The sequence below is a fragment of the Caenispirillum salinarum AK4 genome (genome assembly GCF_000315795.1).
Taxonomy (GTDB): domain Bacteria; phylum Pseudomonadota; class Alphaproteobacteria; order Rhodospirillales; family Rhodospirillaceae; genus Caenispirillum; species Caenispirillum salinarum.
The window spans coordinates 55,302-166,907 of the sequence record NZ_ANHY01000004.1; the positions used below are offsets into that span (position 1 = coordinate 55,302).

Genomic DNA, 111,606 nt, shown 5'->3' on the forward strand with positions numbered 1-111,606 from the left:
GAGTTCACCACCGACCCGAACTTCGGCGTCCAGGTCCCGACCTCGTGCCCCAACGTGCCCGACGAAGTGCTGCAGCCCAAGAGCACCTGGGACGACAAGGCGGCCTACGACGCCGCCGCCGCCGACGTGGCGGCCCGCTTCGAGAAGAACTTCGCCCAGTTCGAGGAGCACGTGGAGCCCAAGGTCAAGGACGCCGCCATCCGCTCGGCCGCCTGATCCTGGCATCCCGCGACTCGCGGTGACGGAAACCGGCGCCTTCCGAGGGAGGCGCCGGTTTTCGTTTCGGGGGAGCGGGGACCGGGCGTCAGGGCGGGGTGGGCTTGCGCACGGTCGACTCATACAGCGCGTGCGCATGACCGATGTAGTGCGAGAACGTCTCGGGCCGCAGGTCTTCCAGCCGGTCGCCAAAGCTCGGGATCGCCCGGTGTATCCAGAGGGCCGGCCTGCAGCCGGCGCCCGAGGCGTCGCGGGCGACCTGATCCAGAAGCACGTCAAGCTGCCCCTGATCCATCCCCGCGCCCAGATGGCGACGGCGGAACGGGTTGCCGCGCTTGTCCTTGAACGCAGGGCCGGCGTCGATGAAATAGCCGTCGTCCAGAACCGTCACCACCAAAGCGACGGCCAGTTCGCCGTTGTCGTTGCGGCCGCAGGGCTGCCGGGGCCAGGCCCCGCCTTGATGACGCGAGTCGCTGATGTATTCCGCGTACAGGTCCTTTGCGAGAAATCGCGGGCCGGCGTCGCTGTCGGAGAATGGCAACTGACTGACGCCGAAGGCGACCACGGTGAACAGGACACCGAGCCAGAAAAATCGCAGGCTGAGCCGCACGCGCTTCTTCTGGCGAGCCCACGCGATTTTCAGATTTTCCTCCGTGTACGGCTGCATTCTGGGGCGCCGAACGACGATCCTTAAAAAGCGCAGTTCCCTTTTGAGTTCGGCCTTGCTCGGAGAGCCGTCGCCATGGCTGTGCGGCTGCGCCTTCCGGCCTTCCAACTCGTCCCGCAGGTCCTGCGCCCTGCTTTCCTGAAGGATCAGGTCCGCCTCGCTCACGCGGCTGGCGATGAGGATGCCGACCAGAAAGAACGAGAGGGCACATAGTGCGGCATCGATATAGGTCGGGCGCCCGCCGGCCAGACTCAGCATCGCCGCGGCGGCCGGTACGGCGCCAGAATTCAGGTAGAGGCAGAGCTTGGCCGTTCCGAGGAACGCACCGTCGAGCGCCTCCTCCGCATGGTCGATGCGGTCGACAAGGCCATCGTCGGCTTCGCCGTCGGACGTCATGTGAACCGATCCATGAACCGGTTCAACCAGTTAGGCGGCCGTCGGGGCGGATCGACCGGATCGCGCGGCGGAACGGGTTCAGATGGGTCAGAATACACTTCGCCTTCATCCGGACCGAGAGCCGCCCGCAGTCTCTCCAGAAGGCCATTGCACGCCTCCCGTGTTTTCGGCAGTCCACCCGTCACCGGTTCATCCTCACCGCAGCCGGGTCCGGTAGATGTAGACGTGGCCTTCCACCAGTTCGTCCATGGCGCGCAGCTGGTTGGCGTCGGTCACCGCGTTGTTGTCGTACCGCACGTAGTAGCGGCACCCGCGCCGTTCACTGTCGTCGTAGATGCGCCGGAAGACGCGCCTGAAGTCGGATCGGCTCATCACGCCACCCAGCATCTGCCGGTCGAGCCCAAGGGCCGCCGCCTGATCGGCGCGGGAAGCAGGCCAGGCGGGCGAGACGATCAGATAGCCGTTGAACGCCTTGACGTTGGCAAGGTACTGCAGGGCGCCGTCCGGGTCGTCGCCCTTCCGCCAGCATGCGGGCGCACCGATGCCCGCGCCGCCGCCGGTGACTTCTTCCAGCTTCGCCACGCGGCTGCGGAGCACCTGGTTCTGCTGCCGCTTGTCGGCCATTTCGGCTTCCAGGTCGTCTGCTTGCTGCTGTGCCTCCTGCAAGCGGGCCGCCAGGGCCTTCGCGAAATCCTCGGTGGCCTTCAGCCGACGCTCCGCCGCCTCCCGCGCCTGCCGCTCCGCTTCGAGTTGGTGCTTGACGTCACTGTACTTCGCGAGAAGCTCCCGCTTGTCGTCGGTCAGCGACGACGCCATCTCTTCCTTCTGGGCCCGCTCCTCGGAAAGCTCCTCCTTGAGCCGTGCGACCTGGGTCTCAAGTTCGGAAAGCGCGACAAGGCGGGAGAACAGGGCGTCCACGTCGGCCGGCACGACCTCGGACTTGCCAAGCCCCTTGCCCAGCGCATTCTCCAGCGCCATAAGACGCTCGCGCTCCTCCATCAGCGCCTCGCGCGACGGTTCGTTGGTGGCGAAAGCGCCCGAGGCGGCGCCGATGATGATCACCAGGAACACCATTGCCACCATGACCTCGGCCAGGGTCAGGGCCACGAAGTCGGGCCGCTGGAGAAGACGGGAGAGGTTGCCGAGGGACGTCGGCTGTCGGTCATCCATTTCGCGCCTCCGCGTACCTGTGGACCTGCTCGCTCTTTTGCGTTGCGTCCTCGAGAATGCTCGCCAAGGCTTCATCGAGAGCGTGCATGCTGTTGGTGAAATCCCTTGCGATGCCCTGCACCGCGGCCGTCAGCTTGGTGAAAACGGCCTGGGCCTCCGTGTCCCAGTGCTGCTGCACGGCCTGGGTGCTCGTCTCGGCAGCCTCCTGGAACGATTTCAGCGCTGCCTCGCGGGCTGCCCGCATCTGCTCCTGCGCCCGCTGCATCTGCGCAAGGTCGGCTTCCAGGACCTTATTGAACCGCTCACGTCCCTGCGCGCTGGCCTCTGCGAAGCCGCTGCTGTGCTCCTCCCAAACGGTGGCGGCCGACTCCATGCGGTCGTTGAGCGTGGTCGACGCGGCCTCGATCCCCGCCACGGCCTGGGACAGCGACTCGACCGCCGCCGCCATGGAGGCGTCGATGCGCTCGAAGGCGTGGGCGCCGGTGCCGATGGCCGCCGCGCCCGCCTCGGAACTGGCGGCGAACTTGTCCATGGCGTTCCGCGCCCGGCCCATGTTGGCGTTGGCACCGCTGAGCGTCTTGGAGAACCCCTGGAACTCCTCGACCGCCGCCTGCATCCTGGCGGCCGTGTCCTGCACCCGCGCCTCAAGCGTCGCGATGTTGTCGGCCAGGCCGGAGAACATCTCGTCTAATTGGACGTGAACGTGCTCCGCCGGCGGGCGGAAGGTGCGAATCTGCTGCTCCAGGTCGCCGATGGCCGTGCTGAGCCGTTCCGTCCCGTTCTGCATGGACGTGCGAATGCTCTCGGCGTTTTCGTTGGTTGTGCCGGCGATCTTCGCGGCCGATTTCTTGTATTCCTCCATCACCTCGTTCAGCGACGCGTCGAGGTTTGCCGAGATGTTCGTCCTGGTCTCATCAAGCGTCTCCTTGAAGCCCTGCTCGATGGTCTTGCCGGACTCCCGGATGCTGGCGGCGGCGGCGCCGCTGGCCTCGTTGATGAGGTCCACCGCCTTGGTCAGGTTGTAGGTCAGGGCCTTGACGTTCTCGTGGATCTGCCAACGGGCTTCCTGCTCCTCCTGGTCGATGCGCGGCACAAGCTGGCTGAGCATGGTGCGCAGGTAGAAGCCGAAGATCGTGGTGGTCAGCGCCACGCCGAAGCGGCCCAGAAGGTGGGCGGCGGCGATTCCCTCCTCCGGCGCCATCAGCATGCCGAGCAGGCTGGCCGACAGCGACGTCAGGGTGAACAGGAACCCCAGGAAATACAGGGCGTCGCCCAGCACGTCGCGGTGCTTGCGCTTGGGGTCCTGCTTCCTGCCCCAGAGAAAGAAGCCGGTCATGCAGCCGAGCGGCCATCCGACCACCACCCACCAGGGCGCCTCGGGCCACCACTGGCCAGCCGCCATCAACCCGCCCGCGCCCAAGAAGAAGGCCCACGAGAACCGTCTCCCCAGGCCTTGCGGCGTGCCGCCCTTCTTGTCTTGCGATTCCGACGCCATACCCACTTCCCCTCAAGTCACTCTTGCTCAGCGCACGCGGTCCACCTGCGTGAGCCGGCCGCCCATTTCGGCGATCCATTGTTCCCAGAACGCGACGTGGTCCCGCCCCTGGAATTGCGTGAAGCCGGGACGCACCAGGTAGATCAACTGGACATCCACATCGTTCAGAAGCGCCGACGGCGCGGCCCGCCCCGCCTGCCGCCGGAAGGCCTCGAAGTCCGCCCCGTTGGGGCCGTACTGCGAGAAGTACGGCATGTTGTGCAGCATGTCGGAGACGATGAGCAGCCGCCGCCGGCTGGACTGGTCCGGCTGGAAGGTCGGCAGCGTGGTGATCACCTGGATCATTTCCATGATCGGCGACGTCCCGGCCTCCCGGCCCTCCACGGCTTCTTCCAGCGCCGTGTCCAGCGGCCGGCGGAAGCCTTGCTCGAACCGCCGCCGGATCAGCGCCGGATTCTGGTACAGCGCGTTCGCCTCCGTCCCGTCGCCGGGGGAGCACTTGGAGAACAGCGGCTCCAGGTCGTAGTCGTCATCGCTGAGCACGAACAGCGACAGCCGCTCGCCGGCGTCCAGGTCGGCCGATGCTGCCTCCAGCCGGCGCCGCACGACGGCCGCCTGGGTCCGGCTGAGCGAGTCCGACCGGTCGACCAGCACCGCCAGATGATCCGTCGGCCCGTCGACCGGGCAGAACGTCTCGGGGTTGTAGGCTTGGGAGCCGCCGACGGCCAGCCGCACGCCGATCAGCGCCAGCAGCACCACGCCGATGCCGGCAATGATGGCGAGGCCCTGGCGGTCCTTCTTGCTCAAGTTCTTTTTCTTACGCGGGGGCATGGATCACCTTCACGCGGCTGCGGCGCCGGCGGCCGGCGCAGGACCGTCGCGCTTGAGAAGCCGCTCCGCCTCCTCCTCGACCTCGCGGAAGAAGGCGCTGGTGTCCTCGAGCTTCCGGCTGTTCAGGCTGCGCAGCGCGTCCAGCGTGTCGCCGATCTTGCCGCGCATGTCCTTGACCGCCACGTTGAACTGCTCAAGGTTGCGCTCCTCGTCCTTGAGGTCGGGCAGCGCCATGCGCAGGTGCTTGCCGAAGCTGTACTTGTCGTTCCAGTACGGCGGATTGTTCGCCGTGCGGATTTCCGAATTCTGCGCGCGATAGGTGAACAGAAGCAGGTTGCAGGCCTCTTCCAGCGCGTTGGCGTGCCGGGTGTAGTCGTTGCAGACGGCGCGCGACCGGTCGATCAGGTCGCTGTATTCGCGCACGTGCGCCTGCCCGGTGGCGACCATGGCGTCGGCCTTCACCCGGTGCTCGTCGATGGCGCCGTTGATGGCGGTGGTGATGGCCTGGCGCCGTTCCAGGTAGTTGGCCTCCGCCTCCTTGTAGGCGCGGTGCAGGCGGCCATAGCCCGGCAACGGATCGTCAGCCTTGAAGGCCTTGATCATGGCGATGATGGCAAAGACGGTGCCCAGCCCGAACAGGATCCAGGCATCCAGATTGTTGATGCCGAACGGCGAGCGGATGAGGTTGGGAATCGCCTGGACGATGGCCGTGAACGGGTCGGACTCCAGAACCGCCCGGTAGTGGGCGACCGCCAGGTTGAACGTGACCAGCAGAACGCCGTACAGGCCCAGCCCCGCCGAGGCCGCGATGCGCAGGTTCTGGTCGACCAGCGGATGCACGTAGGGCAAGACGCGCGAACCGATCAGCAGCGCCGGCACCACGTTCACCAGCGAGATCAGCAGTGCCTGGAACAGGCCGCCGAGCAGGCCGAGATCGCTGCCCTTGGCGAAGAAATAGCTGTTGGCGATGGATTCGGCGAGCACGATCCCGCCCACGATCGCCCAGTGCAGGATGAAGGAATCCGGGTACGACGGCTCCCGCCGGCACTTGTGGCGCGCCTGGAACACGCGCACCTCGCGCAGCATCCGGCGCTCGTGCTCCCGGGCCTTCACCAGGCCCGGGCGATGTTCGTGCTCGGCACGCTCGATGGCGGAATCGGCCTCCTTGGGGATGTCCTCGATCCGCAGGTTCGCCATCTCGCGCTCGATCTGTTCGCGCCGGGTCTTGTGGCGGTCCAGGGCATCGCGGCTTTCCCTCCGGGCCTGGTCGAGCAACTCGCCGATGCGCTGGACGATGTCGCGCTGGGGGACGTCGAAATCCGTGGCGCCGGGGCCCGGCTGGTTCATCTGCCCCTGCTGAATGGCCTTGTTCTCGATGTCGAGGTCCCGCGCGAGGCCGTCGACGTCAATATCGTGCTCTAGCATGTCTGCCCCCGAACGGCGCGGCGAACAGACACATCCATCGCCGCAGACTACTCCCTAATCGCCATTATGCGACGAAAGTTTGCTGCGGTGCAATCTTCCAGTGCGGAAGGTGATTCGTGTGAAACAGCGGTTGAACCGAAGGAACTGCGACCCTTGATTTAGGAAAAGGCGCCGTCTTCTACCTGCGGGTTGGCGTTGACTGACGCGCGCGACACGCCGCCCGACAACGAAAAACCCCGCCAGAACGCATCGCTCCGGCGGGGCTTTCGTATCCGGCGTGGGCGGTGTGCCTTACAGCACGCGCTCGGCCAGCTTCTGCTTGATGTCCGCAATGGCCTTGGCGGGGTTCAGGCCCTTGGGACACGTGTTGGTGCAGTTCATGATGGTGTGGCAGCGGTACAGGCGGAAGGGGTCTTCCAGCTGGTCCAGGCGCTCGCCGGTCGCTTCGTCACGGCTGTCGTTGATCCAGCGCGCGGCCTGCAGCAGGATTGCCGGGCCCAGGTAGCGGTCGCCGTTCCACCAGTAGCTGGGGCAGGAGGTGGTGCAGCAGAAGCACAGGATGCACTCCCACAGGCCGTCCAGCTCGGCGCGCTCTTCCGGCGACTGCGGACGCTCCTTGTTGGCGGACACCGCCGTGTCGGCCTTCATCCAGGGCTCGATGCTGCGGTACTGGGCATAGACCGTGGTCAGGTCGGGCACAAGGTCCTTGACCACCGGCATGTGCGGCAGCGGGTAGACGTTGACCGCGCCGTCGACCTCGTCGATGGGCTTCAGGCACGCCAGGGTGTTGCCGCCGTCGATGTTCATGGAGCACGAGCCGCAGATGCCCTCGCGGCACGAGCGCCGCAGGGTCAGCGTGCTGTCGACCTCGTTCTTGATCTTCAAGAGGGCGTCCAGGACCATGGGGCCGCAGTCGTCCAGGTCGATCTCGAACGTGTCCACGCGCGGGTTTTCGCCCAGGTCCGGATCGTAGCGGTAGATCTTGAAGGCCTTGACGTTCTTCGCACCGGCCGGCGCCTTGAAGGTCTTGCCCTCCTTCACGCGGCTGTTCGGCGGCAGAGTGAATTCAGCCATGTCTTTTTCCTCGCAACAGGCGTCGTCTGCGTTCAATCAGACCGATCAGTACACGCGCTTCTTGGGCTCGATGTACTCGACCTCGTCCGTCAGCGTGTAGGTGTGCACGGGACGGTAATCGAGGGTGACCTTGTAGTCGTGATCGACGTAGGCGAGCGTGTGCTTCATCCAGTTGGCGTCGTCGCGGTCCGGGTAGTCCTCGTGGGCGTGCGCGCCGCGGCTCTCCTGGCGCGCTTCGGCGCCCGAGATAGTGGCGAGCGCCGACGCCATCAAGTTCTCCAGCTCCAGCGCCTCGGTCAGGTCGGTGTTGAACACCAGCGACCGGTCGGTGACCTTGAGGTCCTTGAGCAGGCCGGCGATCTCGGAGACCTTGTCCAGACCTTCCTTGAGGCTCTGCTTGGTGCGGAACACCGCCGCGTCGTTCTGCATGGTGCCCTGCAGCTTCGAGCGGATCTCGTGGGTGGTCAGCGAGCCGTTGGCGTTGCGGATGCGGTCGATGCGCGACAGCGCCAGGTCATCGGCGGACTTGGGAACCGGCTTGTGCTTGGTGCCCGGCTTGACCAGTTCCGCGGCGCGGTGCGCGGCGGCGCGGCCGAAGACCACCAGGTCGAGCAGCGAGTTGGTGCCCAGGCGGTTGGCGCCGTGGACCGACACGCAGGCCGCCTCGCCGACGGCCATCAGGCCGCCGACCACCTGGTCGGGGTTGTCCTTGGTCGGACGCACGACCTCGCCCATGTAGGTGGTCGGAATGCCGCCCATGTTGTAGTGCACGGTCGGCAGCACGGGGATCGGCTCCTTCGTGGCGTCGACGCCGGCGAAGATCTTGGCCGTTTCCGTGATGCCCGGCAGGCGGGCGTGCAGCACGTCGGCGCCCAGGTGTTCCAGGTGCAGGTGGATGTGGTCCTTGTTCGGACCCACACCGCGACCCTCGCGGATTTCCATGGTCATGGCGCGGGAGACGACGTCGCGCGAGGCCAGGTCCTTGGCCGTCGGGGCGTAACGCTCCATGAAGCGCTCACCCTCGGAGTTGGTGAGGTAGCCGCCCTCGCCGCGCGCGCCTTCGGTAATCAGGCAGCCCGAGCCGTAGATGCCGGTCGGGTGGAACTGCACGAACTCGTGGTCCTGGAGCGGCAGGCCGGCGCGGGCGACCATGCCGTTGCCGTCGCCGGTGCAGGTGTGCGCCGAGGTGCAGGAGAAGTAGGCGCGGCCGTAACCGCCGGTCGCCAGCACCGTCTGGTGGGCGCGGAAGCGGTGGATCGTGCCGTTGGCCATGTCCAGCGCGATGACGCCGCGGCAGGAGCCGTCTTCCGGGTCCATCAGCAGGTCGACGGCGAAGAACTCGACGAAGAACTCGGCGTTGTGCTTCAGCGACTGCTGGTAGAGCGTGTGCAGGATGGCGTGGCCGGTGCGGTCGGCGGCCGCACAGGCGCGCTGCACCGGGGCCTCGCCGAAGTTGCGCATGTGGCCGCCGAACGGGCGCTGGTAGATCTTGCCGTCCTCGGTGCGCGAAAACGGCACGCCGAAGTGCTCCAGCTCGTAGACCGCCGGCACGGCCTCGCGGCACATGTATTCGATGGCGTCCTGGTCGCCGAGCCAGTCGGAGCCCTTGACGGTGTCGTACATGTGCCACTGCCACTTGTCCTCGGCCATGTTGCCGAGCGACGCGCCGATGCCGCCCTGGGCGGCGACGGTGTGGGAGCGGGTGGGGAAAACCTTGGTGACGCAGGCCGTCTTCAGGCCGGCGGCGACCATGCCGAAGGTGGCCCGGAGGCCGGCGCCGCCGGCGCCGACGACCACCACGTCGTATTCATGGTCGATGATGTCGTATTCAGCCATTTACCTCAGCCTCCGAAGGCAACTTTGAGGACCGACAGGATGCCGAAGGCGGCCAGCGCGAAGCTCACCAGCTTGACGGCGATCAGCGAGGGCGCGCGGGCGCCGCCGTGGACGTAGTCCTCGATGACGACCTGAAGGCCCAGCGCCATGTGCCAGAAGCTGACGCCGATCGTCAGGATCATCATGGTGGCGTTGCCGGGATTGCTCAGCCAGCGGGTGAAGGTGGCGTAGTCGCCGCCGACGTTGGAGATGATGGCGGTGACGAACCAGAAGCCGAGCACGATGAGGCCGACCGCGCTGACGCGCTGGGCGATCCAGTGACCGACACCTTCCTTGGCGGAACCCAGGCCGCGGACGCGGCCGAGAGGAGAACGCAGGCTCATGAGTATTTTCCCCCTCAGGCCAGACCGATGATCCAGGCGAGCACGGTCAGCACGGCAGTGGCCGCGATGACGGCGTACGACGAGCGGCGCGCTTCTTCCTTGGTCAGGCCGACGCCCACGTCCCACACCAGGTGGCGGATACCGCTGACGGTGTGGAAGAAGAAGGCGACCGAGAAGCCCAGCAGAAGCAGATAGCCGAACCACGAGGTGATGAACCCCATGGCGGCGTCGTAGGTCTCCGGTCCGTAGGCCGCCGCGCCCACCCAGTAGGTCAGCAGCAGCATGCCGATGGAGATTCCCACGCCGGTGATGCGATGCAGGATCGACAGCTTGCCCTCGATGGGCAGCTTGTAGACCTGAAGGTGCGGCGACAACGGCCGAGTGTCAGATTTCATGGCGTCAGCCTCTTCGACGGTCGGCGCCCGATAGCGGACGCGCATAAGTCTGCGGCGCGTTTCCGCGCCTGTTCCCATACGTCGCGGCGCGCGCGGCGCCTCGTCTTGGCGAGGGCACGGCCACCCCTCCCACCCGCGGGGAGGATGCCGCGCCCGACTCCGATCCGCGCGAACCCCGCCGGCGGCAAGCGCCGGGGCGATGCACGCGCCCCCTCGTCACGGCGTTCCGGGAGACGCCAGGAGTCATGCGGCAATGCGGCAGAAGGTTTATCCCCTCGCCCCACCCCTGTCAACGCTCCCGGGTGGGCTGGACCGGGACCACACCCACCCGGGTGGGTAGGCGTCAGGGCTGCCGACGGGGCATGAGAACGGTGTAGTCAAAGTCGAGAACCACCTGCGGATCGTACTTGCCGTCATCCCCCTTGAGCGGGTGGTCCGCGCAAGGGCGATCCTTCGTGGCAATGGTACGGAGACGCAGCGCGCCCAGATCAGGACGCTCGTGGATCTCGTTCTTCTCCACCACCTCGGTCCAGGCGTGGATGGTGTCGCCGGCAAACGTGGGATTGCAATGGGTTCCGCCGTTGATGGCGACGATCTTGAAGGCGTTTTCCAGCCCGTTAAACGACAGTGCGCGGGCCAGGCTGATGATGTGGCCGCCGTAGATCAGGCGCTTGCCGAAGCGGCCCTTGGCCTGCTCGAACTGGTTGAAGTGCACCTTGGCGGTGTTCTGGTAGAGGCGGGTGGCCATCATGTGCTCCGCCTCCTCGATGGTCATGCCGTCGACGTGGTCGATCTTTTCCCCCGGCTCGTAGTCCTCCCACGCAAACGTCGAGCCGGCGCGCTGGAAGTCGTACTTGTCCAGGCGCAGGCCGGTCGGCAGGCGCAGCGACTCGGGCGTCACCGCCTTGGGCAGGTCGGGCAGCACGGCCTCGGGCGCGGGGCTGGCGGGGTCCTTCTTGTTGACCATGACCCAGCGGCAGTATTCCACCACCATCTGGTCGTCCTGGTTGACGGCGCGGGAGCGCACGTAGACGACGCCGGTCTTGCCGTTGGAATTCTCCTTCAGGCCGATGACCTCGCTGGTGGTTCGGATGGTGTCGCCGGCGTAGACCGGCACGCCGAAGCGGCCGTCGGCATAACCCAGGTTGGCGACCGCGTTCAGGCTGATGTCGGGCACGGTCTTGCCAAACGCGATGTGGAAGACCAGCAGGTCGTCGGCCGGCATGTCCTCGAACCCCAGGTCCATGGCGAAGTCGGCGGCCGACTGCACGGCGAATCGCGGGCCGTAGAGCGCGGTGTAGAGCGCGATGTCGCCTTCCGTCACCGTGCGCGGCGTGGCGTGGCGGATTTCCTGCCCGATGGCGAAATCCTCGAAGTAATTGCCGGGGTTTGTCTTGGTCTTGGTCATGACTGTTGTCTCCGCGTGAGACGGCGGTGGAGTGGGGGTGAACCGCCAAGACACCAAGGCACCAAGACAGCGCGGCTTGCCGCACCATCCATGACCGCGCCACCGGGCGCAGCCCGGCTTGATTCAGAAGCGGTGGAGCGTGCTTCGCACGCGGCCGAGGAAGCCGATGCCGTAAGCCCGGCACCGGCCTCTTGGTGTCTTGGTGCCTTGGTGGTTCAAAAAAAGCGTCGCGGTGCGAGGGCCTTACGCCCCCGCCGCCGCGTCCAGTTCGTCGATCTGTTCCGACAGGCTGACGAGGCGCTTGGCGTTTTCCACGTGCAGGTTCTCGATCAGCTTGCCGTCGACGACGACCACGCCCTTGCCTTCCTTCACGGCCTCGGCGTGGGCGTCGATGATGCGGCGCGACCATTCCACCTGTTCGGCGCTCGGCGCGAAGGCCTCGTTGGCCATGCCGATGGTCTTGGGGTGGATGAGCGTCTTGCCGTCGAAGCCGAACTCGCGGCCCTGCACGCAGCTTTCCTTGAAGCCCTCGTCGTCCTGCAGGTCCAGGTACACGCCGTCCAGCAGCGCCAGCCCGTAGGCGCGGGCCGCCAGGGCGCAGAGACCCAGGCTGGTGACGAAGGGCAGGCGCATCTTCGTGTGTTCGGCATGCAGGTCCTTGGCGAGGTCCGAGGTGCCCATGACGAAGCCGCCCATGCGCGGAGTCGCGTTGGCGATCTCCTCGGCGTGCAGGATGCCCAGCGGCGTTTCCATCATGCACCAGATGGCCATGTCGGCCGGCGCGCCGGCCTCGTCCATGATGCGCTCGCACAGGCGCACGGCGTCGGCGCTTTCCACCTTGGGCAGCAGGATGCCGTCGGCTTCCGACGACGCGGCGGCCTTGATGTCGTCATGGCCCCAGGGGGTGTTCAGGCCGTTGACGCGGATCAGCACCTCGCGCTTGCCGTACTGGCCGGCGGCGGCAACCACGTTTCGGCGGGCCTCCTCCTTGGCGTCGGGCGCGGTGGCGTCCTCCAGGTCCAGGATCAGGCCGTCGGCGGCCAGGGTCTTGGCCTTCTCCAGTGCGCGGGTGTTGGACCCCGGCATGTAGAGGACACTGCGGCGCGGGCGGGTCACGGTGGCCATGAAACGCTCTCCCTTCCTGTGTGCGGCGTTGCGCATGGATCGACGGGCGAAAACCGCCCGCGTGCTGCGCCGCACACTATCCCCGCCGCGCACGCCTGACAAGCCGGATGTGAAACATTCGAACCCAGATGAGGCGCTGCGGGTCATTTTCTGAGGAATAGGTGGCCCGCACGCCGGAGGAGGGGGAGAGGCGTGCGGGCCGGGGATAACGACGCGCCGCGGGATCGACCGGGGCAGGCAGGACGGCGCGTCGCCGTGCCCTCTTTATGCAGGGATTGGCGTCTGCCGATCCATCCGATTTACCAAAGATTTTTGATCGCTTTTGCCGATTCATGACGGCGCCCGGGGCCATGGCCCGGAAATGGCCCGTTGCCCGCCTCTCCATGGGGCTTATAGTGCGGAGCCATCGCGTTCCGGACCCGGAGGCCACTCTTGGCGATCCTTTCCATCCAGTCCCACGTCGCCTACGGCCATGTGGGCAACTCGGCGGCCGTGTTCCCCTTGCAGCGCCTGGGCAACGAGGTGTGGCCGGTGCACACCGTGCACTTCTCCAACCACACGGGCTACGAAACCGTGCGCGGCACCGTCCTCGGGGCCGACCTGGTGCGCGACACGGTCCGGGGCATCGGCGAGCGCGGCGTGCTCGGCCGTTGCGACGCCCTGCTGTCCGGCTACCTGGGCGACGCCGGCATCGGCCATGCGGTGGTGGAAGCCGCCGACGCCGTGAAGGCCGCCAATCCCGACGCCATCTACTGCTGCGATCCGGTCATGGGCGACCACGACGCCACGGGCGGGCCGGGCGGGCTTTACGTCAAGCCCGACATCCCCGACCTGATGCGCGACGTGGTCATCCCCCGCTCCGACCTCGCCACGCCCAACCAGTTTGAGCTGGAGCTGCTGACAGGCCGCCCCTGCTCCCTCATGAGCCAGGTGGTCGAGGCCGTCGACGCCCTGCGCGCCCTGGGCCCCCGGGTGGTCATGGTCACGTCGCTGCGGCGCTGCGACGCCGATCCGCAGCGGATCGAGGTGCTGGCACGCGGGCCGGAAGGGGCGTGGATCATCTCCACACCGCGCATCCCGCTGGCGCATCCGCCGACCGGCTCGGGCGATGCCTTCGCCGCCCTGTTCCTGGGCCACTACCTGCGCAGCCGGCGCGTGCCCGAGGCGCTGGAAGCCGCCGTCAACGGCCTGTTCACGGTGTTCGAGGCCACTGAACGGGCCGGCGGGCGCGAGCTTGCCCTGATCGAGGCGCAGGACGCCCTGGCGGCGCCGGCGCGACGGTTCCGTGCGGAGTCGCTGCCGGTGCCGGCATAGGTCCCACGGCACATGGTACGGAACGAACGGGGTTTTCCCAAAGGGGTTATATTTCTACTCCCTTTAGCATAGTCTGACCCCAAAGAAATTGAGGGGAGGCCGATACCATGCCCAATGCTGACGGGGGCGCCTCCGGCGCCGGCGCTGGCGCCGTTTCCTCGCACATGACCGAGGGAGGGTCCGGCTCGCGCGCGGTTGAAGCGAACGCCACCGCCGTGCGGGCGCTGTCCAACCTGTGGCGCGACACCAGCCCGGCCCTGCGGGACCGCGTCGCCGCGTGCGCCCGCGACGACGCCGGGGCCCTTGCCGACGTCTTCTATGACACCCTGCTGAACGATCCGAAGGCCGCCACCTACCTCAGTCACGACCTGGTCCGCACCCGCCTGCGGGCGTCCATGGCCCGGTGGATCGCCGAAGTCTTCAGCGTGCGCGACGAGGACGACATGCGCACGCTGGTGGAGCGCAACTTTCACGTCGGCGCGGTCCACGCCCGGGTCGACATTCCCCTGACGCTCATCACCCTGGGAATGCGCGTCATCAAGCGCGACATGGCCCGCCGGCTGATGCGCAACGAGACGACGCTGCCCCCCGAGCAGACCGGCGACGCCATCCTGTTCCTGGGCGACGTGCTGGACACGCTCGCCGACAACATGCACGAGGCATACCTGAGCGACATGGTGGGCAACGTCCGCCAGCGTCAGAGCCTCAAGATGCACATGAGCGGCGAAAGCCTGGCGCTGGAAGGAGAGCGGCTGAAGGCGTCGCTGTTCGACTGGCTGCGCAGCGTGATGGTCGCCCTGTACGACGACGAGGTGCAGGCTGCCGTCCTGCCGCCGCTGGAAACCAGCGATTTCGGCCTGTGGCTGAACCACAAGGCGGACCTCGCTTTCGGCGGAATGCGGGAGTTGGACGTGCTGCGCGAGATGGTCGCCGCCATCACCCGGAGGATCGCCGAGGCGCGGGCCGGAAACCATCCGACGATCGACCTGATCCGCCAGCTTGACCGCGACGTGACGGAGGTCGCGTTCCTGCTGTCATCGGTCACCACCCACGCCGTGGAGCTGGAAACCGGGCGCGACAGCCTGACCCGCCTGCTGACCCGGCGCTTCCTGCCGTCCATCCTGCAACGCGAGGTCGCCATGAGCATGCGCCACGGCCGCCCCTTCGCGGTCATGCTGGTGGACGGCGACCATTTCAAGGCGATCAACGACACCTACGGTCACGACGGCGGCGACCGGGTGCTGGTGTCCCTGGCGGAAACCCTGAGCGGCTGCGTCAGGGCCGGGGATTTCGCCTTCCGATACGGCGGCGAGGAGTTCCTGCTGGTGCTCGCCGAAATGAACGCATCCACCCTGGCGGCCAAGGCCGAAGCGATCCGCCGGGAGGTGGAGGCCAGACCGATCGACGTCGGCGACGGCGTCAAGATCCGCGTGACGATCTCCGTCGGGGCAGCCCTGCATGACGGCCATCCCGATTACCAGCGCGTCATCAAGGCCGCCGACGACGCGCTGTACGCCGCCAAGGACGGCGGACGCAACGCGGTGCGCGTCGCACCCCCGCCGACCTGAGCCCGACCTCCAGATCCGAAAAGCCACACATGCCAGGACTGGACCTCTCCCGCCTCAGTATCCTTGTCGCCGAGGACAGCGCCTTCGGCCGACAGCTCGTCCGCACGACGCTCAAGGCGCTGAACGTGAGCGACATCCGCGAGGCGCCCGACGGCGCCGAGGCCCTGAAAATGGTCCGCCTGCGCAAGCCCGACATCGTGCTGGCCGACTGGGAGATGCCGCACCTGGACGGGGTGGAGCTGACGCGCCTTCTGCGCACCGCCCCCGACAGCCCGGACCCGTTCCTGCCGGTCATCATGGTCACCGCCCACGCCACCAAGTTCCATGTGGTGACGGCGCGCGACGCGGGCGCCAACGAATACCTCATCAAGCCGTTCTCCGCCGCGAGCCTGTTCAGCCGCATCCGCGCGGTGATCGAGCGGCCGCGCCGCTATGTGCGGCTGAAGAGCTACTTCGGCCCCGACCGGCGCCGCCGCGACGACCCGGCCTACCGCGGCCCGGCGCGGCGCGACGACGAGCAGGCCCCGGCCGCGGGACGCGACGATGCGCTGGAACTGGAGCCGGTGCTGTCGCAGGAACAGGTGGACCGGTTCTACGCCGGCGAAGGCTTCGACGACCCCGCGGAGGCGCGGGACGAGCAGAGCTAACGGTCGCATCCTGGGATATATCTGGTATTGTGCCGCCGGCGGCCATCGGGGGTCGCCGCCAAAGACTGCAAGGCATGGACTACTATTTCTTCAAGGGCGTGGCCGTGGGCTTCGCCATCGCGGCGCCGGTGGGGCCGGTGGGCCTTCTGTGCATCCGCCGCGCGCTGGCCGACGGCCGCGTCGCCGCCTGGATCGCCGGCCTGGGCGCCGCCGTGGCCGACACGCTCTACGGCGCCGTTGCAGGCTTCGGGCTGACGCTGGTGTCGGACTTCCTGTTCGATCACCGCACGATCCTGTCGCTGGTGGGCGGCGTGTTCCTGCTGGTGCTGGGCCTGCGCACCTTCCGCACCAAGCCCACACTGTGGCAGACGCCCGACGTCCACATGGGCCTGTGGCGGGATTTCGCTTCGTCCTTCGTGATCACCCTGACCAATCCCGCGACCATCCTGGCCTTCATGGCGGTGTTCGCCTCCATGGGCGCGGTGCAGGTGGCCGACGATCGGCTGGATGCGGGCCTTCTGATCCTGGGCGTCTTCGTCGGCTCGGCGCTGTGGTGGCTGTGCCTGAGCGCGCTGGCCGGCGCGGTGCGGCACAAGTTCTCGCCCAGCTGGCTGCTCTGGCTGAACCGCGGCTCGGGGGTTATCCTGGGCCTGTTCGGGCTGGTGGTGCTGGGCAGCCTGTTCGTGATGCCGGAGCAGACGCCGGACCTGCCCATGCCGGACATGTTCGGCGCCCTGTTCGGGTCCTGAGCCGCCGCATGACACCGATCCCCTTCACCCCCGCGCGCGTTTCCGTCACGCCATGACCGACAAGCACGACAGCCCCGCCAATGCCGCCACCGCCGCCGGCCACACCAAGGCCGACGGCTGGGACCTGCGCGGCAACATCCGCCGCATGGTTCTGGAACTGGGCCCGGCGCTGCTGCTGTTCGTCGGCACCAGCATCTGGGACATCTACGTCGGCACGGCGCTGCTGATCGCCGGCACGCTGATCTCGACGGCCGTCTCTTGGCGCGGCGAGCGGCGCATTCCCCTGGTGCCGGTGGCGAGCCTGGTGTCGGTGGGCGCCATCGGCGGGCTGACGCTGGTGCTGACCGATCCGCGCTTCGTGAAGATGGAGCCCACCATCAGCAACACGGCCGTGGCGGTGGTCCTTGCCGCCGCGCTCGCCTTCGGCCGCCTGCCGCTGCGCACCGTGTTCGGTGCCGGGACGCGCGCCCGGCCCGAGGCCTGGAAGCACCTGACGCTGGCGCTGGTGACCTTCCTGCTGGTGCTGTCGGGTTTGAACGAGGTGGTGTGGCGCAGCTTCGACACCGACACCTGGGCCGCCTTCAAGGCCTTCGCGATTCCGGCCCTGAACATCGCCTTCCTGGCCGGCGCGTGGACCTGGCTGCGCCGCAACGCCGAGTGACCCCGGCCGACGGCCTCCGCCCGCCCCTGCCTCAGTGCCCGCGCTTGGTGACGGCCTTGCGCAGCCGGCGCACGCCAACCAGCACCAGCGCCACCACCACCGGCAGGCCGGCCAGCACCGCCACCGCAGGGTCGACGGGCAAAAGCCCCACCTCCTTCAGTCCCTTGGCGGCATAGCCCACCAGCCCCAGCAGATAGTAGCTGATGGCCACCACCGACAGTCCCTCGACCGTCTCCTGAAGCCTGAGTTGAAGCTCGGCGCGGCGGTTCATGCTGTGCAGCAGATCGCGGTTGTTCTCGCCCAGTGCGATATCGACGCGGGTGCGCAGCATGTCGCCGGCGCGCGTCAGGCGCTTGGACAGCGTTTCCATGCGCTCGCCGACGTACTCGCAGGTGTTCATGGCCGGCGACAGGCGGCGGGCCAGGAACTCGGCGAAGGTCTGCAGCCCCTCGATGCGCTCCTCGCGCAGGTCGGCCACCGCCCGGCGCACGATGGCATGGTAGGCGCGCGAGGCCGACAGGCGGAAGTTCAGCGCCGCCAGAAGGCGCTCGGTTTCGGCGGCGTATTCCGTCAGGCGGCCCAGCAGGCGGCGGTCGCGGTCGGCGCCGCCGTTGCTCTCGGCCAGTTCCGCCGTCACCTCGGCCAGGCCCTGCTCGATACGCGACAGGCGCGGCCCCGTCTCGCGCGCCTGGGGGAAGGTCAGCAGGGCCATCATGCGGTACGTCTCGATCTCCAGCAGGCGCTGGAGCGTGCGCCCGGACTGGCCCGGCGTCAGGCGGCGGTTGACGATGAGCGCGCGGCCGAACCCGTCGCCGCGCAGCAGGAAATCAGTGTAGACCGCGCCCGCCCCGCCGCCGACGCGGCTGCCGGAAACGCGGCTGCCGAACAGCTCCGCAAGTTCGTCCAAACCGCGCTCGCGGGCGTCCATGACCACGTGCATGGCGACCAGAAGCTGCCCCGGCAGGCGCCGCAGCCAGGCTTCCGGCACGGCGTCCAGGGCCGTTTGCGCGAACGGCGCCGCGGGATCGAAGGCCCCGGGCAGAAGGAACGTCCAGGTGGAAAACTCGGTGTGCCGCTCCCACCGCAGGCGCACCGGGCCCAGGTCGACGGAATGGTAGACCGCCCCCTCCGGCGCGGCCGGCAGGCCGTGATCGGCCAGAAGCCCGGTCAGCAGGTCGCGGTCCTCCTGCGATCCCCGCTCGCCCGAGAGCATGGCGAAGTGCGTCGCCCGCCACGGACCCTCCAGCTGTTCGTGGGGACGGGCATGGACCTCGTTGCTGAGCATGGCGCGCAACGGGTGCTCGGACAGGACGGCGGCGGCGGTATCGGGCATGGGACGGGCTCCTGGCGCGCGAAAACGGCGCCCATCCTGTTTACCGCCTGAAGCCGGTCGCGAACACTCCCCGGTCGGGTGGTGCATCCCGTGACATGCGGCGGTTCCCGCCCCACATGGGGAGGACCCGCTTGCCAGGGCGCGCACGTCCGTGGCAAGACCGACCGACGACCATACCGCGACGCCGCGCTTCAGGAGACGCACCGCCATGGCAGACATCGCCGTCACAGAGGACCTGTTCTTCACCAAGGCCGGGCTCGACCGCGACCGCACCCAGGCGACGGTCGCCGGCGCGCTGGACGGGTGCGACGACGGCGAACTGTACCTGGAGTACCGCCAGTCCGAGAGCATCGCCTATGACGACGGCCGCGTGAAGTCCGCCAGCTTCGACACCGCCCAGGGCTTCGGCCTGCGCGCGGTCTCGGGCGAGGCGACGGGCTTCGCCCATGCCACCACGCTCGACGACGCCGCATTGAACCGCGCCGCCGACACGGTCAAGGCCGTGCGCCGGGGGGCCGGCGGCACCATGGCCGAGCCGCCGGCGGGCACCAACAAGGCGCTCTATACCGACGCGAACCCGCTGCCGATGGTGCCCTTTGAGGAAAAGGTGCGCGTGCTGGCGGAAATCGACGCCTACGCGCGCGCCAAGGACCCGCGCGTCTGCCAGGTGATGGCCTCGCTGACCGGCTCGTGGCAGGCGGTCCACATCATCCGCGCCGACGGCACCATGGCCGCCGACATCCGCCCGCTGGTGCGCATGAACGTCTCTGTCATGGTGGCAAAGGGCGACCGCATGGAGACCGGCAGCCACGGCATGGGCGGGCGCGTCACCTATGACGGACTGGTCGAGGAACACGCCTGGAAGGCCGCCGTCGACGAGGCCATCCGCCAGGCGGTGGTCAACCTGGACAGCATCGACGCGCCGGCCGGTGAAATGCCCGTCGTGCTCGGCCCCGGCTGGCCGGGCGTGCTGCTGCACGAGGCCGTGGGCCACGGCCTGGAGGGCGACTTCAACCGCAAGAAGACCTCGGCCTTTTCCGAAAGCATGGGCAAGCGCGTCGCCGCGCCGGGGGTCACCGTCGTGGACGACGGCACCCTGCCCGACCGCCGCGGGTCGCTGACCATCGACGACGAGGGCACGCCCACCAGCCGCACGGTGCTGATCGAGGACGGGATTCTCACCGGCTACATCTTCGACCGCCTGAACGCCCGCCTCATGGGCGCCCAGCCCACCGGCAACGGGCGGCGGCAGTCCTACGCCCACGCGCCCATGCCGCGCATGACCAATACCTACATGGAAGGCGGCGACGCCAATCCGGAAGACATCATCCGAAGCGTCAAGAAAGGCCTGTATGCCGTCAACTTCGGTGGTGGTCAGGTGGATATCGTGTCGGGCAAGTTCGTGTTCTCGGCCTCCGAGGCGTATATGATCGAGGACGGCAAGCTCGGCGCGCCGGTCAAGGGTGCGACCCTGATCGGCAACGGCCCCGACGTGCTGACGCGGGTGAAGGCCATCGGCAACGACATGGGCCTTGACCCCGGCATCGGCACCTGCGGCAAGGAAGGCCAGGGCGTGCCGTGCGGCGTCGGCCAGCCGACGCTTCTGGTCGAACCGCTGACGGTGGGCGGCACCAGCGTCTGATCCCGCCGGAGCGCCGACGGGGCGGCGTCGGACGCCCCACCCGCAAGAATACGGGAGACGCCGCCGCCGTGCCCTCCGAGCCCGCCGCCTTCGACGCTTCGGTCCAACTCCGCCGGCTGCTCGACAGCACCGCCGACGCCATCCTGCACGTCGACCGGGGCGGCCGGGTCATCTTCGCCAATGCGGCGGCCGAGGACCTGTCGGCGGGTGCCGACACGGCCGTGGGACGGTCGCTCGCCGCGGCGTTTGGCGCCGATTTCGGAGCCGCCCTGCGCCACCTCTGCCGACGGGTTCGCGAAACCGGGACCGCCCAGGCGGCGGACCTGGACCATGGCGCGACGGCGACGTCGTGGTCGGCGCGCGCCTTTCCCTGCGGCGATGGCGCGAGCGTTTTCCTCCGCTCGCTCGGCGACGGCGCGCTGCCCACCGCCGCCGAACGCCGCGCCATGGCGGAGCGGCAGTTGGAAGCCCTGTTCGAGCACGCGCCGGTGGGCTTCGCCTACTTCGACGACGCCGGCGGCTTCGCCCGGATCAACCGTTGGATGGCCGAGATCAACGGCCTGCCGGCCGAGGAACACATCGGCCGGCGCATCGGCGATCTGCTGCCCGACGTGGCGCTGCACGTCATGCCCGTCATCGCGCAGATTTTCGCCACCGGCGTGGCGCCGGCGCCTTTCGAGGTGTACGCCGAGACGCTGAAGCCGCCGGGCTCCAAGCGGCACTTCCGCACCGGGTGGTTTCCCGTCACCGACGACACGGGGCGGGTTGTCCATGCCGGAACGGTCGTCACCGAAATCACCGACCTGCGACGGGCCGAACAGGAAAGCGACCGCCTGGCGGCCGAGCTGGACCGCGAGCGCCGGCTGCTGCGCGCCATCATCGAGCAGATGCCGGCGGGCGTCATCGTCGCCGAGGCCCCCACCGGCAAGGTGATCCTGCACAACAGCGAGGCCGAGCGGCTTCTCGGGCACCCCATCTCGCCAACCTCCGACGTCAGCGCCTACGGGGAGTTCGGCGGCCTGCACGAGGACGGCAGGCCCTATGCGGCGGACGAGTACCCGCTGGCCCGGCCCCTGCTCACCGGCGAGCCGACGCCGTTGATGGAAATGCGCTACCGACGCGGGGACGGCCGGGTGACCACCTTCATGGTCAACGCCGCGCCCGTCTTCGCCCCGGACGGACGGATGATCCTGTCGGCCTGCACCTTTTACGACATCTCCCATCGCGCCGCGATGGAGCGGGAGCTGCGGCGCGCCAAGGACGAGGCGGAACGGGCCGACCGGGCCAAGTCGCGCTTCCTGGCCGCCGCCAGCCACGACCTGCGCCAGCCCATGCAGTCGCTGTTCTTCTTCACCGAAAGCCTGCGCCCGCACCTGAAGGACGCGGAAGGCTCAGACCGCCTGGGACGCCTGACCAACGCCCTGGACGCCCTGAAGGGGCTGCTCGACAGCATGCTCGACGTCTCGCGCCTGGACGCCAACATGGTGGAGCCGCGCCTGGAGCGGTTCCCGCTGAAGGCGGTGCTGGAGGACCTGCGCGCGGCATACGAGGACCGGGCGCTCGAAAAAGGCCTGGCCTTCCGGGTCGCCGACTGCACGGCCTGGACCCGCACGGACCGCACGCTGCTGGGCCGCATCCTGCGCAATCTTGTGGAAAACGCCCTGCGCTACACGCCGGAAGGCGAGATCGCGGTGACCTGCCGCTCCCTGCCGGAACGGAAAGCGGCGCTGATCGAAGTGCGCGACACCGGCATCGGCATTCCGGCCGAACACCTGGAGCGCGTGTGGGACGAGTTCCATCAGGTCGGCAACCCCGAGCGCGACCGCGAACAGGGTCTGGGGCTGGGGCTGGCCATCGTGCGGCGCCTGTCCATGCTGCTGGACCTGCCGGTGGACGTCGACAGCCGCGTCGGCGAAGGCTCGGTGTTTTCCGTCGAGACGCCGCTGGCGGCGCCCGACCACGCCGCCGAGCCGCCCGACGCGCACACCGCTCCGCCGGCCGCCGACGGCCGGCGCCCGGCGGCCGAGACGCTGGTTCTCGTCATCGACGACGACGCCATCGTGCTCATGGGCACGGAAGGGCAGTTGCAGGACTGGGGATACCAGACGCTGGGCGCCGCCTCCGGGGCCGAGGCCGCGCGCCTGCTGCGGACCGACGGCCGCTGTCCCGACCTGATCCTGGCCGACTACCGCCTGCGCGCCGGTGAGACCGGCACAGACGCCGTGGCGCGCGTGCGCGGTCTGTGCGGTCCGGTCCCCACCCTGGTGCTGACCGGCGAGACCAGCCCCGAAACCCAGCGGACGATCACCGGCCTGGGCCTGGGGCTGCTTCACAAGCCGGTCACGCCGACCCAGTTGCGCCGCGCGGTCACCGAAGCCCTGGCGGGCGGCGGCGGCTGAGCGGCGGCACGCCCGCGGGCCGTTACCCCGCCCGCACGCGGTTGAGGAAGCTGCCCACCGCCGATTGAAGCTGCTCGGCGCGGACGTGCAGGTCGTTGGCGCTCTGCAGCACCTGGCTCGCGGCCTGGCCCGTTTCGCCGGCGGCCTGCGTGACGCCGCCGATGGTCGACGTCACCTCGTGGGTGCCGCGGGCGGCCTGCTGGGTGTTGCGGGCGATCTCCTGGGTCGCCGCGCCCTGCTCCTCCACCGCCGAGGCGATGGCGCCGGCGATCTCGTTGATCTGGTCGATGGTGGACGTCACGCTCTTGATGGCGTTGACCGCCGTCTGCGTCGCCACCTGCACCGACTGGATCTGCTGGCTGATCTCCTCGGTGGCGCGGCCGGTCTGGTTGGCCAGGTTCTTCACCTCGTTGGCGACGACCGCGAAGCCCTTGCCCGATTCGCCGGCCCGCGCCGCCTCGATGGTCGCGTTCAGCGCCAGCAGGTTGGTCTGCTCGGCGATGTCGGTGATCATGTTCACCACTTCGCCGATGCGGTTGGTGGCCTCCAGCAGCCCCTCCACCTGATCGTTGGCGGTGCCGGCCTGGCTGACGGCCTCGCGCGCGATGGTGGCCGACTGGTTGACCTGGCGGCTGATTTCCGAAATCGACGCCGACAGCTCCTCGGCGGCCGCGGCCACGGTCTCGACGTTGCTCGACGCTTCCTGGGTGGCACTGGCGACGGTGGTGCACTGACGGTTCGTGTCGTCGGCGGTGGCCGACATGGCCTCGGCCGTCGACTGCATCTGGGATGCCGAAGACGTGATGTCGCCGATGGCGCCGGCCACGTCCTGCTCCAGCTCGTCGGCCAGGCCGAGCATGGCCTCGCGGCGGGCTTCCTCCTCCTTGCGGCGAACTTCCTCCTGCTCCTGCTGCAGGCGCTCGACCTCGCGGGCATTGTCGCGGAAGACGCGCACGGCCGCCGCCATCTCGCCGATCTCGTCCTTCTGGCCCTGGGCCGGCACCTCCACCGACAGGTCGCCGTCGGCCAGCCGCGCCATGGTGGCCGTCATCGCCGTCACCGGCTTGGCGATGCTGCAGCCGATGAGAAAGGCCGCCGCCACACCCAGCAGCAGGCTGACGGCCGTCAGCGCGATCACCAGGTCGCCGGCGCCCTCCAACTGCGCGTTGGTGGCCTTCTGGATGGCCGTCTCCGAGGCCACGGCCGCCTGCTTCATGGCTGCCGCGCTTTCCGTGATGATGGCGCCCTGGGCCTCCAGCGTCTCGTGCGCCGCCTGGATCTCGCCGATCACGCCCGACAGCTCGTTCACGCCATTCAGATAGGCGTCGTAGAGCGCGATGGCGGCATCGGCGTTGGGCATCTGGGCGATGGCCTCGTCGACGGCGAACAGTTCCTCCCAGATCACGGCGAAAACGTCGTCGGTGGGCTCCAGCAGATAGCTGGTCACCGCCATCTGGGCCTGCAGCGTGTGCTGGATGAGCCGCGCCGCGCTGGCAAGCTGCGCCAGCGTGCCGTTCTCCAGAACGTTGCGGGCTTCGGCCACCAGTTCGTCCGCCGTCGGCTCCAGGGTGTCCTGGGCGAGCGACACGCGCCGCTCCGCCAGCTCCATGGCCGGCTCAAGCGCTGCCAGGTAGGCCTCGTAGGCCGCGGCGATGCTTTCCGCCTGGGCGCCGGCGGCGCCCGCCATGTCAAGGCCCTGGACCGCCTCGATGGCCTCTTCCAGGTCGGCGCGGCTGGCCTCAAGGGCTTCGCGCGCCTCGGCGTCGGGGTCGCTCAGGTATTCGTCGACGCGGCGGTCGAAGGCCGAGGCCGTGCGGTCCAGCTCCACGCCCGAGACGGCGCCGTGGGCGGCGCCGGCGAAGCGGTCGAACGAGGTGGACGCCGAGGAGAACACCCAGATGGACGCCGCGGCCACCAGCGCCAGCAGGGCCAGCACCACAAGGAAACCTGCATACAGACGCGTCCTGATGCGCAGTGAAGAGAGCATTGCCGCGGCCTTCCTTCCCCAGTCGTGCTTTTTTGGGCCTAGCCCTTTAGGCGAAACGGATAAACCAATTTATACCAATTGCTATGAGGGTTTCCACAACAGCTACGACGGCAGCCATGCAAAACCGACATGAAAACCCCGCCCGGTGGTGCCGGGCGGGGTCCTCTCCGAAACCGCGCGAAACCGCCCTCAGAAGCCGGGCCGGCTGCGCCTGACGGCCTATACCGTTTCATCGCCGCGCTTCAGCCACGCCTGCATCGAGCCCAGGAAGACGCCGACGTCGGCGTATCCCGCCCGCGCCAGAACCGATGCAGCCACGGTGGCGCGGGCACCACTGCCGCACATCACCGTATAGCGCCGGTCCCTGGGCAGTTCGTCCAGACGCGCCGGCAGTTCGCCCACGTAGATCTGCGTCGCCCCGGGTACGAGCCCCGCCGAGGCCGCCTCGTCGTCGGAACGCACGTCCAGCAGCGTCCAGTCCGCCGGAGGGTCGGCCACCAGGGCCTCCACCTCGGCCACGTCGACCACGGGTGCCGCCTCGAAGGGGCGCGCGGTGGCGGCGTACCTGGTCATGCCGGCGGGGAAAAAGCCGGCGACGCGGTCGTAGCCGATGCGGGCCAGATGCAGCGTCGCCGCCTCGGCCATGGCGGCATCCTCGGCGATCAGGACGATGTCGTCCTCGGGCGCCAGAAGCCAGCCGGCGAAGGCCGGCACCATGCCCACCGCCACGGCCAGCGAGCCGGGCACGTGCGCCCCCAGCCACGCCGCCGCCGGCCGCACGTCCAGCAGGATCGCGCTCTTGCCGGCCTCGCCCATCGCGTCGGCCGTCAGCACCCGCGGCGCGCCGACGGGCGTGCGCCTGTCGAGGCCGACGCTGTTCAGGTGCTCCATGTGCCGGAAGTAGGGCGGGTAATCGTGGTGCTCGTTGACCTTGGCGCGGATGAAGCCGTCGCGGTCGGTGATCTTCAGCATGGGGTTGTTCAGCCGCTCGTAGCCGAGCGTGGAGAACTCGCGGTCCGCCATGCCCGAGCCGCAGACCGAACCCGCCCCGTGCGCCGGATAGAGGATCGCCTGGTCGCCGAGGTCCAGGATCTTGCGAAGCGAGTCGAACAACTGCCCGGCCACGGCCTCCTTCTCGTCGGGATAGAAGTCGGTGCGGCCGACGTCGCCGATGAACAGGGCATCGCCGGTGAAGACGCCGACGGCCTCTTGCCCGAACTGGTCGTCGTAGACAGCGATGGAGAGGCTGTCATGGGTGTGGCCCGGCGTTTCCAGCACCCGCAGGCGCAGGCCTCCGCCGAGGTCCACCTCCGTTCCCTCCGGCGCCGTCTCGGCGTATGGAATGTCGGCGTCGGCGTGCGGGCCGTGCAGAACCCGCGCGCCGGTCATTCCGGCCAGCACCGGGGCGCCGGAGACGTAATCCTCGTTGCGGTGGGTCTCGATGATGTGGGTGATGGTGGCGCCGTTGTCGCGGGCGATGCGGATGTAGTCCTCGCAGTCGCGGCGGGGGTCGATGACAGCCGCCTTGACGCCGCCGCCGACCACGTAGGACAGGTGGGCCAGGCCCTCGGACTTCACCTTTTCAATGAACATGGCGGCGGCTCCCTTGTATCTGCCAACACGCTAATATACGTGCCGCAGAAACGGTCGTCGGGGCCGGCGGGGTTGCCCGTCCGAACGGAGGAGACCGGCGCTAATCGGTCAGCGCCAGCCCCACGACTCCCAGCGTGATGAGCAGGATGCAGGCCACCTTCACCAGCCCCATGCTCTCGCCGAAGACCAGGGCGCCGATGATCGCCGTCGCCACCGTGCCGACGCCCGACCAGATGGCATAGGTGATGCCCACGCCCATGGTCCTCAGGGTCAGGGTCAGCAGGGCGAAGGCCGCCGCGTAGCAGACGAAGATGGCCACCGACGGCACCAGCTTGGTGAAGCCCTCGCTCAGCTTCATGCTGGTGGTGCCGGCAACCTCGAAGGCGATGGCAAGCGTCAGGGTCAGCCAGGACATCAGGCGTCGTGCTCCGGATAGCGGACCGAAAGGAAGTACAGGCCCTGGGGCGGTGCCGTGGGACCGCCGGCGGCGCGGTCGCGGGCGTCGAGCGCCCGTTGCAGGTCGTCGGCCGTCCACTTGCCCTCGCCCACCAGCTTCAGCGCGCCGGCCATGTTGCGCACCTGGTGGTGGAGGAAAGACCGGGCGCGCACGAACAGCCGCACCTCCTCGCCCTCGCGGGTCACGGCCAGTTCGTCCAGCGTCTTCACCGGTGACTGGGCCTGGCACTCCTTGGCGCGGAAGGTGGAGAAATCGTGGTGCCCGACCAGGATCTGCCCGGCGTCGTGCATGGCCCCGGCATCCAGGTCCGCACCCACCCACCAGACACGGCCGGCGTCCAGCGCCGGCGGGCTGCGGCGGTTGAGGATTCGGTAGACATAGGACCGTTCGCGCGCCGAGAACCGCGCGTGGAAGTCCTCGTCCACCTGCTCCACCTGTCGGATGCTGATGGGGTGGCGCCGCAGGTGGGCGTTGAGCGCGTCGCGCACCTTGCCCGGCGGGTCGTGGCGCGGCAGGTCCACGTGGGCCACCTGCCCCAGCGCATGGACGCCGGAATCGGTGCGGCCGGAGCCGTGGACGACGGCGTCGACCTGGCAATAGCCGGCGACGGCCGTCTCCAGGGCTTCCTGGACGGACAAGCCGTTGGCCTGACGCTGCCAGCCGACGAAGGGGCCGCCGTCGTATTCGATGGTGAGCTTGAAACGTGGCATGGCGGTTCTTTTACCCAAGACGCCGCCGCCGCGCCAGCACGCGGGAGGCCGCCTTGCGCGGCGCGCGCATCTTTCCTTGACCGCACTCCTGTTATGGTAGAATGACGAAATGCCGGCCCGGCTGGGCCGCACCGCACCGCACAGCACCTCCGGCAGGGAAGGGACCGCCGCACATGGCCGCGCGCAAGCCGGTGACGCCGATCATCGATTCCGACATGGACAGCCTGTACGTGCTGCCGCTCGAGATCATTCCCATCGAGACCAAGGCGCTGCAGCGATCCCGCATGATCAAGAACCACCACCTGCGCAGCGTGGTGGAGGTGTTCTCGGAGCGCGAGACGGGGTCGGGCCAGATCGAGGTGGAGGCCCTGCCCAAGATGTTCGGCTGGACACCGCCCGAGGACGAGGACGACGAGGACGACGGCGAGCCGCGCAAGCCGCACCCCGACCTGGTGACCCTGCGCCAGCTTTCCCTGCTGCCCACCTACGACGTGTTCTCCTTGCGCATCCTGTTGCGCAAGATGGACATTCCGGTGCGCGAGAACGCCGCCCTGAAGCTGAGTCCCGAGAAGAACCGCGAGCTTGGCGACTACATGACCAAGTTCACGCGGCCGCTGATCATGCAGGTCTACGGCGACTCCGACGTCTCCATCCACGACTTCGACGACATCATCCGCCTGTTCCGGGACCCCGACGTCCGCAAGGCGCGCGAAAAGCTGAAGATCATGGCGCAGAAACTGGACATCGACGTCATGGAGATTCCCAAGTTCCTGGAAGACTACGGCGACATCTTCCTGTCGCTCAGCTACTACCGCCAGTGCCTGGACCGCATCCAGCCGCTGCTGGACAACTTCCTGGACAGCATGGAGGCGCTGCGCAACAACTGGCAGCTGCGCAACGACCAGCAGCTCATGCAGACCTGCCGCATGATGGAAAGCCGCCTGAACGAGCTGTCGGCGGCCGTGACCGGGCGGTTCGAGAACTTCGACCGCTCCACCAACGAGATGTGGGACAACATCTCGGCCATCCGCTTCCAGCGGGTGAAGGAGCTGATACAGAGCTACCACACGGAAATCGGCGGCGTCCTCTGCGCATTGACGGTGAAGCTGAACGCCTGGGTGCGCCAGTTCCCCGGCGAGGTGGACTCGAGCCCCGTGCGCCGGGCGGAGTTCATCATGACCCAGATGCGCCAGGGCTTCGACCGCATCCAGAAGATGTCGAACTCCACCCCCATGCTGTCGCAGCTTTGATCCTTTTGCCGGAAAGGCCCGTGTCGATGATGGTTCTGCGCCGCGCCGCCGCCGTTCTCCTGCTTCTGGCCGCGAGCCTGCTGGGCTCCGCCCCGGTGTGGGAGGCGCGGGCCGCCGGGGCGCCCGAAGCCGGCGCCACTCCGCCGGCGCACGCCTGGACGGACGTGGGGCCGGAGGCTTTCGCCAAACTGGCGGCCGACGGCGTGACGGTGATCGACGTGCGCACGCCCGAGGAATGGCGGGAAACGGGCATCATTCCGGGCGCGAAAACGGTGATGGCCTTCGACGAGGACGGCCCGGTGCGCGGCTTCCCGGAAGCCATGCTGGCCGCCGCCCCGCCGGATGCGCCGGTGGCGATCTACTGCCGCTCGGGCAACCGCTCGGCGGCGGTGGCGAGCTTCGCCGCCAAACGCATGGGCTACCCCCAGGTCTACAACCTGGAACCCGGCATCAAGGGCTGGGTCCGCGAAGGCCGGCCGATGAGGGAGTGGGTGGAGTAGGGGGCGGAAAAAAGGGGCGCGGTTGCCCGCGCCCCTTTCGACCTACTTCTTCTTCCGCTTGTTCGGCACCTTGAATCGGTAGAACCCTCCGTCCTTACGACGGTGCACCTTGCCGTTGCGGTCAGTGAAGCTCTTACTGTAGATAACGATGTAGCTGTCAGTCGTCATGGGATCAAAGTCTCCATTGTAATCTGACTGCTTCGGGGCCTATCATCCAATTTGTCTACGGGAGGCGGCCCTGAAGCTGTCACTCGATCGTGTGGGTCGGCGTGCTACCGCCGTCCCACACGATGACTCTAGGCAAACGTTTCAGACGCATCAATCCGAATTTTTGTGCCTATGGATCTACGACACACAACATGTCGTGGATACTGTGGATAACTGTCCTTAGCGTCGTATGTGCCTGCCCATGCAAGCCGTGCTATTTCAGCACGTTGAACCCGTAGAGTGGGCTTACGAACGTTATCCACAGCTGTGGAGGCATCTTATCCTATTTTATGGCCGTCGGCTCTGAGCAGCATGCTCAACGTCTCGACTTCCCAGTTTGACGGTGCGACTCGGATCAATCTGCCGATCAAAAGCCTTGTGCTCCACCGGCAACACCCGCCGCGCCACGCCGGTCGGCGGTACCGCTCCCGCTTGTGCGCCGGCCCGCCGCCCTGTATCGTGTTTCCGCTTTGTCCACAGGAAGTTGCCGCATGAAGTTCAACCAGCGTCTCGACCGGCTGAGCGAATATCCCTTCGCGCGCCTCGCCGCCCTCATCGCCGACATTCCGGCGCCCGAGGACGGCGGCATGATCCTGTCCATCGGGGAGCCGCAGCACGCCTCCCCCGCCCTGCTGACCGAGACGGCGGCGGCGCAGGCGCACCTGTGGAACAAGTATCCGCCGGTCAACGGCACGCCCGACCATCGCGCCGCCGTGGCCGAATGGGCGACGCGCCGCTACGGCCTGCCCGACGGCATGGTGGAGGCCGACCGCCACGTCCTGCCCGTGGCCGGCACGCGCGAGGCCCTGTTCATGCTGGGCCAGATCGCCATCCCGACGGACGCGACGGCCCGCACGCCGCTGGTCGCCATGCCCAACCCCTTCTACCAGGTCTACCTGGGCGCGGCGGTGATGAACGGGGCGGAGCCGCTGATGCTGACGGCCGGCGCCGACACCGGCTTCCTGCCCGACGTGGCGGGGCTGCCGGGCGACGTGCTGGACCGCCTGGCGATCGTCTATTACTGCTCGCCCGCCAACCCGCAGGGCGCGGTGGCGACGCTGGAGCAGTGGAAGACGCTGGTGCGGCTGGCCCGCGACCACGATTTCCTGCTGGTCGCCGACGAATGCTATTCGGAGATCTGGCGCGACGCCCCGCCGCCGGGCGCGCTGGATGCCTGCCGCGAGCTGGGCGGCGACCTGTCCAACGTGGTGGTGTTCAACTCCCTGTCGAAACGCTCCAGCGTGCCGGGCCTGCGCTCGGGCTTCGTGCTGGGTGACGCCGATGTCATCGCCCGCTTCGCGCGCCTGCGCAGCTATTCCGCCGCCGGAACGGCCCTGCCCCTGCTGGCCGCCGCCGCCGCCCTGTGGCGGGACGAGGCCCATGTGGAGGAAAACCGCGCGCTGTATCAGGCCAAGATGGCCGCCGCCGACCGCATCCTCGGCCCCAAGCTGGGGCTGGACAAGGTCGCGCCCGCCGGCGGATTCTTCCTGTGGCTCGACGTCGGCGACGGCGAGGCCGTCACGCGCCGCCTGTGGGCGGAAGCCGGCATCAAGGTGCTGCCCGGCCGCTACCTGACGGTGGACGAGGCCGACGGCTCCAACGCCGGCGCGCCCTACATCCGCATCGCCCTGGTCCACGACCAGCAGAAGACCGAAGCCGCCCTGACCCGCATCGCCGAGGTGCTGTAAGCGCCGCCGCCAGACGCCCGCCGCCAAGACCGACGGAGACACACCCGATGGCCCGCTCGTCCTCCCGCAAGGCGCCCGCCCGCAGCCCCTTCCTGCCGCCCGAGATGGTGGAGGCGGCGCGGGACGGGGCGGCGCGGGTGCTGGGCCTGGTGCTGGTAGCCCTGGTCGGCGTTGTGGCGACGGCGCTGCTGACCTACACGCCCGGTGACCCGTCGTGGAACCTGGCGCGCGAGGGCGATCCGGCCAACGCGCTGGGGCTGTTCGGCGCCAGCCTCTCGGACGGGCTGTTGCAGGCGCTGGGGCTGGCCGCCGTGCTGCCGTTGCTGGCCGTGCTGAGCTGGGGCGTGCGGCTGATCTCCGGCCAGCCGGTGACGGCGGCGTGGGCCCGCACCGTCGGGCTGATCGCCGCCGCCATCCTGGTGAGCCTGGGGCTGTCCGCCCTGCCGACGCCGCCCGACTGGCCGATCGCGGCAGGGCTCGGCGGCGCGGCCGGCGCACTTCTGCTCAATGCAGCCGGCACCGCCGCGGCGGACCTGGGCGCGGCCGACCTGCGCGGCGTTTTCGCCACGGCCGGGGCGGCGCTGGGCGCTCTGTTGTTCCTGTGGACGGCACACGTGCGGTTCGACGAATGGCGCCGCGCCCTCGCCTCGGTCAAGGCCATCCCCGATGCCGTGCTGGACGCGGGCGGCCGCCTGAAGGCCGCCGCGCTGCGCCGCCGCGACGAACTCACCGCCGACGAAGCCGATGCCGAGACGCCGCCGCGCCGCCGCCGCCGGGTGGAGCCCTCGGTCACCGACCGGCGCGAGCCCATCCTGCGCGATGCCCAGCCGAGCCGCCCCGCCGCGCCCGCCGCCGGCGCATCCAACGCCTCGGACCTGGTGGTCAGCCAGCCGCGCAAGGCACCCAGCAAGCGCGAGATGGAAAGCCGGCAGGGATCGCTCCTGCCGCCGGACCCGCACGAGGGCTGGGTCTTCCCGCCGCTCGACCTGCTGGCCCCGCCCGACCCGGCGGAGGCCAACCCGCTGGACGAGGACGCGCTGGAAGCCAACGCGCGCATGCTGGAAGGCGTGCTGGCCGACTTCGGCGTCAAGGGACAGATCGTGAAGGTGCGGCCCGGCCCGGTGGTGACGCTCTATGAATTGGAGCCCGCACCCGGCACCAAGACCAGCCGCGTCATCGGCCTGGCCGACGACATCGCGCGCAGCATGGCGGCGGTGTCGGTGCGTATCGCCGTCATTCCCGGACGCAGCGTCATCGGCATCGAACTGCCCAACCGCAAGCGCGAGGTGGTGCGCTTCCGCGAGCTGATGGCCGCCGACGAGTTCGAGAAGTCCAGCCAGAACCTGTGCCTCGCGCTCGGCAAGGACATCGGCGGCGCGGCGCAGTACGTGGACCTCGCCCGGATGCCGCACCTGCTGATCGCCGGCACCACTGGCTCGGGCAAGTCGGTGGCGGTGAACACCATGATCTGTTCGCTGCTCTACCGCATGACGCCGGACCAGTGCCGCTTCATCATGATCGATCCCAAGATGCTGGAGCTGTCGGTCTACGACGGCATCCCGCACCTGCTCTCGCCGGTGGTGACCGACCCGCACAAGGCCGTGGTGGCGCTGAAATGGGCGGTGCGCGAGATGGAGAACCGCTACCGCCTCATGAGCCAGCTGGGCGTGCGCAACGTCGCCGGCTACAACGCCAAGGTGGCCGAGGCCGCCAAGTCCGACAAGGGCCTGACGCGCACGGTGCAGACGGGATTCGACCCCGACACGGGCAAGCCGGTGTTCGAGGAGCAGTCCCTGAGCCTCACGCCCCTGCCCTTCATCGTGGTCATCGTCGACGAGATGGCCGACCTGATGCTGGTCGCCGGCAAGGACGTGGAGGCCGCCATCCAGCGCCTGGCGCAGATGGCGCGCGCGGCGGGCATTCACCTGATCATGGCGACGCAGCGGCCGTCGGTGGACGTCATCACCGGCACCATCAAGGCGAACTTCCCGACCCGGATCAGCTTCCAGGTCACCAGCAAGATCGACAGCCGCACCATCCTGGGCGAGCAGGGGGCGGAGCAGCTTCTGGGGCAGGGCGACATGCTCTACATGGCCGCCGGCGGGCGCATCACCCGCGTCCACGGGCCGTTCGCCAGCGACGAAGAGGTCGAGAAGATCGTCGGCCACCTGCGCGACCAGGGCGAGCCGGATTATGTGGACAGCGTGACCGAGGAAAGCGACGACGACACCGCCGCCATGGCCGCCATCCCCGGCTTCGGCGAGGACGCGGCCGGCGGACCCGGCGGCGGCGGCGGGTCCTCGGGCGACGAGTTGTACGACCAGGCCGTGGCCCTGGTGGCGCGCGAGCGCAAGGCGTCCACCAGCTTCGTGCAACGCCACCTGCAGATCGGCTACAACCGCGCCGCCCGCATCATCGAGCGCATGGAGAAGGAAGGCGTGGTGTCCAAGGCCAACCACGTCGGCAAGCGCGAGGTCCTGGCACCCCCGATGGTGGAGATGGACTGAACCGGCGTCAGCGGGCGTGCCGCGACAGATCGGTGATGGTGGGTGCGTCGCCGCACAGCGCACAGCCCGGATCGCGCGGCACGCGCACGGTGCGCACCTCGGCGGCCAGCGCGTCCCAGATCATCAGGCGGCCGCTCAGGCTTTCCCCGACGCCCAGGATTTCCTTCAGCACCTCGGTGGCCTGCAACGACCCCACCACACCCGGCACGGCGCCCAGAACGCCGGCCTGGGCACAGGTGGGGGCGGAGCCGGCGGGCGGGATGTCGCCGTAGATGCAGCGGTAGCACGGCCCGCCGCGATGGGTGGCAAACGTGCTCACCTGCCCGTCGAAGCGCAGGATGGCGCCGGACACCAGGGTCTTTCCCGCCAGATGGCAGGCGTCGTTGACCAGGAACCGCGTCTCGAAGTTGTCGGACCCGTCGGCGACGATGTCGTAGCCGTCGATCAGGTCGAGCGCGTTGTCGGCGGTCAGGCGGGTCTTGTGCGGCACGACGGTCACGTCGGGGTTCAGCGCCCGCAGCCGCGCCGCCGCGCTGTCGACCTTGGGCACGCCGACGCTGCCCGAGTCGTGCATCACCTGGCGTTGCAGGTTTGACAGGTCGACGGTGTCGTCATCGACGATCCCGAGCGTCCCCACCCCCGCCGCCGCCAGGTACAGCCCCATCGGCGAGCCGAGGCCGCCGGCGCCGATCAGCAGCACGCGGGCGTTCAGCAGCGCCTCCTGCCCGGCACCGCCCACTTCGCGCAGGATGATGTGGCGGGCGTAGCGGTTGATCTGCTCGTCGGTGAAGTCCATGGGGGCAGCCTGCTCTCGACGCTGGAAACGGAAAGGCGCCGGCCCGCGACAACGGACCGGCGCCCACCGGAATATCACGGTTCACCCGTGATATGGAGGGGTCACGCCTCTTCGAACAGCGGCGTGGACAGGTAACGCTCGGCGAAGCTGGGCAGGATGATGACGATGGTCTTGCCGGCCATGTCGTCGCGCTGCGCCACTTCCAGCGCCGCCGCAATGGCCGCGCCCGAGCTGATGCCCACCGGCAGGCCTTCCAGCTTGGCGGCCTTGCGGGCGGTTTCAAAGCTGGTTTCGTTGCCGATCTTGATGACCTCGTCGATCAGGTCGCGGCCCAGCACGCCCGGGACAAAGCCCGCGCCGATGCCCTGGATCTTGTGCGGGCCCGGCGCGCCGCCCGAGAGAATGGGGCTGTCCTCGGGCTCCACCGCGATCATCTTGAGGCCGGGCTTGCGCTCCTTCAGCACCTGGCCGACACCCGTCAGCGTGCCGCCGGTGCCCACGCCCGAGATGATCACGTCCACCTGGCCGTCCGTGTCGTTCCAGATTTCCTCGGCCGTGGTTTTGCGGTGGATTTCCGGGTTGGCCGGGTTCTCGAACTGCTGGAGCATGTAGGCGTTGTCCATCTCCTCGACCAGTTCCTTGGCCTTGGCGACGGCGCCCTTCATGCCGTTGGGGGCCGGCGTCAGCACGATCTCGGCGCCCAGGTGCTTGAGCATCTTGCGGCGCTCGATGGACATGCTTTCCGGCATGGTCAGGATCAGGCGGTAGCCCTTGGCGGCGCAGACAAACGCCAGCGCGATTCCGGTGTTGCCCGAGGTGGGCTCGATCAGCACCGTGTCCTTGGTGATCTTGCCGGCGGCCTCGGCGGCTTCGACCATCGCCAGGCCGATGCGGTCCTTGACGCTGGCCAGCGGGTTGAAGAACTCGCACTTGCCCAGCACCGTCGCCTTGGCGCCGGCGTCTTCCGCCAGGCGGCCAAGCTTCACGAGGGGCGTGGCGCCGATGGTCTGGAGGATGTTGTCGTAGACCTTGCCGCGAAACTCGGGCTTGGTCTTTTCGACGGTGCTGGCTTCGGTCATGGCTAAAACCCCGTTTCCTTGTGTAATACGTTCAAGAACCAACGCTCTTGAGTGTATTTATAAGAGGGATTCGCCGACATGCAATCCCCGTCTCGCGCTCCGCCCCGGGAAATTCCGATGGAGCGGCACGGGAATACCGCACCGACGGCCCGGAACGGCCGCCGCCTCAGATGGTGAAGTCCATGGCCTTGTGGGCTTCGCTCTCCAGCCCCGACTGGAAGGCCTTGGTGCACAGGTCGTCGATGGTGATGGACTCCAGCCGTTCCATGACCTCCTCCTGCAACTCGCCCCACAGCGGACGCACCACGTTCACCCCCAGGGGGCTGCCCGGCAGATCCTTGTAGGGGTCTTCCGCCGCCTCCATGGCCTGCACCACGCGCACGATCTCGCCGACCGTCACCCGCCGCCGCTCGCGCGCGAGGCGGTAGCCGCCCTTGGGGCCACGCACACCGACCAGGATTCCCGACCGCACCAGATGTTGCAGGGTCTGTTCCAGATAGCGGCGGGGAATGCCCTGGCGGCGGGTGATCTCGCGGCTCTGAACGGGCTCCCCGGCGGCGTGATAGGCGATGTCCAGGACCGCCTCGATGGCGAACAGCAGTTTCTTGGAAGGGCGGAGCATGTCGTTTTCTCGTCGGTGCGTGGGTCCGGGAAACGGGTCGGGTGCGCGCCAATCAGGCCGGCGCGGCGGCGGTGGCGGTCAGGGCATGGGCGATGCGGTCGGCCAGGCGGGCGGCGGCGTCCGCCTTGTCCAGCGTCGGCCAGTCTTCCATGCCGTCGGCGGTGATGAGGTGCAGCGTGTTGCGGTCGCCGCCGAAGGTGCCGGTGGCCGGCGAGACGTCGTTGGCGAGAATCCAGTCGCAGCCCTTGCGGGCGCGCTTGGCGGCGGCGTGGTCGAGCACGTTCTCCGTCTCGGCGGCGAAGCCCACCACCAGTGCCGGACGCTCGGGGCCGGCGGCCGACAGGGTCGCCAGAATGTCCGGGTTCTCGGTGAAGGACAGGGACGGCGCCGCACCTTCGGCGGTCTTCTTGATCTTCTGGCCGGCCGCCTCCACACGCCAGTCCGCCACGGCGGCGGCGCAGACGGCGACGTCGGCGGGCAGCGCGGCACGGCAGGCCTCCAGCATCTCGCGCGCGCTTTCCACCCTGATGACGCGCACGCCGTCCGGGTCGTCCAGGGCGACGGGGCCGGAGACCAGCGTCACCTCGGCGCCCAGCGCGGTCAATGCGGCGGCGATGGCGTGGCCCTGCTTGCCCGAGGAGCGGTTGGCGATATAGCGCACCGGATCAATGGCCTCGTGCGTCGGGCCGCTGGTCACCAGCGCGCGGCGGCCGGCGAGCGGCCCCGGCGCGGCGGCCCGGGCGAAGAAGCCTTCCACGGCGGTTATGATCTCCGGCACCTCGGCCATGCGTCCCGCGCCGGTCTCGCCGCAGGCGAGGTCGCCGGCGTTGGGGCCGACGGTCAGAATGCCGCGGCTTTTCAACGTGTGCAGATTGGCCTGCGTCGCGGCGTGCGACCACATGAAGGTGTTCATGGCCGGGGCGAGGAGGACCGGCTTGTCGGTCGCCAGAAGGGCCGTCGTCGCCAGGTCGTCGGCCATGCCGGCGGCCATCTTCGCCATCAAATCGGCCGTGGCGGGGGCGACCAACACCAGGTCGGCCTCTCGCGACAGTCGGATGTGCCCCATCTCCGCCTCGTCGGTCAGGCTGAACAGGTCCTGATAGACCTTTTCTTCCGACAATGCTGCGACGGACAGCGGCGTGACGAACTGGGCGCCGCCCTTCGTCAGGATGCAGCGCACGGCGGCGCCGCGGTCGCGCAGGCGGCGGATCAGTTCCAGCGACTTGTAGGCAGCGATGCCGCCGGAAATGATGAGCAGGATGCGGCGCCCGTCGAGCATGTGCGCGGTCCGTCCATTATTTTCACGAAATGCAGGTGTGTTTAACCTAGCGATTACCGCACTGCTCCGCAAGATACTCCGTGCCTGCGCTGTGGAATTTTCATCCCGGTGGAGACGCGCCGTCCGTCAGCCCCGCCCGCCCAGGCCCAGCAGCCGTTTCAGGCGCTGACCCAGGCTCGGCCGGTCACCGGCCAGCGCGGCGATGTCGTGGATGGCCGCGGCGTCGCGGCAGAAGGCGCGGTAGCCGTCGCCGACCGCCAGCGGCACGCCGACCGCCGCCGCGTAGTCCTCCAGCGTGCCGCCGCCCTGGCGGTGGGCCCACAGCGCGAAGGAGATTTCCTGCCCCCACCAGCCGGCTTCCCCGGGCTGCAGGGCCGCCGCCAGGGCCGCGGTCTGGGCGGGGGCCCCGGCGTCAGGATAGGTGGGCCAGATGTCGGCATAGAGCACGTCGGGCCGCGCCCCGGCCAGCACCGTGCGCAGGTGCTCGGGCGTGGCGGCATCCAGGGCGTCGGCCTCGACCAGCGTGATCTTCTCGCGCCCCTTCCAGGCGTCGAGATCCGTCGCCGCGCGCAGGACCGCCTGCACATCGGGCGCGTTGTCGACCACCACCACGCGCTCCACTTCCGGCTTCGCGGCGGCGGCGTGGACGTACATGCCCATGCCCAGACCGAAGACCACCACCGTGCCCCGCGCCCGGTGAACGTGCCAGGCGTGGCTTTCCTGCTCCATCACGCCGGTGGACATCCAGGGCACGCGGTCCCGGTAGAGCACCCAGCGCACCGGCTCCACCACCGCGCGGGTGACATACCCGTGGGCCAGGCTGCCGCGATGGCGCTCCAGCCGCCAGGGGCCGACTCGGGCGGGGCGGTAGTCGGGCAGAGGAAACAGGCCGAAGCCGTACAGCGCCCGCATGTCGCGGGCGGCATCCAGGCTGTAGGGCCGGGGCGTGGCGGCGGCGGATGTGGCGCGGTCGGCAGTCATGGCGCGTGTCAACGTAGCACAGCCGCGCCGCCGGGTAAGCCGCTCAGGGCTGGTGGGGCGCGCGGGCGCTCCAGCCGCTTTCCATGATGATGCGGATGGCCTGGCTGCGATTGGCGGCGCCCAGCTTGCGATAGATCTTGCGGGTGTGGACCTTGATGGTCACCTCCTGCAACCCAAGCTCGCGCGCGATAACCTTGTTGGTGGCGCCGTCGACCATCATGGAGACGATGTGCGTCTCGCGGTCGTCCAGCTTGGCCAGCGGGTTGTCGCCGCCGGCGTCGGACCCTGCGGCCGCGCCGCCCCCGCCCGCCGGGTCCTCGGCGGCGGCGGCGCGCGGCGGTGCGTTGAAGGCGAACGAGGGGAAATAGCGCTCGCCCGACAGCACCAGGCGCAGGGCGTTGACCATGGCGGTGGCGTTGAGCGTCTTGGGGATGTAGCCCGACGCGCCGGCCTCGGCGGCGGCGTGGACGTCATCGGCGTCGATGGAACCGGTCAGGATCACCACCGGCGCATCCGGCGCCGCCTCGCGCATGCGGGCCATGCCCGCCATGCGGTTCATGCCCGGCATGTTCAGATCCAGCAGCACCAGATCCACCGGACCGTCCGCCTGCACGCGCGACACCGCGTCGTCCAGGGTTTCGGCCTCGAGGATGGTCACCTGGTCGCCCAGGGTGCCGATGAATGGAGACAGACCCTGCCGCACCAGGGTGTGGTCATCGGCCAACAGAACTTTCATTACACGCGCGCCCCGCATTCCCCACTTGGCGTAGTCCTGCCACTATAGGCGGCGGGACGCGCCACAAGCAAGAAAAGCCTTTACAGCCCTGCCGTGTGAAAAGTCACAAGGTCGCCGTGAACAAAGTATCCACCAAGTCGGCCACACGTTGCAGGCTGACGGGTTTTCGCAGGACGGCGGCAACCTGATCGTCGGTCTCCAGTCCCCGCGCCTCGCGCGCCCCGATATGACCTGTGACGACCACAACCGGTAGCTCGGGGACATGCTTGCGCAGGCCGGCGATGAGATTGCGGCCGTCGCAGCCGGGCATCCGCATGTCGGTGACCAGCACGTCTGCGGGGTCGTCCATGAAGATGTCGATGGCCGCCAGCCCGTCGTGCGCCACGGACACCCGGTGCCCCCGCGCCCGCAGATAGTCGGCCATGAGGCCGGCGGCCTCGCGCTCGTCGTCGGCGACCAGCACATGGGCGACCAGGGCCGATGCCTCCTCGTCCTCGTCGGCCTCCGGCGCATACGCGGACGCGGGCGCGGGTGCGGTATCGACCATGGCGCCGGCCACGGGCGCGGTGACAGGTGCGGCAGCCTGGCGGGCGGCGGGGCGGAGGGCATCGCAGCCGCAAGGGTCCTCGGCCGATCCGTCGCGGGGCAGGCTTACGGTGAACACCGCGCCGCCGTCCGCGGACGGCGCTTCCAGGCCGATGCGCCCGCCCATGGCGCGGATCAGCCCGTCGCTGATCGACAGGCCCAGGCCGGTGCCGATGCCGGCGGCCTTGCTGGTGACGAAGGGGTCGAACAGCCGCTCGCGCAGGGCCTCTGGCACGCCGACGCCGGTGTCGGCGACGCGGATGACGATGGCCGCGCCCTCGGCCGCGCAGGACACCCGCACCTCCGGCCGCCAGGAAGCGCCGTCCGCGCCCGCCGACAGGCGTTCCAGTACGGCGTCGCGGGCGTTGGTCAGCAGGTTGAGCACCACCTGCTCCAGTTGCACCGGCCGGCCGCGGACGCAGGCGGTTTCCGCCTCGGGCAGGTCCACCGTCACGGTGATCCCGTCGCCCCGCAGGCCGTGGTCGATCATGGCCAGCGCCGCCCGCACGGCCTCGACGGCGTCGAAGCGTTCCTCGGGGCCGGTGTCGCGGCGGGTGAAGACGCGCATGTGGTCGATGATCTCGCCCATGCGCCCGGCCTGGGCGGCGATCAGTTCCAGCCGGTCGCGGTCGGCGGCGGATGCGGCGGCAGTGCCGTCGTGTCCGTGCCCCGGTGCGGCGCCGGGCTTGGCGGGGCCTGCGGCGTCCAAGCCGAGCAGCCCGGCCTCGGCGGCCATGCGGATGATGTTCATGGGCTGGGCCAGTTCATGCGCCATGCCGGCGGCCAGTTCGCCCAGCGTGGCCAGCTTGGCGGACTGGGCGACGCTGGCCTGCTCGGCCTTGCGGGCGGTGACGTCGCGCAGCACCGTGTGCAGGCACAGCCGTCCCTCGAAGGTGACCGGCGAGGTCATCACCTCGCAGATCATGCGGCCGCCGTCGGCGCGCTTCAGCGCCATTTCCACCGGTGGCAGGGGGCGCGGCGCCTTTCCGAATTCCTGCATACGGGCGATGGCGGCGGTGCGGTCGGCGTCGTCGACAATGTCGAAGATGCACCGTCCGACCACCGATTCGCCGTAGCTTTCGCCAAACAGAACCTGCGCCGCCCGGGCGTTGGCCAGCACGATACGGCCCCGGTCGTGCGCCAGGATCAGATCGGGCGCGCTTTCCACCAGCGCGCGGAAGCGTTCCTCGCTCTCCCGCAGGCGGCGGCGGGCGAGGCGCTGATCCGTGACGTCGCGGATCATGATGTGGGTCGCCGGCCGGCCGCCATAGGCGATGGGCCCGACCACCACCTCGGCCACCAGTTCGCCGCCCCCCAGCCGCCGCACGCGCACTTCGGCGACGCCCACCGCGCCGTCGGTGGTGGCGTCGGACAGGCGGCGCCGCACCTCGTCGCGATCCTCGGGATGCACATGGTCGATCAGCGGGACGGCCAGCAGTTCCTCCATGCCGTCGGCCCCGAAAAGGTCGACGGCGCGCGAGTTGGCGTAGAGGACCGTCCCGCGCGCCTCCACCACGATGGCCTCGGGCGCCAGTTCCACAAGATTGCGGAAGCGTTCTTCGCTCTGGCGCTTGACCGACAGCTGGGTCTCGCTGCTGATGAGCGCCGCCTCGTGCCGGCTGAGGCGCTCCCCCAGTGTGTCCAGGGCCCGTTCCAGGTCCGCCAGTTCGGCCGTACCGGCATAGGGCGGACCGATGCGCGACGGCGTGCCGCCCCCCTGCAGGGCGGCGGCCGCGTCCGACAGCCGCGCGACGGGGCGGGCGACCATCGCTCGCGCGGCCAGCCCGGCCAGCAGCAGCCCCGCCAGCAGCGCCAGCGCGATGCCGCCGCCGGAGCGCAGCAGTGCCGCATCGGCATCGGCGGTCACGGCGGTGCGGTCGAAGGCCACGCCCACCGCCAGCCCGCCGTCGGCCGGCGCCTGGGCCAGCAGCATGGGGCGTCCGTCCAGCGTCACCGGCAGGGCGCCGCCCTGGGAACCGGGCGCGACGTCCAGAACGCTGCCGGCCAGGGCGGGGCGGCGGGGGACCGTGGCGACCACATGGCCGGCACCGTCGGTCACCACGACCAGCGCATTCTCGGCGGGCAGCAGGGCCGCAAGGCGCGGACTCAGCCACGCCGGATCGAGCAGCGCCGCCACGGCACCACCATCGGGCGTGACATGAGCCAGCGGCACCAGCGGGCGCCCGTCCGCCGGACCGGCGGCGGCGGCCGTTGCCGGCAGCCCCGGGCCGGTCGCCAACCCTCCCTCGGCACGGGCGCGCTCGGCGGCGATCCGCAGGGGCCGCGCCTGTCCCGCCGCGGCGGTGGAACACAGCGTGGCAAGGTCGGCGGAAAAGCGGGTAACGGCGGCCAGCAGGCCGGGTCGGGCCGCGGGCCCGGCGGCGGCGGGACCACAGGCTTCGGCGGCGGCTCCGGGCGCCGAGGCCAGGGCCGCGAGCGCGCGGCGGCCGTCCTCCACCGCCAGGCGATGCTGGGCGGACAGGGCGCGGGCGAGGTCGAGGCCGTCATCGACGGCGCCGGAAACCACGTCCCCTCGCGCCTCAAGCCCTTGCCACAGCGCGAGTCCCGCCGCCGGTACGGTCGCCAGGACCGCCACCAGGGCCAGCCGGACCACGAGGCGGCGGTGCGGCGGCGCCCGGCGCGCGGGACCCCGCCCCGGCCCCGAGGCCGCCGCGGCCGACTCCCGCCAGGCGCCGGGCGCGGACTCGTGTGACAGCACGGCGGCGACGGTGGCTGTGCCAGCGCCGACGCGGTTCGAGGCCGGTCCCCGGCTCGAGCTGTCCACCTGCGTCATCGTGTGGTTGGTCCCCTTCCCCCCGACGGGCGCGTCCGGCTGGACGTCTCCCTGCCCTCCAGTGTAGAGGCCCGGCGTCCCGGGTGCAGGGGGTGCAACCGGGTCGCGGGCGAGAAGAAAGTATATCGGCGGCCGGTCGCCCCAAGCGCAAGGGTATATGCGCCGCGTCTCACGTTCCGGCGTCCGCGGTCGACGCCCCGACGCGCACGCCGGTGGTTGCGTCCGGGGCCGCCGATGCCAGGACGACGGTGACGGCCGTGCCCTCGCCCTTGGTGCTGCTGATGTGGAAGCGTCCGCCGTGCAGTTCCGCCAGGGCCTTGACCAGCGGCAGGCCGAGGCCGGTGCCACCGGCCTCGACGCGCCGTGCGCCCTCCGACACTTGCCCGAAGGCTTCAAGGGCCTGGTCCAGTTGTTCGGGCGTCATGCCGATGCCGGTGTCGCGGACCGTCAGTGCAACGTGCTCCGGCCCCGCGGCGCGGGCGCGCACCTCGACACGGCCGCCGGCGTCGGTGAAGCGCAGGGCGTTGGACAGCAGGTTGACCAGCATCTGCTTCCCGGCGCGGGGGTCGACCATCACCGGCGGCAATCCCGGCGGGATGTCCGCCGAGACGTGGACGCCGCGGCGATCCGCCAGCCCCGAAACCAGCAGCAGCGCCGATTCGGCCAGCGAGCCGCAGGGCGTGGGCTCGGGGCGGATGTCCATCTTGCCCGCCTCCAGCTTGGACAGGTCCAGGATGTCGTTGATCAGCGTCAGCAGGTGCGTGCCCGCGTCGTGGATGTGTCCGGCGTAGGGGGCATAGAACCGCCCGTCCGGGTCGGGGCCCAGCACGCGGTCGCGGATGGTTTCGGAAAAGCCCAGGATGGCGTTGAGCGGCGTGCGCAGCTCGTGACTCATGGTGGCGAGGAAGGCGCTCTTGGCGGCACTGGCCTGCTCGGCGGCCTCGCGGGCGCGCTCCAGTTCGGCCTGCTGGCGCTTCTCGCCCGAAACGTCGTGCACCACGGCGACGAAGCGCGGGCCGTGGGCATCGTCGTAGCGGCCCAGCGTCACCCGCACGGGCAGCCCCCCGGCGGCGCGGTGGCGTGCCGTGATCTCGCGCCGGTAGCCGCCGCCGTGCCGCCCCGCCGCCACCAGCGCCATGAGCCGGCGGTTGCGCGGGGTGTCCTCCATGAGCGCGGTGACCGGCATGCCGTTCAGGTCGCCCTCGCCGTAGCCCAGCATGCGGGCGCCGGCCGGATTGGCGGCGCGGATGATGCCGTTGCCGTCAATGGTCAGGATGCCGTCCTGGGCCGCATCGATGACCGCCGACAACCGCCCGTTGGCGGTGGTCAGGTCCATCTCGCGCCGTTGCAGGCGGTCGGCCATGGCGTCGAAGGTGGCGGCCAGGTCGCGGATTTCGCCGGCCGCCGTCGGATTGTGCCCGGCACGGCTTGCCAGGTTGCCGTCGGCCATGGCCCCGGCGGCGCGGGTCAGCCGCCGCAGAGGGGCGACGAAGGCGCGGTCGCCGATGACGTTCGCCATCACCAGCGACAGGATTGCCACCACGATCAGCAGGCCGACGTTGCGGCCGAAGGCGGCGTCGGCGGCGGCCAGCACCGCCCGCCGGTCCAGGGCGACGGCCACCCGCACGCCGTCCTGGAAGTCGCGCACGGCCACGACGCGCGGTCGGCCCGTCTCCAGCGTCGCCTCGGCCACGGCGGCGCCGTCACCCCCCACCTCGGCGCCCCGCGGCAGGCGCCGGCCGATCAGGTCCGGCCGGTGGGGCGCGGTGGTGATGATGGCGTTGTCGTGATCGGTCACCAGGATCAGCGAATCGGGCGGCGCCTCCAGCCGGTCGATGCGCGCCTGCAGCCAGGCCAGGTTGATGTTGGCGATCAGGTACAGCGGCAGCCCTTCGGCATCCACGGCGGCCAGCGGCAGGGCGAAGGGCACCAGCGCCCGCTCCCCCTGCGGCGGCACGAAGCCGGGGCCCGAGGAGAAGGCGCCCGTCAGCGTGGCGTTGCCCATGGCGCTGGTCTCAGGCGCCGACAACACCGCGCCGAACGACCCCGCGGCGCAGTCCACGCGCCCGTCGCCGGCCGCCCGCGCCAGGCCCGAGACCAGCGGCGAGCGATCCGCCATGGTCGAGAGAAGCTCGGTGCAGGCCGCGCCGCCCTCGCCCACGATGGCGTCGTCGCGGGCCGTCAGCACCATGAGGGCGTGCACCGATTCAACCAGGGACCGATGCTGTTCCGCCACGGCCGCCGCCAGGCGCGCGGCCTCCAGCCCCGCCTGGTCCAGGGCGTGGCGGCGTCCCTCCAGACCATTGTAGACGCCAAGCACCACCACCGGCACGATGACGGCCAGGGCGAACCAGAACAATGTGGTGCGGGACGTCCGCAGGAAGACGGCAGAGGGCGGGCGCATCGAGCAGGGCCTGAGCGGGCTAATCCTTGAGAGGTATAGTCTGGAACTTTAGTACACCCCGATCAAGAACGGAGGTGACGGATGTCACGCATGGCGGTCATCGGCGGCTTGAATCTGGACGAGGTCGTGTACCTCGACGGGCCTCTTCTGCCGGGCGGCCGCATGCGCGCGCGGGAACGCGAGCACCGGGTCGGCGGCGGCGGCGCCAACACGGCCGTCGCCCTGGCCCTGGCCGGCCACGCCGTGCGGCTGTGGGGCGCGGTGGGCGACGACGACGCCGGCCGCCGCATCCTCGCCGTGCTGGCCGGGCACGGCATCGACGCCTCGGGCGTGGCGCGGCGTGCCGGGCCGACGCCCTGCCCCCTGATCCTGGTCGACGCCGCCGGCGAGCGCACCATCATCAAGGTCGAGCAGCCCTTGAGCATCCGCCTCGACCCACCGGTCGCCGCCGACCTCTCGGGCGTGGCGGGGATGTGGGTGAACGCCTTCACGCCGACGCTCGCCGACCCCATGGCCGCGGCGGTGGCGGCGCGCCGGACGCTGGTCTGCGCCCACCTGCCGCCGCCGCCCATCGACCACTGGCCGGCGCATGTGATGGTGGCCTCGGGCCTCGACCCCCGCGACGCGCTGGCCCGCGCCCAGGCGCTGGCCGGCGACGCCCTGCGCTGGGTGGTGGTGACCGAAGGCGCCCGCGGCGCCGTCGCGCTGCATGTCGGCGGCGACCGCGTGACCGTGCCCGCGGCCCCCGCCCGCGCCGTCGACACCACGGGGGCCGGCGATGCCTTCACCGCAGGGCTGATGCACGGACTGACGGCCCGCCGCCTGCCCATGGACCGTGCGCTCTCGCTGGCCTGCCGCTTCGGGGCGGCGGCGGTGGAGCATGCGGCGTCCCTCCCGCCCGAGCGCCTGCGGAGCCTGGCGGCGGCGCACGTCGGGGCGTGACCGGCGATCGGCCGTTTCCGTCGCGGCGGCCCTGCGTTATATGGAGACGCATCCTGATTGCGACGGAGGATTAAAGGGGATGATCCGCTATTCACTGCGCTGCGCCGACGACGGCCACGTCTTCGAGCAGTGGTTCGACAACTATGCCCATTACGAGGCCCAGGCCGCCGAGGGCGCGCTGGCCTGCCCGTCCTGCGGCTCCTCCAAGGTGTCCAAGATGCTGGCCGCGCCCGCGCTGGGTGCCTCCACCATCACCCATCGCCCGGCCCCGGCACCCGCCTGCGCCTCGGGCGGCTGCGCTGCGCCGGCGGCCGGCACCTGCCCCGCCATGGCGGACTGACCGGGACGACATGGCCGGACCCCTGCCCAAGGCCCGATACGTGCTCAAGGCCGACGCCGCTTTCCGGGCGGTGCTCGGCCTCGTGCTGCTGGCCGGTGCCCCCCTCGTCCTGGAGGCCGCCGCCGTCTTCGCACAAGCCGCCGGCGTCCTGCTGGTGGGCTGGGCGGTGGTGCTGAAGGGCGCCGTGGCGACCGGCGCGCCCGCCGTGCGGCTGGTGGCCGGCGGCAACGCCGTCGCCAGCCTGCTGGGCGTGGTGGTGGTCTTTTCCTGGATGCCGGCAGCGGGCGCGGCCGGCGGTTTCGCCGCCACAGCCCCCGCTGCCGTGGTCGCCCTGGCGCTGTTGGTGTTCGGGGTGTTCAGCGCGCTCTACTGGGGGCGGCTGAAAGGCGTCAAATGACCGGCGAGCCCTGCGCTCGCCCGCACCGCATCCCGTTTCAACAGGAGGTTCCATGCCCGCGCCGCCGGACTTCACCATGCCCACCCGCCACCGGCTGGAGCGCTTCCTGGCCGATGCCGAGGGGCCGTCGCTGCCCTATGTGGACGGGTTCCTGACGGCGGTTGCCATCGGCCCTGACATGCTGCTGCCCAGCCAGTGGTGGCCCTTCCTGTGGGGCGAGGCGGAACCGGACTACCGCGACAAAAAACAGGCGGAAACGGTCCACCTGGACGTCCTGGGCCGCTACAACCAGATCCTCGGCCACCTCGACGCAGACAACGGCGCCTACGCGCCGATCCTGCGCGATGCCGCGGGCGCGTTGCGGGTGGAGGACTGGTCTCAGGGCTTCCGCGCCGGCCTCAGCCTCATGGGCGAGGACTGGATGCCGCTGTTCGACGACGAAACCGGCCGCCTGACCGTCACCGCCCTGATCGGCCTGGCCCCCGGCGAAGACGGCGGCAACCTGCTGAAGATGGACGCCGACCGCGCCGCCGCCCTGCGCGACGAGGCCGAAGAGTTCATCCCCGGCAGCGTCGCCTACATCCACCACTTCTGGCTCAAGCGCCAGGCCGAAACCATCGCCGGCCGCCCCGGCAGCCCGCCGGTGCAACGGGGCGCAAAGGTCGGCCGCAACGACCCCTGCCCGTGCGGATCGGGGAAAAAGTACAAGAAGTGCTGCGGGGCGACCTGAGGATGCGAGGGACGCCCCGGCGGCCGGCAGAGGGCGTGGTTTCCTGCCTTCGCAGGAATGACGGGGTAGACGTTCTTTTCAATCAGACGTTCAAACACCCGTCGTCCCTGCGAATGCAGGGGCACACCGTCAGCCCTCCTTGGGAAGCCGCCGCAGGCGACTGGGCAATCTTTTACACCCAATTAATGCGCGGGGGAGTGTGAGGAGGCCGCGTCGGCTCCCCTCACGAATAGCCCGTCCCCGCTCACGATAAAAGGGAGGCATCCCGGCCGGGCTGCCTCCCTTCTTCGTTCAGGCCGTCGGCCTTACTCGGCGGCGGCGATGTCGCCGGCGGTGACGGGAACGTCCAGCTTGTCGAGCATTTCCTTGGGCACGACCTGCCAGAACTTGCGCTTTTCCATCTCCCAGTTGGCCAGGATGCGCTGGCCGTGCGGGCTGTGGGTTTCGGCGACGTGTTGCTCGATCAGGGCCTTCAGCTCCTGCTCGTAGTGGTCGACCTCGATGCGCTGCCAGATCACGTTGTCAGGGTTGACGCGCAGCTCGAAGCTTTCGTCCTCGTCGTAGACGTAGGCCAGGCCGCCCGTCATGCCGGCGCCGAAGTTGGCGCCGACCGCGCCCAGGATCACCGCCCGGCCGCCGGTCATGTACTCGCAGCCGTTGGAGCCGCAGCCTTCCACCACCACGGTGGCGCCGGAGTTGCGGACCGCGAAGCGCTCACCCGCCTGGCCGGCGGCCAGCAGGGTGCCCGAGGTCGCGCCGTAGAGCACGGTGTTGCCGATGATGGTGTTCTCGTTGCTCTTCAGCGGGCTGGAGACGGCCGGGCGCACAACGATCATGCCGCCCGACAGGCCCTTGCCGACGTAGTCGTTGGCGTCGCCGAAGACTTCCAGCTTCAGGCCCTGCACCGCGAAGGCGCCCAGCGACTGGCCGGCGGCGCCGCGCAGGCGGACCGTGATGTGGCCGGGCTGAAGGTGCTTCATCCCGTACTTCTTCACGATCTTGTGCGACAGCTTGGTGCCGATGGCGCGGTGGGTGTTCCGCACGTTGTAGGTCAGCTGCATCTTCTCGCCGTCGTTCAGCGCAGGCGCGGCGTCGACGATCATCTGGGCGTCCAGGGTCTCGGGCACCTCGTTGCGGCCCTCGATCTGGCTGGTGATGGGCAGGCCGCCGTTGTCCGGCTGCACCAGCAGGGCGTTGAGGTCCAGGTCGTCGAGGTGCGACGCGCCGCGGCTGACCTGGTGCAGCAGGTCGGAGCGGCCGATCACGTCCTCCAGGCTCTTGAAGCCGAGCCCCGCCAGGATCTCGCGCACTTCCTCGCCGATGAAGGTCATCAGGTTGACGACCTTTTCCGGCGTGCCGGTGAACTTGCCGCGCAGGGCTTCGTCCTGGGTGCACACGCCCACCGGACAGGTGTTGGAGTGGCACTGGCGGACCATGATGCAGCCCATCGCCACCAGCGACGACGTGCCGATGCCGAATTCCTCGGCGCCCAGCATGGCGGCGATGACGATGTCGCGGCCGGACTTCAGGCCGCCGTCGGTGCGCAGCTTCACGCGGTGGCGCAGACGGTTGAGCGTCAGGACCTGGTGGACCTCCGACAGGCCCATCTCCCACGGCAGGCCGGCGTACTTGATGGAGGTCTGCGGGCTGGCGCCCGTGCCGCCGGAGTGGCCGGAGACCAGGATCACGTCGGCGTTGGCCTTGGCGACACCGGCGGCGATGGTGCCGATGCCGGTGCGGCTGACCAGCTTCACCGTGACCTGGGCCTGCGGGTTGATCTGCTTGAGGTCGTAGATGAGCTGCGCCAGATCCTCGATCGAGTAGATGTCATGGTGCGGCGGCGGCGAGATCAGCATGACGCCGGGGGTGGAGTGGCGCAGCTTGGCGATCTCCACCGTCACCTTGAAGCCGGGCAGCTGGCCGCCCTCGCCGGGCTTGGCGCCCTGGGCGACCTTGATCTCGATCTCGCGGCACTGGTTCAGGTACTCGGCGGTGACGCCGAAGCGGCCCGAGGCGACCTGCTTGATCGAGGAGTTGGCGTTGTCGCCGTTGGGCGCCGGGCGGTAGCGCGCCGGGTCCTCGCCGCCTTCGCCCGAGTCGGACTTGGCGCCGATGCGGTTCATGGCGATGTTGAGCGTGCCGTGCGCTTCCGGCGACAGGGCGCCCAGCGACATGGCCGGCGTGACGAACCGCTTGCGGATGGCGGTGGTCGACTCGACCTCGTCCAGCGACAGCGGGCTGTGGTCGGAGCGGAAGTCCATCAGGTCGCGCAGGTTGATGGGCGGCATCTTGTAGAGGCCGTCCACATACCGGCGATAGGTCTGATAGCTGTCGGTCGCCACCGCGTGCTGCAGGGTGTGGATCAGGTTACCGTCAAAGGCGTGGCGCTCGCCGCCGCCACGACGGTAGCGGTAGACGCCGCCGATGGGCAGGACGATGGCGCCCGGCGCATAGGCCTTGGCGTGCTGTTCCAGCACCTTCTTCTGGATGCCCTGCAGGCCGATGCCCGAAATGCGCGACGACATGCCGGGGAAGAACTCGGCGACCAGGGTGCGGGACAGGCCGATGGCCTCGAAGTTGTAGCCGCCGCGATAGCTGGAGATGACGGAGATGCCCATCTTGGACATCACCTTCAGCAGGCCGTCGCCAATGGCCTTCTTGTAGGCCAACAGGCAGTCGCCCAGGGGCATGTCGTCGAACAGGCCGCGCGCGTGGCGGTCGGCGATGGCCTCTTCCGTCAGGTAGGCGTTGACGGTGGTCGCGCCCACACCGATCAGCACGGCGAAGTAGTGCACGTCCAGGCACTCCGACGAGCGCACGTTGATGGACGTGAAGGTGCGCAGCTGCTGGCGGACCAGGTGCGTGTGCACGCCGCCGGCGGCCAGGATCATGGGGATCGCCGCATGGGCCGGACCGGCGTGCTCGTCGGTCAGCACCAGGTGGGTGCAGCCGCCGCGCACGGCGTCCTCCGCCTCGCGCTGGATGCGGTGCAGGGCATCACGCAGGGCGTTGTCGCCGCCGTTCACGTCGAAGGTGCAGTCGATGACGTGCGCCGTGTCGCCCATGTGCTTGCGCATGGCGTTGAACTCGGCGGTGGTCAGCACCGGGCTTTCCAGCTGCAGCAGGTCGCACTGGCTGGCGTCCTCCTCCAGGATGTTGCCCAGGTTGCCCAGCCGCGTGTTCAGGCTCATCACGCGGGTTTCGCGCAAGCTGTCGATGGGCGGGTTGGTGACCTGGCTGAAGTTCTGGCGGAAGAAGCAGTGCAGGCCGCGGTAGTTGTCCGACAGCACCGCCAGCGGCGCGTCGTCGCCCATGGAGCCGATGGCTTCCTTGCCGTCCTCGACCATGGGCTGAAGGATCAGCTCCATGTCTTCCATGGTCAGGCCGTGGGCGTACTGGCGGCGGCGCAGTTCGTCGCCCTTCACGCCCATGGTTTCGCCGTGGTCGGCGGCTTCGATCAGGCTGTCCAGGTGGGTGATGCGCTGGACCCACTCGCCGAACGGACGGCGCGCGGCCAGGCGGTCCTTCAGCGTCTTGTCGCTGTAGAACTTGCCTTCCTTCAGGTCGACGCCGACGCACTCGCCCGGGCCCAGGCGGCCCTTCTCGATGATCTCGGACTCGTTGAAGCGCACCATGCCCGTTTCCGAGCCCACGATCAGCAGGCCGTCGGCGGTGATGGAATAGCGCATGGGGCGCAGGCCGTTGCGGTCCACGCCGGCGACGATCCAGCGGCCGTCGGTGGCGGCGATGGCGGCAGGGCCGTCCCAGGGCTCCATGATGCAGTTGTAATAGCTGAACATGGCGCGGTGCTCGTCGGGCATCAGCTTGTTCTGGCCGATGCTCTCGGGGATGAGCACGCTCTTGACCTCGGGCGCGGTGCGGCCGGCGCGGCACATCAGCTCGAACACGTTGTCCAGCGAGGCGGAGTCCGACCCGCCGGCCTCGACCACCGGCTTCAGGTCGTCGATCTGCTCGCCGAAGACGTCGGTGGCCATCCGCGTTTCGTGGGCCTTCATCCAGTTGCAGTTGCCCACGTGCGTGTTGATCTCGCCGTTGTGGGCCAGCATGCGGAAGGGCTGCGCCAGGCGCCACGTCGGGAACGTGTTGGTCGAGTAGCGCTGGTGATAGATGGCGAAGCTGGAGACGAACCGCGGGTCCAGCAGGTCGGGATAGAAGGTGGTCAGCTGCTCGGCCAGGAACATGCCCTTGTAGATGATCGAGCGGCACGACAGCGAGCAGATGTAGAACTCGGTGATGTGCTCGGCCAGCACCTTCTTCTCGATGCGGCGGCGGATGACGTACAGGTCGTTCTCGAACTTGTCGTCGTCCACGCCCTTGGTGTTGGCGATCATGATCTGCTCGATCTCGGGGCGGGTGGCGTTGGCCTTCTCGCCGATGACCGAGATGTCCACCGGCACCTGACGCCAGCCGTAAATCTCGTACCCGAAGGTCAGGATCTCGGACTCGACGATGGTGCGGCAGCGCTCCTGGGCGCTCATGTCGTTCTTGGGCAGGAACACCATGCCGACGGCCAGCTTGCCCTCGGTCAGTTCGTGGCCCGTGCGCTGCACGTGCTCCTTGAAGAAGTCCTGCGGAATCTGGACGTGGATGCCCGCGCCGTCGCCGGTCTTGCCGTCGGCGTCGACGGCGCCGCGGTGGAACAGGACGCGCAGGGCCTCGACGCCGGCCTCCACCACCTCGCGGCGGGGCTGGCCGTCCAGGGCGGCGACCAGGCCGACGCCGCAGTTGGCGTGCTCGAACTCGGGGCCGTAGGCACCGGCGGCGGCCAGCAGATCGGCGTTGCGCTGGAAGCTCGCGACGAACTGTTCGCCGGTCTCGGTGATGATGGGGGTCTTTTTCATGTCGGTCATCTGTCTACGGCTCCCTCAGGAGGCTTGGGCGAGCTTGGAGGGCTCGCCGGCAGTCTGCTCGGCGGCGGCGCGGACGTATTCGTCCATGCGCTCGGCGGCGTCGCGGCCGTCCTTGACGGCCCACACCACCAGCGATGCGCCGCGCATGATGTCGCCCGCGGCGAAGACGCCGGGGATCGAGGTCATGAGCGTCTTGTGGTCGGTCTTCACCGTGCCCCACTTGGTGACGGCCAGTTCCGGCTCCTCGAACAGCACCGGCAGTTCCTCGGGCTCGAAGCCGAGCGCCTCGATCACCAGGTCGGCGTCCAGGTTGAACTGGCTGCCCTCGATGGGCTGCGGGGTCTGACGGCCGGAGCTGTCGGCGACGCCCAGATGCATGCGGACCGCCCGCACGGCGGTGACCCTGTTGTCCTCGTCGCCCAGCAGCGCTTCGGGTGCCGCCATCCACACGAACTCCACGCCTTCCTCGGTGGCGTTCGACACCTCGCGCTGAGAGCCGGGCATGTTGTCGCGGTCGCGGCGGTACAGGCACTTGACCGACTTGGCGCCCTGGCGGATGGCGGTGCGCACGCAGTCCATGGCGGTGTCGCCGCCGCCGATGACGACGACGTTCTTGCCCTTGGCGTCCAGCACCCCGGACTCGAACTCCTCCACCGTGTCGCCCAGGTCGGTCCGGTTGGACGCGGTCAGGTAGTCCAGGGCGCGCTTGACGCCCGTCAGCCCGGCGCCCGGGCAGGACAGCATGCGGGCCTTGTAGACGCCCGTCGCAATCAGGATGGCATCATGCTTGGCGCGCAGGTCGGCAAAGGTGATGTCCTTGCCGACGTCGGTGTTGGGATGGAAGGTGATGCCGGCGTCCTGCAGCAGCTTGACGCGGCGCTCCACCACGTACTTCTCCAGCTTGAAGCCGGGAATGCCGTACATCAGCAGGCCGCCCACGCGGTCGTAGCGGTCGTAGATGTCGACCTTGTAGCCCTTCTCGCGCATCTGCTCGGCGGCGGCGAGGCCGGCCGGGCCGGCGCCGATGATACCGATGGAGAAGCCGTTCTCCTTCTCCGGCGTGCGCGGCTTCACCCATCCCTCGGCCCAGGCGGTGTCGGTGATATGCTTTTCAACGGCGCCGATGGTGACCGAGCGGTGGTCGGACTGCTCCAGCACGCAGGAGCCTTCGCACAGGCGGTCCTGCGGGCAGATGCGGCCGCAGATTTCCGGCATGTTGTTGGTCGCCGAGGACACGGCGTAGGCCTCTTCCAGACGGCCGTTGGCGGTCAGCATCAGCCAGTCGGGGATGTTGTTCCCCAGCGGGCAGTGGATCTGACAGAAGGGAATGCCGCACTGCTCGCAACGGGACGCCTGATCCTCCGCCGCCTTCGGCTCGAACGCGGAATAGATCTCCTCGAAGTCCTCGCGGCGCAGCTCGGCCGGACGCTTGGAGGGATACTCCTGCTCGAGCGTGGTGAAGCGTAGCATCTTGTTGCGCGCCATGGCGCGGCCTCCTCGGGCTGTTTGTCGGGAAGGGTCTTCTCGTGCGCTATTCAATAAGGCGCCCGATGACGGATTCCAAGGGAAAACGCACATTTAGGGAAAATCTGTTTACCAACTTTCGGCTCGCCTCGCCGCGCGCCGGTGGCGGCAGGAGCACCCGCGACGCAGCGATCTGAAAATAGGTCTCATTTTTGTACCATCGCTGTCCTTCCCGCGGAATCCGGCCAATGCTATAAGGGCGCCACACCATCCTCTAGGGGGCGCTGGGTGACTCTTCTACAAATTCTGGTATTGGCGCTGGTGCAGGGAATCACAGAATTCCTGCCCATCAGCTCCTCGGGCCATCTTGTCCTGGTGCCGGCGCTGACGGGCTGGCCCGACCAGGGACTGGACATGGACGTGGCCGTGCACGTGGGCACGCTGCTGGCGGTGATTCTCTACTTCCACAAGGACGTTCTGGCCATGGCCGGCGGACTGGGCCGCATGGCGCGGGGGCGGCGCGACCCCATGGGGCGGCTGGCCCTGCAGGTGGCCGTCGCCACCGTGCCCATCGTGGTCGTCGGCCTGCTGCTCAAGGACCACATCGCCACCTACGGCCGGCTGATCGCCGTCATCGGCTGGACGACGCTGATCTTCGGCATCCTGCTGTGGGTGGTCGACCGCCTGTGCATGACGGTCAAGCGCGCCGAGCACATGAGCTGGGTCGACGTGCTGGTGGTCGGCTTCGCCCAGGTGCTGGCCCTGGTGCCCGGCACCAGCCGGTCGGGCATCACCATGACGGCAGCCCGCCTGATGGGCTACGAGCGCGAGGAAAGCGCCCGCATCTCCATGCTGCTGTCGATTCCCACCATCCTGGGCGCCGGCGTGCTGGCGGGCCTGGACATCGCCGAACGCGGCGACTGGCAACTGACACTGAGCGCCCTGATCGGGGCCGGCCTGGCCTTCGTTTCCGCCCTTGTGGCCATCGCCCTGATGATGGCGTGGCTGCGGCGGGCCAGCTACACCATCTTCGCCGTCTACCGCGTGATCCTCGGCATCGGCCTGCTGGCCTGGGCGTATGGTTTGCTCTGACGGGGGCCGCCCCGAAACCGGAACGGCCGCCCCCGCCCGCGCCCCGTAGGCGCGGCCCTCAGTCCCGCCCCGTCCTCCACCGCCAGGCGCGCAGCGCCAGGGTCGTGATGTAGAGGAAGACCGTCATGGCGATGAAGGTTTCCTGCATCTCCTGGTGATGGCGGGTCGGAATGTCGAAAGGCGGCGGCAGGGTCACGTCGAACCACACCTGGATGCGGTCGAAGATGCGCGGCAGGAACACCAGCAGCGCCGCCGGCGCCAGCGTCGCGCTCGGCATCAGCCAGGACGCGATCGGGTAGCGGTCCAGCCACGCCAGGCCGCCGCGCTTGCGCCACAGCGGCAGGATCACGCCGAACACCAGGATAAGGGCCGCGGCGATGGCGCGCGGTTTCTGGTCCAGCGCCCGTTCGGCCATGTTGTGCAGGTTGGTTTCGTTCTGCTTGTTGACGTCGGCCATCCAGTCCGGCGTGCCCCAGCCGAAGAAGTGCTGCCCCCAGCTCCACTCCTCGCCCGCGACCAGCACCGCCAGGACGGCGAACAGGGCGAGGCCCAGGCGCAGCCACGGCACCTGCTTCACGCCGTCGACCATCGCCAGCCATGCCGCCGGGGGCGCCGACAGCAGGAACAGCGCCGCCGTCAGGTTCTCGCCGAAGCCGAACTCGTTGTCGCCGGCGAACCAGTGGTAGGCGTCCGGCGCCACCAGCCGCAGGATCAGGGTGACGACGGCGAATCCCACCGGCATCCCGAACCACAGGAGCCACGGCAGCGTCGCCCGCCGCGCCCGGAACAGCGGATGCGGGCTGATGAACGGAGTCAGGAGGCGGGCCGCGCCGGCCGGGCGCTCGCGCGTGGGCGTGTCGTCTTGCATGACGACTTTATGGCGAAGGCGCGCTTTCGCGTAAATAGCTTATCGCGCAGCCGGGTGCGATGAGGCCGGCAAAGGAAGGGCGGCGGGCCGATGTCCGGCCGCGCCGCCCCGGGGTCGGATGCGGCTCCGTCACCGGTCCTCAGCGCTCGCCGCGGCTCGGGTTGCGCAGGATGATCTGCTTGTGCATGGAGCGGAAGCGCGTCAGGTAGGTCGGCACGATGGCCTCCACCGTCGTCGGCTCGATGCCCAGGTCCTTGAGGCCCGGAAATTCGCCGCTCACCACGTTGTCCTTGCGCAGCTGGCGCACCTGGTCGCGGGTGAGGATCTTCTTGGGCAGCATCTGCAGGAAGGTCGCCTCCACGTCGGCCACCCACATGGGCAGGGGCACGATGGCGCGGCGGCGGCGGGTTTCATGGGCGACGATCTTCATGATGTCGCGCATGGAGACCACTTCGTCGCCGCCCAGCTCGAAGGTCTGGCCGGTGGGCGCGTCGGCGTCCAGCAGGCGCATGATGGCCTCGGCCACGTCGCCCACGTAGACCGGCTGGAACTTGGGTCCGCCGCCGCCCACCAGGTCCAGCTGGAAGCGGCCCGACGGGTCCTTCTTCAGGGCCGGGGCGTCGTCGGTGAAGAACGGCAGCACCGGCGACAGGCGCGCGATCTTCGCGAACATGTTGAAGAACTGGTCCTCGGGGCCGAACACCACGCTGGGGCGCAGGATGTCGGCGTCGGGGAAATGCTTGCGCACGGCCTCCTCGCCGCGGGCCTTGGTCTGGGCGTAGACCGAGTCGCTGTCCTTCGAGGCGCCCAGGGCGGAGACCTGCACCATGCGCGCGACGCCGGCTTCCTTGGCCAGCCGGGCGATGCGCTCGGGCCCTTCCACGTGCATGCGCTCGAAGGTGGCCTTGCCGCTCTCGGCCAGGATGCCCACCAGGTTGACGACGGCATCGGCGCCTTCGACCGCGCGCTTGACGCTGTCGTCGTCGAGGATGGAGGCCGGCACCAGCGAAATCTGGCCCAGGTCGCCCATGGGCTTGAGGAACGACGCCTTTTCCGTGTCACGCACGGCGACACGCACCCGGTCGCCGTTGCGCGCCAGACGCCTGACCAGGTGGCGGCCGATGAAGCCGGAGCCGCCGAACACCGTCACCAGACGAGGCTTCTTCGTCATCGCATCCATACTCCCCTTGCGCGGGCCTCTGGCGCCCGCCGAGATCAGTTGGGCCGGGGCCGCTGCCCCACCATTCCAGGTGGGCGGACAATCCCACAGCCGCGCGAAATACGCAACCGGACCGGTGTCTTTCCGCCGCCGCCCGCATGACAGGTACGCACGGCGGGCCGCGGCGGCTTTGTGGAAAAGCGGAAACGGACGCGCGCCAACAGCCCGCTCCGGTCAGCGCTCCGCCAACGCGAGCCGCAGGCCCAGCGCGCCGAAGGTGGCGGCGAATCCGCGCCGCAGCCAGCGCATCACGGCAGGGCGGCCGATCACGTGACGGCGCGTCGCCGCCGCGAAGGCGCCGTAGCCGACGAAAACGATGAAGGTCAGCAGCATGAAGACCGCCGCAAGACCCAGCATCGCCAGCGTCGGCGCCGTCGAATCGGCAGGCACGAACTGCGGCAGAAAGGCCAGGAAGAACAGCGACAGCTTCGGGTTCAGCACGTTGATCGCGATGCCGTTGCCGATGATGCGCAGCGGCGGGGCCGCTTCCCGGTTTTCCGACACCAACAGCGCGCCGCCCTCGCGCAGCATGCTCCACGCCATGAACAGCAGGTAGACGACACCGGCGATCTTCACCGCCTGAAAGGCGAGCGCGCTGGCGTGCAGCAGCGCCGCGAGCCCGGCGATGCTGGCGGCGATATGCGGCAGGATGCCCAACGTGCAGCCCACGGCGGCCAGCACGCTCGCCCGCCAGCCGCGCCCCAGCCCGTGGGCCAGGGTGTAGAGCACCCCCGTGCCGGGCACCAGTATGACCACGATGGCGGTAACCAGAAATTCCACGCCCATGCGCCTGCCCTCCCCTTCCTTGGCACCTTGCGTTCGCCGGCAGGACGCCACGGGCCGGCGGCAGGGGTCCAGGACCATTAGGCCCCGCAAGGAAAGACCACCACAAAAATTTTTGCATTTTCGTGTTGACGCCACCGGCCAGCCGGAGTACATACCGGGCCTCCAAGGCGAACGGCGCCGACGACGAGACGCAGACGGGACGGAAAGTCCTTGAGTGTCAAAGGGTTCGGCAAGGTTCACTGGTCACCTGCCCAGGTGGCGGAATTGGTAGACGCGCAGGTTTCAGGTACCTGTGGCCGCAAGGCCGTGGAAGTTCGAGTCTTCTCCTGGGCACCACTTTCCTTTATTCCTTCATCGCAATCGCGATGCCGCGCCGCGGCGTGTTCCTTCTGACGAAAGACGCGCGACAGGCGCCAAGCCCGCCCCGGCCAGCCGCGCCCCTCGCGCGCAAAGGCGAGAGGGCGGTTTTTCATGTCCATCACCCTGCATCACGGCGACATTCCCGCCGACCTGGATTTCGGCGCCTCGGTCGCGGTCGACACCGAGACCATGGGTCTGTCGCTGGTGCGCGACCGGCTGTGCGTCGTGCAGCTTTCGGCCGGCGACGGCACGGCGCACCTGGTCAAGCTGACGCGCGATTACGACTGTCCCAACCTCAAGCGCCTGCTGGCCAATCCCGACGTGCTGAAGATCTTCCACTTCGCGCGCTTCGACGTCGCCATGATCAAGCGTTCGCTGGGAGTGGACTGCGCGCCGCTCTACTGCACCAAGATCGCCTCCAAGCTCTGCCGCACCAACACCGACCGCCACGGGCTGAAGGACCTGTGCCTGAACCTGCTGGGAGTCGAGATCAGCAAGGAGCAGCAGACCTCCGACTGGGGCGCCGAGGTGCTGACCGAGCAGCAGCAGGCCTATGCCGCCCAGGACGTGTTGTACCTGCACCGCCTGAAGGAGGTGCTGGACGCCCTGCTGACCCGCGAGGGCCGCGTCGACCTGGCCGCCGAGTGCTTCCTGTTCCTGCCCACCCGCGGCGCTCTCGACCTGGCGGGGTGGGACGAGGTGGACATCTTCGCCCACTGATTGACGACCGGGTCCGGCCGCCCTTTATATCGGGGCGTCCGCGCCATCCCGGCGTTGACGCTTACGCCCCGCACGCGTAGGGTTTTGCAAGTTTCGGGCCGACTGGGGCGCGAACGGCTTTCAGCCTTTCATCGACAGCAAGACGCCCCGTCCGCCACCGCCGGCCGCATGTCGGCGGGCACAGGTAGAGAGAGTGCCCATCGTGCAGCACACCGCCAAGACCACCGAAGCCTCTTCCACCGCCGCCTCGCCGGACATCGCCTCGGCGCGCCGGGTCCTGGGGCTGGAGGCCGAGGGGCTGACCGCCCTGGCGCAATCGCTGGGCGAGACCTTCCAGAAGGCGGTGGACGTGCTGGACGCCACCGAAGGGCGCATCATCGTCTCGGGCATGGGCAAGAGCGGCCACGTCGGCCGCAAGATCGCGGCGACCCTGGCGTCGACCGGCCGGCCGGCGCAGTTCGTCCATCCCGGCGAGGCGAGCCACGGCGACATGGGCATGATCACCCGCGCCGACGCCGTCATCGCCCTGTCCAACTCGGGCGAGACGCCGGAACTGGCGGACCTGATCGGCTACACGCGGCGCTTCGACATTCCCCTGGTCGCCATGACCAGCCGCGAGACCTCCACCCTGGCGACCCAGGCCGACGCGGCGCTGGTGCTGCCGCGCGTGAACGAGGCCTGCCCGCTGGGCCTGGCCCCGACCACGTCGACCACCATGATGCTGGCGCTGGGCGACGCGCTGTCGGTGTGCCTGCTGGAGCGCAAGGGCTTCACCGCCGCCGACTTCCAGATCTTCCATCCGGGCGGCCAGTTGGGCCGACGCCTGCTGACGGTGCGCGACCTGATGCACACCGGGGCGCGGCTGCCGCTGATCGCGCCCGACGCCCCCATGTCCGAGGCCATCGTCGAGATGTCGGCCAAGTCGTTCGGCTGCGTCGGCGTGCTGGACGGCGACGGCCGGTTGGCGGGCATCGTCACCGACGGCGACCTGCGCCGCCACATGAGCGACGCGCTGCTCGCCCAGCGGGTCGGCGACGTGATGACGCCTGGCCCCAAGACCATCCGGTCCAGCGCCCTTGCGGCCGAGGCGCTGCGCATCCTCAACACCATGGCGGTGACAAGCCTGTTCGTGCTGGAGGACGACAAGCCCGTCGGCCTCATCCACATCCACGATTGCCTGCGGGCGGGGGTGGCCTGATGGCGCCGGCCGGGCACGACGGCCTGCGGGCCGCGCCCGAGGACCGGGCGCCGGCGGGCGCCGGGGGCCAGGGTCCGCGACGGCCGCGCGGCTACAGCGGGTTCGTCCGGCTGATGAAGATCTTTCTGCCGGCGGCGGCGCTGATCCTGATCGCGCTGGTGGTGGCCTGGCCGCAGATCCAGGTGGTGGAGGAAGAGGTGCGGGTGCGCTTCGCCGCGCTCAAGGCCTCGGCCGTCGACCAGATCGAGATGATAAACGCCCGCTACTTCGGCACCAACGAGGAAAACCGCCCCTACGCCGTCACCGCCACCCGCGCGCTGGAGGTTTCCGAGGACGGCGACATCGTGGAGCTTGAGAATCCCAAGGCCGACATGAACATGGAGGGCGGCGCCTGGGTCATGCTCAACGGCGACAAGGGCTATTATTCCAAGAGCGGCGGCACGCTGCGCCTGAAGGGCAACGTCAACCTGTTCCACGACAAGGGCTACGAGTTCCACACCAGCGAGGCGCTGATCCACGTGGAACAGGGCGACGCAGAGGGCGACAAGCCGGTGCAGGGCGCCGGCTCCTTCGGTCACGTCACCGGCGAAGGCTTCGTGCTGACCGACAAGGGCAAGCGCATCCGGGTGACCGGCAAGTCGCGGCTGATCCTGAACCAGGGGGCGAACGAGGCGCTGTGAACAAGGGTGCGATGATGGTGTGCCGCATGATGCTCTCCTTCCCGCTTCGCCGCCTTGCGGCGTCGGCCGCCCTGGCGGTGGCGCTGGGCGCCGGCGCCCTGGCGGCGGCCGGTGCCGCGCCGGCGGTGGCGCAGACCATCGACCTTGCCACCGGCGGCGACCCGAACGAACCGCAACCCATCGAGGTTCTGGCCGACAACGGCATCGAATGGGTGCAGGACGAAAAGCGCTTCATCGCACGCGGCAACGCCGTCGCCATCAAGGGCGACACGCAGGTCTTCGGCGACGTACTCACGGCCGACTACCGCGAGCGCCCCGAGGAAGAGGGCGGCGGCACCGAGATCTACAATCTCACGGCCGAGGGCAACGTCCGCATCGAGAGCCCTCAGGAAACCGCCACCGGCAACCGGGCGCGCTATGACGTGGACAACGCCGTGCTCTACCTGTGGGGCGCGCCGGCCAAGCTGGTCACGCCGACGGACGTGGTCACGGCCGACGATGAGATCCGATACTACGAGATAGAGAAAAAGGCGGTCGCCGAGGGCGACGCCGTCGCCGTGCGGGGCGACCGGCGCATCCGCGCCGACGTGCTGACGGCCTTCTTCGAGGACCCCGAGGCCGAGGGCGCGACAGCCGAAGCAGCGGCGCCGGCGCCGGCGCCCACGGACGGCGGCGACGGCACGGGCGACAGCCTGGCCGGCGACAGCGAATTGGACCGCATCTACGGCGACGGGGCGGTGGTCATCACGACGCCCCAGGAGATCGCCGAGGGCGACAAAGGCAATTACAATGCCAAAACGGGTATCGCCGAGCTGGAAGGTTCGGTTAAAATCACCCGTGAGAAGAACGTGCTGACGGGCAATCGGGCAACCACGAACCTGAACACCGGGATCAGCACCATGCACAGCGGCTCCGCCGGCAAGGCGCGCGGGCTGCTGGTGCCCAACCGGGGCAGCGACCAGGGCGGAAGCTGACGCCGGCGCATCGTGTGGGGTGCGCCGCTGCGGGCCTGCGCGGCACCCGGCGGGCCCATCGGGGATGAGAGGAAAGGCGTGACCATGGCGCTTCGACCCGTTCAGTCGACACCTGACGCGGCCGCCGAGGCCGGGCCGGCGTCGCGGGACCCGGACCTGCGGGTTCTGCCGGGCGCCGCCGGACTGGCGGTGGAGGCCATCGGCAAGTCCTACAAGGGGCGGCCGGTGCTGCGCGACGTGTCGCTGGGCGTCCAGCGCGGCGAGGCGGTGGGCCTGCTGGGCCCCAACGGCGCCGGCAAGACCACCTGCTTTTACTGCGTCACGGGCCTGATCACGCCGGACACCGGCCTGATCGCCCTGGACGGCACCGACGTCACCCGGCTGCCCATGTACCGCCGCGCCCGCCAGGGCATCGGCTACCTGCCGCAGGAGGCCAGCATCTTCCGCGGCATGACGGTGGAGCAGAACCTGCGCGCCGTGCTGGAAGTCGCCACCGACGACGAGGAGGAGCGCGAGCACCGCATGGAGAGCCTGCTGGCGGAGTTCTCGGTCACCCACCTGCGCCGCGCCTCGGCCCTGTCGCTGTCGGGCGGCGAGCGCCGCCGCGTGGAGATCGCCCGAACGCTCGCGACCAACCCGCACTTCGTGCTGCTGGACGAACCGCTGGCGGGCATCGACCCCATCGCGGTGGGCGAAATCCGCGACCTGGTGGCGCACCTGAAAAACCGCGGAATCGGGGTTCTGATCACCGACCACAACGTCCGTGAAACGCTGGACATCATCGACCGCGCCTACATCCTGCATGAAGGCCAGGTGATGATGGAAGGCACGCCCGACGACATCGTGGCGCACGAAGGTGTGCGCCGGGTGTACCTGGGCGACCGGTTCAGTCTCTAGGTCCCGGAACGCCGGCCGCATCATGTCTCTCGCGCCCAGCCTCCACCTTCGGCAGACCCAGTCCCTGGTGATGACGCCGCAACTGCAGCAGGCGATCAAGCTGCTGCAGTTGTCCAACGTGGAGCTGACCACCTACGTGGAGCAGGAGCTGGAGCGCAACCCCCTTCTGGAGCGGGCCGAAGCGCGCGACCGGGCCGCCGATGCCGAGCGCTACGACGACCGCCGCGACGCCGGCGAAGGCCTGCTGGTGGACGCCCGCGAAGGCGGGGCCACGGGCGAGGCGCCGCTGGACGTGGAGGTGGATAATTCCGCCGATTACCAGGAGTACGACGCCGACGCGGGCGGCGGCGCGGACGCGGGCGCGGGCGGCGCCGATCCGGGCCTGAGCGACTGGTCCGCCGTCGGAGCGGGCGGCCGGCGCGACTTCATGGACGACGACGGCGGCTTCGAGAACACGCTCGCCGGCACCACGACTCTGCGCGACCATCTGGTCGATCAGTTGACGGTCGACGTCCCGCCCGGCCCCGAGCGGCTGATCGGCCAGGCGCTCATCGACAGCCTGGACGAGGCGGGATACCTGGCGACCCCGGTGGCGGAGGTGGCCGAGGCCCTGGGCGCGCCGGTGGACCGTGTGGACGCCGTGCTGGCGCGCCTGCAGCGTTTCGACCCGCCCGGCGTGTTCGCCCGCGACCTGGCGGAATGCCTGGCCATCCAGTTGCGCGAGAAGGACCGCCTGGACCCCTGCATGGAGGCCCTGCTGGCACGGCTCGACCTGCTGGCCAAGCGCGACATGACGCAGCTGATGAAGGTGTGCGGCGCCGACCACGAGGACCTGGTGGAGATGATCGCCGACATCCGAAGCTGCGATCCGCGCCCGGCCTCGCGGTTTGCCGATGTGCCGGCCCAGCCGGTCATCCCCGACGTCATCATGCGCGCCGCCCCCGACGGCGGCTGGCTGGTTGAGCTGAACAGCGAGGCCCTGCCCCGCGTGCTGGTCAACCGCCGCTATTTCGCCACCGTGTCGAAGGCCGCGCGCGGCAAGGAGGAAAAGGGCTACCTGGCGGAAAGCTTCCAGACCGCCAACTGGCTGGTCAAGGCGCTGGACCAGCGGGCCAACACCATCCTGAAGGTGGCGACGGAAATCGTGCGCCAGCAGGACGCCTTCTTCGTGCGCGGCGTCGCGGGGCTGCGGCCGCTGATCCTGCGCGACATCGCGACGGCCATCGACATGCACGAAAGCACCGTCAGCCGGGTGACATCCAACAAGTACATCGCCACCCCGCGCGGCATCTTCGAGTTGAAGTACTTCTTCACCCAGGCGATCGGCGGCTCGGATGGCGCCGAGGCCCATTCGGCGGAGGCGGTGCGTCACCGGATTCGTGCGCTGATCGACGCCGAAGATCCCAAAGCCATTCTTTCGGATGACACCATCGTCGATCTTTTGAAGAAGGAAGGGATCGACATCGCCCGCCGAACCGTTGCCAAGTATCGTGAGGCGATGCGGATTCCATCCTCGGTTCAGCGGAGGCGCGAAAAGAAGATGAAATTATCACAGGCCTGACCCTGGCGAATTTGCATACATCTTTCGCCAAAGCCCGCATTGTTCGGCTTGACTTCGGTTCTGCGACGGCCTACCTTCCGCCGCCTTGAGAACAAGGCCGCGCAGACCCGGAACGATACCGACTGTCGCGGCACGCTCACCACCGGGAAACAAGACGTCCGGCGGTGCTAGGAACCACCCGGCCGGGACCCCGCTTGCTCACAAGGTCGCGAGACGGCTTGCAAGGCGGCCCCCGGACCCGATGTCTTACTTTTGAAACAGCACTCTGGACGAGGGACCGGCATGGAGATCTCTGATCTGCTCAGCCCCGAAGCCGTCATTCCCAACCTGAAGGCGACGAGCAAGAAGCAGGCGCTCCAGGAGATCGCGAAGCACGCCGCGCAACTCAACGGCCTGCACGAACGCGCCATCTTCGACTGCCTGCTGGAGCGCGAGCGTCTGGGAACGACCGGCGTGGGCAACGGCATCGCCATCCCGCACGGCAAGCTGTCCCAGCTCGACAAGCTGCACGGCGTGTTCGCGCGCCTGGACCGCCCCATCGACTTCGACAGCATCGACGAGCAGCCCGTCGACCTGTTGTTCCTGCTTCTGGCGCCGGAAACCGCCGGGGCGGACCACCTGAAGGCCCTGGCCCGCATCTCGCGCCTGCTGCGCGACCGTGGTGTCTGCGAGAAGCTGCGCGGCACCGACACGGCCGAGGGGCTTTACGCCCTGCTGACCCAGCACGAGACCACCGCGGCGGCCTGATCCCCGGCCCAGGACGCGCGCCGACGCCGCACCAGACGACGCCCGATCCGGCGGCGGCCTAGCGGTCGCTGCCGGTTTTCCGTGGCGCCGGCGCGGTCTCGGCGCCGGCGGCCTTGGCGGCCGCGCCGTCCTCTGCCTGTTTGGCCTCGCCGTCTTCCTGCTCCAGGTCCTCGGGCGTCGGTTCGCCGGTGGCTTCCGGGTCGCCGGCGGCGGCGGCCTTCTCCTCCTCGGTCAGGCGGCGGCCGGAGCCCGCCTCCCGCGCCGGATCGCTGTCGGGCCCGCCGGGCGCCAGCCCCAGGACGGAGCCCTCGGCGTCCGTCGGCTGGATGCGGCGGCGCGGCAGGTAGCGGCCGTTCTCCAGCCCCTGCAGATAGGCCATCAGGTCCTCGCGCACCTCGGCGTGCAGGTACCACGCCGTCAGCGGATCGCGGGCCGAGACCAGGGCGCGCACCTCCATGGCCTCGTCGCTGACATTGGTGACGTACAGCGCCGGCGGCGAGGACCGGTCCCAGTCCTTCTTGCTCTCCAGAATTTCGCCCAGCTTCTTCCGCAGCTTGTCCACCGGCAGGCGGTAGTCGGCGTAGAGATAGATGGGCATGATCATCTGCGGCGCCGTCTTGGACCAGTTCTCCACCGGCTTGGACAGGAAGTAGGTGTGCGGGATGACCACCCGCCGTTTGTCCCAGGTGCGGATGGTGACGTAGGTGTAGGTGATTTCCTCCACCCATCCCCAGTCGCCTTCGAACACCACGTTGTCGCCGATGCGCACGGGCTCGGTCACCGCGATCTGGATGCCCGACAGAATGTTCGACAGCACCGACTGCGCCGCGATGCCGAGGATGATCGAAAACGCCCCGGCCGAGAACAGGAACGACAGCCCCACCGTGGCGCTGCCCTCGTAGTAGCTCAACCCCATGCCGACGCCGGCGATGATGACGATGAAGACGGCGATGCGCTTGCCGACGCTGATCTGTGTCAGGCGGCGGCGGGCCTCGGGGTCGTCCTCGCTCTCGCTGCGGGACAGGAAGGGCGTGCCGAACTTGTCGGCGAAATGCACCACCAGCCGGATCGCCAGCCATGTCCCGGCCAGGACGACAAGCGCCAGCGTCACCTCGTCGATGACGCGCAGGATCGGCCCGGTCAGGCTGAGCAGCGAGCCGATCAGCCCCTTGAAGACCAGCAGCGACACCAGAAGGATCAGCGGGGTGGAGATGTGGCGCGTCAGTCCCTCGGTCCAGGCGGCGTCCGACGGTCGCCACCAGAACTGGCTGAGCACCGTGCGCACCAGCCAGCCCAGCAGGATGCAGGCCGTGGCGAAGACGATCAGCGCCGCCCACTCCCACACCGGCACGTCGATGAACATGTTGTCGGTCAGCACGCGGGGCATCTGCCGCTGCAGGATACCGGGGCCGTGCTCGGCGTAGAGGCCGGGCACCGCCTCGACGGTGGATGCGGGAAAGACCCACACCGGCTCGGCCCCCGACGGCTTCACCCGCTCCAGCTGCAGGGATACCGGCCGGCTGTCGAGCATCAGCTCCGCCACTTCGATATAGCGGCGGGGTTCGGGCGCGCTGGAGGGGGTGTTCGCGTTGCCGGTACCGGTGCGGGCGCCGTCGCGGCGGTCGGGAATGTCGCGCCACTCGATCCCCACCTTGCGGTCCAGCAGGTAGTGAAGCTGGCGCGCCAGCACCGGCCCGCGGCCCGCCTGCCGGTCCTCGCGCAGGAAACCCAGGTCCAGGGCGTTGGCGGCGCGCACGTAGTCGCGGCCTTCGGCCGCATCCATGAAGTTGGCCAGCGCCGCGCGCGGCGTCGCCAGGGTCAGGGGCGTCTCGGGCTCGGGCAGGCCGGGATTCAGGGTGTCCATCGGGCGCCACAGCTTGCGGGCGGCGCTGGAGCGTTCGTCGCTGTCTTCCTCGGCCGGCGGCGTGCCGTCGCCGCCCCGCGCGCCGTCGGCGGCCGCGGCCGGGCCTGGCACGGCACCGCCGCCCTGGGCCTGGGCGGAGACGGCAAGACAGGCTGCCAGAAGGGCGGCAAGCAGGACGGCGGCGAGGCGGCGGAGTAGGGTCGCGGGCATGCGGCTCTGCGGGGGTCCGGACGGTGGATCGGCTTTTCGATGCCTTTTGAACGCCCGGACGGTGCGCCCCGTTTTGCGCGATGCTTGACACGAAAGCCTTAGGGCGGCTTCGATAGGCAGGGGCGGAAACAAAAATCCCGCCGCCACGGTTCGTTTGGGTCGCAGGGGGAAGCGGCATATGGGCGGAAAGTCAAACACGCGCGTGCTGATGGTCGAGGACACCCTCTCCGTCGCGCGCATGACCGAAGCCTTCCTGTCGCAGGCCGGTTTCGACGTCGATCATGCGGAAAGCGGCGCAGCCGGCCTGGCGGCGCTGGAGCGGTCGCTGCCCGACGCGGTGCTGCTGGACGTGCGCCTGCCGGACATGAGCGGGCTGGACATCCTGGCCCACATCCGCCGCCAGGAACTGCCGGTCGTGGTGGTGGTCGCCACCGCCTACGGCTCCATCGGCATGGCGGTGGAGGCCATGCAGGCCGGGGCCGACGATTTCCTGGTCAAACCCTTCAACGCCGACCGCCTGAAGGTCACGCTGGAAAACGCCCTGGAGCGCCAGACGCTCAAGGCCCAGGTGCAGGAACTGAAGGACGACTTCGGTCGCGCCACCTTCCACGGCTTCATCGGCGCCTCCCTGGCCATGCAGTCGGTTTACCGCATCATTCAGGCGGCCGGCCCGACACAGGCGACCGTGTTCATCACCGGCGAGAGCGGCACCGGCAAGGAACTGGCGGCGGAAGCCCTGCACAAGCAGTCCAAGCGCGCCAACGGTCCGTTCGTCGCCATCAACTGTGGCGCCATCCCGCACGGGCTGATGGAAAGCGAGATCTTCGGCCACGTCAAAGGCGCCTTCACGGGTGCCGTGTCGTCGCGCGACGGCGCCGCCAGGCGGGCCGAGGGCGGCACGCTGTTCCTCGACGAAATCTGCGAAATGGAACCGCAATTGCAGACCAAGCTCTTGCGCTTCCTGCAGACGGGTACCTATATGCGGGTCGGCGGAGAGCAGGTGGAGAAGGCCGACGTCCGTATCGTCTGCGCCACCAACCGGGACCCGCTGAAAGAGGTCGAGGACGGCAACTTCCGCGAGGACCTCTACTACCGCCTCCACGTCATTCCCCTGCACCTGCCGCCCCTGCGCGAGCGCGAGGGCGACGTGGTGGAGATTGCGCGGACCCTGCTGCGCATCGACGCCGCCCGCGAGGGCAAGGGCTTCGAGGGCTTCACCGCCGAGGCCGAGGACCTGCTTCTGCGCTACCCCTGGCCCGGCAACGTGCGCCAGTTGCAGAACGTGATCCTCAACGCCGTCGTCCTCAACGACGGAAAGCTGATGGCGGCTGAAATGCTGCCGCCGCCGGTGAACGCCACCGGCAGCCTGCCCGGACAGGTCATCCGCGCGACGCCGCCGCATGCGGCCGCGCCCGCCCCGGTGGAACCGGCCGAAGCCGCGGACGCCGCGGCGGGCGGCACGGGCCCGGGCATCAAGCCGCTGTGGCAGGTGGAGAAGGAAACCATCGAGACGGCCATTGCCGCCTGCGACGGAAACATCCCGCGGGCGGCCGCGGCACTCGGCATTTCGGCGTCGACCATCTACCGCAAGAAAAGTGCGTGGGATGCCGATTCCGAACCGGGTGAAGACATCGAAGGCCCGGCGGCCCGGACCGCCTCCGCCTGAACATGCGAACCCTGTCCGGTTGGACAGCGTTCGTTCACAAACCCGTCCAAGGGCCTGGAAAGCCTCACCTTTGGGTGTGCCGGGTCACCGCATGGACACTTGTCGGACGCGTTTCCGACGCCTAACTTTAACAGTACCGCGATGGAAAACGGGCGGACGATCCGGGTACATCTCCGGGATCGACTCTGCGCAAGCCCGTCGCGGCCAGTACCGAAAAACAACAACGAAGGATAACGATAATGCACATGATGGAACATCGGAGCGCTGACGTTCGCCACTCCCACGCCGTCGCCCGCGAAGCGGCCGTCGCCGCGCGTGCCAACGCCCGCCCCGAGCCGGGCAAGGGCATGAGCACCGGCACGTCCCTGTCGCCTGAAGACATCCGCCGCATCGTGGCGGACATGGTGGGCTGACGCAGCCCTCTCGCCCCGCCGGCGGCCGTCCTTCCCGGACGCGGCCGCCCGATGCGGGGCGGGCCCCATCTTCGAAACCCGAGTTTTCCGGACCGGCCGCTCCCCAGGAGGCGGCCGTTGTCGTTTCCGGACTCGCAATTCCTGCGATTCCTGCTACATCCCGTCTTCCGCATCAACGCCTGACAGGAAAGGGAGGCGCGATGGAGCGTGTCCTGCCGTGGGGGCCGCCGGCCGCCGCAGACCCCGTGGACCGCCTGGCGCCCGTGCGCGCCGAGCCGCGGGGATGGGTCGCCGTCCCGGGCGTGTTCAGCGCCGAGGACTGCGACCGCATCGTCGCCCTGCGCGACCGCCTGGCCGCCGAGGCGGCGGGCCTCGTCAACGGCGTCAGCACCAGCGCGGTGCGCCGGTCGCACATCGTCTGGCTGGACCACGACGCCCCGGACACCGCCTGGATCGCCGCCCGCCTGACCCGCGCGGTGGCCGACGTCAACCGAGAGGTGTTCGGCTTCGCGCTGACGGGCTTCGACGAGGAAATCCAGCTTACCGAATACCGGTCCGAGGTGGCCGGCTTCTACGACTGGCATTCCGACATCGGCGGCCGCGGCATCCCCCAAAGCCGTAAGCTCAGCCTGACGGTGCAGCTTTCCGACCCCGCCGACTACGACGGCGGTGCGCTGGAACTGAACACGCGCGGCGAGCCGGAAGCCGCCCCGAGCGACCGCGGCACCGCCATCGCCTTTCCCAGTTATGCCCTGCACCGCGTCGCGCCGGTCACGCGCGGCATCCGCCGGTCGCTGGTGGTGTGGACCCACGGGCCCCGTTTCGTCTGATACGAGGCGGCGCGGCGCCCGCCCCTACCACAGCGCCTCCGCCCGCTGCTTCAGCGCCTGGTTCATGGCGCGGAAGGCGCCGGCGGTGGTTTCCGGCAGGGTGCGGGTGAAGGCCGGCACCAGCAGCCCGCGGAAGCATTCGCCCTGCGTGAAGCGGCAGGTGGACGGCGTGCGCGGCGAGATGGTGAACCAGTGTTCGCCGTCGAACAGCCCCGGCAGTGCCATGCGCCCCAGCCAGCGCAGTTCCCGGTCGGGCGTCGCGACCAGCACACGGGGCCGGAAGACGATGGGCGGACGCCCCGGCAGGCAGATCCGCGCCGTCAGCCGCGCACCCGGCTCAAGACGGCCGGACAGGCTCTGGATGAAGGGGTTCCAGGTGGCGTAGGAGTCGGTATCCGCAAGCACGCGCCACACCGTGCCGCTGGGTGCGGCGATGTCGACCGACTGCTCGATGGTCAGCGCCATGGCGCGGGCACCTCCTCAAGGCTCAGACACCGGCCGTCGATGGACGCCACGGGGCGCAGGCCGTTGGCGTTGCTCAACACCGCCCGCCGGGCGCGGGCCAGCATCGCCAGGGTCACCGTCGCCTCGGCCGCCACGCCCGCGTCCAGCAGGGCGGCGCGGCGGGTGCCGGGCAGGGCGCCGTCCGTCACCGGCGGCGTTACCCAGGCACCGTCCACCTCCAGAAATACGTTCGAGATGGTGGTTTCGGCAACGTGACCGGCCGTATTGAGAACGATCGCGTCATCCGCTCCGCTGCCCGATGCCTCGCGGTGGGCGAGAATCATGTCGCCGTAGCCCAGGTGCTTGATGCGCGACAGGGGCGAATGCTCGTTGCGCCGGGTGCCGCGCGCCGTCACCAGACGGACGGGCGCCGGCGCGGCGGCGGGTGCGGCGCGGGTGGTGACCAGCAGGGTGGGGCTGGGCTCCGCCGGCGGAGCGAGGCCGCCGGGCGCCGGGCCGCGCGTCAGTTCCAGCCGCAGAACCGCCGCCGGCGCCTGCGCCAGATCGTTGGCCGTCAGCACCGCCGTCAGGGCTCCGGCCAGCCCGGCATCGTCCAGCGGCACGGGAATGCCGAGCACGGCCGCCCCGCTGCGCAGCCGCGCCAAGTGGCGGTCGCGGCGCAGCACCGTCCCGGCCTCCGCCCGCATCGTCTCGAACAGGCCGTCGCCAAGCGTGAAGCCCCGGTCGCTAGGCGCGATGCAGGCCTCGTCCACCGGCAGGAGCGCCCCGTTCAGCCACACGATCACCGCTTGAGGCCTCCGTCCAGGGCGCGCAGCAGCGCCGCCGCCTTGGTCAGGCTTTCCTCGTACTCGGCCGCCGGGATGCTGTCGGCGACGATGCCTCCGCCCGCCTGGGCGGCCACCCGGCCGCCCGCGCCGATGCACAGGGTGCGGATGACGATGCTGGAGTCCATCGCTCCGTCGGCGCCGATCCAGGCGATGGACCCGCAATAGGGCCCGCGCCGCGCCGGTTCCAGCTCGGCGATGATTTCCATGGCCCGCACCTTGGGCGCGCCGGTGATGGACCCGCCGGGGAAGCAGGCGCGCAGAAGGTCGACCGCCGACCGGCCCGCAGCGAGCCGCCCCTCCACCTCCGACACCAGGTGATGGACGCTGGCGAAGGTCTCCAGCGCCGCCAGCGCCGGCACCTTGACCGAGCCGGTGGCGCAAACGCGGCCGATGTCGTTGCGCAGGAGGTCGACGATCATCAGGTTCTCCGCCCGGTCCTTGACGCTGCGGGTCAGCCCGGCGGCGTTGACGGCGTCCTCCTCCGGCGTGGCGCCGCGCGGGGCGGTGCCCTTGATGGGGCGGGTTTCGACGCGCCCGGCGGCGTCGAGCGACAGGAACCGCTCCGGCGAGGCCGAGGCGATGGCCGCGCCGTCGCCCAGCGCCATCCAGGCGGCGAAAGGCGCCGGAGAGCATGCACGCAGGCGGCGGTAGAGGTCGAAGGCCGGCAGCCCCGCCGGCATCTCCCCCAGGAACCGCTGCGTGATGTTGGCCTGGAAGATGTCGCCCGCGTGGATGTAGGCGATGGCCCGGCCAACGGCATCCTCGTGCTCCGTTCGGCGGCGTTCCGGCCGCCAGGGCACCGGCGTCGCCACTGGGGGCGGCAGGGGCGGCGCGTCAGGCGGCGCGAGCAGGCCGGCGAAAGCGCGGGCGGCGTTCTCACTCTCGGCCGAGACCACCCAGGCGCGGCGCGCGACGGTGTCGAAGGCGGCCATGGTGTCGTAGCGCGCCGCCCACAGGTCGGGCAGGGCCAGGTCGTCGGGCGCCGGGGCGGGCAGGCTTTCGACCGCGCCGCCCAGCTCGTAGCCCAGCAGCGCCACCACGCCCGTCTGGAAGGGTGGCAGGCCGGGCAGGGCGGGGCGGTGTTCCGGCCGCAGGGCGTCCAGGGCGGCGAAGGGGTCGCCCGCACCAAGGCTCAGGCGCTCCAGCGCGCGCGGCCGGGCGCAGACATAGGCATACCGGCCGCGCGGATCACGGGGCGCCGCCGCATCCAGCAGCACCGCACCCGGCTCCGCCGCCAGGGGCGCGATGGCCGCCAGCGGATCGCGGTAGGGTATCTCCAGGGCGAGGATCGTCATGACGCGGGACAGTGCCCCGACCCGCGCCGGCGCGCAAGGCTTCAACACGCCCCGGCGACGCGGCGGCATATACCAAAGAGGATACGCGGTATGCTTTTTGGTTGAATGGTCAACTTTTTCGCACGCGCGTTCTTGCGGGCGGCGGCGTAGGATGCCCTCATGATCCTTGCGGGACGGGTTTCTTCCGCCGCACCCCACACCGCATCCAAGGAGCCCGCCCCCACTCGGCTCCTTGGGAGAACCCGGTCGGCAAGGACTGAAAGCGGACTTCTGGACCCCTCCGGAAGTCCGCTTTTCCTTTTTCCGGGGTGTTGGCGGTCAGCCTTCCCGCGTGTACTCGATGCGGGGCCAGAAGCTGATGCCGCCGCGCGGAGTGAACTGGCCCTCGATCACCATCCATTCCGGGTCCAGCAGGGCCACCAGGTCGTTGTGCATGCGGGTGACGCAGGCCTCGTGGAACTCGCCCACGTTGCGGAACGACATGAGATAGAGCTTCCAGCTCTTGCTTTCGACGCACCAGTCGCGCGGCGAGTACTCCAGCACGATCGTGGCGTAGTCGGGCTGGCCGGTCATGGGACAGAGCGAGGTGAACTCGGGCGCCACCACCTTGATGACCTTGCGGCCCTTCGCACTCTTCATGGGATTGGGAAAGCGCTCCAGCAGGTCCGCGTTGGCGGTGTCGTACTCGAAGCGGGTCTCGCGGCCCAGGCTCTTGAGGCCGGAGGCGTCGGACAGGCGGTCGGTCATGGCTCGGTCCTTGAGCGAATCGGAAGGGAGAGGGCGCGTGTTATAGCCGCGCCGCCGTCAGCGCGCCAGCGACCCCTTGAGGTCCTGCATGGCCTCCAGCAGTGCGCGCCGGGTGCCGGGCTCCAGCGCCGAATGGCCTGCGTCGGGCACGATGACGTAGCGGGGCCGCTTCAGCGTTTGCGCCACGGCGTCGGCGGTGCCGATGGGGCAGACCATGTCGTAGCGGCCCTGGACGATGGTGACGGGGATGTCGCCAAGCCTGTGCATGTTGTCCATGAGCTGGCCGGCATCCATGAAGCCGCGGTTGACCATGTAGTGCGCCTCCAGCCGTGCCAGCGCCAGGGTCGGCTCGGTGATGCGGCCGGCGCGCTCGGCGGAGCGGGGGCTGGCGGCCCCGGCCGGCGGCGGCTGCATGGGCGCGCGCGAGGGAATGAGGCGCGAGCACGCTTCCTCGAACCCGCTCCACGACCGCGCGGCGGGACCGTGGACGGCCGGGTCGGGGTCGGTCAGGCGGGCGTAGTAGCTGCCCAGCAGATCGCCGCGCTCCTCCGCCGGCAGGAACCCGGTGAAGGCGCGGTAGGCCTCGGGAAAGAACTGCGGTCCCATGCCGTGCAGGAACCAGTCGATCTCGGGGTCCGTGCACAGGAAGATGCCGCGCAACACCATGCCCACCACCCGCTGCGGGTGCACCTGGGCATAGGCCAGCGCCAGCGTCGAGCCCCACGAGCCGCCGAAGACGGCCCAGCGGTCGACCTCCAGGTAGGCCCGCAGGGCCTCGATGTCGTCGATCAGGTGCTGTGTCGTGTTGTCGGTAACGTCGGCAAAAGGCGTCGAGCGCCCGGCGCCGCGCTGGTCAAACAGGATGATGCGCCAGAAGGACGGGTCGAAAAACCGCCGGAAGGCCGGCCCGCAGCCGCCGCCCGGGCCGCCGTGCAGGAAGACCACCGGGACGCCGTTCGGATTGCCGCTCTCCTCCCAGTACAGCCTGTGGGGACGCGACACCGCGAGGTGGCCGCAGGCCCGCGCCTCGATCGGCGGAAACAGAACGTCCTCGCCGGCATCGGCGGCGGAGGCGAGGCGGGCACGGTCCTTGTTCATCAATCCTCCTTGCGGGCGCGCACCAGGGCCGGGTCGGTCTGGAGCTGCTCGGGGTGCGTCGCCTCGATCATGGGCCCGTTGCGACTGCGAATCCACCCCCGCGCGAGCACCTCGCGGCCTTCCAGCGCCTCCAGGTCCACGCCGGCGTCCTCGAACAGGCGGCGGGCGCGGGAGTCGATGCTGACCGTGAAGTCGGTGCGCCAATCCGGCCCGAAGTTCAGGTAGGTCGTCCCGCGCACCCGCGCCACATCCCGCACCGTTCCTCGCACCAGAAAAAAACCGTCGGGCACGGGGCCGCGCCGTTGCGCCAGCCGTTCAGCGTCGCGCACGGCGTACCAGTCCAGCGCCCAGATGCCGCGCACCGCGCGCCGCGCCTCGGCCTCCGCCGCCAGCATCTCCTCTGCCAGCAGGCGGTTGTCGGGGAAGGTGTAGACCCGCGCCAGCCCGCGCCGCAGCATGGCCCCCTGCACCCACAGGCCGTCGCGCAGGCGGAACAGGTGGGCGAGCACGCGGCCGTGGCGGTCGCGTTCGGTGGCGCCGGGGCGCACGGCGACGGCCTCGCCGGCGATCATGCCGGCGACTTCCGCGCGGGCCTCGGGTGCCAGCGGCCATTCCTCGAACCCCGGCCGGCCGAGCGGCAGCTTGGGCGCCTGGATGCCGACGAAGCGCACCTCGCGCCCGTCGTCGAGCACCACCGTGTCGCCGTCTATCACCTCGACCACCGCGGCCGTGCCCGCGTCCCTGAGCGCCGGCCCCAGCCGCTCCAGCTCCGACGCGGCGGCGGGTGCGGCCGGGACGGCCAGGGCCGCGAGCAGCAGGGCGATCACCACGGGCGGGCGCCCCGCCTTGATCGCGCCACACATCGCGCCTACCATGCGCATCCCTGCCCAGAGGGGCCGGAGTCCGTGCATCATCAAAGGGATACCCATCGTCATGCGCGCGGTTTTCGTCATGATCAAGTGTGAGCTTGGCAAGGCCTATCAGGTTGCCGAGCGGGCCGTCGAGGAGATCGAGCAGATTTCCGAAATCTATTCCACCTCGGGCTCCTACGACCTGCTCGCCAAGTTCTACGTGGACGACGGCACCGACGTCGGCCGCTTCGTCACCGAGAAGGTGCAGACCCTGCCCAACGTGAAGGATACCTTTACCCTTATCACCTTCAACGCCTTTACGCCCGACAAGAACCCCGGCGGCACGCGCATCGCCTGACCCCCCTGCACCGTTTTCCACGGGAACGGGCCGTCAAGGACAGGGAGGGAGGGTCGACCATGGCATCCCGCCACGATTTGCATGATCATGCCGTGCACCACGGCGCCTGCGGCTGCGGCCTCGGGCTGCCGCGCCTGAGCCGCCGCGCGGTGCTGGCGGGCGGCATGGCGGCGGTGGCCGCCGCCGGTCTGGCCGGCTGCGCCCAGAACCCCGCCACCGGCCGGTCCAGCTTCACGGGCTTTTCCGACATCTCCGACGACGTCGCCGTCGGCCGGCGCGAGCACCCCAAGCTGCTGGAAGCCTTCGGCGGCGCCTACGAGGACCGTCGCCTGCAGGCCTACGTGGACGGCATCCTGCGGCGCATGGTGCCCTATACGGAGTACCCGGACCTTCCGTACGAGATCACCATCGCCAACACGCCGATCGTCAACGCCTTCGCGCTGCCGGGCGGCAAGATCACGCTGACCCGCGGCCTGCTGGCCATGGCATCGAACGAGGCGGAGGTGGCCGGTGTGGTGGCGCACGAGATGGGCCACGTCACCGCCCGCCACTCGGCCGAGCGCCAGGGCGCGGGCATGGTGGCGCAGCTGGGCGCGGTGCTGCTGGGGGCGGTGACGGGAAGCTCCGAGATCGCCAACCTGGCCTCCTTCGGCGCCCAGGCCTACCTGCAGAGCTATTCCCGCGAGCAGGAGCTGGAAGCGGACATGCTGGGCGTGCGGTACATGACGCGGGCCGGCTACGACCCCGACGCCATGACGACGTTCCTGGCCACGCTGGGCGATCAGGCGCGGCTGGACGCCCGCATGATGGGCCGCGATCCGGCGGCGGTGGACCAGTACAACATCATGGCGACCCACCCCCGCAGCGTGGAGCGCGTGCAGCAGGCCATGCAACTGGCCGAGGCCGCGCGCCCGGCCGACCCGGTGGTGGCGCGCGAGGCCTACCTCAACACCATCAGCGGCATGCTGTTCGGCGACGACCCCGAGCAGGGGCTGGTGCTGGGGCAGCGCTTCGTTCATCCCGACTTGCGCTTCGCCTACGAGGTGCCGGACGGCTTCCGCCTGATGAACGCGCCCGACAAGGTGGTCGCCCAGCACCCCGAGGGCGCGGCCATCGTCATGGACATGGGCGCCAGCCGCACCGATGATCCGGCCGACTACCTGCGCGGCTGGATGCGGGGCGCGCGCGTCATGAACCTGGAGCGCATCCGCGTGAACGGCCTGCCCGCCGCCACCGCCGCCCTGCAGGTGCAAAGCCGCCAGGGCCCCATGCGGGCGCAGGCGGTGGTGCTGCCGGCCGCCCAGCGTGGGCGCATGATCCGCTTCCTGTTCCTGGCCCCGCCCAATGCCTTCGGCCGGTTCGACGAGGGCTTCCGCCGCACCACCTACTCCATCCGCCACCTCAGCCCCGCCGAGGCCGCCGAGGTGGAGCCCCTGCGCCTGCTGGTGACCGAGGTGCGGCCGGGCGACACCGTGCGTGGCCTGTCCGCCGGCCTGCCCTACGGCCGCTGGAACGACGAGTGGTTCCGCCTGCTCAACGACATGCAGCTGAACGACGGCCTGCGGCCGGGGGACATGGTGAAGATCGTGGCGCGGTGAGGGGTACGGGACGCCGTGCTCCGTGTTGATGGTGGAGATGAGAAACAGCAAGGCACCAAGGCGCCAAGGCTTTCCGGCTGCGCCGGAATGAAATGCGAGGGAGCCACGGGCTCCCTCGCGCTCCCTCGGTTCCTTTTCATTTCTCTTGCCGAAAAACGGGCAATAGGGGCTGACAGAAGAGTGATGGCGCGCCTGCGCGCGCTGTCTTGGTGTCTTGGTGGTTCCCCCAAACAACCACCAGCCAATGACGCCGCAGCACCTCAGCCAGCACCCCCGCCACCGGAGCAACGAAAAACGCCCCGAAGCCGAAGCCTCGGGGCGTTTCCTTTACCGTCCGACCGGCCCGGGGGCCGGGCGGGTCATCAGCGGCGCTCGCCGAACAGGTGGAGCAGCATGATGAACAGGTTGATGAAGTCCAGGTACAGCGCCAGGGCGCCCATGATGGCCTTCTTCGACGCGGTGCCCTCGTGCTCGCCCTCGATGTACATGTCCTTGATCTTCTGCGTGTCGTAGGCGGTCAGGCCCGCGAAGATCAGGACACCGGCGGCCGAGATGACGAACATCATCATCGGGCTCTGCAGGAAGATGTTGACCACCATGGCGATGATGAGGCCGATCAGGCCGATCATCAGGAACGAACCCATGGCCGTCAGGTCGCGCTTGGTGGTGTAGCCCCACAGGCTGAGGCCCGCGAAGGCGCCGGCGGCAATGAAGAACACCCGCGTGATCGACATGTCCGTGTAGGTCAGGAACAGGCCCGACATCCACACGCCGTTCAGCGCGGCATAGCCCCAGAACACCGCCTGGGCCGTGGCCGGCGACATCTTGCCGATGCGGAACGACATGAAGAACACCATGCCGATGGCCGCGAACATGGACACCCACAGCAGCAGGTTCGCCTGGAAGACGTCCGGCGCGACCTCAGCGTAGAAGATCGGGGCGAGGAGTCCGAAGGACGACTGCGGGTTGGACAGCATGGCGACGATGCCCGTCAGGGCGACGCCCGACGCCATGTAGTTGTAGACCTTCAGCATGTAGCTGCGCAGGCCCTGGTCGATATCGGCCCGCGCCTCGGCACCTGTGCGGGCGCCGTAAGAGCGTTCGGGGTTGAGCGCCATGGTCATTCCTCTAATGGCAGAAAACCGTTATCGGGTAATATGGCAGGGTTACGCGCAGGATCAAGCGCCGCCGATGCGGAATCCGACGGCGGTCCGTGACACCTTCAAGAATGGCCCGCCTTACTTCGGGTTGCGGCCCTGGCGCGCGAGCGGCTCGTTGGGCTTGAGTTCGGCATCCCAGGGGAACAGCAGCCACACGTCCTGCTTCACCGGCACGGCGAAGGTGTGGGCCTCGTCCTGGCCGGCGGGCTTGGCGTAGACGGTCGCCAGGTGCGCCTTGGGCAGCAGGTCCTTGACCACGCGGGCGGTGACGCCGCTGTCGACCAGGTCGTCGACGATCAGCCAGCCTTCGCCGTCGCCCACCATGTCGTCAGGCTTCTTCACGACGCGCGGTTCGCCGCGCACGCGGTCGTCATAGGTGACGACGCCGACCGTGTCGATCAGCCGCACGTCCAGCTCGCGCGCCAGGATGGACGCGGGGATCAGGCCGCCGCGGGTGATGGCGACGATGCCCTTCAGCGGGCCCAGGTCGGCCTCCACCAGCTTGTGCGCCAGCGCGCGGGTGTCGCGGTGGAAAAGTTCCCATGCGATGGGAATGTAGACGTTCGCGGTGTAGTCGCCGTCGGTCATGAGGGTTGGTCCTGCGCGATAGGGAATCCGGGGCGGTCGGAGAAATTTGGGCGCGAGGTTTATACCGAACGCCCACCCTTGGGCAAGGCGAATGGCACCCACGTTGCCCGCGCCCGTGCCCGCGCAAGGGGCCGGATGGCGGATTCGACCGTATAAGGTCTTTACCCGACAAGGTTCTTTCTCAAGAATGGCGCCAGCCTCATGAGACCGGACGACGCATGATACACACCACCTACGCGCGACGGGGCATGGTGACCGCGCCCCACGCCCTGGCGGCCCAGGCGGGCGCCGCCGTGCTGCGCGACGGCGGCAACGCCGTGGAAGCCATGATTGCCGCCGCCGCGACCTGCGCGGTGGTCTACCCCCACATGAACGGCCTGGGCGGGGACGGCTTCTGGCTGATCTCGGAACCCGGGCGCCCCGTCGTCTCCATCGACGGCAGCGGCGCCGCCGGCCGGCATGCCATGCCCGAGACCTACCATGCGCAAGGCCTGACGGCGGTGCCGGGCACCGGCCCGCTGGCGGCGGCCACGGTCGCGGGTACCGTCTCGGGGTGGCAGTCGGCCCTGGACGTCTCCGCCCGCTGGGAAGGCCGCATGAGCCTGGAGCGCCTGGTGGAGGACGCGGTGTGGCACGCGCGCGAGGGCGTGCCGGTCTCCAGCGCCCATCACCGCGCGCTGCTGCGCCGGGCCGACGCGCTGCGAGACCATCCGGGTTTTGCCGCCCATTACCTGAACGCCGACGGCTCCATTCCCGCCGAGGGCAGCCTGCACAGGAACCCCGCCCTGGCGCACACGCTTGAAGGCCTGGCGCGTGACGGGCTGGACGACTTCTACCGCGGCGCCATCGGGCGGGCGCTGACCGCCGACCTGACGGCCGCCGGAACACCGCTGACGGCCGACGACCTGGCGCGCCACCGCAGCATCCGCCGCCGGCCCCTGTCCATGGGGCTGGAGGGCTGCACGGTCTACAACACGCCGCCGCCCACCCAGGGCCTGACGTCGCTCATGATCCTCGGCCTGTTCGAGCGCCTGAACGTGGGACCGGATCAGGCGGAGCGCTTCGCCCATATCCACGGCATCGTCGAGGCCACCAAGCTGGCCTTCCGGGTGCGCAACACGCATGTGGCCGACCCGCACGCCATGCAGGTGCACGCCACCACCTTCCTGGCCGACCACCTGCTGGACCGCCTGGCGGCCGAGATCATGCCGCGCCAGGCCATACCCTGGCCGCTGCCGGCGTCGCCCGGCGATACGGTCTGGATGGGCTGCGTCGACGGCGAGGGCCGGGCGGTCAGCTTCATCCAGAGCCTCTACCACGCCTTCGGCTCGGGCGTGGTGCTGCCGGAGACGGGGCTTCTGTGGCACAACCGGGGCATCGCCTACGATTTCGACCCCGACAGCCCGCGCGTCATGAAGCCGGGCCGCAAGCCCTTCCACACCCTGTCGCCGGCGCTGGCGCGCTTCCGCGACGGCCGGGTGATGGTCTACGGCACCATGGGCGGCGACGGCCAGCCGCAGACGCAGGCGGCCCTCTTCACCCGCTACGCCCGCTTCGGAACGGGGCTGCAGGCGGCCGTTACCGCCCCGCGCTGGGCGCTCGGCCGCTCCTACGAAGGCGAGAGCCATGACCTGAAGGTGGAGAGCCGCATGGACCCCGCCCTCGTCGCAGCACTGGAGGCCGCCGGCCACACGGTTGCGCGGGTCGGCGACTTCGACGACCTGATGGGCCATGCCGGCGCTCTGGTGCTGCGGCCCGACGGCGTCATCGAGGGCGCGGCCGACCCGCGCGGCGACGGCGGCGTCGCGGGCTTCTGACCGAGGGAGGCGCGTCCCCATGACCGACCAGCCCGGTTCCGAAACCCTGCGCATGCGCCTGCGCTTCAAGCGCGGCGCGCAGCTGGTGCTGGGGCCGGGCCGCATGGACCTGCTGGCGCTCATCGACGAGCTGGGGTCCATCTCGGCGGCGGCGCGGCGCATGGGCATGAGCTACCGCCGCGCCTGGCTGCTGGTCGACGAGACCAACCGCCACTTCGCCGCGCCGCTGGTCGAGTCGGCCACCGGCGGCCAGAAGGGCGGCGGAGCCCATCTGACGGATGCGGGGCGCGAGGTTCTGGCCCTCTATCGGGACATGGAGGACCGCGCCTCGGCGGCGGTGGAGCCCGACCTGGAGCGCCTGCGCCGGCTGCTCGCCGCGGACGGGGTCGAGGGACAGGGCAGGGCCTAGGACGCCCCGCGCCGCCGGCGGCGCGGCAGCCGCGCGCCGCTTGCCAGGAACACGCCCAGCGACACGGCGACGATTCCCGCCATGTCGCCCGGCGTCGGCCATTCGCCCAGGACCGGGATGCCCAGCAGCGACACCAGCACCGGCACCAGCGCCCCGAACACCGCCGCGCGGGCCGCCCCCAGCATGGCGACGGCGCGGCTGAAGCAGAACAGCGCCGCCACCGCCGACATCACCCCCTGGTAGAAGGCCTGCATCAAAACCTCCCACACCGGCGCGGTGGGAATGCCCTGGGGCGGCAGGGCCAGGTAGAGCGGCGTGAACAGGACGCCGGAGACGACGCAGACCACCGCCACCGCCTCCAGCGGCGGCAGGGCGGCCCGGCGCATGCAGACCGTGAAGGTGGCCCACATCACCGCGCCGCACAGGAACACCGCATGGCCCGCCGTCTCCTGCGGCCAGCCGGTCAGGATGCCGAGGCCGCCGATGGTCAGGGCGCCGGCAACGATCAGCACCAGCCCCAGTCGGGCGCGGCGGGCGATCACCTCGCCCAGGAACAGGGCGGAAAGAAGCGCCGTGAACAGCGGCAGCGTGCCGGGCACCAGCGCGCCGGCATGGGCCGCCGGGGCCATGGTCAGGCCGAAGCCCAGCACCATGGAGTACGGCGCGCCGGCTCCCATCACCATGCCCGCCAGAAGCGGCCAGGGCACGGCGGCGACGCGGTGCCGCGCCCGCCACAGGACCGGCACCAGGATCAGGCCGGCGACGCCGAATCGCAGGACGGTCAGGTCGGCGGCCGTCAGCGTGGTGGTGACGCCCAGCCGCGTGATCGCCATCCATCCCGCCCAGATCAGGGCCGCACCGATTCCCCACAGGCTGCCCACCAGCACATGCCGCGCCGACGGTTCGGCGGCGGCGGGTGACGAGGCGGCGGGAGCGGCGGCGGGCGACTGTCTCATGCCGCCACAGTGGCGCCTTGGCTCGGGCGCGAACAGGCCCACTTAAGGATGGACGCATCTTCCGCTTTCCCCGAGGCATCCGGCGCGGCACACTGCGCTCCATGACACAGGACACCGAAACGGCGCTGGCCGCCATCCGCACCGCCTTCCCCGAGCTTGCCGCCATCGACGGCGAGGGCCTGCGCGTGTTCCGTGACGCCCTGCGGGTGATGGAGGTGCCGCCGGGCACCGTGCTGTTCTCGGAAGGGTCGGAGTGCCAGGCCTATGTCCTGGTGCTCGACGGGTCGGTGCGGGTGCAGAAGATTTCCGAATCGGGGCGCGAGATCGTCCTCTACCGGGTGGAGCGCGGCCAGACCTGCGTGCTGACGACGGCCTGCCTGATGACGTCGGCCGAGTACGGCGCGGAAGGCGTGGCCGAGACGCCGGTGAAGGCCGCCGTGCTGTCGGCCGCCGCCTTCCAGGCGCTGCTGGACGCCAGCCCGGCCTTCCGCCGCTTCGTCTTCACCGTCTACGCCGGGCGCATCGCCGACCTGCTCATGCTGATCGAGGAAGTGGCCTTCGGGCGGGTCGACATGCGCCTGGCCCAGGCCCTGCGCGCCCACGCCCGCCGCGACGGCCACGCCACCGTGACCACCACGCACCAGGCGCTCGCCACCGAACTGGGCACGGCGCGCGAGGTGGTCAGCCGCCAGCTCAAGGAATTCGAACGGCGCGGCTGGGTCGCCCTGTCGCGCGGCCGCATCGAGATCCGCGACGACGCGGCGCTGAGGGCGCTGGGCACCTGACGGGCGGCCGCGTCACCTTCCGCCCGGCATGAAAAAGCCCCCGGTCCGCAACCCGGGGGCTTTTCCTTTGAGGTCGCCGTTGCCGGCGCCGGGGCGCGCTTAGCGCTCCACGGTCAGGGCGATGCCCATGCCGCCGCCGATGCACAGCGTGGCGAGGCCCTTCTTGGCGTCGCGCTTCTGCATCTCGTGCAGCAGGGTGACGAAGACGCGGGTACCCGAGGCGCCGATGGGGTGGCCCAGCGAGATGGCGCCGCCGTTGACGTTCACCTTGGCGGTATCCCAGCCCATGTCCTTGTTGACCGCCAACGCCTGGGCGGCGAAGGCCTCGTTGGCCTCGATCAGGTCCAGGTCGTCCACCGACCAGCCGGCCAGGTCGAGCGCCTTGCGCGACGACGGGATGGGGCCCGTGCCCATGTAGGCCGGGTCGACGCCCACCGAGGCGAAGGACTTGATGGTCGCCAGCGGCGTCAGGCCGCGCTTGGCGGCTTCCTCGGCGGTCATCAGCACCACGGCGGCCGCACCGTCGTTGATGCCGGACGCGTTGCCGGCGGTCACCGAACCTTCCTTGGAGAACGCCGGACGCAGCTTGCCCAGCGCGTCAATGGTGACGCCGGCCCGCGGGAATTCATCGGTGTCGACCTGCTTCTCTTCCTTCTTCACCTTGACGGTGACGGGGACGATCTCGTCCTTGAAGCGACCGGACTTGATGGCTTCTTCCGCCTTGTTCTGCGAGGCGGTGGCGAACTCGTCCTGCTCCTCGCGGGTGATCTGCCACTTCTGTGCCACGTTCTCGGCGGTGTTGCCCATGTGGTAGCCGTTGAAGGCGCACCACAGGCCGTCCTTGATCATGGTGTCGACCATTTCGGCCGGACCCATCTTGACGCCGTTGCGCATGTGCATGGTGTGCGGCGACAGGCTCATGTTCTCCATGCCGCCGGCGACCACGATGTCGGACAGGCCCGCCTTGATGTTGGCGACGCCGGCCGCGATGGTGCGCAGGCCCGAGCCGCAGACCTGGTTCATCAGGTAGGCCGGGGTGGACTCGTCGATGCCGGCGGCGACGGCGGCCTGACGGGCCGGGTTCTGGCCGAGGCCGGCGGTCAGCACCTGGCCCATGATGACCTCGGACACCTCCTTGGCGTCGACCTGGGCGCGGTTCATCGCCTCCTTGATGGCGATCTCGCCCAGCTTGGCGGCGGGCGTGTTGGCGAACTGGCCGGCGAAGCTGCCGATGGCGGTACGGCAGGCACTGACGACGACGATATCGGTCATGACGATTTCTCCCTGAGTCCAACCCTTGCCGGTTGCCGCGCGCCCTCGGTCGTCCCGGCCGCTGCCTCCGGCCTACCCGGAAAGGCGGCGGCATGATACCGGCACGAACCGGCGCGGGCAAACGCTCTTTCGCGCTGCAACATGAGCATCACATGCGCCCCCACGGCGCGTCACGCCGCGAATCGACGCGCCGAACGGCCCATCCAGCGCGCCAGCGGGCCATAGACCAGCGTTCCGGCGCGCCGCCCGGTCATCATGCCGACGTGGCCCAGCGGCACCTTCATGCCCTGCGCCTTCGGGCAGGCCGCCAGCAGCGCCTCGGCGGATTCGGGCGGCACGATGCGGTCCCGCGACGGCACGACAACCAGAGTCTGGGCCGCAATGCGTCCCGGGTCCACCACCGAATCACCGACCGTCCAGGCGCCGCGGCCGGGACCGTTGTCGGCGTACCAGCCGAACAGGGTCTCGCGCGCCAGCGGCCCGGCCAGGGCCACCCCGTCGTTGAGCCAGTCCTCCAGCGCCACGAAGTCGCGGGCCTTGGCGCTGCGCGGACGCATGCGGTCGAAGGCGCGGAACTTGCGCGGGATGCCGCCGGGGTCCAGCGTGGCGAACAGGCTTTGCAGCAGGTCGACGGGCAGCACGCCATGGACGTCCACCACGTTGCCCATGGCATCGCCCAGGGCGGCCATGACGCGCTGCTGGCGGCGGCTGCCGGCGTGGAAGTCCCAGGGTGCGGCCAGCGTCACCAGGGCGCCCACGGCGTCGGGCCGCGCCTGGGCCAGCGGCAGCGACAGGGTGCCGCCCATGCAGTAGCCGACGACGATGATCTTCTCCGCCCCCGTCTCCGCCCGCACGGCGTCCACCAGCGGCGACAGGCGGTCGTGAACGTACTCCGTGCAGCCGAAGTCGCGCTCGTCGTCTCCCGGCGCGTCCCAGTCCACCAGGAACGGCCGGAAGCCGCGCGCCGCCAGATAGCGCATGAAGCTGCGCCGCTCCGTCAGGTCCAGCACATAGCCGCGGTTGACCAGCGACGGCACCACCAGCACAGCAGCGCCGCGCCCCTCGCCGCGCGGCGAGGGCTCGGCCGTGCCGCGGTAGTCGCGCAGGCCCGTGGTGCCGCGCCGCCAGATGACCGGCGGATCGGCGACGGTGCGGTGATAGGGGTGGGCGCGATAGCGCTGGATGCCGCGCAGGAAGGCTTCGAACCGCCTGCGCGCCTCGGCGTCCACGGCCCCCAGGAACGCCAGCCGCGCGTCGGCACTGTCCAGGGCACGCGCCATCTGTGCGGCGCCCGCCCCGTGCTCGGCGGCGACCGATTCGAGCGTCCGGCGCAGGGCTTCACCCGGGTCAGGGCCCGGAGCCGGCCGGGTCCGACTGCCGGAGCCGGGCGTCGAGGTCGGCCACCCGCCGCTCAAGCGCATCAATCCGGCGTAGGAGGTCAGGAACGTCCACCCCTGGGTCGCCAGATGCAGCGCCAGCGGCCGCGGCCCCTGGCGGCGCGCCGTCGGGTCCGCCATCGGGTCCGGGCGGGCGTCCGCTTCCGGCCCGGGCGCTGCGGGGGGAAGACGCGGGGCCGTGACGGTCGGCATGGCTGCTCTCTCCACCGGCGGGGGCGTCGCGATCAAGGTCGGATGGGGCGTCGGCACCGTCATCGGCGGCGGTCTGCGCGAAGGCCGCCGCGCCCTGGGTCATCAGGGCGAAGGTGCGGGACAGGGCTTCCACCACGGCGGGATCGTTGGCCATGGCGGCCATCTGGTCCTGCCACAGGTCGAGGTAGCGGCGCGCCAGCGCCTCGAGATCGGGAGCATCCGACATGGTCGCTCAAGTCTAGCAGAAAACCCCGGAAGCCTACCATGGAACCGGCTGAGAAATGCGATATCTCTTTGGAAAAGTATGGTAACTTGGGGACCATCGGTACCGATCCCAAGACTCCGGGGAAACGCTTACACATGGCCGAGACCAGCAAAGCGCACGCCGCGCCCATCACGATCAAGAAGTACGCCAACCGCCGTCTCTACAACACCGCGACGTCCAGCTACGTGACGCTGGAACACCTGTGCCAGATGGTGAAGGACAACGAGGACTTCGTGGTCTACGACGCCAAGACCGGCGAGGACATCACCCGGTCCGTCCTGACCCAGATCATCGTGGAGGAAGAGGGCAAGGGCCAGAACCTGCTGCCCATCAGCTTCCTGCGCCAGCTCATTTCGCTCTACGGCGACAGCCTGGCCGACGTGGTGCCGCGCTACCTGGAAATGTCCATGACCTCGTTCTACCGCAACGAGGAACAGATGCGCGACATGATGCAGAAAGCCGTGCAGGGCATGTTTCCTCTCAACCAGATCGAGGAAATGAACAAACAGAACATGGCGATCTTCGAAAGCGCCATGAAGATGTTCAGCCCCTTCAACTACAAGGAAGGCGAGGCGCCCGGCATGGCCGCCGGCCAGCCGCAGGGCGGCACGCCCCCCGGCAACGGCGCGCCCAAGGGTGGCCAGGGCGCCGAAAAGACCGGCGACCCGGTCCGTCGCGGCCAGGAAAACATCGAGGAACTGCGCGCCCGCCTGAACACCATGCAGCACCAGATCGACGAGTTGCTGGGCCGCGGCCCGGGCGCCGGCGGCAAGGGTGCGGCCTCGGGCACCGGCACGAACACCAGCACCGGCACCGGCGGCAAGAAGACCGGCTGACCGCCGGGCGCCGCCGAGGCCGCGTTCTCTCCTCCGCTGTTCGGATGACGCCGACGGGTCCTGCCCGCCGGCCCATTCTCATGCGTTGGAGGCAGGCGCCGGTTGCAGGGCCCGTCCCTTCGCGCCGGCGCCTGCCCCGCCCGAGAGGGTGTCTGCCACTCGCCCGGCCCGGTGCGCCCGTGCTTCACTGACTGTGGGGGATTGACGACGCAGCCGAGCGCGAGGGCCGCCCTTCATGATCCTGCCGCCGCCGCACCGCGCCGCCTTCGGCGCCGGCCCCCGCCCCGGCGAGACCCGCGGCGGCGCCCATGCCGCGCGCGACGACGCCGCCGAGCGTCTGGCCGCCCGCGACGCGGTGACGGAGGTGCTGCGGCTTACCCTGCTGGACGACGCCGCGCGCCAGGACCGCCGCGACGACCTGGCCTTCCGCGCCAGAGCCCGGCGCGCCGGCTTCCTGACCCAGGCGGTGGCGGAAATCACGCCGCCCGAGCCCGCCCCGGCCGACACCCCGCACCCCGGCGCCGCCGACGGCGCCCGCCGCTACCGTGCGGCCGCAAAGGCCACGGCTGTCGACGGGCGGCGGCACCGCTCGGGTCCGCCGACCGACCTGTCCGCATGACCAGGGACACTATCCTGACGTCATAGGCCGAACCTATTACTTAAGCTATAAAATGCGTCCTTTTCCCCAGGTTTTCCGCGGCTTTCGTGATCTTTGGCTCGACTTGAGAAAGATAGGCCTGAGACCTAATAGAGTCTTGCCTGTCCTCCTTCGAAAGGAGTATCCCCAGGGTTGAATATCGTCCCCGATGGGGGACGCAATCGTGGAGAGGCGCGGCCACAAGCGCCCCCGCGGACGCCGAGGGTTAAAAGGGGTAACCGCCTTATGAACAACATGTCCATGCCCCGCGCGGGCAAGCCCATCAACCGCGCGACCGACATCGATCGATTCGTCGGCCAGCGCATTCGCGAACGCCGCATCATGATGGGCCTGTCCCAGCAGCAGATGGCCGACATGATCGGCGTCACCTACCAGCAGGCCCACAAGTACGAGCGCGGCATCAACCGCATCTCGGCCGGCCGCCTGTTCGAGATCGCCCAGGTGCTGAACGTGCCGGTCAGCTTCTTCTTCGACGGCCTGGAGGGCGACGCCGGCGACGACATGGGCCAGCGCCAGCGCATGTGCCTGGAACTGGCGCGCAACTTCAGCCAGATCAGCAACGAGCGCCACCAGGAAGCCCTGAGCCAGCTCGCCCGCGCCCTGGCCAGCCAGTCCTGAGGGGCGCGCATCGACCGAAGGACCGGGCGGCAAGGCGCAATCCGTCTGCGCGGCGCCGCCGGTCCGTCACGCCCCGCGGGGGCCGAACAGGATGATGCCCGCCCCCGCCAGGCAGGCGGCGGCGCCGACGAGGTCCCAGCGATCCGGCACGGCGCCCTCCACCGCCCACAGCCATACCAGCGACGCGACAATGTAGACGCCGCCGTAGGCCGCGTAGGCGCGTCCGGCCATGGAGGCCTCTGCGAAGGTGAGCAGCCAGGCGAACAGCGCCAGGCTCGCCAGTCCGGGCAGAACCCACAGCGGCGACTTGTCGAGCCGGAGCCACGCCCAGAAGGCGAAGCAGCCGGCGATTTCCGCCACCGCCGCGGCGGGATAGACGATCAGCGTCTGCACGGGCCGCCCCTCGCCTGTCTGGCCGGCCGCCGGTTCAGGCGTCCAGCTCTTCCGGCACCGGCACGCCCGCCTGCAGGCAGGTGGCGCGCACCGTGTTGTAGAGCAGCATGGCGATGGTCATGGGGCCGACGCCGCCCGGCACCGGCGTGATGCCGCCGGCCACGGTGCTGGCCGTCGCGAACTCCACGTCGCCCACCAGCTTCGTCTTGCCCTCGCCGGCGTCCATGCGGTTGATGCCCACGTCGATGACCGTGGCGCCCGGCTTGATCCAGTCGCCCTTGATGAAGTTCGGCCGCCCCACGGCGGCGACCAGGATGTCGGCCTGCCGGCATTCGGCGGCCAGGTCGGCGGTGCGCGAGTGGGCCACCGTCACCGTGCAGCTTTCGTTCAGCAGCAGCCCCGCCATGGGCTTGCCGACGATGTTGGACCGGCCGACCACCAGCGCCTTCTTGCCCGACAGGCCGTCGGCGCCCAGATGATGACGGATCAGGTGCAGGCAGCCCAGCGGCGTGCAGGGCACGGTGCCCGCCCCGCCCGTCCACAGGCGCCCGGCATTGATGACGTGGAAGCCGTCCACGTCCTTGTCCGGGTGGATGGCGGCGATGACCGCCGCCTCGTCGATCTGTTTCGGCAGGGGCAGCTGCACCAGAATGCCGTTGACCCGCGGGTCCTCGTTCAGCTGCGCCACCAGCTTCAGCAGATCGCCCTCGGTGGTCTCGGCGGACAGGCGGTGCTCGAAGCCCTGCATGCCGGCCTCGAGCGTCGCCTTGTTCTTGTTGCGCACGTAAACCTGGCTGGCCGGGTCCTCGCCCACCAGCACCACCGCGAGGCCGGGCGTCAGGGCGTGGCGGTCCTTGAGCGCCGTCACGGCCTGGGCCACGCGGCCGCGCACCGTCTGGGCGTAAGCCTTGCCGTCGATCAGGGTCGCCTCGGTCATGGATGGGGGTCTCCGGCGTAATGATGAAGTTTGCTGCGCCCTCCATACTCCGGCGCGCACCGCCCCGCAACCCGCTCGGGCTTCTCGGCGGCCCGCGCGCGGCCTATAGTGCCGGAACGCCTTGACGATTCGACCGGACCCGACCGTGAGCCGCCAGCCGACCACCGCCCGCAAGCCCTCCGTTTCCACCGCCGCACCGGCGCGGGCGCAGCGCGACGGCACCAGCCTGGAAACCGCCATCGGCCTGCAGGTGCGCGAACTCCGCAACCGCCTGGGCATGACGGTGGTGGACCTGGCCCGCCAGGCCGACCTGTCGCCGGGCATGCTGTCGAAGATCGAGAACGGCCAGACCTCGCCGTCGCTCTCGACGCTTCAGAACCTGGCCCGCGCGCTCAACACGCCGGTCACCGCCCTGTTCCGCAAGTTCGAGGAACAGCGCGACGCCACCTTCGTCAAGGCCGGCGACGGGCTCGCCATCGACCGCCGGGGCACCAAGGCGGGGCACGATTACGCCCTGCTCGGCCATTCCATCGGCAAGCAGCTGGCGGTCGAGCCCTACCTGATCACGGTGACCGAGATGAAGGAGGTCAACCCCACGTTCCAGCACGCGGGGTTCGAGTTCCTGTACCTGCTGGAGGGGGCGGTGGACTACCGCCACGGCCAGAAGGTCTATGAGATGGAGCCCGGCGACAGCCTGTTCTTCGACGCCGAGGCCCCCCACGGGCCGGAGGCCCTGCGCCGCCTGCCCATCCGCATGCTGTCCATCATGGTCCACCAGCACGACACCGAATGACGCCGGCGCATCAGGCGCCCGCGCCCCGGCGTTGATGGATCGGACCCCGAACGAAAGCCGCCGCCATGCCGCTCCGTCACATGGTTTCCGTTTCCGCATCCGCCGCCCTGCTGCTTCTGGCCGGCTGCGCCTGGCAGCAGGAGGGGACCGGCGTGGTCACCAGCGACGCCGGCGCCCCGGCGGGACGCGCCACGCTGTTCATGGAGGAGAAGGCCGGCTGGCCGACTCCGCTGGCCACCGTCACCCTGCCCGACGGCGAGACCTTCACCGGCAAGGTCATCCCCGAGCGCACCGAGCCGACCACCGGATTCGCCGTCGGCACGGGCTGGGGCACGCATTCGCGCGTGGGCGTGGGCTCCACCGTCATCCTGTCGGGGCCGGAACGCACCAGCCGCGCCTCGGCCCTGCTTCTGAGCGAGGCCGGCAAGAGCATGACCTGCGACATCCGCACTGTCACGCCGGGCGCGCTGCGCAGCGGCGGCTTCGCCCGGTGCGATATTTCCGACGGCCGCTCCGTGGCCCTGGAGTTCTGATGGACGCCGCCAGCGATCGCCCAGCCGCCGCCTCGCCGCTGCACGACGCCGACCGCCTCGCCGACCTTCTGGCGACGGTGGCCGAGGACTGTCCGCGCGTCGCCCGGGCGCTGGCAGAGGTGGGGCCGCCGGCGCCGCGGGTGCGGCCGGCGGGCTTCGGCAGCCTTCTGCGCATCATCATCGACCAGCAGGTGTCCACCGCCGCCGGCGCAGCCATCTGGGACAAGACCGTGGCGGCCTTCGACGGGGCCGGGCCGACGCCCGAGGCCGTGGTTGCGGCCTCGGAGGAAACCTTGACGGCCTGCGGTCTGTCGCGCCCCAAGCGCCGCTACGTCCGCGCCCTGGCGGAACGCATCGTGGACGGCCGGCTCGATGTGGACGCCCTGGCCGACGCCCCCGACGACGCCGTGCGGGCGGCGCTGTCGCCCGTACCGGGAATCGGGCCGTGGAGCATCGACATCTACCTGCTGTTCTGCCTGGGCCGCACCGACGTCTGGCCGGCCGGCGACCTGGCGCTTCAGGCCGCCTGCCACGCCCTGCACGACCTGCCCGCCCGCCCCGACGCCAAGGCCATGACCCCGCTCGCCGAAGCCTGGCGCCCCTGGCGCGGGGCGGTTGCGCTGCTTCTGTGGCGCTGGTACGGCCGCATGCTCAAGCCCGGCGGCGGCGGCGTGCCCATGGCGGGTGGCGGGTAAAATGGCCGCTTGAGCCTCGCCAACGTTGCGGTGCACATAACTGCCTCTTATTATCTTCCTGGATCCATGGAAATCCTGGGGGGATTATGCGCCGTTTACTTGCCGCCGCTGCCGTTCTGCTCCTGGTCGGGTGCGTGTCCGACGGAAAGCAGGACTTCGGCGAACCCGTTAGTCGGACGATCACGGAGGCTGAAAGCCTTATCCAGTTCCCTTCGACTCCCGACATCGGCCTCCGGTCGATCCGGTCCGAGCAGTATCCGTCGAACTACTACGTCGAGAAATACGCCTTCGACGGCGGCTGGGCCGAGCTGGTCCGCATACAAAAGGTCAACTATTACATGCGGCGGCCGGCAGCAAGCGACCTCACGGGCCATGCGAAGGGCTGGCGGTACCGCGGACGTCCTGTGCCGGCGGCCAGCCTGACCCCTCAACAGTTCGGCAGCATCGTGTATGCGGTCGCTGCCATTCGCGACGAGACATGCGTTTTGTTCCGCCAAGGCGTCGGGCCGCAGTACGGCGGGTTCAAAGCCATCCTCAACGGCATGTACTGCGAAGACAGTGACGGCCTGAACCGCGAAGCCTTCCGCGACCGCACGCTCGATTACCTGCGCCGCATCAAGTGGCGCAACTGACCGCACGGGGCGGGTTCGGCCGCCTGCCCTTGCGCACGGCCAAACCCGCCCCCACTCTACGGTCATGCTGTTTCTGCCCATCGCCGACGACAACCCGACGCGCCGCACGCCCTTCGTCACCTGGACGATCATGGGCCTGTGCGTCGTGGTGTTCCTGTGGCAGCAAAGCCTGGCGCCGGTGGAGCAGCGCGCCGCCCTCTACAGCTTCGGCGTCGTCCCGACCGTGCTGTTCGGCAACAAGACCCTGCCGCCGGAACTGGCGGTGATTCCCGGCTGGCTGACGGTCGTGACCAGCATGTTCATGCACGGCGGTTGGCTGCACCTGGGCGGCAACCTGCTCTACCTGTGGATCTTCGGCAACAACGTCGAGGACAGCATGGGCCACGGACGGTTCATCGCCTTCTACCTCGTGTGCGGCACCGCCGCCGCCCTGGCCCAGAGCCTGCCGGCGCCGTTTTCCGAGATTCCCATGGTCGGCGCGTCCGGCGCCATCGCCGGCGTGCTGGGCGCGTACCTGATCCTGCATCCGCGCGCCAACGTCCGCGTGTTCCTGTGGATCATCATCCTGATCCGCATCATCAACGTGCCGGCCTTCATCGTGCTGGGCGGCTGGTTCCTCATGCAGTTCATCTCGGGCGCCAACGCTCCGGTGGACGCGGGCGGCGTCGCCTTCCTGGCGCACATGGGCGGCTTCGTCGCCGGTGCGGCGCTGATCCCGGTCTTCCGCTCCCGCGGCGTGCCGTTGTGGAGCGGCGCCCGCAGCCGCGCCTTCACGGTCACCCGCCCGCGCGAGCTGCGCGGGGCGGGCAGCGTGCCCAACGTCGACCTGCCGCCCCGCCACCGCGAACCGCCGCCACCGCCGCGCCGGCGCGGCCCCTGGGGGTGAAACAGCGGTGCGTCGGACCCGAACCATCATCAGAAGCAAGGGTGTCGACCGTCTGCGGAGTCGCAGCCGCCGCCATGCGGCATGGCCCGCCTCGCGGGAGAAGCCGGCCGACTACACCTTTTTTGCAGCGCATGTGTTGCCCGTTCGACACACCTGCCGTTGTTCTTGAATCACAGGCTCTTGCCCTGTGGCCTTGAGACGGTGTCTTATCCGCGGCCCGGTGCCCGGTGACGATCATCACCGGCCGGGCGTTCCTGTCCATGGTAGGGCTTGGCCTCTGCGCTATCATCGGGACGAACACCCGCGACGAGGCGGTGCCCGTCGACAGATCGACAACCATGCACTCCGACGGTCGGGCGACGTTCCCGCCGCCGACGCTTGAGGATTTGCGACGATGCAATACGGGGATCTCAGGAACCTCATACAGCGCACCATGGACGACGCCCGCCGGACCGGGCGCGACGCCGTGGGCGCCCACCGGGCCGCCGTGCGCGCCGTCATGGCCGTGCGTCCGGACCTGTCGCCGCTGGAAGCCCTGGACGCCGTGCGCGGCCAGGCTGAAGGCGCCCGCCCGGCCTGAGCGCCGGGCGGGCCGCCGCCCGGCGACCGCCCGCCTCCTCCGCAATGCCCCGGACCATCCCGCCTCGCCCTTCGGTTTCGTCCGCGACCTGGACCACGGATACTGCCCATGACCGCCGACCACTCCCTCTTCGCCGCCGATCTCGTCGTCACCGGAACGGTGACCGGCCGGGGACGGCTTGACGTCGACGGGCGCGTGGAAGGCGACGTCAGCGTGAAATTCCTGAGCGTCAACCGCGACGGCACCCTGACCGGCAACGCCCGCGCCGACGATGCCTTGCTGTCGGGCAGCCTGGTCGGCACCATTCGCGCCAACAAGGTCACGGTCGCGCGCTCCGGACGCCTGTCGGGCCTGGTGGAGTACGAGGTCCTGGGCATCGAGCCCGGCGGCCTCTTCGAGGCCGAATGCCGCCCCACCACCGCCCCGGCCCTGGAAACCGGCCGCCGCGCAGCCACCGCCGGAGCGGAGCCGGCCGCGCCCGGTCGCGCCCGACGACTGGCGCCCGGCCCGGCCTGAGGCCTTTCCGGCTCCCGACCCGTCACCTCCCCCTGCCCCCGGCGCATCATAAGGTGTACACTCCTCGCCTTAAGGACCCGCCGAGCAGGGAGCCCGAGCCGACCGTGACAGCCTCCGCCTCCGTTCCCACCGCCGCAGCCCAGGACCTTGCGGCGGATCACGCGGACGTTCTCCGCGCCATCGACGCCCTGCGGGTGGGCTTGGCGACCTTCGACGCCGAGGAGCGCCTGACCTGGTGCAACCGCCAGTTCCGCTACACCTACATGTCCCTGCAGCTGGCCGACGACCTGATCGGCATGACGCTTGAGGACATCCTGCGGCTGGAGCTGGAAAACGGCGAGATCGCCGGCGAGTTGGCCGCCCGCCAGCCCGACCGGTGGCTGGCGGAAATGCTCGCCTTCCACCGCAAGAGCAGCTACGAGCCGCTGGAACAGCGCCTGGCCGACGGCCGCTGGATACAGGTCAAGATCCGCCGCACCGACGACGGCGGCACCATCGGGCAGTGGAGCGACATCACCGAGTCCAAGCTGGTGCAGCTGCGGCTGGAGGACAGCGTCAACAACACCGCCGACGGCTTCGCCTTCTGGGGCCAGACCGAGCGGCTGGTCATGTTCAACGACCGCTTCGCCAAGCTGATGACCGGCCTGGACGGCCCGCCGGGCGAGGGCATGCCCCTGCGCCACATGCTTCAGCAACTGGCGGATTCCGGCAAGCTGGTGCTGGAGGAGACCGGCGCCGAATGGGTGGACGGCTTCCTGCGCGACCGCCGCAAGCCGGAAAGCGAGCGGGTGCTGGATTACGTTTCGGGCCGCAGCTATCTGGTCAAGGAACGACGCACCCGCGACGGCGGCGTCGTCACCGTGCTGACCGACATCACCGACCTGAAGGAAAAGGAGCGCCAGCTCATTTTCCGCGGCCAGACCCTGGAAGCCACCATCTCGGAACTTGAGATGGTGCAGGCGACGCTGGAGGAGCAGGGCGCCGAACTGGCCGGCACCGCAGAACGCCTGGCCGAGATGCAGGCCCAGAGCCGCGCCATCATCGAGGCCGTGCCCGACCTGCTGCTGACGGTGGACGCCGACGGGGCGCTGCGGGAAATTCTCTCGCCCGACCACGAGGACCTGCCCTTCCTGGCCGACCACGCGCCGGGCAAGCGCCTGCACGCCCTGATGCCCGAGCAGACCGCCGACCAGATCCTGGCCGGCGTGCGGGCGGCCGTGGCCTCGGGCCTGCCGCAGCGGGTGCAGTACGCCGCCGCGGCCGACGACGGCACGCCCCGCTGGTTCGACGCCCGAATCGCCGCCAAGGCCTTCGACGAGGCCCTGGTGTGCGTCCGCAACATCACCGAAATGCGCCGCATCCAGGACAGCCTGGAAGAGGCGACCGCGCTGGCGGAAAAGGCCAACGCCGACAAGACGCGCTTCCTGGCCGCCGCCAGCCACGACCTGCGCCAGCCCATCCAGGCGCTGAACCTGTTCATTCATGCGCTGACGGGCCGGGAGCACGACGCCGGCTCCACCGAGATCATCAACAAGATCGAGCGCTCCGCCACCGCCCTGGGCGACCTTCTCAACGGCCTCCTGAACATCTCCAAGCTGGAGGCCGGCATGGTGGAGCCGGTGGAGACCGTCTTCCCGCTGGGCCGGCTGTTCGACCGGCTGATGCTGGAGTACGGGCCCATCGCCCAGTCCAAAGGGCTGACGCTGCGCACCGTACGCACGGGACTGACCGTGTGCACCGACCTGACGCTGCTGGAGCGCATCGTCGGCAACTTCCTGACCAACGCCATCCGCTACAGCCAGAAGGGCCGCGTGCTGTTCGGCGCCCGCCGCGTCGGCAACGCCGTGCGGATAGAGGTCTGGGACACCGGCATCGGCATCGAGGACGCCAACATTCCGCTGATCTTCCAGGAGTTCCATCAGGTCGAGAACGCCGCCCGCAACCGGCGCGAAGGCCTGGGCCTGGGGCTGGCTATCGTCGACCGCCTGGCGACCCTGCTGGAGCATCCGGTCACGGTCCGCTCGCAGCCGGGCAAGGGCTCGGTGTTCGCGGTCACCGTCCCCCTGGCCGAGCCCGTGGAAGACGACCCGGCCGCCGACGAGGACCTGGAGGACGTGGACCTGCAAGGCGTGGTGATCCTCGCCATCGACGACGAGCCCGACATCCTGGAGGGCATCGAGGCCAGCCTGACCCAGCAAGGCTACCGCGTGCTGACGGGCTGCAACGTGCGCGAGGCGGTCGCCGCCTGCCTGGCGGCCAACGCGGTGCCCGACGTGATCCTCTCCGACTACCGGCTGGAAGAGGGGATGACGGGTATCGACGCCATCCACCGCGTGCGCGACAGCCTGGGCGGGCCCATTCCCGGCATCCTGCTGACCGGCGACACGGCGCCGGAAATCCTCCGCCGCACCCAGGCCAGCGGCTTCCCGCTGCTGCACAAGCCCCTGCCCGTCAACGACCTGCGGGCGGCCATCATCAACGTGCTGAGCGGCGGGTGAGGGGCGGAAAACATTGGCGTTTCCGCGCCATCACATCGACAACACGTCGGGACTTTATTGATAAATCGTCGACGTTGTGCCGACGGGTCCTGCGTCACCCCTGCGCCACCGCGCCCTCGGCGCGCGGGTCGGCGGCGCCTTCGGCCCGGCCGTCGGGATGGCGGACGACGGCGCCGGCTTGGCCCGTCAGGGCGTTCGGCGCAGCGATCATGCGCACTGCATGACCCGCGGCGCGCAGCGCCTCCACCACGCGGGGGTCGGCGCCGTTTTCCAGCTTCACGTCGTCGGCGTCTTCCGGCCCGTCCTTGCCCAGGCGGAAGCGCGGGGCCGCCATCGCCGCGTCCAGGGGCTGGCGGTAGGTCAGGTGGCGGGCCAGGATTTGCGCGACCGCCTGCGGCTGGGCGTCGCCGCCCGCCGCACCGGCCATCATGCGCCGGCCGTCCTTGAGCACCGCCATCACCGGACTGAGCGTGTGCGGCGGCAGGCGGCCGGTTGCAAGGGCGCGCGGGCTGTCGGCATCCAGGGCGAAGGCCGCCGCCCGGTTGTGCAGGATGACGCCCGTCTGCGGCGACACCACCCCGCTGCCGAACTCGGCGTACAGGCTTTGCAGGGTGCAGGCCATGCGCCCTGCATCATCGACGGCGGCCAGGAAGACCGTGTCGCCCGGTGCCGCCTCCACCGGCCAGCCGAGCGCCAGGTTGGGCACGATGTCCGACGCCCGCATGGCAAGGTCGGTCGCGCCCAGGAACGACGCCGCGTCGGCGCTCATGGCGCGGGGATCGGCCAGCACCGCCTCGCGCACCAGCACCGCCTGCTTGGCCGCCTCGATCAGGCCGTGCCAGTGATCGAACCCGTCGGGCTCCGGCGCCTGGAGGCGGTCGAACAGCCCCAGCATCATCAGCGCCGTCAGTCCCTGGGTCGGCGGCGGCGGCGCGTAGACCGACCCGATGCGCGAGCGCAGCGCCAGCGGGCCGACCATGCGTGCTGCATGGGAGGACAGGTCGGCACCGGTGAGCGGGCAGTCCGCCACCGCCAGATCCGACGCCAGGGCGCGTGCCGTCTCGCCGCTGTAGAAGTCCGCCAGCCCCGCGTCGGCGAGCTGCTCCAGCGTTGCGGCGAGCGCCGGCTGCCGCAGGGTGTCGCCGGTGCGCTCAACCGTCTGGGCGAAACCGGGCCAGGACGCAGCGTCCGCCCCCAGCCGGTCGAGCGCCTCCGCCAAGTGGGGCGAGACCGCGACGCCGTCGCGCGCCAGGTCGACGGCCTCGGCAAACAGGCGCGACAGGGGCAGCCGGCCGCTGCCCTCGTGCCGCAGGGCCTGCGCCCAGCCGGCCACCGCCCCCGGCGCGGTCAGCGCAGCGCGGGGTCCGCGCGCCGGCACCTCGGTCAGCCCCTCGGCGCGGAGGATTTCCGCCACCGCGCCCGCCTGTTCGCCGGCGCGGCCGATGCTTTCCACCACAGCCGGGGCCGCGTCGTCGGGATCGGCAAGCAGCCACACGCCGTCGCCGCCCAGCCCCGTCATGTGCGGCCACAAAGCGGCGCAGACGGCAGAGGCGGCGACCAGCGCCTCCACCGCCGTGCCACCCTCGCGCAGGATCGCGGCGCCCGCCTCGGACGCACGGGCGTGGGGGGCGACGACGAGGCCGGGGCTGACGGTCATGGCGGCGGCTCCTAGGCTGTTCATACAACAGGAAAACGCGCAGCTTAAGCAAAGGCGCGCGCGCATGCCATGGTCGGCGCCCGCAGCCTGTGCGATATTTCCGGTACGATGACCACGCTGCTGTTCTGCGGCGACCCCCACGGCGTCTTCGGCCCCATGGTCGAGGCGGCGCTGGGCGCCGCGCCCGACGGGATCGTCTTCCTGGGCGATCTCTGCCCCGACCGCCCGCTGGAGCGGGAGCTGGCCCCTTTGCTGGAGGCGGGCGTTCCCGTGGCGTGGATTCCCGGCAACCACGACGCCGACAGCGAGGGCTGGCTGGACGGCTTGGCCCGCGCCGACGGCCTGATCACCCCCGGCGACATCCACGGCCGGGTGGTGGAGATCGCGGGGGTGCGCGTGGCGGGGCTGGGCAAGGTGTTCCGCGGCCGCATCTGGCACCCGGAGGTGAACGGCGGCCGACCGCGCTTTCGCTCGCGGGCCGAGATGACCGCCGCCCTGCCCCATCACCAGCGCTGGCGCAAGGGCGTGCCGCTGCGCCACCACGGCACCCTGTTTCACGAGGACGTGGAGGCCCTGCGGGGCCTGCGGGCCGACGTTCTGGTTACGCACGAGGCACCGTCGACCCATCCCAACGGCTTCGCCTTCCTGGACGGCGTGGCGACGGATCTGGGCGTGCGGGCGGTGTTCCACGGCCATCACCACGTCCACTACGCGGCCGGATTGCCCGGCGGCATGCGGGTTCACGGCGTCGGAATCCGCGGTATTACGGCCTTGGATGGCGGCATCGTCCTTCAGGGCGGCTTCGCGTGACGCCGGCACCGGCAGCCTCGGCGCCACCGCCTCCGTTGGTCCGGTGAGAAACCGGAGAACCGCAACAGGAGGCCGTCCATGATCAAGCCCGCCGCCACTGCCGCCGCGCTCGCCCTGACCGCCGCCGCCGCGCAGGCGCCGGCGCTTGCGCAGGAAACCCAGCAGCAGCAGGACCAGCAGCAGCGCCAGGACTACCTCGGCACCCTTCAGGCCATGAACGGCAGCAGCCTGAGCGGCATGGTCGCCTTCAAGACGACGGATGAGGGCCGGCTGATCGCGTCGCTGGGCGCCTCGGACATGTCGCCCGGCATGCACATGGCGCACATCCACGGCTTCACCGGCGAACCCCCCAAGGATGCCACCTGCCCCACCGACGACGCCGACGCCAACGACGACGGCCTGATCGACCTGATCGAAACCGAGGCCGTTGCCGGCACGACGCTGGTGCCGCTGACGGCCGACCCGGCGTCGCTGACCATCAAGGGGGCCAAGGGGTACCCGCGCGCCGACCAGGACGGCAGCGTGCTGTATCTGGAAACCGCCGACATCCAGGCCCTGGAACAGGCGCTCCGGAAGGCCCACGGCACGCCGCTGGCGCTGGAAAAGCGCGTGGTTTTCGTCCACGGCCTGCCCGACGGCGTGGACGTCCCCGACAGCGCCCGGTCCCTGCCCGAGGTCCCGGCCAGGCTGACCCTGCCCATCGCCTGCGCCGAGATCGAGGTCAAGCCGATCGAGGACTGACCGGGGCGGCCGCCCCGTGCGGCCTCAGCCGTAGCGGTGCAGGGTGGTGCCGTGCTGCTTCAGCCAGTGGCGCGGGGCGGCGTTGTCGGGCATCAGATCGGTGACCAGGTTCCAGAAGCGGTCGCTGTGGTTGAGTTCGACCATGTGGGCGACCTCGTGGACCACCACGTACTCCAGCACCCGCTCGGGTGCCAGCACCAGCCGCCACGAGAACGACAGCGCCCCCGACGAGGAACAACTGCCCCAGCGCGAGCGCGTGTCGCGCACCGTCACCCGCGCCACGCGCTTGCCGAGCGCCCGCGCGTGGGCATGGGCGCGGGGGGCGATCTCCTCCTTCGCGCGCTTCAGAAGAAAATCGCGCACGCGGCGCGGCACATGCTCGGCCCGGCCCGAGGCCCAGAGCGTGCCGTCCTCGGCCCACACCCCCCGGCGCGCGGCGGGGTCGTGGGCGATGACGTGCGGCGCACCCAGCAGCGGCACCGCATGGCCCGGCTCGAACGGCACGCGCGGCGGCATGTCGGCCAGGCGGGCGCGGATCCAGTCGGTCTTGTCGTGGACGAAGCGCAGGGCGTCGCGCGTGGTCAGCCCCGGCGGCATGACCACCAGCAGCCCGTCGGTCATGGCGTTGACGCGCAGCGACAGGCGGCGCGAATTGGCCGCCGTCTTGATGGTGACCGGCAGCGTCCGGCCGTCAATGACGACGGTCGGCGTGCCCTGCGCCTTCAGAGATCGGGCCATTCGACGATGTGATGCTGCAGGGGGCCGGCGCGGGTTTCGCTGATGACGCGGCCGCGCACCGACACGCCGGCCTCGTGCACCGTCTCGGGATCGCCCGAGACCAGCGGATGCCACCAGGGCAGCGGCTCCCCCTCGGCCACCAGGCGATAGGCGCAGGTGCCGGGCAGCCAGTTCAGGCCGCGCACGTCCTCTGGCGTCAGCTGGACGCAGTCGGGCACGTAGCGGAACCGGGTTGCGTACCTGGAGCACCGGCACGTCCCCACGTCGAGCAGACGGCACGCCACGTTGGTGTGCTCCACCGGGCCGAGCGTGCCGTCCTCGTCATCCTCTTCCTGCAGCTTGTGCAGGCAGCACTTTCCGCATCCGTCGCAGAGCGATTCCCACTCTGCGACGGTCATGTCCTCAAGCCGCTTCGTTTCCCAGAAGGGCCTTGTCGTGCTCGCGGATGAAGGTGCGGACATGGGGCAGGATTTCCTCGCGCCACCGGCGTCCGTTGAAGATGCCGTAGTGGCCGACCTTGGGCTGAAGATGATAGCGCTGTTTGCTTTCCGGCAGGTTGACCAGCAGGTCGTGGACCGCCTTGGTCTGGCCGACGCCGGTGATGTCGTCCTTCTCGCCCTCGACGGACATGAAGGCGATATCGCGCACCGCCGCAAGATCGACCTTTCGGCCGTCGATTTCAAGCTCTCCGCGCGGCAGCTGCCACTCCTTGAACACCTTGCGGATGGTCTGGAGGTAGAACTCCGCCGGAAGATCCATCACCGACATGTACTCGTCGTAGAACTTGCGGTGGCCTTCGGCCGAATCGCCGTCGCCGCGGATCAGGTGGCGGAAGTAGCGCAGGTGCGCATCCACGTGGCGGTCCATGTTCATGGACATGAAGCCCGACAGCTGCAGAAAGCCGGGATAGACCTTGCGCATGCGGCCCTCGTAATGGACCGGCACGGTGTGGATGACGTGGTTGTGGAACCAGTCCATGTCCTTCTCGGTGGCGAACTCGTTCACCGCCGTCGGGTTGGCGCGCGTGTCGATCGGACCGCCCATCAGCGTCACCGAGGCCGGCCGGCACGGGTCGTCGTCCTCGGCCATCAGCGCCGCGGCGGCGGTGACCGGCACCGCCGGCTGGCACACCGCCATCACATGGGTGTTGGGGCCCAGGTGGCGCAGGAAGGCGCGAACGTAGTCCACATAGGTGTCCAGGCAGAACTTGCCCGCCGACAGGGGCACGTCGCGCGCGTTGACCCAGTCGGTAATGTAGACGTCGTGCTCGGGCAGCAGTGCCTCCACCGTGCCGCGCAGCAGGGTGGCGTAGTGGCCCGACAGCGGCGCGACCACCATCACGCGCGGATGGTCGGTGTCCACGCCCATGCGCTTGAAGTGCTTGAGGTGGCAGAACGGCAGTTCCAGCGCGTTCTCCTCCACCACCGGCACGGCCATGTTCTCCACCTCGGTGGTCGGCAGGTCGAACTGCGGCTTGGGATACTTGCGCGTCGCCCGTTCGAAGACGTCGGCGGTGGCCACCAGCGTCTTGGCCACGCGCGTGTAGCTCACGGGCAGCCAGGGGTTGCTGTAGACCTGGTGGACGGCGTGCGCCATCGCCCGCATGGGAGCCATGGCGGCGTGTTGGAACTCGTGCAACTGGTACAACATGCTGGCTATGCCTCTCCGATCCCCGTTTCCTTGATCTGGCTTCGTGGCGGCCGGGTTATTTTTGTGGCCGAATTCCCTCGACGGATAACATCAATGCACAAGGCGTCACGTTTTCGCAATATCCAGAATGCCACGAAGGTCCTGACGGTTGCGGGAAAGTTGCGACGCTCGTCGGCACCGAATGCACTAACGTTTTGATTTTCAGTCTTTCGTGCGACTTCTTCCGACTGTCGACGAACAGTCGATTGGTGCATTGCAGCATGGTCAAAAATCAGGGTGCGTGGCCTTTCCGCAACAGCCCGGGCTTCAGGCCGGGCCTGTTGCGGACGCGATCAGATGCACGAAAGAGCCCATGACGGACCCCCGGCGAAGGCCCTGGGAGCCCTGTTCGGCACCCAGCGCGTCGCGGGTTTCGAACAGCGGCGCGGCGTGCTCCGTGTCCTCGGACAGGACCGTGGCGTAGTGGAATTCGTGTCCCTGGAAGGACGCGCCGGACAACCCCAGCGGCCCGTCGTCGCGGAGCGTTGCGACGCGGTATCCCAGGTGCAGCCGGCGCTTGGCGAAGCTGGTCTCCAGCGGCAGCACCCCGGCCATGCGGTGACGGACGCCGGCGGCATCGGTGAGCGTCTCGCCCAGCACCATGTAGCCGCCGCATTCCCCGAAGATCGTTGCACCGCGCGCCGCCGCCTTCTCCAGCCCCTTCAGGAAGCGCTGGTTGGCCGCCAGCCGGCCGGCGTGCAGTTCCGGGTATCCGCCGGGCAGGTAGATGGCGTCGACCATGCCGTCGGGGGCCTCGTCGGCCAGGGGCGAGAAGGGCGTCACCGTCACCCCGCGCGCATACCAGTCGTCCAGCAGGGCCGGATAGGCGAAGGCGAACGCCGCATCCCGCGCCACCCCGATCCGCGCCCCCAGCGGCGGCATCACATGGCCCGGCGCGGTCGCCTCGGCGGTCGGCGGCGTCAGGGCGGCGGGACGGGCGAGCGCCGCCAGCGCGTCCAGGTCCAGGTGCGCCTCCACCGCGTCGGCGGCGGTGTCCAGGAAAGCGCGCAGGTCGGGATGCTCCAGCGCCTGGACGAGCCCCAGGTGCCGGCTTGGCAGACCCAGGTCCTTGAGCCTGGGCAGGCATCCCAGCACGGGAATGTGCGGCAGGCTCTCGGCCATGGCCTTGCACAGGATGTCGGCATGGCGGCCGGGCCCGACCTTGGTGAAGACCACCGCCGCCACGCTCACGTCCGGCCGGTGGGTGGCGAAGCCGCGCACCACCGCTGCCGCGCTGGCCGCCTGGCCGGAGGCGTCCACCACCAGCACCACCGGCAGCCCGCTCAGTGCCGCCAGCGAAGCGGTGGAGCCGTCGCCGCCCGCGCCGTCGGCCGGCGCGCCGTCGAAGAGGCCCATGACGCCTTCCACCACCAGCAGCCGGCCGCGCCGGGCCTGACGGCCAAGCTGCGTGGCGATGCGCGCGGGGGCCATGGCCCAGGTGTCCAGGTTCAGGCAGGGCGCACCGGACGCGGCGGCATGGAAGGCGGGGTCGATGTAGTCCGGCCCCACCTTGGCCGACACCGGCGCAGTCCCCCGCCGCGCCAGCGCGCGCAGCAGGCCGAGGGTCAGCGTGGTCTTGCCGCCGCCGCTGGAGGGCGCGGCGATGATGAGGCCGGGAATCACGACGCTCTGGTCCTTATGCCCCGGGGGCGCCCACGGCCTCGCGCAGGCCCTCGGCCATGGCGTCGGGCGTGGTGCCGTGGCTGAAGTGGCGCACGAACTCGCCCTCGGGGTTCATCAGGTAGGTGACGGAGGAATGGTCCATGAGGTACGGCCCGTCGTCCTGCGGTTGTTTCTTGTAGTAGGCGCGGTAGGCCTTCACGGCGGCGTCCACCTGCTCCGGCGAGCCGGTCAGGCCCACCATGTCGGGGTGGAAGTGCGCAACGTACTTGCCCACCGCCTCGGGCGTGTCGCGCTCGGGGTCGACGGTAATGAACACCGGAGTGATCTTTTCCACGATCGCGGGGTCCAGGCCGTCCAGCGCGACGCCGACGGTGCCCAGGCTGGTGGGGCAGACGTCGGGGCAGAAGGTGTAGCCGAAGTAGACCAGCATCCACTTGCCCCGGAAATCCTGGTCGGTAACGGTCTCGCCGGCACCGTTCACCAGCTCGAACGGCCCGCCGATGGAGACGGCGGCGGTGGTTTCGCTGGTCGAGGCGCCGGGCACGCCGAACCAGTGCGCAAGGCGCGGGCCCAGGCCGACCGCGACCACGACCACCAGGGCGGCGACGATTCCGAGCACGGTTTTCATGTTCATGGCAGGTCTCTTCGATCGCAAGGGGAGGAGGCCGTCAGGCGACCATGGTCACCGCCAGGTATGTGAGGACGCCGGCGTTGAGCAGCAACAGGGCCGGCGCCACCTTGGCGACGACGCCGCTCCACCGCTGTCCGGCAAGGTGGCCGGCGATGCCGACGCCGAACAGCGCCGGCATGGTGCCCAGCGCAAAGGCGATCATGCCGAACGCGCCCGCCACCGGATCGCCGCTGGAAGCCGCCGCCGCCAGCGCGCCGTAAAGCAGGCCGCAGGGAATGAACCCCAGCATCAGCCCCAGGACATAGCCGCGCCAGCCCGTCGGCGTGGAGAACAGCGGACGGGCCGCGCGCCCCACCTTGGCCGACCACCAGCTTTCCGCCTGGCGCCCGCCGGGCAGGGCCATCTTGAGCTTGGGGATGGCGTAGCCCAGGAACAACAGCGCCGCCACCGCCAGCAGGCCCGCTGACAGCCACCGCAGCCCCTGCATGTCGCCCAGCGATCCGGCGGCCAGCGCCAGCGCCGCGCCGAGCGCCGCATAGGTGGTGGTGCGGCCCAGCTGGTAGGGCAGCAGGGCGGCGCCCGTCAGCCGGTGCCACTCGCGCATCTTGCTGGCGGGAATGGTTTCCAGCCGGCTGGTGACCTGGCTGAGGACGAAGGGCCCGCACATGCCGGTGCAGTGGGTCAGCCCGCCGATCAGCCCGGCCATGACCAGGCTGACGAGGAGGCTGCCGCGCTCAGTGAAGACGACCTCGCAATGGCTGAGGCCGGCGGCGAGCGATGTCATGAGGGCGTTCTGGTCCACGGTTCGGCGGTCCTGCGAAAGCGGCTGAGATGGCCTGTGGTCCGGCGGACGTGGTTTGCACGGGCGCCCGCCGGAAGCGCCACAGCATCACCCCCAGACTATGAAGGGGCCATGATATTCCGCAACCGCCGCCGCACTCAGCCGGCGCGCGCGACCGTCTTTTCCGCGTCCAGCACCGTGCGCACGGCCGTCGACGGCGGCGCGGCGGCGGGCGCAGGCGTCCACCAGTCCAGGTGTTCGCGGAAATCCACCGTCCTGCCCACCACCACGATGGCCGGCGGTGCGATGCCCTCGCGCGTGACCGCCTCGCCCAGGTCCTTGAGCGGCGCCGTGACCACGCGCTGCTCGGGCGTGGCGGCGCTGGCCACCACGGCGGCGCTGTCGGCGGGATCGCGGCCGCCGTCGATCAACCGCTCGATGATGGTCGGCAGGTGCTTGAGCGCCATGTAGAAGACGATGACCGGGCTGCCCTTGGCCAGTTCCGGCCAGCGGATGCCGTCGGGCACCTCGCCGGTCGAGGCATGGCCGGTGACGAAGGTGACGGCGGCGTTGGTGTCGCGGGTGGTGGCGGGGATGCCGGCGTAGGCCAGCCCGCCGACCCCGGCGGTCACACCCGGCACCACGCGGAAGGGAATGCCCGCCTGCGACAGGGCGCGGGCCTCTTCCGCGCCGCGCCCGAAGACGAAGGGGTCGCCGCCCTTCAGCCGCAGCACCTTCTTGCCCTCCAGCGCCAGCGCGATGAGGCTGTTGGTGATGTCGGGCTGTTTCGGGCTGGGCTTGCCGCCGCGCTTGCCGGCGTACACCAGTTCCGCGTCGGGGTTGGCGAGCGCCAGTGCGCCCTGGTCCACCAGCGCGTCATAGACCACAACGTCGGCATGGCCGAGCGCATGGGCGGCGAGCAGGGTCAGCAGGCCCGGATCCCCCGGCCCGGCCCCCACCAGCCAGACCCATCCGGGATCGAACGTCGGCAAGGAGAACGGCAGCGTGTCCATGCGCCGCAAGCTAGCGCAACCGGGGCCGCGATGCCAGTGGATAGCGCGCGCTCAGGGCGACGCCTCGGCCAAGTGGTTATGCAGTGTCTGCAGGGCGGCCTCGAAGCGCGGCACCAGCGCCACGGCCCGATCCGCCTGCTCGGCCAGCCGGTGCGGGTCGAGTTGGCTGCCGTACATGTTGCGCTCGCGATGCCGGAAGGAGCAGAGGCCGCTCAACTCGGCGTGGAGGTCGCGATCCAGCAGCGGCGGCCGCACCTCGGGAAAGGGGCGGGCCACGCGGCGCAGAAGGTCCTGGTGCCAGCTGCCGCTGCGGGGAACGGGCGTCAGGTCCACGCCGGCGGCCACGCCGTCCATGATCTTCTCAAGGCCCGTGTAGACCTTCTCGGTCGCCGAGGCGACGGCATGAAAAGCCATCCACTTGTCCAGCGCATCGGCTCCGGAGCGGTCGCCCTGCAGTGCCCGTAAGCGCGCGGCGGCCTCGGACAGCATGGCGGCCTCCGGCTTCACCAGATCGTCAAGGTCGGCAAAGAGGTCAACGAAGGCTGGCAGCATCCACCATCTCCGACAGGATGCGCGACGTCCAGGGCTCGCGCAGTTCGTCCAGGTAGGCGATCTCCACCGGGATGTCGCCCGCGATCTCCTGCGCCCGGCTTTCGATGGCGTACTTGCGCGCGTGCGGGCACCGCACGGCGAGGTCCAGGTCCGACGCCACGCCGAACCGGCCCGAGACGAGCGAGCCGAACACCCACGTCTCGATCCCCAGCGCCGCGTGCTCCGCCGCGATGGCACGCGCCGCCGCCACGGCCCGCGCCCGGCGGGCCGCCACCTGGCGCTCTCGCACCACATCCATGCGTGTTCTCGCGGCGGCGGTCATGGGATTACTCCTGGAGTGCCTATGATCCCGCGAGGCGGCTGCTGGCGCAATGGCCGTAGATCGCCCACGCGCCGCATCAGAAGATGTCCACCGCATCGGCCCGAGCGGCGGTCGCCACCGCGTCGCGCATGCTCGACCAGGGCACGAGGTCGATGGGCTGTCCCACCAGCTCCGCAACGTCGGCGCGGAGGCTGGCGAGGCCGACGAGGGAGGGCGCCTGCCCCGGCTCGAACGCCACCGCAAGATCAACGTCGCTGTCGGGGCGGGCATCCCCTCGCGCCACCGAGCCGAACACTGCAAGATGCCGGACCCCGCGCGCGCAAGGCCTCGCGATGGGGGCGGAGCCGGGCGATCACGGTGCCCACCGTCAGCGGGCGGGCCGCCGCCTCCTCCCGCGAAACGTAGTTCGATACCACCTCGCGCAGAAGGTCCTGCACGCTGCGGCCGTGCAAGGCGGCGAGCGCCTTGAAGCGATTGCGAAGCTCGGGCGGAACGCGGGCGGAAAGATACTGCTGCGGGCGGTCCATCACAGGGGCTCCGAAAGGACATGCGCACGTGTGCAAAAGTGTACGCGCCGTAAGGAAACGCGTCCACGTCTCCTGACGGCCGCACTACGGCAGCGCGCGGGCCGGCAGGCCCTGCTCCGCCGCCGTCATCACCCGCTGCCAGACCTTGGCGGGAAGGCCGCCGCCGGTGACGCCGGCGGTGGGCGTGCCGTCGTCGTTGCCCATCCACACGCCCGTCACGTAGTGCGCCGTGTAGCCCACGAACCAGGCGTCGCGGCTGTCCTGGCTGGTGCCGGTCTTGCCCGCCTCGGGCCGGCCGGGAAGGTCCGCCGCCGATCCGGTGCCGTCGGAGACGACGGCGCTCATCATGGTGTTCATGGCCGAAACGACCTCCGGCGGTGCCACGCGGCCCGTCCCGCCGCCGGACCGGCGGTAGAGCACGCGGCCGTCGCGGGTGCGGATTTCCACGATGCCGTGGGGCACCACGCCCCAGCCGCCGTTGGCGAAGGGCACGTAGGCGCCCGTCAGGTCCAGCAGCGTCGTCTCCGACGTGCCGAGCGCAATGGACAGGTTGTCGGCGATGGGCGTGGTGACGCCGAAGCGGCGCGCGGTCCGCGTCACCGCGTCCACGCCCACGTCCTGCGCCGCCTTCACCGCCACGGTGTTGACCGACCGCGCCATCGCGTCGGTCAGGGTGATGGCGCCGAGATAGCGGCCGTCGAAGTTGCGCGGGCTCCAGCCGTCCACCGTCACCGGTTCGTCGGCCATGACGGTGGCCGGGCCCATGCCGTCCTCCACGGCCGCGGCGAACACGAAAGGCTTGAAGGCGCTGCCCGGCTGGCGCATGGCTTGCGTCGCGCGGTTGAACTGGCTGGCGGCGTAGGACCGCCCGCCCACCATGGCGCGCACCGCACCGTCGGTGTCAAGCACCACCACCGCGCCCTGGCCCACGGATTGAAGCTTGCCCTCGCGCGCCAGGGCCGCCGAAAGCGCGTCCTCCGCCGCCCGCTGAATGCCGGGATCCAGCGTGGTGACCACCGTCAGGTCCTGCTGCACGCGGCCGATGTAGGCCTCCAGGTCGTCCATCACCCAGTCGGCGAAGTAGCGGCCGGGCCGCGCCCGGTCCAGCCCCGCCACCTGAAGCCCTTCCGCCGCGCGCTCGGCCTGGCCGGCAGTCAAATAGCCGGCCTCCACCAGGTTGCCCAGCACCTCGCGCGCCCGCTTGGCGGCCAGGTCGGGATTGGCGGCCGGATTGTAGCGGCTGGGCGCCTTCATCAGCCCGGCCAGCACGGCGGCCTGCCAGAGGCTCACGCGCCGGGCGGAGACGTCGAAGTAGCGTTGCGCCGCGGCCTCCATCCCATGCACGCCCGCACCCAGGTAGACGCGGTTCATGTAGATGGTCAGGATTTCGTCCTTGGTGAAATTCTGCTCCAGCCACAGGGCGAGCAGTACCTCCTGCACCTTGCGCTTGATGGTGCGCTCGTGCGTGAGAAACAGATTCTTGGCCACCTGCTGGGTGATGGTCGACCCGCCCTGCACCACGTGCCCGGCGCGCAGGTTGGCCACCATGGCCCGCGCCAGGCCGAAGACGTCGAGCCCGAAATGCTCGTAGAACCGCCGGTCCTCCGTCGCCAGGATGGCCTGGGGCAGGTAGGGCGGCACGTCGTCCACCGTGACCACGGCGCCATAGACGTCGCCGAAGCTGGCCAGGCGCGAGCCGTCGGCGGCGACCACGGTGACGCTGGGCTGGCGGGTCATGGCCTCCACGTCGTCGACGCGCGGCAGGTCGTAGGCGAACCACGCCAGCACCCCCAGCGCGATGACGAAGCCCCAGATGCCGGCGACCAGCGTCCAGCGGGCGAGCCGCCAGCCCCAGGTGCGGCGGCGCGATTTCGGCGCGGCCTTCCTTTTCCGGCCGTCGCCCCGCTTGCCGCCGCCGCGTCCACCGGCACCGCCGCCCGGGCGGCCCTTGGCGGGCGTCCCCGTCCCGCCCCGGCGCCCGTCGCCCCGGCTTTCCGAGTCGGGCCTTGCGCCGCCACGCCCCGCGCGGCGTCCGGCCATCAGGAACCGGCCGCCGAGCGCATCGAGAGCCGTGCGAACGGCGCCCTTGACGCGCATTTTGGCGCCCGCACTCAATCGCGGCGACTCGTGTGCTATCCGGGAGTCGTGGGTCGTTAGGCTTAGGGAGGGCTGCAACTTTCCGCTACTCGGCCTTTTGCGATGCGGGAAGAAAATGTAGAGTTCCGCTCCCTGACGCAACCCGGCCGTGACGGGCAGACACCAGAGCCGGGACCGCCAGGACGGAAAAGAGCATTGCCGATGGACGAGGACCACACGCGGGGAGTGGAGCGGGTGAAGGACGCAGAGACGTTCGAATTGACCTTGGGCAGCGGCTTGGCGGAGCGTCTGCGGGCGCTGGCGGCGCGCTCGGGCCATCATGTCGAGGACTGCCTGGTGGAGGCAGTGGGGGAATACGTAGCGACACGCGAAGACTTCCTGGCCGCCATGTCCCATCTGGAAGAGGCCGAGGAACGGGTCTTCCTGCGCGTCGTTGGGGAGTGACGGGCAGGCTGCTTTGCGTTGCGCATCGCAGTCGGCGGCTCGCGGATTGCCTTGCGGATCGCGAACGGCGGAGGCACCGCCGCCTGGATTCAGAACAATTCCAAGCTGTTGAGAGTCGGCACGGCGCTTGCTGCCGGTGAATGACGTCCGTCATCCGCCGGGAAGCCCCTCATGTCCGACCGCATCGAATCCTCTGGCGCCCGCGTCACCCTGGCCGCACCGTTGCCGAAGCGTCCCCCGCTGCGACTGCCTCCGGTCGCCGCTTGGCGTGCGCGCGCCGTGGACGGGATCGTCCGACAGGGCCTGCTGACCGTGCGCCGGGAACTGAACGACAGCGAAGCGGCCGAGAGTCTGGGCGCCGTTTTCTTCTCTCCTGCCCGGCGGAGGCGGCTGCCCGAGCACCAACACCAGACCCTGCGGGACCTGGCCGCCAGCCTGCGCGCCTGCCTCGACCCCGGGGCCGACCCCGTCCACTGGCGGAAGGTGACGGCGCTGATCGACGACCTGCTGGAAATGAAGGTGCGGGGGTGATGCCTACCCCGCCGCCCGCTGCGGCGGCGGGGCTTCGTGGCCGGCGACGTCGGCGCGGGTCAGGGCGACGGATTTCACCAGCGCATGCACCACCTGCCCCGGCCGCAGGCTCATGGTTTCCAGGGCGCGGGTGGTGATGCGGGCCCACACCGTGCAGCCGGCGTCCAGCCGCACGTCCACCTGACCGTCCTGTGGCGGGCCGATGTCGCGGATCACGGCCGGGAAGACGTTCTGGAAGCTGGTGTCGCGCGGGGGGCTCAAGCCGATGCCCACCTCCCCGGCCCGAATGCGCACGCGCACCGCCGCGCCCACCGGCAGGTCCATGCGCCGCACCGACAGGCGCCCGCCCGGAAACGCCAGCAGGGTCATGTGATGGGCGGGGTCGTGCGCCTCCACCGTCGTGGTCAGCACCGCACCGGCCTCGGCGGCGTCGACCGCACCCGACAGGTGCAATGCGCCCACCACGTCCTCCACCGGGCCCGCGGCAACCGCCTTGCCGCCGTCCATGAGCACGAGCGTGTCGGCCAGCCGCAGGATTTCGTCCAGCGAGTGGCTGACGTAGAGCACGGGAATGGCGAAATGCCTGGGCAGGTCGGCGATGAAAGGCAGAACCTCGCCCTTCCGGGTCTCGTCGAGCGCGGCCAGCGGTTCGTCCATGAGCAGAAGGCGCGGGCTGGTCAGCAGCGCCCGGCCGATGGCGACGCGCTGCTTCTCGCCGCCCGACAGCCGAGCCGGCCGGCGGTCGAGCAGATGGCCGATGCCCAGCATGCCCACCACGTCGTCGAAGGCGATCACCCGCCGCGCCGCCGGCACCAGCTTCATGCCGTAGGTCAGGTTGGCGCGCACCGTCATGTGCGGGAACAGGCGGCCGTCCTGGAACACGTAGCCGCAGCGCCGCCGGTCCATGGGCAGGTCGATGCGGGCCGCCGAGTCGAACAGCGCCGCCTCGTTCACCGCGATGCGGCCCTCGTCGGGGCGGCTCAGGCCCGCGACCATGTTGATGACCGACGTCTTGCCCGACCCCGACCGGCCGAACAGCGCCGTCACCCCGGCGGCC

At 69.8% G+C, this 111,606-nt stretch carries 105 protein-coding genes and 1 tRNA gene (2 of these 106 running past the window's edge); 48 read left to right on the plus strand and 58 right to left on the minus strand.

What is annotated here, in order from left to right; all coding sequences use genetic code 11:
• A protein-coding gene (locus C882_RS03700) for a phosphoenolpyruvate carboxykinase (RefSeq protein WP_043643563.1) crosses the window boundary here: on the plus strand, nucleotides 1-216 show its end. The gene continues 1,392 nt to the left of window position 1, outside the view; 216 of the gene's 1,608 nt are visible here — the last part of the coding sequence; its start codon lies off the left edge, out of view; its stop codon occupies nucleotides 214-216.
• An 88-nt stretch (nucleotides 217-304) separates the two neighbouring features.
• Here the strand turns inward: C882_RS03700 and C882_RS03705 are convergent, their stop codons facing one another.
• The 11 genes from C882_RS03705 to C882_RS03755 all read right to left on the minus strand — a co-directional run bounded on the left by C882_RS03705 (nucleotide 305) and on the right by C882_RS03755 (nucleotide 12,421).
• Nucleotides 305-1,279 carry a hypothetical protein gene (locus C882_RS03705; RefSeq protein ID WP_009539201.1) on the minus strand — a complete coding sequence of 325 codons (975 nt, stop codon included), beginning with the start codon at nucleotides 1,277-1,279 and terminating at the stop codon, nucleotides 305-307.
• A gap of 195 nt (nucleotides 1,280-1,474) precedes the next feature.
• Nucleotides 1,475-2,449 carry a hypothetical protein gene (locus C882_RS03710; RefSeq protein WP_009539202.1) on the minus strand — a complete coding sequence of 325 codons (975 nt, stop codon included), beginning with the start codon at nucleotides 2,447-2,449 and terminating at the stop codon, nucleotides 1,475-1,477.
• Nucleotides 2,442-3,851 carry a hypothetical protein gene (locus C882_RS03715; RefSeq protein WP_152415187.1) on the minus strand — a complete coding sequence of 470 codons (1,410 nt, stop codon included), beginning with the start codon at nucleotides 3,849-3,851 and terminating at the stop codon, nucleotides 2,442-2,444. Before C882_RS03715 ends, C882_RS03710 begins: the two co-directional genes overlap by 8 nt.
• Before the next feature lie 120 nt (nucleotides 3,852-3,971).
• Complete coding sequence (locus C882_RS03720) at nucleotides 3,972-4,751, minus strand: hypothetical protein (protein WP_043643566.1); 780 nt, start codon at nucleotides 4,749-4,751, stop codon at nucleotides 3,972-3,974.
• Nucleotides 4,752-4,784: 33 nt separating this feature from the next.
• Nucleotides 4,785-6,200, minus strand: a complete 1,416-nt coding sequence (locus C882_RS03725) for a hypothetical protein (RefSeq protein ID WP_009539205.1) — start codon at nucleotides 6,198-6,200, stop codon at nucleotides 4,785-4,787.
• Between the two features lie 291 nt (nucleotides 6,201-6,491).
• Nucleotides 6,492-7,274, minus strand: a complete 783-nt coding sequence (locus tag C882_RS03730; RefSeq protein WP_009539206.1) for a succinate dehydrogenase iron-sulfur subunit — start codon at nucleotides 7,272-7,274, stop codon at nucleotides 6,492-6,494.
• Nucleotides 7,275-7,319: 45 nt separating this feature from the next.
• On the minus strand, nucleotides 7,320-9,110 hold the full coding sequence (sdhA, locus tag C882_RS03735) for a succinate dehydrogenase flavoprotein subunit (RefSeq protein ID WP_009539207.1): 1,791 nt from the start codon (nucleotides 9,108-9,110) through the stop codon (nucleotides 7,320-7,322).
• Nucleotides 9,111-9,115: 5 nt separating this feature from the next.
• Nucleotides 9,116-9,493 carry a succinate dehydrogenase, hydrophobic membrane anchor protein gene (gene sdhD / locus C882_RS03740; RefSeq protein WP_009539208.1) on the minus strand — a complete coding sequence of 126 codons (378 nt, stop codon included), beginning with the start codon at nucleotides 9,491-9,493 and terminating at the stop codon, nucleotides 9,116-9,118.
• A gap of 14 nt (nucleotides 9,494-9,507) precedes the next feature.
• Nucleotides 9,508-9,888, minus strand: a complete 381-nt coding sequence (gene sdhC / locus C882_RS03745; protein ID WP_043643642.1) for a succinate dehydrogenase, cytochrome b556 subunit — start codon at nucleotides 9,886-9,888, stop codon at nucleotides 9,508-9,510.
• Between the two features lie 343 nt (nucleotides 9,889-10,231).
• A complete protein-coding gene (locus tag C882_RS03750; RefSeq protein ID WP_009539210.1) occupies nucleotides 10,232-11,296 on the minus strand; it encodes a MaoC family dehydratase in 1,065 nt (354 codons plus the stop codon).
• Between the two features lie 243 nt (nucleotides 11,297-11,539).
• Nucleotides 11,540-12,421 (minus strand): HpcH/HpaI aldolase/citrate lyase family protein, encoded by an 882-nt coding sequence (locus C882_RS03755; protein ID WP_009539211.1) that lies wholly within the window; start codon nucleotides 12,419-12,421, stop codon nucleotides 11,540-11,542.
• Nucleotides 12,422-12,853: 432 nt separating this feature from the next.
• Here C882_RS03755 and pdxY point away from each other — a divergent pair, with 432 nt between their 5' ends.
• The 5 genes from pdxY (at nucleotide 12,854) to C882_RS03780 (ending at nucleotide 17,360) form a co-directional block, all read left to right on the plus strand.
• A complete protein-coding gene (pdxY, locus tag C882_RS03760; protein WP_009539212.1) occupies nucleotides 12,854-13,735 on the plus strand; it encodes a pyridoxal kinase PdxY in 882 nt (293 codons plus the stop codon).
• Nucleotides 13,736-13,842: 107 nt separating this feature from the next.
• Entirely contained in the window at nucleotides 13,843-15,303 is a 1,461-nt protein-coding gene (locus C882_RS03765) for a diguanylate cyclase (protein WP_009539213.1), read from the plus strand.
• A 29-nt stretch (nucleotides 15,304-15,332) separates the two neighbouring features.
• Nucleotides 15,333-15,950: a response regulator gene (locus C882_RS03770; protein ID WP_009539214.1), complete on the plus strand. Its 618-nt coding sequence runs from the start codon at nucleotides 15,333-15,335 to the stop codon at nucleotides 15,948-15,950.
• Between the two features lie 74 nt (nucleotides 15,951-16,024).
• Nucleotides 16,025-16,699: a LysE/ArgO family amino acid transporter gene (locus C882_RS03775; RefSeq protein WP_009539215.1), complete on the plus strand. Its 675-nt coding sequence runs from the start codon at nucleotides 16,025-16,027 to the stop codon at nucleotides 16,697-16,699.
• 52 nt (nucleotides 16,700-16,751) lie between these two features.
• A complete protein-coding gene (locus tag C882_RS03780) occupies nucleotides 16,752-17,360 on the plus strand; it encodes an inner membrane-spanning protein YciB (RefSeq protein ID WP_009539216.1) in 609 nt (202 codons plus the stop codon).
• A 31-nt stretch (nucleotides 17,361-17,391) separates the two neighbouring features.
• Here C882_RS03780 and C882_RS03785 read toward each other — a convergent pair whose 3' ends face one another.
• Nucleotides 17,392-18,693, minus strand: a complete 1,302-nt coding sequence (locus tag C882_RS03785) for a DUF3422 family protein (protein ID WP_009539217.1) — start codon at nucleotides 18,691-18,693, stop codon at nucleotides 17,392-17,394.
• A 208-nt stretch (nucleotides 18,694-18,901) separates the two neighbouring features.
• Between C882_RS03785 and tldD the strand changes: the two genes are divergently transcribed.
• Together tldD and C882_RS22900 are read left to right on the plus strand one after the other, a co-directional pair.
• Nucleotides 18,902-20,335: a metalloprotease TldD gene (gene tldD, locus C882_RS03790; protein ID WP_009539219.1), complete on the plus strand. Its 1,434-nt coding sequence runs from the start codon at nucleotides 18,902-18,904 to the stop codon at nucleotides 20,333-20,335.
• Nucleotides 20,336-20,403: 68 nt separating this feature from the next.
• Nucleotides 20,404-22,734: a PAS domain-containing protein gene (locus C882_RS22900; protein WP_009539220.1), complete on the plus strand. Its 2,331-nt coding sequence runs from the start codon at nucleotides 20,404-20,406 to the stop codon at nucleotides 22,732-22,734.
• Between the two features lie 22 nt (nucleotides 22,735-22,756).
• Here the strand turns inward: C882_RS22900 and C882_RS03800 are convergent, their stop codons facing one another.
• The 4 genes from C882_RS03800 to truA all read right to left on the minus strand — a co-directional run bounded on the left by C882_RS03800 (nucleotide 22,757) and on the right by truA (nucleotide 27,481).
• The gene (locus tag C882_RS03800; RefSeq protein WP_009539221.1) at nucleotides 22,757-24,721 is read right to left on the minus strand and encodes a methyl-accepting chemotaxis protein; all 1,965 of its coding nucleotides are present in this window, start codon (nucleotides 24,719-24,721) and stop codon (nucleotides 22,757-22,759) included.
• Between the two features lie 219 nt (nucleotides 24,722-24,940).
• Nucleotides 24,941-26,314: an MBL fold metallo-hydrolase gene (locus tag C882_RS03805; protein WP_009539222.1), complete on the minus strand. Its 1,374-nt coding sequence runs from the start codon at nucleotides 26,312-26,314 to the stop codon at nucleotides 24,941-24,943.
• Nucleotides 26,315-26,414: 100 nt separating this feature from the next.
• On the minus strand, nucleotides 26,415-26,729 hold the full coding sequence (locus C882_RS03810) for a DMT family transporter (protein WP_009539223.1): 315 nt from the start codon (nucleotides 26,727-26,729) through the stop codon (nucleotides 26,415-26,417).
• On the minus strand, nucleotides 26,729-27,481 hold the full coding sequence (gene truA / locus C882_RS03815; RefSeq protein WP_009539224.1) for a tRNA pseudouridine(38-40) synthase TruA: 753 nt from the start codon (nucleotides 27,479-27,481) through the stop codon (nucleotides 26,729-26,731). The genes C882_RS03810 and truA overlap by 1 nt, the downstream gene beginning before the upstream one ends.
• Before the next feature lie 173 nt (nucleotides 27,482-27,654).
• Between truA and C882_RS03820 the strand changes: the two genes are divergently transcribed.
• Both C882_RS03820 and C882_RS03825 read left to right on the plus strand, forming a co-directional pair.
• Nucleotides 27,655-28,731: a hypothetical protein gene (locus C882_RS03820; protein ID WP_009539225.1), complete on the plus strand. Its 1,077-nt coding sequence runs from the start codon at nucleotides 27,655-27,657 to the stop codon at nucleotides 28,729-28,731.
• 26 nt (nucleotides 28,732-28,757) lie between these two features.
• Nucleotides 28,758-29,231 carry a rhodanese-like domain-containing protein gene (locus C882_RS03825; RefSeq protein ID WP_009539226.1) on the plus strand — a complete coding sequence of 158 codons (474 nt, stop codon included), beginning with the start codon at nucleotides 28,758-28,760 and terminating at the stop codon, nucleotides 29,229-29,231.
• Between the two features lie 42 nt (nucleotides 29,232-29,273).
• On the opposite strand, the gene C882_RS25645 is transcribed toward C882_RS03825, so the two are convergent.
• Nucleotides 29,274-29,399: a hypothetical protein gene (locus C882_RS25645; protein WP_009539227.1), complete on the minus strand. Its 126-nt coding sequence runs from the start codon at nucleotides 29,397-29,399 to the stop codon at nucleotides 29,274-29,276.
• A gap of 530 nt (nucleotides 29,400-29,929) precedes the next feature.
• On the opposite strand from C882_RS25645, the gene C882_RS03830 reads away from it, so the two are divergent.
• Nucleotides 29,930-31,126, plus strand: coding sequence for an aminotransferase class I/II-fold pyridoxal phosphate-dependent enzyme (locus C882_RS03830; RefSeq protein ID WP_009539228.1), 1,197 nt, complete (start codon nucleotides 29,930-29,932; stop codon nucleotides 31,124-31,126).
• 47 nt (nucleotides 31,127-31,173) lie between these two features.
• Nucleotides 31,174-33,633, plus strand: coding sequence for a DNA translocase FtsK (locus tag C882_RS03835; protein ID WP_009539229.1), 2,460 nt, complete (start codon nucleotides 31,174-31,176; stop codon nucleotides 33,631-33,633).
• 7 nt (nucleotides 33,634-33,640) lie between these two features.
• On the opposite strand, the gene C882_RS03840 is transcribed toward C882_RS03835, so the two are convergent.
• From C882_RS03840 to C882_RS03875, 8 genes are all read right to left on the minus strand, one after another.
• The gene (locus tag C882_RS03840; protein ID WP_009539230.1) at nucleotides 33,641-34,429 is read right to left on the minus strand and encodes a HesA/MoeB/ThiF family protein; all 789 of its coding nucleotides are present in this window, start codon (nucleotides 34,427-34,429) and stop codon (nucleotides 33,641-33,643) included.
• 101 nt (nucleotides 34,430-34,530) lie between these two features.
• On the minus strand, nucleotides 34,531-35,508 hold the full coding sequence (gene cysK / locus C882_RS03845; RefSeq protein ID WP_009539231.1) for a cysteine synthase A: 978 nt from the start codon (nucleotides 35,506-35,508) through the stop codon (nucleotides 34,531-34,533).
• 166 nt (nucleotides 35,509-35,674) lie between these two features.
• The gene (locus tag C882_RS03850) at nucleotides 35,675-36,130 is read right to left on the minus strand and encodes an RrF2 family transcriptional regulator (protein WP_009539232.1); all 456 of its coding nucleotides are present in this window, start codon (nucleotides 36,128-36,130) and stop codon (nucleotides 35,675-35,677) included.
• 52 nt (nucleotides 36,131-36,182) lie between these two features.
• Complete coding sequence (gene coaBC / locus C882_RS03855) at nucleotides 36,183-37,409, minus strand: bifunctional phosphopantothenoylcysteine decarboxylase/phosphopantothenate--cysteine ligase CoaBC (RefSeq protein ID WP_009539233.1); 1,227 nt, start codon at nucleotides 37,407-37,409, stop codon at nucleotides 36,183-36,185.
• 126 nt (nucleotides 37,410-37,535) lie between these two features.
• Nucleotides 37,536-38,390 carry a hypothetical protein gene (locus C882_RS24925; RefSeq protein WP_009539234.1) on the minus strand — a complete coding sequence of 285 codons (855 nt, stop codon included), beginning with the start codon at nucleotides 38,388-38,390 and terminating at the stop codon, nucleotides 37,536-37,538.
• Between the two features lie 43 nt (nucleotides 38,391-38,433).
• The gene (locus C882_RS03865) at nucleotides 38,434-39,126 is read right to left on the minus strand and encodes a response regulator transcription factor (protein ID WP_043643569.1); all 693 of its coding nucleotides are present in this window, start codon (nucleotides 39,124-39,126) and stop codon (nucleotides 38,434-38,436) included.
• A gap of 103 nt (nucleotides 39,127-39,229) precedes the next feature.
• Complete coding sequence (locus tag C882_RS22905; protein ID WP_051999983.1) at nucleotides 39,230-42,505, minus strand: PAS domain S-box protein; 3,276 nt, start codon at nucleotides 42,503-42,505, stop codon at nucleotides 39,230-39,232.
• A 169-nt stretch (nucleotides 42,506-42,674) separates the two neighbouring features.
• Entirely contained in the window at nucleotides 42,675-44,909 is a 2,235-nt protein-coding gene (locus C882_RS03875; RefSeq protein WP_009539238.1) for a sensor histidine kinase, read from the minus strand.
• An 81-nt stretch (nucleotides 44,910-44,990) separates the two neighbouring features.
• On the opposite strand from C882_RS03875, the gene C882_RS03880 reads away from it, so the two are divergent.
• The 4 genes from C882_RS03880 (at nucleotide 44,991) to C882_RS25370 (ending at nucleotide 47,318) form a co-directional block, all read left to right on the plus strand.
• Entirely contained in the window at nucleotides 44,991-45,851 is an 861-nt protein-coding gene (locus C882_RS03880; RefSeq protein WP_009539239.1) for a PfkB family carbohydrate kinase, read from the plus strand.
• A gap of 79 nt (nucleotides 45,852-45,930) precedes the next feature.
• Nucleotides 45,931-46,191, plus strand: a complete 261-nt coding sequence (locus C882_RS03885; protein ID WP_009539240.1) for a DUF1178 family protein — start codon at nucleotides 45,931-45,933, stop codon at nucleotides 46,189-46,191.
• Nucleotides 46,192-46,201: 10 nt separating this feature from the next.
• Complete coding sequence (locus C882_RS03890; protein ID WP_009539241.1) at nucleotides 46,202-46,588, plus strand: hypothetical protein; 387 nt, start codon at nucleotides 46,202-46,204, stop codon at nucleotides 46,586-46,588.
• A 76-nt stretch (nucleotides 46,589-46,664) separates the two neighbouring features.
• Nucleotides 46,665-47,318 carry a UPF0149 family protein gene (locus C882_RS25370; RefSeq protein WP_456059065.1) on the plus strand — a complete coding sequence of 218 codons (654 nt, stop codon included), beginning with the start codon at nucleotides 46,665-46,667 and terminating at the stop codon, nucleotides 47,316-47,318.
• A gap of 305 nt (nucleotides 47,319-47,623) precedes the next feature.
• Here the strand turns inward: C882_RS25370 and gltB are convergent, their stop codons facing one another.
• Nucleotides 47,624-52,189 (minus strand): glutamate synthase large subunit, encoded by a 4,566-nt coding sequence (gene gltB / locus C882_RS03900; RefSeq protein ID WP_009539243.1) that lies wholly within the window; start codon nucleotides 52,187-52,189, stop codon nucleotides 47,624-47,626.
• 15 nt (nucleotides 52,190-52,204) lie between these two features.
• Entirely contained in the window at nucleotides 52,205-53,674 is a 1,470-nt protein-coding gene (locus C882_RS03905; RefSeq protein ID WP_009539244.1) for an NAD(P)-dependent oxidoreductase, read from the minus strand.
• A 267-nt stretch (nucleotides 53,675-53,941) separates the two neighbouring features.
• Between C882_RS03905 and C882_RS03910 the strand changes: the two genes are divergently transcribed.
• Nucleotides 53,942-54,745 (plus strand): undecaprenyl-diphosphate phosphatase, encoded by an 804-nt coding sequence (locus C882_RS03910; RefSeq protein WP_009539245.1) that lies wholly within the window; start codon nucleotides 53,942-53,944, stop codon nucleotides 54,743-54,745.
• Nucleotides 54,746-54,803: 58 nt separating this feature from the next.
• Here the strand turns inward: C882_RS03910 and C882_RS22910 are convergent, their stop codons facing one another.
• The 3 genes from C882_RS22910 to C882_RS03925 form a co-directional block, all read right to left on the minus strand.
• Entirely contained in the window at nucleotides 54,804-55,613 is an 810-nt protein-coding gene (locus C882_RS22910; protein WP_009539246.1) for a hypothetical protein, read from the minus strand.
• Nucleotides 55,614-55,752: 139 nt separating this feature from the next.
• Nucleotides 55,753-56,784, minus strand: coding sequence for a complex I NDUFA9 subunit family protein (locus C882_RS03920; RefSeq protein WP_009539247.1), 1,032 nt, complete (start codon nucleotides 56,782-56,784; stop codon nucleotides 55,753-55,755).
• 222 nt (nucleotides 56,785-57,006) lie between these two features.
• Nucleotides 57,007-57,618: a LysE family translocator gene (locus C882_RS03925; protein WP_009539248.1), complete on the minus strand. Its 612-nt coding sequence runs from the start codon at nucleotides 57,616-57,618 to the stop codon at nucleotides 57,007-57,009.
• A 249-nt stretch (nucleotides 57,619-57,867) separates the two neighbouring features.
• Between C882_RS03925 and C882_RS03930 the strand changes: the two genes are divergently transcribed.
• From C882_RS03930 to ptsN, 8 genes are all read left to right on the plus strand, one after another.
• Nucleotides 57,868-57,954 (plus strand) — tRNA-Leu (locus tag C882_RS03930).
• Between the two features lie 135 nt (nucleotides 57,955-58,089).
• The gene (locus C882_RS03935) at nucleotides 58,090-58,698 is read left to right on the plus strand and encodes a ribonuclease D (protein WP_009539249.1); all 609 of its coding nucleotides are present in this window, start codon (nucleotides 58,090-58,092) and stop codon (nucleotides 58,696-58,698) included.
• Nucleotides 58,699-58,900: 202 nt separating this feature from the next.
• Nucleotides 58,901-59,896 (plus strand): KpsF/GutQ family sugar-phosphate isomerase, encoded by a 996-nt coding sequence (locus C882_RS03940; protein WP_009539250.1) that lies wholly within the window; start codon nucleotides 58,901-58,903, stop codon nucleotides 59,894-59,896.
• Entirely contained in the window at nucleotides 59,896-60,576 is a 681-nt protein-coding gene (gene lptC, locus C882_RS03945; RefSeq protein WP_009539251.1) for an LPS export ABC transporter periplasmic protein LptC, read from the plus strand. Before C882_RS03940 ends, lptC begins: the two co-directional genes overlap by 1 nt.
• A gap of 26 nt (nucleotides 60,577-60,602) precedes the next feature.
• Nucleotides 60,603-61,550: an LptA/OstA family protein gene (locus C882_RS03950; protein ID WP_160166764.1), complete on the plus strand. Its 948-nt coding sequence runs from the start codon at nucleotides 60,603-60,605 to the stop codon at nucleotides 61,548-61,550.
• Between the two features lie 84 nt (nucleotides 61,551-61,634).
• On the plus strand, nucleotides 61,635-62,447 hold the full coding sequence (gene lptB, locus C882_RS03955; RefSeq protein ID WP_009539253.1) for an LPS export ABC transporter ATP-binding protein: 813 nt from the start codon (nucleotides 61,635-61,637) through the stop codon (nucleotides 62,445-62,447).
• Nucleotides 62,448-62,469: 22 nt separating this feature from the next.
• Nucleotides 62,470-64,008, plus strand: coding sequence for an RNA polymerase factor sigma-54 (gene rpoN, locus C882_RS03960; RefSeq protein ID WP_009539254.1), 1,539 nt, complete (start codon nucleotides 62,470-62,472; stop codon nucleotides 64,006-64,008).
• Nucleotides 64,009-64,290: 282 nt separating this feature from the next.
• Entirely contained in the window at nucleotides 64,291-64,755 is a 465-nt protein-coding gene (ptsN, locus tag C882_RS03965; protein WP_009539255.1) for a PTS IIA-like nitrogen regulatory protein PtsN, read from the plus strand.
• A 58-nt stretch (nucleotides 64,756-64,813) separates the two neighbouring features.
• Here ptsN and C882_RS03970 read toward each other — a convergent pair whose 3' ends face one another.
• The gene (locus C882_RS03970; RefSeq protein WP_009539256.1) at nucleotides 64,814-66,829 is read right to left on the minus strand and encodes a mechanosensitive ion channel family protein; all 2,016 of its coding nucleotides are present in this window, start codon (nucleotides 66,827-66,829) and stop codon (nucleotides 64,814-64,816) included.
• 178 nt (nucleotides 66,830-67,007) lie between these two features.
• Between C882_RS03970 and C882_RS03975 the strand changes: the two genes are divergently transcribed.
• From C882_RS03975 to C882_RS03980, 3 genes are all read left to right on the plus strand, one after another.
• Entirely contained in the window at nucleotides 67,008-68,495 is a 1,488-nt protein-coding gene (locus C882_RS03975; RefSeq protein WP_009539257.1) for a sigma-54-dependent transcriptional regulator, read from the plus strand.
• Between the two features lie 245 nt (nucleotides 68,496-68,740).
• Nucleotides 68,741-68,908: a hypothetical protein gene (locus tag C882_RS24930; protein WP_160166765.1), complete on the plus strand. Its 168-nt coding sequence runs from the start codon at nucleotides 68,741-68,743 to the stop codon at nucleotides 68,906-68,908.
• A gap of 200 nt (nucleotides 68,909-69,108) precedes the next feature.
• The gene (locus C882_RS03980; protein ID WP_009539259.1) at nucleotides 69,109-69,738 is read left to right on the plus strand and encodes a 2OG-Fe(II) oxygenase; all 630 of its coding nucleotides are present in this window, start codon (nucleotides 69,109-69,111) and stop codon (nucleotides 69,736-69,738) included.
• Nucleotides 69,739-69,762: 24 nt separating this feature from the next.
• On the opposite strand, the gene C882_RS03985 is transcribed toward C882_RS03980, so the two are convergent.
• The 6 genes from C882_RS03985 to C882_RS04010 all read right to left on the minus strand — a co-directional run bounded on the left by C882_RS03985 (nucleotide 69,763) and on the right by C882_RS04010 (nucleotide 75,045).
• On the minus strand, nucleotides 69,763-70,203 hold the full coding sequence (locus C882_RS03985) for an SRPBCC domain-containing protein (protein ID WP_009539260.1): 441 nt from the start codon (nucleotides 70,201-70,203) through the stop codon (nucleotides 69,763-69,765).
• On the minus strand, nucleotides 70,194-70,988 hold the full coding sequence (locus C882_RS03990) for an aminotransferase class IV (RefSeq protein WP_009539261.1): 795 nt from the start codon (nucleotides 70,986-70,988) through the stop codon (nucleotides 70,194-70,196). The genes C882_RS03985 and C882_RS03990 overlap by 10 nt, the downstream gene beginning before the upstream one ends.
• Nucleotides 70,985-72,325, minus strand: coding sequence for an aminodeoxychorismate synthase component I (gene pabB / locus C882_RS03995; RefSeq protein ID WP_009539262.1), 1,341 nt, complete (start codon nucleotides 72,323-72,325; stop codon nucleotides 70,985-70,987). The genes C882_RS03990 and pabB overlap by 4 nt, the downstream gene beginning before the upstream one ends.
• Nucleotides 72,326-72,643: 318 nt before the next feature.
• Nucleotides 72,644-73,072 carry a preQ(1) synthase gene (gene queF / locus C882_RS04000; protein WP_009539263.1) on the minus strand — a complete coding sequence of 143 codons (429 nt, stop codon included), beginning with the start codon at nucleotides 73,070-73,072 and terminating at the stop codon, nucleotides 72,644-72,646.
• A gap of 57 nt (nucleotides 73,073-73,129) precedes the next feature.
• Entirely contained in the window at nucleotides 73,130-74,170 is a 1,041-nt protein-coding gene (gene pip / locus C882_RS04005) for a prolyl aminopeptidase (RefSeq protein WP_009539264.1), read from the minus strand.
• Entirely contained in the window at nucleotides 74,170-75,045 is an 876-nt protein-coding gene (locus C882_RS04010) for a thermonuclease family protein (RefSeq protein ID WP_236262464.1), read from the minus strand. Before C882_RS04010 ends, pip begins: the two co-directional genes overlap by 1 nt.
• A gap of 58 nt (nucleotides 75,046-75,103) precedes the next feature.
• Between C882_RS04010 and C882_RS04015 the strand changes: the two genes are divergently transcribed.
• Together C882_RS04015 and C882_RS04020 are read left to right on the plus strand one after the other, a co-directional pair.
• Nucleotides 75,104-75,379 (plus strand): Lrp/AsnC ligand binding domain-containing protein, encoded by a 276-nt coding sequence (locus C882_RS04015; protein WP_009539266.1) that lies wholly within the window; start codon nucleotides 75,104-75,106, stop codon nucleotides 75,377-75,379.
• A 59-nt stretch (nucleotides 75,380-75,438) separates the two neighbouring features.
• Nucleotides 75,439-76,977: a M48 family metalloprotease gene (locus C882_RS04020; RefSeq protein ID WP_009539267.1), complete on the plus strand. Its 1,539-nt coding sequence runs from the start codon at nucleotides 75,439-75,441 to the stop codon at nucleotides 76,975-76,977.
• A gap of 362 nt (nucleotides 76,978-77,339) precedes the next feature.
• Here the strand turns inward: C882_RS04020 and C882_RS04025 are convergent, their stop codons facing one another.
• On the minus strand, nucleotides 77,340-78,095 hold the full coding sequence (locus C882_RS04025) for a Bax inhibitor-1/YccA family protein (RefSeq protein WP_009539268.1): 756 nt from the start codon (nucleotides 78,093-78,095) through the stop codon (nucleotides 77,340-77,342).
• Nucleotides 78,096-78,215: 120 nt separating this feature from the next.
• Nucleotides 78,216-78,725, minus strand: a complete 510-nt coding sequence (gpt, locus tag C882_RS04030; protein ID WP_009539269.1) for a xanthine phosphoribosyltransferase — start codon at nucleotides 78,723-78,725, stop codon at nucleotides 78,216-78,218.
• A gap of 218 nt (nucleotides 78,726-78,943) precedes the next feature.
• On the opposite strand from gpt, the gene C882_RS04035 reads away from it, so the two are divergent.
• The gene (locus C882_RS04035) at nucleotides 78,944-80,542 is read left to right on the plus strand and encodes a gamma-glutamyltransferase family protein (protein ID WP_009539270.1); all 1,599 of its coding nucleotides are present in this window, start codon (nucleotides 78,944-78,946) and stop codon (nucleotides 80,540-80,542) included.
• A gap of 19 nt (nucleotides 80,543-80,561) precedes the next feature.
• On the plus strand, nucleotides 80,562-80,951 hold the full coding sequence (locus C882_RS04040) for a winged helix-turn-helix domain-containing protein (protein ID WP_009539271.1): 390 nt from the start codon (nucleotides 80,562-80,564) through the stop codon (nucleotides 80,949-80,951).
• Here the strand turns inward: C882_RS04040 and C882_RS04045 are convergent.
• On the minus strand, nucleotides 80,948-81,907 hold the full coding sequence (locus tag C882_RS04045; RefSeq protein ID WP_009539272.1) for a DMT family transporter: 960 nt from the start codon (nucleotides 81,905-81,907) through the stop codon (nucleotides 80,948-80,950). The two genes, C882_RS04040 and C882_RS04045, sit on opposite strands and share 4 nt — an antisense overlap.
• 101 nt (nucleotides 81,908-82,008) lie before the next feature.
• Here C882_RS04045 and C882_RS04050 point away from each other — a divergent pair, with 101 nt between their 5' ends.
• Nucleotides 82,009-82,692 carry a Crp/Fnr family transcriptional regulator gene (locus tag C882_RS04050; RefSeq protein WP_009539273.1) on the plus strand — a complete coding sequence of 228 codons (684 nt, stop codon included), beginning with the start codon at nucleotides 82,009-82,011 and terminating at the stop codon, nucleotides 82,690-82,692.
• 99 nt (nucleotides 82,693-82,791) lie between these two features.
• Here the strand turns inward: C882_RS04050 and C882_RS04055 are convergent, their stop codons facing one another.
• From C882_RS04055 to C882_RS25375, 3 genes are all read right to left on the minus strand, one after another.
• Nucleotides 82,792-83,964 (minus strand): acetyl-CoA C-acetyltransferase, encoded by a 1,173-nt coding sequence (locus C882_RS04055; RefSeq protein WP_009539274.1) that lies wholly within the window; start codon nucleotides 83,962-83,964, stop codon nucleotides 82,792-82,794.
• Nucleotides 83,965-84,134: 170 nt separating this feature from the next.
• Complete coding sequence (locus C882_RS04060; RefSeq protein WP_009539275.1) at nucleotides 84,135-85,244, minus strand: alpha/beta fold hydrolase; 1,110 nt, start codon at nucleotides 85,242-85,244, stop codon at nucleotides 84,135-84,137.
• Between the two features lie 67 nt (nucleotides 85,245-85,311).
• Nucleotides 85,312-85,779: a hypothetical protein gene (locus tag C882_RS25375; protein ID WP_009539276.1), complete on the minus strand. Its 468-nt coding sequence runs from the start codon at nucleotides 85,777-85,779 to the stop codon at nucleotides 85,312-85,314.
• 134 nt (nucleotides 85,780-85,913) lie between these two features.
• Between C882_RS25375 and phaR the strand changes: the two genes are divergently transcribed.
• The 3 genes from phaR (at nucleotide 85,914) to C882_RS04075 (ending at nucleotide 87,930) form a co-directional block, all read left to right on the plus strand.
• Nucleotides 85,914-86,654 (plus strand): polyhydroxyalkanoate synthesis repressor PhaR, encoded by a 741-nt coding sequence (gene phaR / locus C882_RS23850; RefSeq protein ID WP_009539277.1) that lies wholly within the window; start codon nucleotides 85,914-85,916, stop codon nucleotides 86,652-86,654.
• A 235-nt stretch (nucleotides 86,655-86,889) separates the two neighbouring features.
• Nucleotides 86,890-87,273, plus strand: a complete 384-nt coding sequence (locus C882_RS04070; protein ID WP_009539278.1) for a hypothetical protein — start codon at nucleotides 86,890-86,892, stop codon at nucleotides 87,271-87,273.
• 264 nt (nucleotides 87,274-87,537) lie between these two features.
• Nucleotides 87,538-87,930, plus strand: a complete 393-nt coding sequence (locus C882_RS04075; protein WP_009539279.1) for a helix-turn-helix domain-containing protein — start codon at nucleotides 87,538-87,540, stop codon at nucleotides 87,928-87,930.
• A 66-nt stretch (nucleotides 87,931-87,996) separates the two neighbouring features.
• Here C882_RS04075 and C882_RS04080 read toward each other — a convergent pair whose 3' ends face one another.
• The gene (locus C882_RS04080; protein ID WP_009539280.1) at nucleotides 87,997-88,323 is read right to left on the minus strand and encodes a YnfA family protein; all 327 of its coding nucleotides are present in this window, start codon (nucleotides 88,321-88,323) and stop codon (nucleotides 87,997-87,999) included.
• A 34-nt stretch (nucleotides 88,324-88,357) separates the two neighbouring features.
• The gene (folD, locus tag C882_RS04085; protein WP_009539281.1) at nucleotides 88,358-89,260 is read right to left on the minus strand and encodes a bifunctional methylenetetrahydrofolate dehydrogenase/methenyltetrahydrofolate cyclohydrolase FolD; all 903 of its coding nucleotides are present in this window, start codon (nucleotides 89,258-89,260) and stop codon (nucleotides 88,358-88,360) included.
• 145 nt (nucleotides 89,261-89,405) lie between these two features.
• Here folD and C882_RS04090 point away from each other — a divergent pair, with 145 nt between their 5' ends.
• The 8 genes from C882_RS04090 (at nucleotide 89,406) to C882_RS22920 (ending at nucleotide 96,393) form a co-directional block, all read left to right on the plus strand.
• The gene (locus tag C882_RS04090; RefSeq protein ID WP_009539282.1) at nucleotides 89,406-90,053 is read left to right on the plus strand and encodes a helix-turn-helix domain-containing protein; all 648 of its coding nucleotides are present in this window, start codon (nucleotides 89,406-89,408) and stop codon (nucleotides 90,051-90,053) included.
• A gap of 65 nt (nucleotides 90,054-90,118) precedes the next feature.
• A complete protein-coding gene (locus tag C882_RS04095) occupies nucleotides 90,119-90,586 on the plus strand; it encodes a hypothetical protein (RefSeq protein ID WP_009539283.1) in 468 nt (155 codons plus the stop codon).
• Entirely contained in the window at nucleotides 90,586-91,281 is a 696-nt protein-coding gene (locus C882_RS04100) for a DNA-3-methyladenine glycosylase family protein (RefSeq protein ID WP_009539284.1), read from the plus strand. Before C882_RS04095 ends, C882_RS04100 begins: the two co-directional genes overlap by 1 nt.
• An 86-nt stretch (nucleotides 91,282-91,367) precedes the next feature.
• Nucleotides 91,368-91,913: a hypothetical protein gene (locus C882_RS04105; protein ID WP_043643577.1), complete on the plus strand. Its 546-nt coding sequence runs from the start codon at nucleotides 91,368-91,370 to the stop codon at nucleotides 91,911-91,913.
• Nucleotides 91,914-91,977: 64 nt separating this feature from the next.
• Complete coding sequence (locus C882_RS04110; protein ID WP_009539286.1) at nucleotides 91,978-92,799, plus strand: rhomboid family intramembrane serine protease; 822 nt, start codon at nucleotides 91,978-91,980, stop codon at nucleotides 92,797-92,799.
• A gap of 394 nt (nucleotides 92,800-93,193) precedes the next feature.
• A complete protein-coding gene (locus tag C882_RS24530; RefSeq protein ID WP_009539288.1) occupies nucleotides 93,194-93,379 on the plus strand; it encodes a hypothetical protein in 186 nt (61 codons plus the stop codon).
• Between the two features lie 108 nt (nucleotides 93,380-93,487).
• Nucleotides 93,488-93,895: a bactofilin family protein gene (locus C882_RS04115; RefSeq protein WP_009539289.1), complete on the plus strand. Its 408-nt coding sequence runs from the start codon at nucleotides 93,488-93,490 to the stop codon at nucleotides 93,893-93,895.
• A gap of 104 nt (nucleotides 93,896-93,999) precedes the next feature.
• Complete coding sequence (locus C882_RS22920) at nucleotides 94,000-96,393, plus strand: hybrid sensor histidine kinase/response regulator (protein ID WP_009539290.1); 2,394 nt, start codon at nucleotides 94,000-94,002, stop codon at nucleotides 96,391-96,393.
• Between the two features lie 94 nt (nucleotides 96,394-96,487).
• Here the strand turns inward: C882_RS22920 and C882_RS04125 are convergent, their stop codons facing one another.
• Nucleotides 96,488-98,050: a gamma-glutamyltransferase family protein gene (locus C882_RS04125; RefSeq protein WP_009539291.1), complete on the minus strand. Its 1,563-nt coding sequence runs from the start codon at nucleotides 98,048-98,050 to the stop codon at nucleotides 96,488-96,490.
• A gap of 69 nt (nucleotides 98,051-98,119) precedes the next feature.
• Between C882_RS04125 and C882_RS04130 the strand changes: the two genes are divergently transcribed.
• A complete protein-coding gene (locus C882_RS04130) occupies nucleotides 98,120-98,860 on the plus strand; it encodes a metallophosphoesterase family protein (RefSeq protein WP_009539292.1) in 741 nt (246 codons plus the stop codon).
• Nucleotides 98,861-98,938: 78 nt separating this feature from the next.
• Complete coding sequence (locus C882_RS04135) at nucleotides 98,939-99,601, plus strand: hypothetical protein (RefSeq protein WP_009539293.1); 663 nt, start codon at nucleotides 98,939-98,941, stop codon at nucleotides 99,599-99,601.
• Nucleotides 99,602-99,625: 24 nt separating this feature from the next.
• Here the strand turns inward: C882_RS04135 and C882_RS04140 are convergent, their stop codons facing one another.
• The 11 genes from C882_RS04140 to C882_RS04190 form a co-directional block, all read right to left on the minus strand.
• A complete protein-coding gene (locus C882_RS04140) occupies nucleotides 99,626-100,339 on the minus strand; it encodes a M48 family metallopeptidase (protein WP_009539294.1) in 714 nt (237 codons plus the stop codon).
• A complete protein-coding gene (locus C882_RS04145; protein ID WP_009539295.1) occupies nucleotides 100,324-100,737 on the minus strand; it encodes a YcgN family cysteine cluster protein in 414 nt (137 codons plus the stop codon). Before C882_RS04145 ends, C882_RS04140 begins: the two co-directional genes overlap by 16 nt.
• 4 nt (nucleotides 100,738-100,741) lie before the next feature.
• Nucleotides 100,742-101,989, minus strand: coding sequence for a polyhydroxyalkanoate depolymerase (locus C882_RS04150; protein WP_009539296.1), 1,248 nt, complete (start codon nucleotides 101,987-101,989; stop codon nucleotides 100,742-100,744).
• A gap of 306 nt (nucleotides 101,990-102,295) precedes the next feature.
• Nucleotides 102,296-103,651 (minus strand): cobyrinate a,c-diamide synthase, encoded by a 1,356-nt coding sequence (locus C882_RS04155; RefSeq protein ID WP_009539298.1) that lies wholly within the window; start codon nucleotides 103,649-103,651, stop codon nucleotides 102,296-102,298.
• Nucleotides 103,652-103,664: 13 nt separating this feature from the next.
• A complete protein-coding gene (locus C882_RS04160) occupies nucleotides 103,665-104,285 on the minus strand; it encodes an SCO family protein (RefSeq protein WP_009539299.1) in 621 nt (206 codons plus the stop codon).
• Nucleotides 104,286-104,319: 34 nt separating this feature from the next.
• Nucleotides 104,320-105,084, minus strand: coding sequence for a sulfite exporter TauE/SafE family protein (locus C882_RS04165; protein WP_009539300.1), 765 nt, complete (start codon nucleotides 105,082-105,084; stop codon nucleotides 104,320-104,322).
• Nucleotides 105,085-105,221: 137 nt separating this feature from the next.
• Nucleotides 105,222-106,076, minus strand: a complete 855-nt coding sequence (cobA, locus tag C882_RS04170; RefSeq protein ID WP_009539301.1) for a uroporphyrinogen-III C-methyltransferase — start codon at nucleotides 106,074-106,076, stop codon at nucleotides 105,222-105,224.
• A gap of 51 nt (nucleotides 106,077-106,127) precedes the next feature.
• Nucleotides 106,128-106,628, minus strand: coding sequence for a ribonuclease toxin HepT-like protein (locus tag C882_RS22925; protein WP_009539302.1), 501 nt, complete (start codon nucleotides 106,626-106,628; stop codon nucleotides 106,128-106,130).
• Nucleotides 106,609-106,950, minus strand: a complete 342-nt coding sequence (locus tag C882_RS04180; RefSeq protein WP_152415190.1) for a nucleotidyltransferase domain-containing protein — start codon at nucleotides 106,948-106,950, stop codon at nucleotides 106,609-106,611. The genes C882_RS22925 and C882_RS04180 overlap by 20 nt, the downstream gene beginning before the upstream one ends.
• A 76-nt stretch (nucleotides 106,951-107,026) precedes the next feature.
• Nucleotides 107,027-107,284 (minus strand): nucleotidyltransferase family protein, encoded by a 258-nt coding sequence (locus C882_RS04185; RefSeq protein WP_083875679.1) that lies wholly within the window; start codon nucleotides 107,282-107,284, stop codon nucleotides 107,027-107,029.
• A gap of 277 nt (nucleotides 107,285-107,561) precedes the next feature.
• Entirely contained in the window at nucleotides 107,562-109,574 is a 2,013-nt protein-coding gene (locus C882_RS04190) for a transglycosylase domain-containing protein (protein ID WP_009539305.1), read from the minus strand.
• 201 nt (nucleotides 109,575-109,775) lie between these two features.
• On the opposite strand from C882_RS04190, the gene C882_RS24935 reads away from it, so the two are divergent.
• On the plus strand, nucleotides 109,776-110,018 hold the full coding sequence (locus C882_RS24935) for a hypothetical protein (protein ID WP_009539306.1): 243 nt from the start codon (nucleotides 109,776-109,778) through the stop codon (nucleotides 110,016-110,018).
• Between the two features lie 171 nt (nucleotides 110,019-110,189).
• The gene (locus C882_RS04200) at nucleotides 110,190-110,549 is read left to right on the plus strand and encodes a hypothetical protein (RefSeq protein WP_043643582.1); all 360 of its coding nucleotides are present in this window, start codon (nucleotides 110,190-110,192) and stop codon (nucleotides 110,547-110,549) included.
• 3 nt (nucleotides 110,550-110,552) lie between these two features.
• On the opposite strand, the gene modC is transcribed toward C882_RS04200, so the two are convergent.
• A protein-coding gene (modC, locus tag C882_RS04205) for a molybdenum ABC transporter ATP-binding protein (protein ID WP_009539308.1) crosses the window boundary here: on the minus strand, nucleotides 110,553-111,606 show its 3' portion. The gene runs 65 nt beyond the window's last position; only the last 1,054 of its 1,119 coding nucleotides appear in the window; the start codon falls outside the window, past its right edge; it ends in the stop codon at nucleotides 110,553-110,555.

Excerpts from the sequence above, each read along its gene's own strand:
- C882_RS03705 (WP_009539201.1), bottom strand. The coding sequence starts at position 1,279 with ATGACGTCCGACGGCGAAGCCGACGATGGCCTTGTCGACCGCATCGAC.
- C882_RS03710 (WP_009539202.1), bottom strand. The coding sequence starts at position 2,449 with ATGGATGACCGACAGCCGACGTCCCTCGGCAACCTCTCCCGTCTTCTC.
- C882_RS03715 (WP_152415187.1), bottom strand. The coding sequence starts at position 3,851 with ATGGCGGCTGGCCAGTGGTGGCCCGAGGCGCCCTGGTGGGTGGTGGTC.
- C882_RS03725 (WP_009539205.1), bottom strand. The coding sequence starts at position 6,200 with ATGCTAGAGCACGATATTGACGTCGACGGCCTCGCGCGGGACCTCGAC.
- C882_RS03730 (WP_009539206.1), bottom strand. The coding sequence starts at position 7,274 with ATGGCTGAATTCACTCTGCCGCCGAACAGCCGCGTGAAGGAGGGCAAG.
- sdhA (WP_009539207.1), bottom strand. The coding sequence starts at position 9,110 with ATGGCTGAATACGACATCATCGACCATGAATACGACGTGGTGGTCGTC.
- sdhD (WP_009539208.1), bottom strand. The coding sequence starts at position 9,493 with ATGAGCCTGCGTTCTCCTCTCGGCCGCGTCCGCGGCCTGGGTTCCGCC.
- sdhC (WP_043643642.1), bottom strand. The coding sequence starts at position 9,888 with ATGAAATCTGACACTCGGCCGTTGTCGCCGCACCTTCAGGTCTACAAG.
- C882_RS03750 (WP_009539210.1), bottom strand. The coding sequence starts at position 11,296 with ATGACCAAGACCAAGACAAACCCCGGCAATTACTTCGAGGATTTCGCC.
- C882_RS03755 (WP_009539211.1), bottom strand. The coding sequence starts at position 12,421 with ATGGCCACCGTGACCCGCCCGCGCCGCAGTGTCCTCTACATGCCGGGG.
- C882_RS03765 (WP_009539213.1), top strand. The coding sequence starts at position 13,843 with ATGCCCAATGCTGACGGGGGCGCCTCCGGCGCCGGCGCTGGCGCCGTT.
- C882_RS03770 (WP_009539214.1), top strand. The coding sequence starts at position 15,333 with ATGCCAGGACTGGACCTCTCCCGCCTCAGTATCCTTGTCGCCGAGGAC.
- C882_RS03775 (WP_009539215.1), top strand. The coding sequence starts at position 16,025 with ATGGACTACTATTTCTTCAAGGGCGTGGCCGTGGGCTTCGCCATCGCG.
- C882_RS03780 (WP_009539216.1), top strand. The coding sequence starts at position 16,752 with ATGACCGACAAGCACGACAGCCCCGCCAATGCCGCCACCGCCGCCGGC.
- C882_RS03785 (WP_009539217.1), bottom strand. The coding sequence starts at position 18,693 with ATGCCCGATACCGCCGCCGCCGTCCTGTCCGAGCACCCGTTGCGCGCC.
- tldD (WP_009539219.1), top strand. The coding sequence starts at position 18,902 with ATGGCAGACATCGCCGTCACAGAGGACCTGTTCTTCACCAAGGCCGGG.
- C882_RS03800 (WP_009539221.1), bottom strand. The coding sequence starts at position 24,721 with ATGCTCTCTTCACTGCGCATCAGGACGCGTCTGTATGCAGGTTTCCTT.
- C882_RS03805 (WP_009539222.1), bottom strand. The coding sequence starts at position 26,314 with ATGTTCATTGAAAAGGTGAAGTCCGAGGGCCTGGCCCACCTGTCCTAC.
- C882_RS03810 (WP_009539223.1), bottom strand. The coding sequence starts at position 26,729 with ATGTCCTGGCTGACCCTGACGCTTGCCATCGCCTTCGAGGTTGCCGGC.
- truA (WP_009539224.1), bottom strand. The coding sequence starts at position 27,481 with ATGCCACGTTTCAAGCTCACCATCGAATACGACGGCGGCCCCTTCGTC.
- C882_RS03820 (WP_009539225.1), top strand. The coding sequence starts at position 27,655 with ATGGCCGCGCGCAAGCCGGTGACGCCGATCATCGATTCCGACATGGAC.
- C882_RS03825 (WP_009539226.1), top strand. The coding sequence starts at position 28,758 with ATGATGGTTCTGCGCCGCGCCGCCGCCGTTCTCCTGCTTCTGGCCGCG.
- C882_RS25645 (WP_009539227.1), bottom strand. The coding sequence starts at position 29,399 with ATGACGACTGACAGCTACATCGTTATCTACAGTAAGAGCTTCACTGAC.
- C882_RS03830 (WP_009539228.1), top strand. The coding sequence starts at position 29,930 with ATGAAGTTCAACCAGCGTCTCGACCGGCTGAGCGAATATCCCTTCGCG.
- C882_RS03835 (WP_009539229.1), top strand. The coding sequence starts at position 31,174 with ATGGCCCGCTCGTCCTCCCGCAAGGCGCCCGCCCGCAGCCCCTTCCTG.
- C882_RS03840 (WP_009539230.1), bottom strand. The coding sequence starts at position 34,429 with ATGGACTTCACCGACGAGCAGATCAACCGCTACGCCCGCCACATCATC.
- cysK (WP_009539231.1), bottom strand. The coding sequence starts at position 35,508 with ATGACCGAAGCCAGCACCGTCGAAAAGACCAAGCCCGAGTTTCGCGGC.
- C882_RS03850 (WP_009539232.1), bottom strand. The coding sequence starts at position 36,130 with ATGCTCCGCCCTTCCAAGAAACTGCTGTTCGCCATCGAGGCGGTCCTG.
- coaBC (WP_009539233.1), bottom strand. The coding sequence starts at position 37,409 with ATGCTCGACGGGCGCCGCATCCTGCTCATCATTTCCGGCGGCATCGCT.
- C882_RS24925 (WP_009539234.1), bottom strand. The coding sequence starts at position 38,390 with ATGACTGCCGACCGCGCCACATCCGCCGCCGCCACGCCCCGGCCCTAC.
- C882_RS03865 (WP_043643569.1), bottom strand. The coding sequence starts at position 39,126 with ATGAAAGTTCTGTTGGCCGATGACCACACCCTGGTGCGGCAGGGTCTG.
- C882_RS22905 (WP_051999983.1), bottom strand. The coding sequence starts at position 42,505 with ATGACGCAGGTGGACAGCTCGAGCCGGGGACCGGCCTCGAACCGCGTC.
- C882_RS03875 (WP_009539238.1), bottom strand. The coding sequence starts at position 44,909 with ATGCGCCCGCCCTCTGCCGTCTTCCTGCGGACGTCCCGCACCACATTG.
- C882_RS03880 (WP_009539239.1), top strand. The coding sequence starts at position 44,991 with ATGTCACGCATGGCGGTCATCGGCGGCTTGAATCTGGACGAGGTCGTG.
- C882_RS03885 (WP_009539240.1), top strand. The coding sequence starts at position 45,931 with ATGATCCGCTATTCACTGCGCTGCGCCGACGACGGCCACGTCTTCGAG.
- C882_RS03890 (WP_009539241.1), top strand. The coding sequence starts at position 46,202 with ATGGCCGGACCCCTGCCCAAGGCCCGATACGTGCTCAAGGCCGACGCC.
- C882_RS25370 (WP_456059065.1), top strand. The coding sequence starts at position 46,665 with ATGCCCACCCGCCACCGGCTGGAGCGCTTCCTGGCCGATGCCGAGGGG.
- gltB (WP_009539243.1), bottom strand. The coding sequence starts at position 52,189 with ATGACCGACATGAAAAAGACCCCCATCATCACCGAGACCGGCGAACAG.
- C882_RS03905 (WP_009539244.1), bottom strand. The coding sequence starts at position 53,674 with ATGGCGCGCAACAAGATGCTACGCTTCACCACGCTCGAGCAGGAGTAT.
- C882_RS22910 (WP_009539246.1), bottom strand. The coding sequence starts at position 55,613 with ATGCAAGACGACACGCCCACGCGCGAGCGCCCGGCCGGCGCGGCCCGC.
- C882_RS03920 (WP_009539247.1), bottom strand. The coding sequence starts at position 56,784 with ATGACGAAGAAGCCTCGTCTGGTGACGGTGTTCGGCGGCTCCGGCTTC.
- C882_RS03925 (WP_009539248.1), bottom strand. The coding sequence starts at position 57,618 with ATGGGCGTGGAATTTCTGGTTACCGCCATCGTGGTCATACTGGTGCCC.
- C882_RS03935 (WP_009539249.1), top strand. The coding sequence starts at position 58,090 with ATGTCCATCACCCTGCATCACGGCGACATTCCCGCCGACCTGGATTTC.
- lptC (WP_009539251.1), top strand. The coding sequence starts at position 59,896 with ATGGCGCCGGCCGGGCACGACGGCCTGCGGGCCGCGCCCGAGGACCGG.
- C882_RS03950 (WP_160166764.1), top strand. The coding sequence starts at position 60,603 with ATGATGCTCTCCTTCCCGCTTCGCCGCCTTGCGGCGTCGGCCGCCCTG.
- lptB (WP_009539253.1), top strand. The coding sequence starts at position 61,635 with ATGGCGCTTCGACCCGTTCAGTCGACACCTGACGCGGCCGCCGAGGCC.
- rpoN (WP_009539254.1), top strand. The coding sequence starts at position 62,470 with ATGTCTCTCGCGCCCAGCCTCCACCTTCGGCAGACCCAGTCCCTGGTG.
- ptsN (WP_009539255.1), top strand. The coding sequence starts at position 64,291 with ATGGAGATCTCTGATCTGCTCAGCCCCGAAGCCGTCATTCCCAACCTG.
- C882_RS03970 (WP_009539256.1), bottom strand. The coding sequence starts at position 66,829 with ATGCCCGCGACCCTACTCCGCCGCCTCGCCGCCGTCCTGCTTGCCGCC.
- C882_RS03975 (WP_009539257.1), top strand. The coding sequence starts at position 67,008 with ATGGGCGGAAAGTCAAACACGCGCGTGCTGATGGTCGAGGACACCCTC.
- C882_RS24930 (WP_160166765.1), top strand. The coding sequence starts at position 68,741 with ATGATGGAACATCGGAGCGCTGACGTTCGCCACTCCCACGCCGTCGCC.
- C882_RS03980 (WP_009539259.1), top strand. The coding sequence starts at position 69,109 with ATGGAGCGTGTCCTGCCGTGGGGGCCGCCGGCCGCCGCAGACCCCGTG.
- C882_RS03985 (WP_009539260.1), bottom strand. The coding sequence starts at position 70,203 with ATGGCGCTGACCATCGAGCAGTCGGTCGACATCGCCGCACCCAGCGGC.
- pabB (WP_009539262.1), bottom strand. The coding sequence starts at position 72,325 with ATGACGATCCTCGCCCTGGAGATACCCTACCGCGATCCGCTGGCGGCC.
- queF (WP_009539263.1), bottom strand. The coding sequence starts at position 73,072 with ATGACCGACCGCCTGTCCGACGCCTCCGGCCTCAAGAGCCTGGGCCGC.
- pip (WP_009539264.1), bottom strand. The coding sequence starts at position 74,170 with ATGAACAAGGACCGTGCCCGCCTCGCCTCCGCCGCCGATGCCGGCGAG.
- C882_RS04010 (WP_236262464.1), bottom strand. The coding sequence starts at position 75,045 with ATGGTAGGCGCGATGTGTGGCGCGATCAAGGCGGGGCGCCCGCCCGTG.
- C882_RS04015 (WP_009539266.1), top strand. The coding sequence starts at position 75,104 with ATGCGCGCGGTTTTCGTCATGATCAAGTGTGAGCTTGGCAAGGCCTAT.
- C882_RS04020 (WP_009539267.1), top strand. The coding sequence starts at position 75,439 with ATGGCATCCCGCCACGATTTGCATGATCATGCCGTGCACCACGGCGCC.
- C882_RS04025 (WP_009539268.1), bottom strand. The coding sequence starts at position 78,095 with ATGGCGCTCAACCCCGAACGCTCTTACGGCGCCCGCACAGGTGCCGAG.
- gpt (WP_009539269.1), bottom strand. The coding sequence starts at position 78,725 with ATGACCGACGGCGACTACACCGCGAACGTCTACATTCCCATCGCATGG.
- C882_RS04035 (WP_009539270.1), top strand. The coding sequence starts at position 78,944 with ATGATACACACCACCTACGCGCGACGGGGCATGGTGACCGCGCCCCAC.
- C882_RS04040 (WP_009539271.1), top strand. The coding sequence starts at position 80,562 with ATGACCGACCAGCCCGGTTCCGAAACCCTGCGCATGCGCCTGCGCTTC.
- C882_RS04045 (WP_009539272.1), bottom strand. The coding sequence starts at position 81,907 with ATGAGACAGTCGCCCGCCGCCGCTCCCGCCGCCTCGTCACCCGCCGCC.
- C882_RS04050 (WP_009539273.1), top strand. The coding sequence starts at position 82,009 with ATGACACAGGACACCGAAACGGCGCTGGCCGCCATCCGCACCGCCTTC.
- C882_RS04055 (WP_009539274.1), bottom strand. The coding sequence starts at position 83,964 with ATGACCGATATCGTCGTCGTCAGTGCCTGCCGTACCGCCATCGGCAGC.
- C882_RS04060 (WP_009539275.1), bottom strand. The coding sequence starts at position 85,244 with ATGGCGCGTGCCCTGGACAGTGCCGACGCGCGGCTGGCGTTCCTGGGG.
- C882_RS25375 (WP_009539276.1), bottom strand. The coding sequence starts at position 85,779 with ATGTCGGATGCTCCCGATCTCGAGGCGCTGGCGCGCCGCTACCTCGAC.
- phaR (WP_009539277.1), top strand. The coding sequence starts at position 85,914 with ATGGCCGAGACCAGCAAAGCGCACGCCGCGCCCATCACGATCAAGAAG.
- C882_RS04070 (WP_009539278.1), top strand. The coding sequence starts at position 86,890 with ATGATCCTGCCGCCGCCGCACCGCGCCGCCTTCGGCGCCGGCCCCCGC.
- C882_RS04075 (WP_009539279.1), top strand. The coding sequence starts at position 87,538 with ATGAACAACATGTCCATGCCCCGCGCGGGCAAGCCCATCAACCGCGCG.
- folD (WP_009539281.1), bottom strand. The coding sequence starts at position 89,260 with ATGACCGAGGCGACCCTGATCGACGGCAAGGCTTACGCCCAGACGGTG.
- C882_RS04095 (WP_009539283.1), top strand. The coding sequence starts at position 90,119 with ATGCCGCTCCGTCACATGGTTTCCGTTTCCGCATCCGCCGCCCTGCTG.
- C882_RS04100 (WP_009539284.1), top strand. The coding sequence starts at position 90,586 with ATGGACGCCGCCAGCGATCGCCCAGCCGCCGCCTCGCCGCTGCACGAC.
- C882_RS04105 (WP_043643577.1), top strand. The coding sequence starts at position 91,368 with ATGCGCCGTTTACTTGCCGCCGCTGCCGTTCTGCTCCTGGTCGGGTGC.
- C882_RS04110 (WP_009539286.1), top strand. The coding sequence starts at position 91,978 with ATGCTGTTTCTGCCCATCGCCGACGACAACCCGACGCGCCGCACGCCC.
- C882_RS24530 (WP_009539288.1), top strand. The coding sequence starts at position 93,194 with ATGCAATACGGGGATCTCAGGAACCTCATACAGCGCACCATGGACGAC.
- C882_RS04115 (WP_009539289.1), top strand. The coding sequence starts at position 93,488 with ATGACCGCCGACCACTCCCTCTTCGCCGCCGATCTCGTCGTCACCGGA.
- C882_RS04125 (WP_009539291.1), bottom strand. The coding sequence starts at position 98,050 with ATGACCGTCAGCCCCGGCCTCGTCGTCGCCCCCCACGCCCGTGCGTCC.
- C882_RS04130 (WP_009539292.1), top strand. The coding sequence starts at position 98,120 with ATGGTCGGCGCCCGCAGCCTGTGCGATATTTCCGGTACGATGACCACG.
- C882_RS04135 (WP_009539293.1), top strand. The coding sequence starts at position 98,939 with ATGATCAAGCCCGCCGCCACTGCCGCCGCGCTCGCCCTGACCGCCGCC.
- C882_RS04140 (WP_009539294.1), bottom strand. The coding sequence starts at position 100,339 with ATGGCCCGATCTCTGAAGGCGCAGGGCACGCCGACCGTCGTCATTGAC.
- C882_RS04145 (WP_009539295.1), bottom strand. The coding sequence starts at position 100,737 with ATGACCGTCGCAGAGTGGGAATCGCTCTGCGACGGATGCGGAAAGTGC.
- C882_RS04150 (WP_009539296.1), bottom strand. The coding sequence starts at position 101,989 with ATGTTGTACCAGTTGCACGAGTTCCAACACGCCGCCATGGCTCCCATG.
- C882_RS04160 (WP_009539299.1), bottom strand. The coding sequence starts at position 104,285 with ATGAACATGAAAACCGTGCTCGGAATCGTCGCCGCCCTGGTGGTCGTG.
- cobA (WP_009539301.1), bottom strand. The coding sequence starts at position 106,076 with ATGGACACGCTGCCGTTCTCCTTGCCGACGTTCGATCCCGGATGGGTC.
- C882_RS22925 (WP_009539302.1), bottom strand. The coding sequence starts at position 106,628 with ATGCTGCCAGCCTTCGTTGACCTCTTTGCCGACCTTGACGATCTGGTG.
- C882_RS04180 (WP_152415190.1), bottom strand. The coding sequence starts at position 106,950 with ATGACCGCCGCCGCGAGAACACGCATGGATGTGGTGCGAGAGCGCCAG.
- C882_RS04190 (WP_009539305.1), bottom strand. The coding sequence starts at position 109,574 with ATGCGCGTCAAGGGCGCCGTTCGCACGGCTCTCGATGCGCTCGGCGGC.
- C882_RS24935 (WP_009539306.1), top strand. The coding sequence starts at position 109,776 with ATGGACGAGGACCACACGCGGGGAGTGGAGCGGGTGAAGGACGCAGAG.
- C882_RS04200 (WP_043643582.1), top strand. The coding sequence starts at position 110,190 with ATGTCCGACCGCATCGAATCCTCTGGCGCCCGCGTCACCCTGGCCGCA.